This is a genomic window from Roseospirillum parvum (genome assembly GCF_900100455.1).
Lineage (GTDB): Bacteria > Pseudomonadota > Alphaproteobacteria > Rhodospirillales > Rhodospirillaceae > Roseospirillum > Roseospirillum parvum.
In genome coordinates this window covers 165,093-277,265 of the sequence record NZ_FNCV01000001.1, presented here as the reverse complement: position 1 = coordinate 277,265, position 112,173 = coordinate 165,093, and the positions used below count along the sequence as shown (strand labels likewise).

The window sequence follows — 112,173 nt, the reverse complement described above, 5'->3', positions numbered from 1 at the left end:
GAACCCGCCTTCAACCGCGACACCACCGCCCACATGCGCCTGTTCACCGCCGGCTCGGCCCCCATGCTGGCCGCCACCCACGAAGCCTTCACCGAGCGCACCGGCCACAAGGTGCTGGAACGCTACGGCATGACCGAAACCGGCATGAACACCGGCAACCCCTACGATGGCGAGCGCATCCCCGGCACCGTCGGCCTGCCCTTCCCCGGAGTCTCGGTGCGCGTGGTCGACGACGCCGACAGCCCCCTGCCCACCGGCAGCGCCGGCAACATCCAGGTGAAAGGCGACAACGTCATGCTGGGCTACTGGCGGATGCCCGAAAAAACCGCCGAGGAATTCACCGCCGATGGCTGGTTCCGCACCGGCGACATCGGGCTGATCGACGCCAAGGGATACCTGTCCATCGTCGGACGAGCCAAGGACATGATCATCTCCGGCGGCTACAACGTCTACCCGAAGGAAATCGAAGGCCTGATCGACGCCCTGCCGGAGGTGAAAGAATCGGCCGTGGTCGGCGTGCCCCACCCCGACTTCGGCGAAGTCGGCATCGCCATCGTCGTGCCCGCCGACAACCAAACCCCAGACGGCGACACCATCATCAACCACCTGAAAAACACCCTGGCCAACTACAAGGTGCCGAAAAAAGTCTTCACCACCGATACCCTGCCCCGCAACACCATGGGCAAAGTGCAGAAAAACCTCCTGCGCGACCAACACCGCTCGCTGTTCACCTGAGCCCCCAAGGGCCGGAGCGCGGTCAGCCAAGCAAAGGGGCGCCGCCCCTTTGAACCCCGCTGGGGAGGCCCGAGGCCTCCCCAGACCCCACCATGAATCAAAGCCGATAAGAGGGGGGTATCCGAGCGCGTGCGCTCGGATACCCCCCTCTTATCGGCTTTAACTCGCGGCGGGGGTCCGGGGGAGCCCCAGGCTCCCCCGGCGGGGGTTCCAAGGGGGCAGCGCCCCCTTGGCTCGGTCGACCACGCTCCGGCCCTTGGGGGGTTCGGGTCAACGGCGGCGGTGTTTGCCGAGGGGGATGAGGACGGTGAAGTCGAAGGGGCTTCCGGAGTCGATGGTTTGGGCTTTGGGGGAGAGGGTGTCGCGGGCGAATTCGAGCCAGGGTTCGGCTGGGGAGTAGTAGAGGGTATGGTCGCGTTTGTCGCGGGCCCGTTCGTGCAGCAGGTTGAAGGCGAGGCCTTTTTCGCTGAAGTCGGCGAGTCGGGTGACGGTGGTTCGGACGTGTTCGGCCCAGACCTGGTCGCTGTCGCCGGGGCCGTTGGCGCCGGCTTTGATGCCGAAGGTGCCCGAGGCCAGGGAGTAGTCGGCCACCCGGTCGGCCATGTCGGCCCTGGCGAAGCTGGCCCGACGGTCGGTGTGGCGGCGTCGGGCGGTGTCGATCATGCGCCCGGAGAGGTCGAAGCCGCGATAGCTGCCGCCGCGCAGCACCGGGCGCCAGCGCAGGTAGGCGAACAGGGCGCCGTAGCCGCAGCCCAGGTCGTTGATGCTGACCCCGCCTTTCCAGCGATCCAGGCCGAAGATGTGGCACAGGGCGGCGAAGCGGTCGCGTTGGCCGCGCCGGTTGGGCCACAGCACGGCGTTGTGGGTTGGCCCCAGGTCGCCGACCAGATTGTCGTAGGTGTTGGCCAGGGCCAGTTGGCGCAGCGCCTCGTCGGCCGGCAGGTCGGGGTGGACCTCGCGGCAGAGCAGGTCGCGGAAGCTGGGGGGCTCGGTCATGGGGCCTCGGGCACCGGGGGCAGTCAAGCCCCAGGTACCCGAGGCGGTGCGATCAATCAAGCAGGGTGGTGGGCAGCCACAGGGCGATCTCGGGAAAGGCCATGACCAGTCCCAGACCGCACAACTGGAGCAGCACGAAGGGAATGATTCCCTTGTAGATGTGCTCGATGCGCACGCTTCTTGGCGCCACCCCCTTCATGTAGAACAGGGCGAAGCCGAAGGGTGGGGTGAGGAAGCTGGTTTGCAGGTTGACCGCCACCAGGATGGCGAACCAGGGCACGATCTGCTCGCTCGGCAGGTGGGTGCCGAAGTCGAGCAGTTCGATGATCGGGGTGAAGATGGGCAGCACGATCAGGGTGATCTCGACCCAGTCGAAGAAGAAGCCGAGCAGGAACACGATGCCCATCAGCACGAACAGCAGCCCCCACGGGCCGACGCCCAGGCTTTCCACGAAGTCGACCACCATGTCGTCGCCGCCCAGCGAGCGGAAGACGTAGGAGAACGCGGTCGCCCCGACGAAGATGAAGAACAGCATGGCGTTGGTCAGCGCGGTGCGCTGCACCACCTCCTTCAGGGTGGCGAAGTTCAGGCGCTTGCGGCCGATGGCGAGCACGGTGGCGCCCAGCGCCCCGACGCCCGCCGCCTCGGTGGGGGTGGCGTAGCCGCCGAAGATCGAGCCCAGGACGAGCACGATCAAAAGCACCGGCGGCAGGAAGGTGCGCAGCACCAGGAGGATCAGCTCGCCCAGGCTGTCCGGTCCCAACTCGCGCGGCAGGGGCGGCGCCAGCTCGGGCTTCAGGGCCGAGATGGCGAGGATGTAGAGCATGTAGAAGCCGGCCAGGATCAGCCCCGGGAAGATGGCGGCCAGGAACAGGGTGCCGACCGAGGTGGCCAAAAGGTCGCCCATGATGACCAGCATGATCGACGGCGGGATGAGGATGCCCAGCGTGCCGGAACTGGCGATGGTGCCGGTGGCCAGGGGCTTGTTGTAGCCGCGTTCCAGCATCACCGGCAGGGCCATCAGGGTCATCATGACCACCGAGGCGCCGATGATGCCGGTGGTCGCCGCCATGATGGTGCCGAGCATGGTCACCGCCAGGGCCAGCCCGCCGGGGATGCGCCGCAAAAGCACCTGCAGGGTGTTCAGGAGGTCGGCCGCGACGCCGGATTTCTCCAGCATGGTGCCCATGAAGATGAACATGGGAATGGCGGTCAGCACCAGGTTCTCGACGATGCCGCCATGGATGCGCACGATGATGTTGAAGAACTCGATGCCGGAAAAGACATCGAAGGCGATGCCCAGGGTCCCGAAGGCGATGCCGATGCCGCCCAGCACCAGGGCCACCGGATAGCCGGTGAACAGCAACGCCCCCAGGGCGACGAACATCAGAAGCGGGAAGTAGTCCTCGATATAGAAACCCATGATCGGCTGGCGCTCCCGGCCCGGCGTGAACGGCGTTCGGTTACTGGTTGGCGGCCCCTTGGGGGGCTTCTTCGTGCTCGGGGTCGAGCAGGGCCATGGCCTCGGCGCGCGCCGGACCGCCGCCGAACAGGGCGACGATGCACCTGAGCAGGGTCGCCACGCCGGCCATCAGGATGACCACGAAGCCGAACATGATGAAGGACTTGATGATGAAGCGGTACGGCAGGCCGGTGAGCGCCGCGCTGACCTCGTGGTTTTCGTAGGAGCGCAGCGTGAAGTCGTAGCCGAAGTAGATGACCAGCCCGCAGTAGGGGATCAGGGCGAGCAGGATGCCGATCAGCTCGATCCACACCTTGAGTCGGGGCCTTAAGTGGTCGCGCACCAGCTCGATGCGCACGTGGGCGTCCTTCAGGTAGGCCATGCCGAAGGTCATCAGCAGCAGGATGCCATGCAGGTGCCATTCGGTTTCCTGCAGCTTGGTCGAGCTGACCAGGGTCAGGGCGTCGGCCAGGCCGTCGCCGATGATCTGGTTGCGGACCAGCCAGGTCAGGACGTTGCGGGTGATGACGTCGTAGATGATGACCAGCATCAGCGGCACGGTCAGCCAGGCGGCGGCCTGGCCGATGGCCGACACGATGCGTTCCAGCCGGTGGCTGACGGCAAGCAGGGCGGACATGGCTCCCCCGGCGCGTGTCTGGTGAGGATCAGGGTGCGCGGGGGTCCACGTTGACCGTGGACCCCCGGTGGCGGGTGTTCAGGCTGGCTGGGAAGCGGTTCCCGGCCCGGGTTCCCGAAAGCCTAGTCCAGGTAACCCAGGTCGCCCCAGATCTTGTAGTCGGCGCGGAAGGCCGACAGCGACTCCCAGACCCGCTTGAAGTCGGGGTCCTGGCTCTGCTCGGCGACCACCTCTTCCCAGGCGGCGTGGAGCTGCTCGAGGATTTCCGGCGGCCAGCGGTGGATGGTCACGCCCTTCTCTTCCTGCAGCACCTTGAGGGCCGAGAACTGGATCGCCTCGCCCTCGGCCAGACCGTAGCGGACGTTGTCGCCGCACATGGTCTCGATCTGCGCCTGCTGGGTTTCGGACAGGGCGTCCCAGTTGTCCTTGTTCATCATCAGGTCGAAGAAGGTGGACTGCTGGTGCCAGCCGGGGAAGTAGTAGTGCTTGGCCACCTGATAGAAACCGAGATTGAGGTCGATGGCCGGCATCGAGAACTCGGTGGCGTCGATGGTGCCCAGCTCAAGGGCCGGGAAGATGTCGCCGCCGGCCAGAAGCTGGGTCGACACACCCATCTTCTCCATGACCTTGGCGCCCAGGCCGAAGAACCGCATCTTGAGCCCCTTGAGGTCCTCCACCGAATTGATTTCCTTGCGGAACCAGCCGGAGGCCTCGGGCGCCAGGAGACCGCACTGCACCGAGTGGATGTTGTGCTGGTGGTAGATCTCCTCGAACATCTGCTGGCCGCCACCGAAGTAGTACCAGGCCATGTACTCGCCGGCCGAGGGGCCGAAGGGCACGGCGGCGAACAGCTGCAGGGCGGGCACCTTGCCGGCCCAGTAGCCCGGCGTCGACCAGCCGGCATCAATCGAGCCCGAGGAAACGGCGTCGAACACCTCGAGCGCCGGGACCAGGGCGCCCGGCTCGAAGAACTTGATCTGGATGTTGCCGTCGGAGACCGCCTCGATGCGGTCCTCGATGCGCTTGCCCAGGGTGCCGAGCTGGGTCAGCTTGCCGCCGTAGGTGCTGGCCATCTTCCAGCGCACCCGGTCGGCGGCCTCGGCATCGGTGGCCAGCCCCAGGGCCAGCGCCCCGACCAAGCCAACGGCGACGCCCTTGAGGGCGGTTCTCGTGCGAGCGATCCTGTTGAGCATTCGTCCCACCTGTTTTCTGTTTTCGTGTGATTTTGAGTGAAGGCTGCGTGTCCGAGGGGGGCAGGACGGCGGAACCTCGCCGCGCCCGAGGAACGCGCCCCGCAACAGGCGCCGTGCCCCCTTCCCGCCGCGCCGCCAAGGGGCCCGGCTGCGGTTCTCGTGGACGGTTTCTCCTCCCCGTTTGGATCGGGTAAAAAAACCCTAGCGTACGGCTGGGGGGTCGGCAAGGAGAATGTATGCAATTTTGCGCGGGCTGACATGCAGCCCACGCATTGCCTTGAAATCACCGAAAAAAGGTATCGCGTGCGCCCTACAGGCGGTCGCGCAGGGCGTAATACAACATGCCCACCACCAGCGCCGGATGACGCAACAAGGTGCCGCCGGGGAACATCGGCGTGGGCAGCCTGGCCATCACGTCGAAGCGCGAGGCCTGGCCCACCGCAGCCTCCGCCAGGAGCCGCCCGAGAAGGCTGGCGATGCCCACCCCGTGGCCCGAGAAGCCGTGCGCGAACAACACGTTGGGCGACAGCCGGCCGACGTGCGGCAGGCGCTTCAGGGTGATCGCCAGGGTGCCGCCCCAGGCGTACTCGATGCGCGCGTCGGCCAGTTGCGGGTAGACCTTCAGCATGTGCGGCTTGACGAAGCCGGCGATGTCGGCCGGGAAGCGGTGGGAATAGGTCTCGCCGCCGCCGAACAGCAGGCGGTGGTCGGCCGACAGCCGGTAATAGTCGATCACGAACTTGGTGTCGGCCACCGCCACGTTGTCGCGGATCAACTCGCGGGCCCGCGCCTCGCCCAGCGGCTCGGTGGCGATGACGTAGTTGTTGATCGGCATGATGCGCCCGGCCACCCGGGGTTCCAGCCGGCCCAGGTAGCCGTTGCAGCAGATCACCACCTGATCGGCCGTCACCGTCGGCCCGGCGGCGGTGCGCACCCGGGTCGGGTTCGACGGGTCATAGCCGCTGACCCGGGCGTGCTCGAACAGCCGCGCCCCGGCCTGCTGCGCCGCCCGGGCCAGGCCCAGGGCGTAGTTCAGCGGGTGCAGGTGCAGGGCCGTCATGTCCTGCTTGCCGCCGTGGTAGATGTCGGTGCCCAGGCGTTCGGCCATGCCGGCCCGGTCGATCCACTGGAAGTGCGGATAGTCGTAGTGTTCGGCCATGTGGTCGACGTAGCGGGCGATCCACTCGGCGTCGCCCGGCTTGACGGCGGCGTTGAGCACGCCGTCCGTGAGGTCGCAGTCGATGGCGTGGCGCTTGACCCGCTCGCGGACCAGCGCCTTGGCCTCTTCCGCAAGCTCCCACAGGCGGCGCGCCGTCTCCTTGCCGAGCGCCGACTCCAGGGTCATCTGGTCCTGACGCTGGCCGCTGCCGACCTGCCCGCCGTTGCGCCCGGAAGCCCCCCAGCCGACCCGCTCGGCCTCCAGCAGCACCACGTCGAGGCCCTTCTCGGCCATCTCCAGGGCCGCCATCAGACCGCAGAAGCCGCCGCCGACGATGCACACGTCGGCCCGGGTGTCGGCCTCCAGACGCGGCAGATCGGGCGCCCCGCGCGGGGTGGCGGCATAGTAGGAGTCGGGGTGGCCGGGCAGCACCTTGGAGCCCTGGGAAACCAGCATGACGGGGATGTCCTGAAACGAGAGGGAAGCGGGACCTGCACGCCGGGTCGCCAGGGCGGCGGCCGGCCCATCAAATATATTCAACACCGAGTGCGTTTCAATGGCCGCGTTTCAATGGCCACATCTCAATGACCGCGTCACATGGTGGCGGTCCGGCGCTCAGCGGCGCTCAAGCAGGGCCTGGCACTGGGTGTCCAACTGGTCCAACTCGTCGAGGGTCAGGTCGATGTCGCGGCGCTGCGCCAGAAGGCTCGCCCGCCGCTCGGCGATCTTTTCCACCAGGTGCGTGAGCTGGGCGCTCTCGTCCTGGGATTCGTCATATATATCAAGTATTTCGCGTATCTCGGCCAGGGAAAAGCCAAGCCGCTTGCCACGCTGGATCAGTTGCAGGCGCACCCGTTCGCGCGGTCCGTAGAGGCGCCGCTGGCCGACCCGACGCGGGGTCAAAAGGCCCTTGTCCTCGTAGAAGCGGATGGCCCGCGTGGTCAGGCCCAGTTGCCGGGCCAGAGCGCCAATGCTCTGCCCCGCCTCCGACTCCGTCCCGGCCCCGCGCGTCTCCATGCCGGTCAGGATAGGCCAAGTGGACGTTTACGTAAACGTCAAGTTAAAGGCTCAGTTCTCGGCCAGATCGGGCAGCGGCAGGATGTCGACACCCTCGTCCAGCAACTCGCGCGCCTCGTCCGGCGTGCTGGTGCCGAAGATGCCGCGCGGCGCCACCTCGCCGTAGTGGATGCGTCGTGCCTCTTCCGGGAAGCGGTCGCCCACGTTGTCGCAACTCGCCTCCACCTTCCGGCGCACCTCAACCAGGGCCTGGCGCAGGGCGGCCGCCTGCTCGGCCCGGCCGGCCGCCGCCTGACGGGCGGTGGTGAGGTTGGGCGCCATCAGGGCGCGCCGCACCTCGACCGAGTCGCAGACCGGGCAGCGCACCTCGCCGGCCTCGACCTGGGCCTCGAAGCGGGTGCTGTCGGGGAACCAGCCCTCGAACTCGTGGCCCTCCCGGCAGATCAGGGCGTAGCGGATCATCGTCCGTCCCGGATTCAGTCCCCGCCCGCCTCGTCGTCCGGCTTGGCGTCCGGCGGGTTGAGGGAGAAGGCGCGGTCATGGGCCAGCGAGGGAATCTTGCCCCGCGCCACCCGGGCCGCCTCCAGATCGACCGCCACCAGCAGCATCCCCGGCTCCACCCCGGCGTCGGCGATCACCTCGCCCCAGGGGGCCACGGCCAGGGTGTGGCCGAAGGTCTGCCGGCCGTGCGGGTGGGTCCCGGTCTGCGCCGGGGCGAGCACCCAACTGCCGGTCTCGATGGCCCGGGCCCGCAGAAGGGCGTGCCAGTGGGCCTCGCCGGTCTGGCGGGTGAAGGCGGACGGCACCACCAGCAGCTCCGCCCCGGCCTGGGCCAGGGTGCGGTAGAGGTGGGGGAAGCGCAGATCGTAGCAGATCGACAGCCCCATGCGCCCCCACGGCAGATCGACCGTCACCGCCGCCGCGCCGGGCGCGAAGATGGCCGATTCCCGATAGGATTCGCCGCCGTCCAGATCGACGTCGAACATGTGGATCTTGTCGTAGCGGGCGGCGATGCCGCCGCTCGGGTCAAGCACGTAGGTGCGGTTGGCCACCCGGCCGTCGGGCTGGCTCACCGCCAGGGTGCCGCAATGCATCCAGAGGCCAAGATTGGCCGCCAGATCGCGGAAGGCGACCAACGCCGGGTGGCTGTCCTCGGGGTGGGCGTTGCCAAGGATGGCGTCGCGCCCCCAGGTCATCATGGCCACGTTCTCGGGCATCAGCACCATGTCGGCGCCCTCGCCCTTGGCCCGGCGGGCCAGGGCGCAGGCGGTCTGCACGTTGACCGTCATCTCGTTGCCGGCATTGACCTGCAGGCTGGCGGTGCGAATGGTGCGCGACATGGTGGGCGCTGACTCCGACAGGGGCCCCTAGCGGGCGAGATGGGTGGCGATCAGCGCCTCGGCGATCTGCACGGTGTTGAGGGCGGCACCCTTGCGCAGGTTGTCCGAGACGCACCAGAACGACAGCCCGTTCTCCACCGTGCGATCCCGCCGCAGACGCGAGATGTAGACCGCGTCCTCGCCGGCGCACTCGGCCGGGGTGACATAGCCCTCGTCGATCCGGCGGTCGACCACCACCACCCCCGGCGCCGCTTCCAGGGCGGCGCGGGCCGCCTTCTCGTCGATCGGCCGCTCGGTCTCGATGTTGATGTACTCGGCGTGGCCGATGAACACCGGGGCGCGGCAGCAGTTGGCGTGCACCTTGATGTCGGGATCGAGGATTTTGGCGGTCTCCACCGCCATCTTCCATTCCTCCTTGGTCGCCCCGTCGTCCATGAACGTGTCGATGTGCGGGATCACGTTGAAGGCGATCTGCTTGGTGAACTTCTCCTGGGTGGCACTCACCGGATCGTTCACATAGATGCCCCGGGTCTGGTTGAACAGCTCGTCCATGCCCTCCTTGCCGGCCCCGGAGACCGACTGGTAGGTCGATACCACCACCCGGCGCACGCCAAAGGCCTGGTGCAGCGGCTTCAGGGCAACCACCATCTGGATGGTCGAGCAGTTGGGGTTGGCGATGATGCCCCGCTTCTTGTAGCCGGCCAGCGCCTCGGGGTTGACCTCGGGCACCACCAGCGGCACGTCCGGCTCCATGCGGAAGTGGCTGGTGTTGTCGATCACCACGCAGCCGGCCTGGGCGGCGCGCGGGCTGTGCACCTTGGACACCGAGGCCCCGGGCGAGGACAGGGCGATGTCCACCCCGGTGAAATCAAAGGTCTCCAGGTTCTGGACCTTCAGGATCTTGTCGTCGCCATAGCTCACCTCGCGCCCGACCGAGCGCGGCGAGGCCAGGGCAAACACCTCGTCGGCGGGAAAGCCCCGCTCGACCATGATCTGCAACATCTCGCGGCCCACGTTGCCCGTGGCCCCGATGACCGCAACCCGATAACCCATGACGACAAAAACTCCCGCACGACAAAACCGGGCCGACCCTTCCGGCCGACCTCACGAGCGCCTTCAAATACACGCTTTGCCCCCGCCCATGCAAGGTGCGCCCCCTGGACGCACCCTGGGCCGCCCCTCACACCTCGAAGCCGCTGGGGGCGTTCCACGGGCCCCGACGCCAGCCGCCCCGCCAAGGGGCGTTGGCCGGCCGGGTCGGACGGCCGAGGCGCACCGGCTCGTTGAGCAAACAGGCGGCGACGGCGTCCAGGCCGTCGTCATGGCCCTTGCCCAGCCCGGGGCGCCATTCGCGCATTTCCGCCACCAACGGGGTGCCCCACACCGAGCGGTGCACATGAAGCGCCCGGGCCGCCAGGATGGCGTCGAAGGCCTCCACGATGCGCTGGTCCTTGGGCGTGCTCGACGCCTTCTCGATGACCCCGCAGGCCAGCCCGGCGGCGGCCAGCTCGCGGCGCAGGATGCCGGGCAGGAAACGGCCCAGGCCGTTGGTCTCCACGCACACCGCCGGGGCCAGGGTGTCGGCCGCGAAGGCCGCCACCTGACGGCACATCTGGGTCGCCGGCTCGACCGGATGACGCGGATCGTGAGTCAGCCAGGCGATGCGGTGCAGCCAGTAGCCGCCCGCCTCGTCGGCAAACACGATGGCGATCACGCTGCCGTCCCCCGCCCCCTTGGCGTCCAGGGCGCGCGCCCCGAAGGCCGGGTCCCAGAAGCAGGAGGCGGAGACCAGCCGCCGGCCGTCCAGCCTCAGGATCACCTCGCCGGCCGCCTCGCTGTAGTCCAGCTCGGCCTCATAAAGCCGCAAGGCCTCCGGATCGAGCCGCCCCTCGGCGATGTTCATGGGCTTCAGCATCATCTGGCTGGCGAACTTGTTGGGCCCGCTGCGCCGCCGCAGCGCCGCGATGCGCTCGACCGGGAAACGTTCCGGCCAGGCGGGACGGTGGTGGGCGTCCTCGATGGGAATCTCCAGACGCGCGAAGCCGGCCAGGAAGGGCACCGCCTCGCCCATGTCGCGGCACGGCTCGGCGGCGTAGATGGTGTTGTAGGTGTGCGGCGTGCCCACATAAAGCGACAGCCCACCCGGCACCAGCACATAGTCCAGTTCCGACAGCCGCTGCCGAAGGTCGGCCCGCTTGGGCGCCGTGTCGCAGGTGTTGGGCACCTCCACATCGTCGCAGACAATGATGTCGGCCCGCGAGCCGGTCACGTTGGCCCCCACCCCCTTGGCCAGCATGGACGGATCGCGCAGCTCGCGCGGCCGGGCCACGGTGAATTGGTCGGCCGCCCACTGGTCGCGGCGCGGCGGCTTCAAATGGCGGGTCAGCGGATGGCGCTCGATGATCCGCTTCACATTGCGCACCATCTTCTTGGCCAACGCATGATCGGCCGCCATGACCAGAATGCGCAGGCTGGGGTTGTCCAGCAAAAGCCAGGCGCAGAACAGCCCGACCACCGTCGACTTGCCCGAGTTGCGAAAGGCCATCAGAAGCGCCTGCCCCTCGCCGCGCCGCCGCCGACGACGCCAACGCGCCGCCAGCCAACGCGCCATGCGCCGCTGATGGGCCGGCGTCGCCTGACCCTCCAAAGCGTTCCAGATGTACAGGAATTCGATGAAATCGACGCCGAGATGCACCGCCCCGGCCGGCGGATCAGTCTTGCTCATGATCGTCATCCAGGGAGTCAGGATCAGCCGTTTCGCCGTCCAGCAGCTCGCTGGCCAGATCAGCCGCCAGATGAGCCCGCGCCTCGGCGATCAACCGGCCCAGATCGTCGCCCAGTTCAGCGCCTGGTTCGGCGCCCGATGCCTCGGGGCCGGCGGCCGGCGCCTCGGCCCAGCGGATCAACTTGATGAGAACCTCGATGTGCGCCAGCGCCGCCTTGCACGCCGCATGATGCGCGGCAAAGGCCTTGGCGTCGGCCTCCAACTCCAGCGACGCGGCGCCCACGAAGCGATCATAGGCCCGGGCGGCATCGCCCAAACGCGGCGGCAACAACGCCGCCAACTCGGCCCGCAAGGACTCGGCATCAGGCGGGGCCTTCTTGCGACGCCGAGAAGAACGGACGGACATCAACGGATACTCCTTTGCAGAACAGGGAACAAAAAAGGGGGCTTTGCCCCCTTGACCCCCACCGGGGGGACTGGGTCCCCCCGGACCCCGCCAATTCGTTTGCTGAAACACCCTCCAACCGAGCCGAACGCAGCGTTTTTTTGGTTGCAGGCGGCCTTGGCCGGCCTGCTTAACAACCCAAAACGTGCTTCAGAGTGCCTTCGGCTGTCGGAGGCGTTTTCGCTGGGGATTGTTTCAGCAGGCCAGCAAAGCTGGCCTGCAACCAAAAAACCGGAGCACCCCGCTCATCCCGAGCGTTTCGCGCCAACGACAGGAGGGGGTCCGGGGGACCGCCTTCGGTCCCCCGGCGGGGTCAGGGGCAGCGCCCCTTTTTTCTTGGTGTTGGGGAGGTATCAGAACCCCGCCGTCGGCCAGTCGGGTTCCAGGTTGGCGGCCTGTTCGGGGTCAGTCAGGGTATCGAGGGTGGCTTCGGCTTGGTTGGTGGCGGCGCGCACGGCGGCGCGGTAGTCGAGCACCGCCTGGGGAGTGGCGGCGCCGCCTTCGCTCTGGCGCAGGATGTACCAGTCGGTGGGTTTCAGCTTGCTGGCGGCCTGGGTTTTCCAGGCGGCGACCTTGCTGGCCTTGATCTCGGCCAGGGGGCGCCAGGTGGATGGGTAGTGTTCGGTCAGGGTGGTTCCCTCGATGCTCAGGGTGCGCTCTCCCTGGAGCTTGTAGGGGCCGGGGTTGGCGTTCTCGCGCGCCAGGCGATAGATGCCGCGCGCCGGGTCGGGACCATGGACGCGCAGCAGCACGGTATCGGAGCCGGGCAGGCGCAGATTGACGGGGCGACGGATGGGACGGGGATCGCCGTCGACGAGAAGGACGAGGCCGGTCATGGGCTGGTTCTCCGGGAATGGGGGGACGGATCAGGTGCCGGCCGGGCCGGCGATGTTCAGGTGCCGGCCGGGCCGGCGACGCGCCGGGCCAGGGCCGAGAGGATGCCGAGTTGCTCGGCGCTGGGGGGCTGCTTTTCCGCGCTGCGCTTGTAGACGTAGACCCCCAGCACGGCGAGGCCGACGCTCCAGATGGTGGACAGGCTGGCCATGGCGGTGATCACCTCGCCGGCCAGTTCCGGCGCGGTGACGATGGTGTAGCCCAGCGCCCCCATCTGCACCGCCCAGCTGGCCGCCATGATGTAGCCGAAGGTGGGGCGCATGCGGCGCACGTAGGCGTCCTGGCTGGCCACCTCGGCGCGCACCGTGCGGTTGATGATTTGCAGGCGCTCGGTTTCGGCGCGGTACATGCCGAACTCCCAGTCCAGGTAGGCGCGCTGGAAGTCGAGATGCAGCCGGGGATCGGCCTCGATGGCCTTGATCGCCGCTTCGGTGTCGTCGCTGCCGGCCAGGCGGCGGGCGATGCCGCCCACCTGCTCGGCCACTTTCACGGCGTCGTCGTCGTCGGTGGCCCATTTGATGACACTGGGCGCGATGGCGGCCAGCGCCCCGATGATGGCGGGGATCATGGGCCGCCTCCTATTCGATGTTGTTGTAGAACAGGTGCCGCCCGATCTCGGCCGAGGGCGCCTGATGCCAGGCCCAGGGCGGATGGACGCCCCGGGCGTGATAGTGGGTGGCGCCCCCGGTGGGATCGGGCAGGGTGCCGGCCAGGGCGCGCTCGGCGATGCGCTGGCAGGAGCGGAACACGCGGTCGCCCTCGCCCACCGCCTCGATGCGCGGCCGGTTGGGGTCGCCCAGGTTCCAGCACGAGAACTGCCAGGGCTTGAGGCACACCTCGGTGATGGTGGTGCCCCACCACCAGCCGCCGCGCTGGCGGGCCCGGCGCACCCGGTTGAGGACCACCGAGGCCACCGCCTCCTTGCCGCGCACCGGCTCGCCCCGGGCCTCGCCGTAGAGGGTGCGGGCCAGGATGTCGGCGGCCCGCCGGCGCTCGGTGGGGTCGGCGGGGGCGAGCGGGCGGGTGTCGGCCGGGTTCATGCCTGGCCTCCCGAGTGGGTGGCCGGACGCACGTCCAGCTTGTGCTCGATGCGCTCCAGATGGACGGTGAGGCGCTTCTCCACGTCCTTGATGTAGGCGATGGAGGCGTAGGACTTGGCCACCTCCAGCTTGTAGGCGGCGAGCGCCTCGCGCAGTTGGGCCTGGCCACGGTCGGCGATCAGGCGGGCCTCGCCGAGGTCGGCCTCGGCGTCGTGGCGGGTGCGCCAGACAAGCCAGAACAGCGAGCCCAGGACGGGCACTTCGACCACCGTGATCCACCACGCGAGGTCTACGGTCCAGGAGGTCATGGAAAGGCTCCTTGTTGTCGGAAAGGCAAAGAAAAAGCCGCCGTCCCGGGGTGGGAGCGGCGGCATGGGGTGGGGCCGGCCGGCGCGCCGGCCATGCTTGGTCGGCCCATCACGTCACCTCGGCCAGCGGGCTGGCGCCGGCATTCTGGCTGGTCAGGGGCAGGAAGCCGTCCGGCAGGGTCACGCCATCCAAGGCGAACTCCGCCAACTGTTCGACACCGCCGTACCCTGCCGTTCCGTACCAGCCGACCATCGGAAAGAGGGGACCGGAAAGCCCCGTCTGGACAGCCCCGGTGCCGGCGGCGGGATCACCTTCCCAGGTGATGGCGGTACCGTCGAATAGCCCAACCCAGGCCTTGCCGTTGTCCAGGTCCAGGGCAATGGCCGCCCCGTCCCCCGAGGCGGTCCAGGTGGCGTGTCCGGTGCTCAGGTTGGCCGCGTTCTTTTTCCATTGCCCGGAAGCATTGTAGCCCCAGCTTTCAAGTCGCTGCCCGGGGTAGCCGTCCAGCGATCCGGTCTTGCCGAAACCAATGTATCTCCAGGACAAATAATGGGGCCCGAGGCTTTTCGTGGCGAAAACCCACTTGCCGGAAGAAACAGGCATTTCCGACACAGCTTGATTACCACCATTCCCGCCGGCCAGCCAAACCACGGTATTGCCCTCGGAGTAGGTGTTGTTCGCCCCTCCGAGGTCTGGTGACAGCGTGGCGTAGTTGTTGGTCGGCGTATCGGTGCGCTGATCGCTGCTGGTCAGGTTGGCGGGCGCCCAGTTGTTGCCGTTGCCGGAAGCATCGCCGCCCAGGTTGGAGGCGTTGGCGAAGTCGAGGCGGAACCCGTTGGACCCCACGTCCCCGACGAACGCCTTGTGGCGCCAGAGGTCGCCGAAGACCTCCCCGAAGGCGGCGGCATCGAGCGCCTGCCCGTCCACGAAGACCACCTCGGCCAGATAGCCGTCCAGGTGGTGGGAGTTCCCGCCGCCGTAACCCTGCCGGCCGATGTTGTGCTGCACGGCCCGGTTGGCGGTGGAAAGGCGCCCCTGGGAGGGCACCGTGTAGGTCGAATAGCTGGTGACTTCGCCGCCGTTGATCCACAGGCGCATGCGCAGATCGGGATCGGTGTTATCGCTGTCCCAGCCGCAGACGACATGATACCAGCCGGCGAGGTCCACCAGAACGCCCTGGCTCACCAGTAGCCCCACGTTATTCGCTTGATACTCCGCGAACCTCAAGGTGTCGGAATCCCTGTCGAAGCCAATGAGGGTCTGATGGCTGCCGGTGGTGGCCTCGAACAGCACCTGATACTCACCGCTGCCGGCGCAGGGGCTGGCCCGCTTGACCCAGCCGCTCCAGGTCCACCGGGTGCGGTTTCCCTCGGCGGCCGGGGTGCGGGTCAGGCAGGCGTCGTCCGCCTTGTTGAACAGGCCGGAGAAGTCGATGGGGTCGCCGAGGGCCGCGCCGGTCCCCGGGAAGGTGGGCAGGGTCAGGCTCATGGGGTGAGGATCTCCAGATAGGACCCGCCGTCGTCGCGGGTGATCTTGAACACGTTGAGCGCCCCGGCATCCGCCTTGTAGGCGCCGGAAACGGTGGCGTAGGCACTGACCGCCGGGCTGTGACCGCCGCTGGTGTCGTTGGTCAGCGACAGCCAGATGGCCCCCTTGTGGGCCGGCGCGAGCAGGGTGAAATCGCCGCTCACGGTGGCCTTCTGCATGTGGCCCAGGGTGATGTCCGGGGTCAGGGTGGCGCTGCCGGTTTCGCCCAGGTCGTGCACCGTGGCGGGGTAGCCCACGCTGAGCGTGGCCGCCGTGTCGGCCTTCAGGATGGCCGCGTCGGCCGGCTCGGCGCCGATCTCGGCGGGCTCGGGCAGCGGGTGCACATGGTCGGCCCGCGACACGTCGGCCGCCGTGCCCGGAGCAGCCTCGGCGGCCAGGGCGAGCGGGTCGCTGTCGGCCCGCTGAATGGCCCCCAGCGCCGCCAGGTCCTTGTTCTCCAGACGGCCGCCATCGGCCGACCAGCCGAGCACCCGGGCCGCCTCGGCGCTCGGCAGAGTGGTCGAGGCGGTGCCGCTGTCGGTCGGCGCCAGGGTCAGCGCGCGGGCCAGATCATCGGCCAGTTGCTGCAGGCCGGCGACGATGCGGTCCAACTCGTCGTTGATCACCTTGGCCCGGAAGGCGCCGCCCTCCTGGAAGTCGGTGGTGCGCGCCAGGGGCACCCGGCGGCGCAGGGTGACCGTGGTCGCCGGAGCGCCGGCCGGGCGGGGCGGGGCGTCGAAGGTGACCGTGCCGCCGTCGCTGCCCCCGGCGCCACTGACCGTGTAGCCGTCGGCCTGAAGGTTGGCGCCGACATAGACCTCCATGTCCGAGGCCGCGAAGACGGGAAAGGGATAGGCAAAGGCGAGCTGATCCTCGGCCGCGTCGTACTGCACGCGCGGGGTGATGTCGCCGATCTGGATGTGGCTGCTCATCGGGGGGACTCCTGCGAAGGGGATGGGGAGGCGGGGCTGGCCGGGGCGCTCACCGCCACCAGCCTGCTTCCTCGCCGTGTTCGACCACCGTGCCGCCCAGGCCGAGCAGGCCACGGTTGAGGCTGTCCGAGCGGGCCAGCAGGTTCCGGGTGCGCTGGCCGGCCCGGTCGAGGGCCAGGCCCTGGACCTGGAGCCCCTCCAACTGGCGGGCCTGGGCCAGGTCCTCTTCCACGTTGCGCACCAGGCCACTGGTCACCGCCTGGGCCGAGCCGCCGCTGCCCCCGACGCCGGCCGCCGCGAAGCGGGCCCGCTGGCTGGCCAGGTTGCGCTTCAGGAGGCTGCGCTGTTCTTTTTCCCGGGCCTCGCGCTGGGCCTTGATCTGGGCCATGCGCTGGGCGTACTCGGCCTGTTGCCGGGCCTCCTGGGCGCTGGCCTGCTGGCTGCTGCTGACCATGCCGTAGAGGGTGCTGATCGCGGTGGAGATCAGGGTTGCTTCGGTGACTCCCATCAGACGTTGACCTTCATTTCAGTGGTGACGGAAAGGACGGTGCAGGGCAGCGGCGCGTCGCCACTGACCCGCCACAGGGGCTTGGTGCCGTCGCGCACCCAGCCCAGGGCGCGCACGCCCACATCGCCCGAGAACAGCGGCGGCGCGGTGTCGAGCACGCCGGCCGCGCCGAGCCGTTTGAAGGGCACGTCGCGCGGACCGCGCCCGGTGTCGAGCTTCAGGCCGGCGGTGTCCTTGAGGCGGAAAACGGCGCGGATCAGCCGCACGGTGAGCCCCGGACTGCCCCGCCCGGCCCCCGAGGCGGTGGGCGGCAGCGGCTCGATGAGGTGGCTGTAGGGCAGGCCGGCGCTGATTTCCGACACCGCGTAAGGCAACTCCAGCGCCCCCTCCTCGACCGGCAGCAGGCCCAGATCGGCGCCCTCGCCCAGCACCCGGACAGCCAGCCCCTCCAGATGGTCGAGGCCGCTCCAGGCGGTCTTGGCGGTCGCCTCGGAGCCGCTCAACGCACCGTCCAGGCCCAGGGCGGGATCGAAGCACTCGACCCGCACCGTGCCCTGGCGCAACACCAGGAACCAGGTGACGTCGTCGACCACCGCCACCGAAAGAAAGCAGCCCTCGGTCTCGGACAGCGACCAGGCGACCACTTTCTCGGCCCGGTAATTGGCCACCGTGACCAGGGCCCCGTCGCCGCGCACCAGGTGCAACTGGCGGGTCGCCGGGTTGGCGTCCATGTCGCGCGGCTCGAAGACCAGGTGACGGGCCAGCAACGACAGCTCGGCGGCGCCGTAGGACTGCTCCACGTCGGTGAACAGGAACTCCCGCACCTCGCGCCCGCTGGCGGCGCAGAACAGGGTGGCGCCGTCGATGTCGCGCGGCGGGATGTAACGGCCCGAGATCGAGCCGACGCGGGTCTGGCGCTTGAGCTGGATCGAGGTCGGGGTCAGCGGGTCGCCGGAGACCATCCATTCGGCGCCTGTGGTCAGCACCTGCAGATGGCGCCCGGAGAAGACACCGCGAATGGCGTTCACCGCATCCGACAGGATGGCGAAGTCGATCGCCTCGTCATCCAGCCCCTCGCCCAGATCGAAGTTGAACAGGTCGGCCGACTTGGACAGCCACAGCCGGTTGGGCAGATCGCGCGCCCCGCCGATGACCAGCCGGTCCTGATGGAAGGTGACGGTGACCGGCCAGCCGCGCACCGTCGAGAAGGCCTGCTCCTCCCAGTCGCGGGTCGCCGCCGTGCCGCTCAGGGTCTGTCTGACCTCGGCGGTGGCCTCGGTGGGCGAGGTGACGGCGGTGACCAGCACCTCCTTGGTGGCGAGGCGCAGGCGGGTGCCCACATGCCCGGCCTGGAAGACCTCGGCCGAGGCGCTCAGGGTCACCGTGCCGCTGGTGGCGCTGGCCGCCAGGGTGACCTCGGCGGCGGCGAACTTGTGGTAGGGCTGGTGGATGATGCCGTCGTCGTCGGCGTGGAAGCTCCACGGCTCGATGCTCCAGGCGCTGTGCCCGCTGCGGGTGATCCGGCGTGGCGCCACCTCGGGGTGGACCACCAGCAGGGTGTCGGCGCTCTGCGTCCAGGCCACCTGGGGGATCTGGGCCGCCGTCCACGGCACCGCGAAGCCGTGCACCCAGGCGCCGTCCATGAACACGTCCAGCCACTGATCGGACAGCGCCAGCAGATAGGTCTGCTCGGTGTTGAAGGTGAAGGCGATCAGCCGACAGCCGGCCTCGGCCCCGGCCGGCAGGATGCCCACATGGCGCAGCCCGGGGCGCCGCGAGACGCCGCCGGTGGGGTGCACCACCACGTTGCGCAGGGCGGCGGCGCCGTTCTCGAAGGCGGTCAACTCGGCCCGCCCCAAAAGGTCGGGGGAAATCTCGCCGCCGGTGAAGTTGGTCTTGGTGGTGTGGACCCGGCTCATCCCCGCACCTCCACCAGCGGGAAGCCTTCCAGCGCTTCGGGGACGTCCTGCTGGGCGTCGATCAGGCGGGCCTTCCTCACCTCCTCCTCGGCCAGCTTGAAGAGCAGCTCGCCCCGGCTGGTGCTTTCGGTCAGCGGCAGACAGAACTCGGCGGCCAGGCGGGCGATCAGGGCCTGGTCGAAAAACGGCGGAAAGGCGCTTTCGTCGGGCCGGAAAACGTAGGACAGGATGACCGCCTCGGCATCGGTGTGCAGGCGCCGCTCGTGGATGCGGTAGGGCAGCCCCCGCCCCCGCCCGCCGATCCCGGCCGACAGCACGCGCAGGAAATCGGCCGGCAACTGGTAGGCGTGGTCGAAGTCGGCCAGCGGGGTGGCGGTCAGGCGGGCCAACTGGGCCTGCCCGGTGGCGAAGTTCCAGGGATGGGACGACAACAGCGCATCGCGCACCGAGGGGTAGAGGTTGGCCGCCACCTCCGCCTCGGCGGTGCCTTCGTCGAAACTGGCGATGGTGTCGGCCCCCAGCTTGAGCAGGGCGCGCGAACACAAGGCAATGGCGGTCAGCGCCATGGCTTGGATCTCCTTCGGTTGGGGCGGAAACGAAAAAAGCCCCCCGGCGGAAACCGGAGGGCCTTGGAAAAGCGACACGAACAAAACAACACCGGGCCCGCGCGGCGGACCCCGAGTGGCGACATGCATCAGAGACAACAAAAAAGGCCCGGCGCGCTCAAGACGCACTGGGCCCGGGTTGATGGGGTGGACTATAGCAGAACAGGCGGGCAACGCAAGAGAAAAAGAGGCGCCGGCGCGAAAAAACCCCTATTGCGCGTCAATCCAGCAAAAACGTCAGCCCCAGGAACAGCCCGCCGGAGAGCAGCGCCGCCGCCGGCACGGTGATCACCCAGGCGGCGACAATGGTCAGGAAGTGCGAGCGCCGCACCAGCTTGCGCCGGCTGCGCTCTTCCTCGGGCAGGCGCTTGGCCGGCGGCCGGCTGCGGTTGAGCCGGCGCGAGCGGCGCTCGGCGTGCCATTCGCGGAAGATGCCCACCCCGAACACCGCCCCCACCGCGATGTGGGTCGAGGAGACCGGCATGCCGAGCCACGAGGCGACGATCACCGTCAAGGCCGCCGACAGGGCCACGCAATAGGCCCGCATGGGGTTGAGGCGGGTGATCCGGCTGCCCACCATGCGCACCAGCTTGGGCCCGAACAGCACCAGCCCGAAGGAGATGCCGGCCGCCCCGATGACCATCACCCAGAACGGAATGCCGACCTCTGCCCCGGCCACGCCGGCGCCCTGGATGTGGACGATGGCGGCCAGCGGCCCGACCGCGTTGGCCACGTCGTTGGCCCCATGGGCGAAGGACAGCAGCGCCGCCGAGATGACCAGCGGCAGGCCAAACAGGGTGCGCAGCGACTTGTTGCGGTTCTCCAGCCCCCGCGACTGGCGGCGGATCAGGGGAATGGCCAGCAGATGGCAGCCCAGGCCGACCCCCAGCCCCACCGCCACGGCGTGCCCGAGGTCGATGTCGAGCACGTTGTCGAGCCCCTTCAGACACAGGTAGGTGGCAAAGGCCGCCGCCATCAGGCCGAACAGGAAGGGCACCCAGGCCCGGGCGGCGGCGATCTTGTCGTCGCGGTAGATGATGCGCCACTTGATGAAGGCCAGCATCAGGGCGGCGATCAGCCCGCCGAGAAAGGGCGAGATGACCCAACTGGCGGCGATCGCCCCCATGGTCGGCCAGTCCACCGCCGACAGCCCGGCGGCGGCGACTCCGGCCCCGACCACCCCGCCAACCACCGAATGGGTGGTCGAGACCGGGGCGCCGATCCAGGTGGCGATGTTCACCCACAGCGCGGCGGCAAGCAGCGCCGCCATCATGGCCCAGGTGAAGGTGCGCCCGCTGGCCAGGCTGTCTGGACTGACGATGCCCTTGGAAATGGTCGCCACCACGTCGCCGCCGGCGATCAGGGCGCCGGCGCTCTCGCAGATCGCCGCGATGATGATGGCGCTGCCCATGGACAACGCCTTCGAGCCCACCGCCGGGCCCATGTTGTTGGCCACGTCGTTGGCCCCGATGTTCAGCGCCATGTAGGCCCCGAAGGCAGCCGCCGGCACGATGAACGCCACCCCCCGGGCGTGGCCGGTAATGGCCAGCGCGGCCAGCGCGGCGAGCACGATGAAGGCCAACGAGATGCCCCAGCCAACCAGCGGCCGCGAGACGTGCAACGCGGCGTATTCAATGTGCGACAGCTTGTTCAGGTCCTTGTCGAGGGTCCGCCAGTGGTCGGGGCGGGACGGATCGGAAGTGCTGTCGGTCACGGGAAGGTCCTGGATTGTGGGGAAACGATCGGCGGATCAGGGCAAACGCCGGCGCCTCAGCCGGCCAGTGGCGGCAGGGCGCGCAGCAGGGTCTTGAGGTCGGGCTCGTCGACCGCCTCGGCGGCCTTGGCGGGGGTCATCCAGCGGCGCTCGCGGCTCCCCACCTCGGGGAAGGTGTCGGCCAGCTTGGCCACCGCCACGGCGAACACGGCCACCTCGGTCTCGACCGGCAGGCCGCCCTTCAACCGCTTGGCATAGCGATAGCGCCCGACCGGCCGGGGCCGGCCCGGGGCGGGCCGCACGCCCGCCTCCTCCCAGGCTTCCTCGACCGCCGCTCCGGCGGCATCCAGGCCGCGCACCGGCCAGCCCTTGGGCAGCACCCAGCGCCCGGTCTCGCGCGAAGTGACGAGCAGCACCTCCGGTCCGGCATGTCCCTGGCGATGGCACAGGGCGGCAACCTGGAACAGCCGCGGCCGTCGCACCATGGGCAGCACCACCGCCTCGAACACCGACCGCCATGTCATCCCTTCTGCCTTCCGCTGCGCCGCGTTGCGGGTACCACCTTGGGCCCAACCGGGCAAGGCCACGGTGACACTTTGCGGTCGGTTTTATGACAATCCCCCATTTCCCCACCGCCCCCGGCCGGTTCCCAAGCCGGGCCGCTTCGGGTAGACGGAGAGCGGAACCTGAAGGGGCGCCCCGGCTCGGCGCCGACCGATCAATGGGGGGACCCGTTCGCCATGCCGCCTGCCCTGCACAGCGCCCTTGGGCTTCTGGCCCTGACCGCCCTCGCCTGGGCGCTTGGCGAGAAGCGCCACGCCACCGGATGGAAAAGCGCCTGGCCCACCGCCTGGCCCATGGTGTGGCGCACCGCCGCCGTCGGGCTGGGGTTGCAGGCGCTGCTCGCCGTGGTGCTGTTGAAGGCGCCCGGATCGCAGCAGGTGTTCGTCTGGCTGAACGGCCTGGTGCTGGCCCTGGGGGATGCCACCCGGGCCGGCACCGGCTTCGTCTTCGGCTACCTGGGCGGCGGCCAGTTGCCGTTCGAGGAGCCCTACCCGGGGGCCGGCTTCGTGCTCGCCTTCCAGGCCCTGCCCATCGTGCTGGTGATGAGCGCCCTGTCGGCGGTGCTGTTCTATTGGCGCATCCTGCCCTGGGTGGTGCACGGCTTTTCCTGGGTGCTGCGCCGGGCCTTCGGGATTGGCGGCGCGGTCGGCGTGGCGGCGGCGGCCAATGTCTTCGTCGGCATGGTCGAGGCGCCGCTGCTGGTCCGCCCCTATCTGGCCCGGCTCAGCCGCTCGGAGCTGTTCATGGTGATGACGGTGGGCATGGCGACCATCGCCGGCACGGTGATCGTGCTCTATGCCACCTTCCTCGGCGGCCACGTCGACGGCGCCCTGGGCCACCTGCTGGCGGCCTCGCTGATCTCGGCCCCGGCCGGGCTGATGATCGCCCGCCTGATGGTGCCGCCGGACGGCAGCGCACCAGCCGAGACAACCGACGGCCCCGACCCCGAGTTCACCATGCCACCGCCCGAGGCACGCTCGACCATGGACGCAGTGGTCAAGGGCACGGCCAACGGGCTGACCCTGTTCCTGAACATCATCGCCATGCTGGTGGTGTTCGTCGCCCTGGTCCATCTGGTCGACCAGATGCTGGCCCTGCTGCCCTCGGTGGCCGGCGCCGAGCTCAGCCTGGAGCGCCTGCTCGGCTGGATCATGGCTCCCGTCACCTGGCTGATCGGCATCCCCTGGGAGCAGGCCCAGACAGCCGGCGCCCTGATGGGCACCAAGACCATCCTCAACGAGCTGTTGGCCTACCTGAAGCTGTCGCAACTGCCGGACGGGGCGCTGGACGAGCGCTCGCGGCTGATCATGACCTATGCCCTGTGCGGCTTCGCCAACTTCGGCTCGCTGGGCATCATGCTCGGCGGGCTGACCGCCATGATGCCGGAGCGCCGGGCCGAGATCGTCGGCCTGGGCCTGAAGTCGATCGTCTCGGGCACCCTGGCCACCCTGATGACCGGAGCCATGGTCGGCGCCCTGACCTGGTGAGGGGGCGGGCGCCGCCCGACGCTTCAGCGCTCGAAGTCGGCGAAGGTGCCCTCGGTGCCGCCGGTGGTGTCGGTGGCCGGGCCACTGGCCTGACCGCCCGCGGCGCCACCCTGACCACCACCCTGGGGACCACAGGGCCGGCCCCGGCAATCGCCCGGGGTCGGGGGCGCGCCGTTCGGCGGGGCCTGGATCTCCTGCCCGCTGCCGGCCACGGCGGGCGCGGCGGCCAGCGGCGCGACGACGGCCAGCAGCCCGGCAACGACGGCGGCACGGGATGGGGAAACACGGCGGCGCATGGGGGATGCCTCCTTTTGCGGACGGGGATCGTTCACGGACACAAGCCGTGCCTACCCACCGCGCGCCCAGCCCGCAAGTCGCGGCTGTCACAACCGCCCCGGATCAACAGCCAGCCGGTGCGGACGTCAAGGGCGGTGCTGGCCTGATGCAAAGGCCGGGCAAAGGCCATTCAGGTGGCCCGCTCGGCATTGCGGAAAAGGCCGGAACGAATGCCCCCCGGCCACGACCCCAGCTTTGGCGGCGATCGGCTGAAGGAACTGGCCCGGGCGTATCTTGCCAAGCGGGGCGATTTGGTCGCGTCCTGATACCTTGCCAGGAAACGGTGGGCGACAGAGACACTCGCCCCACCGGAACAGAGCAAAAACACCCGCTGCCAACCGGCAGTGCCAACCGCCCTTGAGGCGGCGGCACCCAAAACCCGGAAAACCCAATAAAATCAGATGGCTGGGGGACCAGGATTCGAACCTGGACTGACGGAGTCAGAGTCCGCTGTTCTACCGTTAAACTATCCCCCATCGGGATACCCCGGGAAGCGCGCCGTGAAGGCCCCGCCGTCCGGAGGGAGCGTCAGATAGCACAGGGAAACGGGCTTGTGTACCCCCATCATGCGGGTTTTTTTGTCAGGCCCCCTCGGCGCCGGCCAAACCCTTGACCGAGCGGGCGATGAAACGCTCCGCCCGCAGCCCCGCCGACCAGTGGTCGCGCGGCAGGCCGGCCTTGATCAGCAGGTGCTCGAGAAACACCCCCGGCTCGGGCAACTGGGCCCAGACCTGGGGCAGGAACAGGGCGCGCCGTCCCTGATCGCTGAGGATCAGCCCATCCACCCCGGGGCGCAGGCGGGCCAGCAGGTCGGCCCGGTTTTCAACGGGGAAGGGCTCGGGCCGCGACAGCACCGACACCGACAGCTCGACCCTCGGCCACTCCCCGGCGCTCAGCGGGGCGAAGCGGGGGTCGCCGAAGGCCGCCGCCCAGGCGTTGGCCCACACGTCCAGGTCCAGCCGCCGATGCGCCGTCGGGCTGCCGATGCAGCCGCGCAGCCGGCCGTCCAGGGTGAGGGTGACGAAGCTTGCCCCCGGCTCGGCCAGCGCCGCCGCCCGCGCGGCCGAGGGCAGCGGTGCCGGGCCCTTGCCGTCGCCGGCCAGCCCGGCGGCGATGCTGCCCGAGGCCAGTTCGAGCAGGGCCGCGCCGTGGGCCTCCATCAGAGTTTCCAGATCGCCGGCGGCATCGCTTTGTGGCGGCGGGTCGTAGAGCGCGAAGGCCCCGTAGCCGACCACCCGGTCCTTCGGCCCGGCGGTGTCGCCGCTGTGGCGCACGTCCACCGTTTCCACCGTCATGCCGCGCCGTTTGGCCAGGGTCAGCAGGCCGCGCAGGGGGACCCGGCCGCAAGCCTGCTCGCCGCCGATGGCCGCCGGGTCCAGCCGTTCGATGGCGGCCACGGTGGTGTCGTCCAACTGGCGGCAGGCCGCTGCGTCGAGGTAGTGCGACAGGTCGGTGGAGATGACGATCAGGGTCTCCGGCCCGCCCCACAGGGTGTCCAGCAAGGCGGCCACCTGCTCGGCCGGGGCGTCGCCGCAGACCACCGGCAGCAGCGTGAAGTCGTCCAGGGTCTCCATCAGGAAGGGCAGGTGGACCTCGAGGCTGTGCTCGGGACCATGCGCCGCCTCCAACAGGCCGACCCCGGGCAGTCCGGCGGCCAGGGCGCGGGCCTCCCCGTCCACCGCCACCGGGCCGAGCGGCGTGGCGTAGCCATCGAGGGCGCTCAGCGCCATGCCCTTGAAGGCCACCCGGTGCGACGGGCCAAGCAGGATGACCCGCTTGACGGTGCCTTTCAGCGGCGCCAGACGGGCATACACGCTGCCCGCCACCGGCCCGGAGAAGGGATAGCCGGCGTGCGGCGCGATCAGCGCCTTGGGGGCGCCGCCACCGTGGGCCGGTGCTCTGGCGGCGGCCAGATGGTTGCGCACGGTGCGGCTCAACAGCTCCGGTTCGGCCGGATAGAAGCGGCCGGCCACCGCCGGTTCGCGCAGGGCGGTCATGGCGCGGGGGTCCTTGCCTTCAGCGGGGTTCATCCTCACATCTGGGAAGGCCCGCCCGCCAAGTCAAAGGGCCCGACCGCCATGCCCACATCCACCCTCGGGGAAAGCACCCACCCGGCCGAGTTCTGGCACGCCGAGACCGACGGCCGCCTGCGCTGCGAGTTGTGTCCGCGCGCCTGCCTGATCGCCGAGGGCCAGCGCGGCCTGTGCTTCGTGCGCGCCAACCGGGGCGGACGCATGGTGCTGACCACCTATGGCCGCTCCTCGGGCTTCTGCATCGACCCCATCGAGAAGAAGCCGCTGAACCACTTCCTGCCCGGCACTCCGGTGCTGTCGTTCGGCACCGCCGGCTGCAACCTGACCTGCCGCTTCTGCCAGAACCACGACATCTCCAAGGTGCGCGCCTTCGACCGCCTGCAATCGCCGGCCACGCCCCAGGCCATCGCCCGGGCCGCCGTGGCCAGCGACTGCCGCTCGGTGGCCTACACCTACAACGACCCGGTGATCTTCCTGGAGTACGCCCGCGACACCGCCCGGGCCTGCCGCGAACTGGGCCTGTTCAACGTCGCCGTCACCGCCGGCTACATCGAACCGGCCGCCCGCCCGGCCCTGTTCACCGACATGGACGCCGCCAACGTCGACCTCAAGGGCTTCACCGAGGGCTTCTACCGCAAGCTGGCCACGGCCAGCCTGGCCCCGGTGCTGGACACCCTGAGATATCTGGTTCACGAAACCCCGGTGTGGGTCGAGATCACCACCCTGCTCATCCCCGGCCACAACGATGGCGACGACGAGGTCCAGGCCCTGGCGGCGTGGGTGGCGGAAACCCTGGGGCCAGACGTGCCGCTGCACTTCTCGGCCTTCCACCCCGATTTCCGCATGCGGGACACCCCGCGCACCCCGCCCAGCACCCTGCGCCGGGCCCGTGCCCTGGCCCGGCGGTGTGGCCTCAACTTCGTCTATACCGGCAACGTCCACGACCCGGAGGGCGACGCCACCCCCTGCCCGGTCTGCCAGACCCTGCTGATCGAACGCGACTGGTACCAGTTGACCGGCTGGCGGCTCGACCCCGAGGGCCGCTGCCCGACCTGCCACACCCCCCTGCCCGGCCGTTTCGAGCCCACCCCCGGCACCTGGGGGGCGCGCCGCCAACGGCTGGCGGTGTGAGCCCGTGTGGGATCAGTCCCGGTGGTAGGGGTGGTTGTCGAGGATCGACTGGCAGCGGAAAAGCTGCTCGGCCAAAAGGCTGCGCATCAGCATGTGCGGCCAGGTGGCGCGGCCCAGGGCGAGCAGCAGATCGGCCTGTCGGCGCAGGCTGTCGTCCAGCCCGTCGGCGCCGCCGATGACCAGGGCAACGTGCGCCTCCCCCTGGTCCCGCCATGCCCCCAGGCGCTCGGCCAACTGGCGGCTGGAGAGGTCGCGCCCGCGCTCGTCGAGGATCAGCCGGCGGGCCCCGGCAGGCAAGCGGGCGGCGATCAGCTCGGCCTCGCGCTGCCGGCGGACCTCCACCGGCAGCGGGCGCTTCTCCTCCACCTCGATCACCTCAAGGGGCCATTTCAGGCGCTTGGCGTAGTGGGCGAACAGATCGCGTTCCGGGCCCGGGCGGGCCCGGCCGACGGCGATCAGGGTCAGGCGCATGGCGGTCGGTGGGACAGGCTCAGCGCGGCTGGCCGGCGTCGTTTGCGACCGTGGGGGCGGTCCACATGGCCTCGATGTTGTAGAAGGCGCGAACCTCGGGGCGGAAAACGTGGACGATCACGTCGCCAGCATCGACCAGCACCCAGTCGCAGGAGGCCAGACCTTCCACCGTGACCCGGCCGCCGCGGGCCTTGACCAACTCCACCACCCGCTCGGCCAGGGCGCCGACGTGGCGGGCGCTGCCGCCGGTGGCGACCACCATGTGGTCGGCGATGGTGGATTTGCCGGTCAGCTCGACCGTGGCGATGTTCTCCGCCTTGCCGTCGTCAAGCGCGGCGTGGACGGCGGCGAGCAGGCCCGTGGAGGCGGCTTCGGCGCCGCCGGCGGGGCCCTGGGTGCCGAGTTCGAAGCCGGCGTCGGCCAGCTCCCGGTTGGCCGCCAAGCGATGGCTCGGGGCCCACGACACCGTTGGCGCATGCGAGGTACTTATGACCCACTCCTCTGTTGGGACGGCACCGCCCGCGCGAGGGTCGGCCCGGCCCGGTTGACCGGGTGGCTCCACGGACAGCGGAGCACCCAACCAGGATAGGAAAAGCCAGCCCCTTCCGCAACCGTTTGCGCGACCGGCCTCAGAAGCGGTCCTTGCGCCGCCGCACCTCGGCGAACACCTCGACCGGCGCGGCCCCGGCCAGCCCCACCGCCGAGGCCAGGGCCGGGCGGTCGGCGCGCAGGAAGGGGTTGGCCAGCTTCTCGCGGCCAAGCAGCGAGGGCACGGTGGACAGGCCGCGCCGCCTCAGGTCATCGATCTCGCCGGCCCAGGCCACCAACTCGGGGTTGTCCGGCTCGACGCTCAGGGCGAAGCGGGCGTTGGCGGCGGTGTACTCATGGGCGCAGTAGACGCGGGTCGAATCGGGCAGGTCGCGCAGCCGCGACAGGCTGCCCCAGAACTCTTCCGGGGTGCCCTCGAACATCCGCCCGCAGCCCAGCACGAACAGGGTGTCGCCGCAGAACAGGGCGCTCTCGGCATCGAACCAGTAGGCGATGTGGCCCCGGGTATGCCCCGGCACGGCCAGCACCTGGGCGGTCGCCCGGCCCAGGGTGACGGTGTCGCCGTCGGCCACCGGGTGATCGAGCCCGGGCAGCCGCCCGGCATCGGCCCGGGCGCCGACCACCGTGCAGCCGCTGGCCGCCTTCAGCGCCGCCACGCCGCCCACGTGGTCGTGGTGGTGGTGGGTCAACAGGATGTGGGTCAGGCTCCAGCCGCGCGCCGCCAGGGCCTCGGCCACCGGCTCGGACTCGGCCGGATCGACCGCCGCCGTCATGCCGTCCTCGGGATCGTGGACCAGATACACGTAATTGTCCGAGAGCACCGGCACCTGATGGATCTGCAACATGGCAACCTCCCGCTGGGTCTTTCCCCGAGGGTGGGTCGGCCGGTCGGCGCTGTAAAGGGGGCGGCGCGCCGGGATCGGCACGGCGGTGCCCGGGGCCTTGCCAACCGGGTGGCCGACGGACCGGCCACGGACGGACTCGAACAGTTGTCAATTCCCCCAGCCCCGCCAAGACATTAGATTGGGGCTACCATGCGGGCCGACGTCCAACACCTGCGCGACTTCTACGACTCCCCCCTGGGCCGGGTGACGCGGCGCCTGGTGCGCCGCCGGCTGCGCCAGATGTGGCCCGACGTCCATGGCCTGTCGCTGCTCGGCCTGGGCTACGCGACGCCCTACCTGCGCGCCTTCCGCGCCGAGGCAACCCGCGTGCTGGCCGCCATGCCGCCCGAACAGGGGGTGATGGCCTGGCCGCGCGGCGAGCCCAACCTGGTCGTGCTCGGCCAGGAGAACGCCCTGCCCCTGCCCGACCGCGCCCTCGACCGGGTGCTGCTGGTCCACGCCCTGGAGGGCAGCGACAACGTGCGCGGCCTGATGCGCGAGTGCTGGCGGGTGCTGGCCGACGATGGCCGCCTGCTGGTGGTGGTACCCTCGCGCACCGGCATCTGGGCCCGCCTGGAACGCACCCCGTTCGGCCTGGGCCGGCCCTACTCGCCGGGCCAGCTTTCACAGTTGCTGACCGACAGCCTGTTCACCCCCCTGCGCACCGAGCGCGCCCTCTTCCTGCCGCCCAACGCGTGGCGGCCGACCCTGGCCTCGGGCCCGGCGCTGGAGCAGGTGGGGCGACGCTGGTTCGCCACCCTGGGCGGCGTGCTGCTGGCCGAGGCGACCAAGCAGATCTACCGCCCGGTCAACGGCCTGAAGGCGGCGCGCCGGCACTATGTGGTGCTGCCCCAGCCGCTGCGCCGCCAGTCCCTGGAAGACGCCCCGCATCGCCCTGCGCTCCATCGTTGACTTTGCCTCTGGATGGCGAGATAGTCCCGGGCTTTCCAGAGTCCCCCTTCTCCCTGTCCGGCCCCGGCGGCACTTAAACTCCGGCGGCCAGCCCTGGGCAATTGGGGGACCCTCGATCCCCGGCGCCCAGGCCCACCCGGCCAGCCGCCCGTTGGAAAGCACCCTTTCGCGATGTCCAGTCCCGCCCCCGCCGTCGGCGCCGCCGCCGCTCCCGCCGTTTCCCCGGTCATGCCCGTGTTCGCCCGCGCCCCCATCGCCATGGAGCGCGGCGAGGGCTGCTGGCTGATCGACACCGAGGGCCGACGCTATCTGGACTTCACCGCCGGCATTGGGGTGACCGCGCTGGGCCACGCCCATCCCAAGCTGATCGCCGCGCTGTCCGAGCAGGCCGAGAAGCTGTGGCACTGCTCCAACCTGTTCACCGTGCCCGGGCAGGAACGGGTGGCCGCCCGGCTGACCGCCGCCTGCTTCGCCGACACGGTGTTCTTCACCAATTCCGGGGCCGAGGCGCTGGAAGGCTGCATCAAGCTGGTGCGGCGCTATTTCCACGTCGCCGGCACGCCGGAGCGCCACCGCATCGTCACCCTGGAAGGCAGCTTCCACGGCCGCACCCTGGCCACCCTGGCCGCCGCCGCCAAGCCGGCCCACCTGGACGGCTTCGCGCCGCACCTCGAGGGCTTCGATCAGGTGCCGCCCAACGACCTCGACGCCATGGCCGCCGCCATCGGGCCGAGCACCGCCGCCATCCTGGTCGAGCCGGTGCAGGGCGAGGGCGGCATCCGGGTGCTCGACGGCGCCTATCTGAAAGGCCTGCGCCAACTGGCCGACGCCAACGGCCTGCTGCTGGTGTTCGACGAGGTGCAGTGCGGCATGGGCCGCACCGGCCACCTGTTCGCCCATCAGGCGCACGGCGTCGAGCCCGATGTCATGGCCCTGGCCAAGGGCCTGGGCGGCGGCTTCCCGGTCGGCGCCCTGCTGGCCACCGCCGAGGCGGCGCGCGGCATGACCCCGGGCAGCCACGGCACCACCTTCGGCGGCAACCCGCTGGCCATGGCGGTGGCCGAGGCGGTGCTGCGCGAGATCGACGACGCCGCCTTCCTGGCCCGCGTCGCCGAGACCGCCCGCGACCTGCGCCAGCACCTGGACGGACTGGCCGCCCGCCATCCCGCCACCGTCGCCGAGGTGCGCGGCAGCGGCCTGATGCTCGGCCTGAAACTGCTGCCGCCGGTCGCCGAGGCGGTCGCCGCCTGCCGCGCGCATGGCCTTCTGACCGTCGGCGCCGGCGACAACGTGATGCGCCTGCTGCCGCCGCTGATCATCGGCCCGGCCGAGATCGACGCCGCCATCGCGCGCCTGGACGGCGCCCTGACCGACCTTTCGGGATGACCACCATGAGTGCCATTGCTGACAGCGGCCCCGCCGCGCCCCGCCACTTCCTGGACTTCGACCGGCTCGACGGAAACACCCTGAAAGCCATCCTGGGCCAGGCCCACAGCCTGAAAAAGGGCCGCCGGCCAGAGCCCGGGCGCGGCCCGCTGGCCGGCCGCACCCTGGCCCTGATCTTCGAGAAACCCTCGACCCGCACCCGGGTGTCGTTCGAACTGGCGATGCGCCAGTTGGGCGGCGACGTGGTCATCCTGTCGGACCGCGACAGCCAGATGCAGCGCGGCGAGACCATGGCCGACACCGCCCGCGTGCTGTCGCGCTATGTCGACGCCATCATGATCCGCACCGGCGATCCGGCGCGGCTGGCCGAGCTGGCCGAGTACGCCACGGTGCCGGTGATCAACGGCCTGACCGGGTTCAGCCACCCGTGCCAGCTGATGGCCGACGTGATGACCCTGGAAGAGCACCTGGGCAGCCCGGCCGGCAAGGTGGTGGCGTGGTCAGGCGACGGCAACAACGTCGCCAACTCGTGGATCCAGGCGGCCGCCGTGTTCGGCTTCGAGATGCGCGTCGCCTGCCCGGACAGCCGCCCCCCCGACGCCGGGGTGATCGCCTGGGCCCGCGCCCAGGGGGCCACCGTCAAGGTGACCACCGACCCCGTGGCCGCCGTCGCCGGGGCCGATGTGGTGGTCACCGACACCTGGGTGTCGATGGACGACGACGAGGCCAGCGACCGCCACAACCTGATGCGCCCCTATCAGGTCAACGCCGCGCTGATGGCCCACGCCAAACCGCAAGCCCTGTTCATGCACTGCCTGCCGGCCCATCGCGGCGAGGAAGTCACCGCCGAGGTCATCGACGGCCCGCGCTCGGTGGTCTGGGACGAGGCCGAGAACCGCCTGCACGCCCAGAAGAGCATCCTCGCCTGGTGTCTGGCCGAGGGCTGAGCGAAAAGGCCCCGACCATGTCCGATGCCGCTGCCCCGCTGGGTCAGGTCATCCCCTTCCGCATCGAGGGCGGCGCCTTTCGCGGCCGCCTGATCCGCGCCGATGCCCTGCTCGCCGACATCCTGGGCCGCCACGCCTACCCGGCGGCGGTCAACCGGCTGCTCGGCGAGACCATCCTGCTCGGCGCCGGGCTGGCCTCGCTGCTCAAGTTCGACGGCATCTTCACCCTGCAGACGGCCAGTCAGGGGGCCATCCGCACCCTGGTCACCGACGTGACCAGCGGCGGGCAGGTGCGCGCCTGCGCCCGCTTCCACGCCGAGGCGCTGGAAACCCGCCTCGCCAGCCTCGACCCCGAGCGGGTTGCCGAGGCCCCGGTGCCCCACCTGATGGGGCCCGGGCATCTGGCCTTCACGGTCGATCCCAGCGCCGCCGCCCAGCAGCGCTACCAGGGCCTGGTCGAGCTGGACGGCGCCACCCTGGGCGACGCCGTGCACGCCTACTTCCACCAGTCGGAACAGCTCGACAGCGCCGTCAAGCTGGCCCTCGCCGAGACCGCCGAGGGCTGGCGCGGCGGCCTGATCCTGCTGCAACGGATGCCCGAGGACGGCGGCCGGGCCCTGGTCGACGCCGAGGACAGTTGGCGCACCGCCGTGGTTCTGCTGTCGAGCCTGAAGGATGGCGAGCTGCTCGACCCCGAGCTGCCGGCGCCGATCCTCCTCAACCGCCTGTTCCACGCCAGCGGCCTGATGGTCGAGACGCCGCGCGACCTCACCTTCGGCTGCCGCTGCGCCCGCGAGCGCGTCGATGCCGTGCTGGCCAGCCTGGCCCCTGAGGAACTGGCCAGCCTGACCGAGGACGACGGCTCGGCCCACGTCGATTGCGAATACTGCGGCACCCGCTACACCTACACCCCGGCCCAACTGGCCGCCCTGAGCAAATCTTAAGTGTAGAGCCGATCCGAGCGAACCGCCCGGCGCGCCGGTCAGCTCGCGGGGCCGACCGGAAAGGCGCGGATCGCGTCGGCGACCGGAGTCAGGTCGTCGGTGGCGTAGTGGTCGACGCCGGGGAGCACAACCAGCCGGGCGGTCGGCCCGTTTTCGGCGATCCGTTCGGCGTGCCAGGGCGGCACCACGGTATCGTCGCGGCCATGCACGATCAGCACCGGGGCGGCGATGCGGCGCACCGTGGCGACCGGGGCGATGTCGTCGAAGCGATGGCCGATGATGTGCTCCACATAGCGGCTGATCAGCCGGCCGATGGGGGTCCAGGGGATGTGGCCGCGTTCCATGTAGGCCCGCATCACCAGATTGGGGTGGGCGAAGGGCGACAGGGCGACCACCCCGGCCACATCGTCGCGCCGGCTGGCGCACAACAGGGCGGCGGCGGCCCCCACCGAGTGGCCGGCCACGGTGAGCCGCCCGGGATCGACCTCCGGGCGCTGTTTCAACCAATCGAGCCCGGCCGCCAGATCCTCGGCGAAACGGGGCATGGAGGAGAAGGTGTCGGCATCGGAATCGCCGTGGTTGCGCGCCGCCAGCAGCAGCACGGCGCGACCGTCATGGCCGTGCAGGCGGGCCGCCAGGGGCAGCATGACCGAGGCATTGGCCCCCCAGCCATGGATCATGCAGAAGGCCGGGCCGGGGGTGTCGGCCGGCGGGATGTAGAAGCCCCTGAGGGTGCGCCCGCGCAGCGTCGGCAGGGCCACCGGGCCACCGGCCAGACCGTGGTCGGCCGGGCAGTCGGTTTCGGCCAGACGGGGGGCGCGAAAGGCCAGGTGGACGGCGGCCCGCCCCAGGGCAAGGCCGGCCAGGCCACCAAGAAACCAGAGAGTCGGGGGCAATGGATCCATCAGCGGGGCTCGACAACAACCGGCTTGATCATTCGGGAAACGGGCATTCGGGACACGGGCATTCGGGACACGGGCCTCATCCTTAACGGTGCCATGCGGCGCGAACGGTGACTTGGTCACCGAATAGTGCTGGACAGAACGCCCGCATCGGCACATTTCATAGCTTGAACGGCACGGGGGAGCTTCCGGCGCGCCCTTTTGCGGGTTGCCCAGTCGAGGATCAAGGACCCATGAGTTTCGGCAAACGCGATTCCGAAGCCTTCCGGGAGGACGCCCGCAACCGCCGCCAAGCCAGCCGACGCCGGGTGCTGAAGGCGGTCAAGCTGATCTTCAACGACGGCCGCTCGGTGCTCGACGCCTCGTTGCGCGACATGTCCGAGACCGGCGCCCGGCTGACCCTGTCGGATCGCATGATGCGGTTGCCCGAGCTGGTCATCCTGCGCCTGAACGACGGGCGCGACGTGGCGGCCCAGGTGGTGCGCCAGAACGACCGCGACATCGGGCTGCACTTCACCGACAAGATCAAGGTCGAGCAGGGCAAGACCGGGGCCCGGGCCAACGAGCTGTTGGGCATGATGGAATCGGTCGCCCCCTACAAGCTGCTGCGCACCATGGAGCTTTACCAGCACATGGGCAATCCCAAGATCACCCAGCACGCCCGCAGTCTGGGTGAATCCTTCGAGGCCCTGCGCAACGAGTTGCGCCGCATCCGCGATGCCGAGGCGGCGATCCTCGCCGCCAGCCGCCCCGACACCGATCCCGAGTAACCGCTTTCCCGAGGTCTTCCCTTTCCCGAGGTCTTCCCTTTCCCGAGGTCTTCCCTTTCCCGAGGTCTTCCAATGCGTTCCGATCTGCGCGCGGTGTTCACCGAGACCGCCCCCATGATCGACCCGGCGACACGTCAACGCCTGGTTTCCTGGACCGACGAGCTCAGCGTGCGCTCGCCAACCCTGGACCTGCACCACCAGATCCTGGTCGGCTGCCTGAACCGGATGATCCTGCTCGAACCGGTGTGGCGCGACAGCCTGCCGGCGGTCTACCGCGAGTTGCTGATGATCGTCAGCTACTGCAAGATCCACTTCTTCATCGAGGAAGAGGCGATGAGGAAGGCCGGCGTCGCGGCGGCCACGGTGGAGGAGCACGGCGCCATTCACCGGCGCATCCTGGGCAAGATGGACCAGTCGGTGAAGGCCTTCAACACCGACCCGGCGGCCTTCCCCTTCGCCGAGACCCTGAAGTTCCTGCACATGTGGCTGGTCCGCCACATCCTGGACGAGGATCGCCGCCACTACGCCGAGGCAATGGCCAGCCGCCGCGAGGTGGAGGCCGACATCGCCCGCTTCCGCTACGCCCAGATCGCCAGGAAACTGCGCCAGCGCGAAACCGGCAGCGACGGAGCCTCGGCCGGCGAGGCCCTGTCGGGGCGCTGGGTGGCGGTCATCGAAAGCAACATGGAGCGCCGCAACGCGCTGATCCGCACCCTGAAGGACCAGGGCATGCAGGTCGCCCAGACCAACCGCGTGCTCGACGCCCCGGCGCTGATCGAGGCCCACGCGCCGGAGCTGGTGTTCCTCGACTGGTCGGCCGAGTACGCCGGCCGCTTCGCCCGCGAACTGTACCGCACCCGCTCGACCCTGGTCATCGCCACCCTGTTCGGCGACCCGTTCGAGATCGTCGAGGAATGCGACACCCTGGGGGTGGCCAACATCCTGGGCTATCCGTGCAGCGCCCAGGACCTGGTGACGGTAACCCGGGAAACCCTGGACGCCCTGGTCCCCCTGCGCGCCCTGCTGCTGGAGCGCCTGGGGGCGCCGGCGTAGACGCGCCCCGCGCCCTCAGCGGCAGCGCCGGTAGACCTTGGTGGTGCGCCCGCTGGGGTTGACCTTCTTCAGGTCCGCACCGTCGAGGATGAGGATGTAGTCGGCCGCGTCCGAGGTCTGGAAGAAGCGCCGGAGGCGGAACTCGATGCGCCGGGCCTGGCTGTTGGGGTAGCGGTACTGGCCCCGGGCCAGCCCCCACTTGGTGACCGACAGACGCCAGCGATAACCGCCATCGGAGAAGATCAAAAGGCGGCTGTCCGGGTCGTCGCAGTCGGCCCCCTCCTCGGCCCAGGTGCCGGCCAGACGGGCCGGCACTTGATCGGTCCAGGTGCCGGCCAGACGGGCCGGCACTTGATCGGTCCAGGTGCCGGCCAGACGGGCCGGCACTTGATCGGTCCAGGTGCCGGCCAGGCGGGCCGGCACGTCGTCGGTCCACTGCGCGGCCGCGACCGGCGCAGTGGGCAGCGCCAGGAGCAGGGCGGCCAGCAGGAAACGGGGAAGGCGGGCTGACAGGGGCATGTGGGTCACTGTGCCCGCCTCGGCCCGCCCGATCAACCCCACCCCACGGACGCGAAAAGGCCCGCCCCAATGGGGCGGGCCTTCCGGCTCGGGCGGCTGATTGGGGGCTTTGCCCCCAAGCCCCCATCGGGGGACCGAGGCGGTCCCCCGAACCCCCTCCATTCGTTGGTGAACAATCGTTGCCTCTGAACGGAACGCGTTGTGTTTTTTTTGGTTGCAGGCCAGCTTTGCTGGCCTGCGAAAACAACCGGGGAATGGGCACGCGGCCGGAGCTCACCCTCCCAATGGGGCAGGCCAAGGCCTGTGTGCGGAAATCCGTCGGCTCGCTCGGCGATCAATGAATGGAGGGGGTCCGGGGGAGCCCCTGGCTCCCCCGGTGGGGTTTCAAAGGGGCAAAGCCCCTTTCATACCAACCGGCGATGAGTTCCTCATCATCGCCGGTTGGTATCAGAAGCCCATGCCGCCCCAGTTTCCAAAAACCAGCATGGGCGCGCCCCCCGGCGAACGCGAAAAGGCCCGCCCCAAAAGGGCGGGCCTTCCGCAGCGAGCCGGGCTCGGCTGGGAGCGGGGCTTAGAAGCCCATGCCGCCCATGCCGCCCATGCCGCCCATGTCGCCACCGCCGGCGGCCGGCGGGTTCTTCTCGGGGATCTCGGCGACCATGGCTTCGGTGGTGACCAGCAGGCCGGCCACCGAGGCGGCGTCCTGCAGGGCGCAGCGCACCACCTTGGTCGGGTCGATGATGCCCTTCTCGATCAGGTTGACGAACTCGCCGCTCTGGGCGTCGTAGCCCATGGCGTCGTCGTTCAGTTCGAGCACCTTGCCGACGATCACCGCGCCGTCGGCGCCGGCGTTGGTGGCGATCTGGCGGGCCGGAGCCTGCAGGGCGCGGCGCACGATGTCGATGCCCATGCGCTGGTCGTCGTTGGTGGCGCTCAGGCCTTCCAGGGCGCGCAGGCCGTTGAGCAGGGCCTTGCCGCCGCCCGGCACGATGCCTTCCTCGACCGCGGCGCGGGTGGCGTGCAGGGCGTCATCGACGCGATCCTTGCGCTCCTTCACCTCGATCTCGGTGGCCCCGCCGACCTTGATCACGGCCACGCCGCCGGCCAGCTTGGCCAGCCGCTCCTGCAGCTTCTCGCGGTCGTAGTCCGAGGAGGTCTCCTCGATCTGGGCGCGGATCTGGTTGCAGCGGGCCTCGATGTTGGCCTTCTCGCCGGCACCGTCGACGATGGTGGTGTTCTCCTTGGAGATGGTCACCTTCTTGGCGGTGCCCAGCATGTCGAGGGTGACGTTCTCGAGCTTGATGCCGAGGTCCTCGCTGATCACCTGGCCGTTGGTCAGGATGGCGATGTCCTCGAGCATGGCCTTGCGGCGGTCACCGAAGCCCGGCGCCTTGACGGCAGCCACCTTCAGGCCACCACGCAGCTTGTTGACCACCAGGGTGGCCAGGGCCTCGCCCTCGACGTCCTCGGAGATGATGATCAGCGGCTTGCCCGACTGGACCACGGCCTCCAACACCGGCAGCAGCGGCTGCAGGCTGGTCAGCTTCTTCTCGTGGATCAGGATGAAGGGGCTCTCCATCTCGCAGACCATCTTCTCGCTGTCGGTGATGAAGTACGGCGAGAGATAGCCACGGTCGAACTGCATGCCCTCGACCACGTCGAGCTCGGTCTCCAGGCCCTTGGCCTCCTCGACCGTGATCACGCCCTCGTTGCCCACCTTCTCCATGGCGGTGGCGATGTCCTGGCCGACCTGGGCGTCGCCGTTGGCGGAGATGGTGCCCACCTGGGCCACCTCGGCCGAGGTGTTGATCTTCTTGGAGTGCTTGACGATGTCGGCGACCACGGCCTCGACGGCCAGATCGATGCCGCGCTTGAGGTCCATCGGGTTCATGCCGGCGGCCACCGCCTTGGCGCCCTCGCGGACGATCGACTGGGCCAGCACGGTGGCGGTGGTGGTGCCGTCACCGGCCAGATCGGCGGTCTTGGAGGCGACCTCCTTGACCATCTGCGCGCCCATGTTCTCGAACTTGTCGGAAAGCTCGATCTCCTTGGCGACGGTGACGCCGTCCTTGGTGATGCGGGGCGCGCCGAAGCTCTTGTCGATGACCACGTTGCGGCCCTTGGGGCCCAGGGTCACCTTGACCGCGTTGGCCAGGGTGTCGACGCCCCTGAGCAGGCGCGAGCGGGCGTCCTCGCCAAACTTGACGTCCTTGGCAGCCATGTGTGTCTGTCCTTGTGTCTTGAAATCTTGGAAAAACGATGTCGGGGAAGCGGGTCTTTGAAGGACCGCCCGGGGCTTACTCGACGATGCCCAGGATGTCGGACTCCTTCATGATGACCAGCTCCTCGCCGTCGACGCGGACCTCGGTGCCCGACCACTTGCCGAACAGCACCCGGTCACCGGCCTTGACGTCGAGCGCCACGACCTTGCCATCCTCGCCCCGGGCGCCGGGGCCGACCGCGACCACCTCGCCCTCCATGGGCTTTTCCTTGGCGGTGTCGGGGATGATGATGCCGCCGGCCGACTTTTCCTCGGACTCGACGCGCTTCACCAGCACGCGGTCGTGCAGCGGGCGAAACTTCATGGGTAGGCCTCCATGGATCTGGTTGGGATTTGAGTGAAAGATCAGTGTCTGAAAAGACGGATAAGGGACCGCCAGACCGGGCCGCTGGAAGGTTTCCCTTCCGGGGGCACCCGCGCGGGTCCTGTGAGAACCCTTGGCTTGGCGCCCCTGTTAGCACTCCCGGTCGGCGAGTGCCAAGCAGATAGGCGCCGGCCCGGAGTCCGTCAAGTGGGAAAGTCGCGCCCTTTTTCGGCCGCCCCGTGAGCCGCCCCGTGCGCCGTCGCGTCAGAGCGCCGCACGCGACGGTACAGGCTCACCCCCAGGCCGCCGGAGACGACCAGCAGCGCCGCCGCCAGAAGCAGCGAGACCAGCGGATCGAGGTGGAAGGCGGGGTCCAGCTTCACCGCCTTGCCGGCCAGGGCGAAGACGATGGTCTGCGGCAGGTAGCCGACCAGCGAGCCGAGCACGAACGGCCCCGCCGGCACGCTCGACACCCCGGCCGCCAGATTGGTCAAAAGGTTGCTGCCCACCGGCAGGAAACGGATGAGAAGGGTCATGGTGAAGGGATGGCCGGCGAGCAGGTTGTCGACCCGGGCGATGCGCCGGGCAAAGCGCTGCTTGACCATGTCGCGGCCCAGGAAGCGGGCATAGTGGAAGGCCAGCGCGCAGCCCAGGGCGGCGGCCAGCACCCCCCACAGCGTGCCCATCACCACCCCGAAGGCGTAGCCGCCCAGGAAGGCCACCGCCTGCCGGGGCAGGCCGACCGCCGTGGCCAGGGCGCCAACCGCCAGATAGAGCAGGATGCCAAGCCCCCCCTGGTCGGCCACGGCGCTTTCCACCCAGGCGGTGTCGAGCGCCTCGCGCAGGCCGGAAACGGTGACCAGGAAGCCGATGGCGGCCAGACTGGCGATCAGCACCAGCCCCTTGAGCAGGGGTTTGAGGCCGCCGCCGTTGCCGGTCAGCTCGGGGTCGGGAGAGTCGGCCGGGGTGGGCTCAGTCATGGTCCTCGACAATCGGCCGGCGGGCCCGGGCCATCAGCCAGCGCACTCCGGCCAGATCGACCAGCCCCACCCACAGCCGGTCGAAGGTGCCGTACTTGCTGGTCCCCCGGGTGCGGTGGCGGTGGTTGACCCCGACGCTGACCACCCGCCCCCCCTCGCGGATGATGAGGGCCGGCAGGAAGCGGTGCATGTGATCGAAACGCGGCAGGTCGAGGAAGGTGGCGCGGGCAAAGACCTTCAGGCCGCACCCGGTGTCCGGGGTGTCGTCTCCCAGCAGGCCGGCCCGCACCCGGTTGGCGATGCGCGAGGAGATCTGCTTGACCAAGGTGTCGCGCCGCTTGCGGCGGTGCCCGGCGATCAGCACCTTGGCCCGCTCCGCGCCCTGCCCCCGGCTGGCCTCGAGCAGGGCCGGGATGTCGGCCGGATCGTTCTGGCCGTCGCCATCGAGGGTGGCGATCCACGGGGCGCGGGCGATCTGAACGCCGGTGAGGATGGCCTTGCTCTGCCCGGCCGAGGCGGCGTGGCGGGCGGTGCGCAGGCGCGGCCAGCGGGCCTTGGCCTGCTTCAGGACCTGGGGCGTGGCGTCGTCGGAGCCGTCATCGACATAGATCACCTCGAACGCCAGGCGGCCGTCGAGGGCGGCGTGGATTTCCTCGATCAGGCTGTCGATGTTGTCCGCCTCGTTGCGCACCGGCACGACGACGGCCAGCTCGGGCGCCCCGGAGGATGGCGTGGCGGGCGCGGGATGGGGGCTCATGGCAGACGGTCCCGATGTGAGGGCTTGGAGGGGGGCGGCGCCTTTCTTACACGTCCTGGCCGGAGGGGGCAAACCCTGTTGCCGACCCAGTTGACGGCCGGCCCAGGTAGAGCCGTTGCACCGCCGGATCGGCGGCCACGGCGGCCGGCGGGCCGTCGGCGATCAAGCGCCCGTCGGCCATCGCCAGCACCCGCCCGGCGTGGGCGAAGACGGCCGCCACGTCGTGCTCGGTGAACAGCACGGTCAGCCCCTGCTCGGCGACCTGCCCGGCGACCAGCCCCAGCAGGCGGTCGCGCTCGGGCCCGTCGAGGCCGGCGGTGGGCTCGTCCATCAGCAACAGGCGCGGGCGGCCGGCCAGGGCCATCGCCAACTCCAGGCGCTTGACCTGCCCGTAGCTCAGGCCGGCGGCCGGGCGGCCCGGGTCGAGGTCGAGCCCGACCCGGGCCAGCAGGGTCGCCGCGTCGGGCGCCGCGCGCCGCCTGAGCCCCGGCCGCGGGCGGCGCGGCGCCTCGGCGGCCAGGGCCAGGTTGTCGGCCAGACTGAGCGACGGGAAAACGCCGGCAATCTGGAACGTGCGGGCCAGCCCCAGGGCGGCCCGGCGGTGCGGCTCAAGGCGGCTGATGTCGCGCCCGTCCAGCCACAGCCGCCCGGCGTCGGGCCGAAGCTGGCCGGCCAGCAGATGGAAGCAGGTGGTCTTGCCGGCACCATTGGGGCCGATCAGGGCGCTGATGGTGCCGGCGTCGAGGCTGAGATCGACCCCATCCACCGCCCGGATGCCGCCGAACGCCTTGACCAGACCCTCGGCCCGCAGCACCGGCGGGCTAGCGTCGCGGGGGCTCATGCCGACCGCCCGCGCAGCCGGCGCCCCAGGCTGCCCAGGCCGCCGGGCAGGGCGACCACCAGCAGCACGATCAGGCCACCAAGGACGAGGCGCCAGTGGTCGGTCAGGGTGGCGGCGGCGACGAACAGGCCCTGGTAGGCGGCCGCCCCGAGCAGCGCCCCGCCCAGGGCGTGAAGGCCGCCGAGCAGCATCATGACCAGGGCATCGACGCTCATCGCCACCCCCAGCACCCCGGGGAAGACGCTGCCCTTGAGGAAAACGAACAGCCCGCCGGCCAGCCCGGCCACCGCCCCGGCCAGGACCATCGCCCGGCGGCGCAGGCCGGCCACGTCCAGACCCAGGGCAGCGGCCCGCACCGGATGGTCGCGCAGGGCGCGCAGGGCGCGACCATGCGGCGTGAAGGCCAGCCCCGCGAGGCCGGCCACGGCGCCCCCGGCGAGCAGCAGGGTCAGCCCGTAATAGGCCCTGGGATCGGCCGCCCAGGCCGGCGGCCACAGGCCGATCAGGCCGTTGTCGCCGCCGGTCAGGCCGACCCACTGAAAGGCCACGGCGTGCAGCAACTCGGCGAAGGCCAGACTGAGCATGGCCAGATAGACCCCGGACAGCCGCCCGCCGACCCGGCCCAACAGGGCCCCGGCCAGGGCGGCGGCGGCGCTCCCGGCAAGCAGGGCCGGGATCATCCCCCAGCCCAGGTGATGGACCATCAGCGCGGCGGCGTAGCCGCCCAGGCCGAAGAAGGCGGCGTGGCCGAAGCTGACGATGCCGGCAACCCCGGTCAGCCACTGCAACGAGGCGGCGAAGGCGGCCAGGATCAACATCTCGGCCAGCACGTCGAGCCCATAGGCCCCAAGCAGCAGCGGCGCCGCCAGCAACCCCAGCGCCGCCAGCAACCACAGCCCACCCCCCAGCCGTCCCACCCCCGTCAACGGCGGCGCCACCGCCGCGCCGCCGGTCGCCGCCGGCAGCCCGGCCCGGGCGCCGAACAGGCCGTGCGGCCTGAGCATCAGGACCAGGGCCATGACCAGGAAGGTGAGGACCAGCGTCGCCTCGGGGAACCAGACGATGCCGAAGGCGTGAACCAGCCCGATCAGCACCGCCGCCCCGTAGGCTCCGCCGACCGAGCCCATGCCGCCGACCACGACCACCGCGAAGGCCTCGACGATGACCTGAAGATCCAGCCCCGAATGGAGGGTCTCGCGCGGCACGGCCAGCGCCCCGCCCAGCCCGGCGAGCAGGGCGCCCAGCATGAACACGCCGCTGAACAGGCGCTTGGGGTCGCGGCCCAGGGCATCGACCATGTCACGGTCCTCGGCCGCGGCGCGGACCAGCAGGCCGGCCCGGGTGCGGGTTAGCAGCAGCCACAGCCCGCCCAGCACCGCCGGGCCGACGGCGATCAGCATCAGGTCGTACAGCGGCACCGCCTTGCCGAGCACGCTCACCGCGCCGTCCAGCCCCGGCGCCCGGGGGCCGACGATGTCGGCCGCCCCCCAGACCAGGATGACCACGTCGGCCACCATCAGGGACACCCCGAAGGTGGCCAGCAGCTGGAACAGCTCCGGCGCCCCGGCGATGGGGCGCAGGATCAGGCGTTCGATCAGCCCGCCGATCAGCGCCACCAGCGGCGGGGCGAGCAGCACGGCGGCCCAGAAGCCGACCGCCGGCACCAGGGCCACGGTCAGGTAGGCGCCCAGCATGAACAGGCTGCCGTGGGCGAAGTTGACGATCCGCCCGACCCCGAAGATCAGCGACAGCCCGGCCGCCACCAGGAACAGCGAGGAAGCACTGGCCAGCCCGTTGAGGAACTGGATGACAAGAAAGCCGAGATCCACCGCCGTCCCGCTTGTGTTGCAGCCGGTTGTCGCAGCCGGTTGTTGCAGACTTTTACTGGCCGGACGGGCGCAGCGCCTCGACCGCCGAGGCCGGCGGCAGCACCGCCTCGCCGGGGACGTAGGACCAGTCGGCCATGCGGCCGGCGCCGTCCTTGACCTCGAGCCGCCCGACCCAGGCCCCCATGGTCGACTGGTGGTCGCTTTCGCGCCAGGTGATCGGCCCCAGCGGGGTCTTCACCTCAAGCCCTTCCAGGGCGGCGATCATGGTTTCGGTGTCGGTGTCGCCGGCCGCGTCGAGCATGGCGGCGATGGAGACGAAGGTGTTGTAGCCGACCATCGAGCCCATCTTGGGCAGCTCGCCATAGGCCGCCTGATAGGCCTCGACGAAGGCGCGGTGCTCGGGGGTATCGATCTGGGCCACCGGGTAGCCGGTGACCAGCCAGCCGGCCGGCGTCTCGGCGCCCAGCGGCTCCAGGTATTCCGGCTCGCCGGACAGCAGGCTGACCACCTCGCGCCCCTCGAACAGGCCGCGCGTCGTCCCCTCGCGGACGAACTTGCCGAGATCGGCCGAGAAGGTGACGTTGAAGATGGCCTCCGGCTGGGCCGCCTCGAGCGCCGCCACGGTGGCCCCGGCGTCCAGCTTGAACAGGGCCGGCCACTGCTCGGCGACGAACTCCACGTCCGGCCGGGCCTCGCTCATCAGGGTCTTGAAGACCCGGACCGCCGACTGGCCATACTCGTAGTTGGGCGCCACGGTGGCCCAGCGGGTGACCGGCAGGTCCTTGGCCTGGGCGACCAGCATGGCGGTCTGCATGTAGGTGGAGGGGCGCAGGCGGAAGGTGTAGTGGTTGCCCTTCTCCCAGATCATGGCGTCGGTCAGCGGCTCGGCGGCGACGAACAGCACCTTGTTGTGGGCCGCGAAATCACTCACCGCGAGGCCGACGTTGGAAAGGAAGGTGCCGGCCAGCAGGTCCACCTGATGGCGGTTCAACAACTCGCCGGCGGCGCGCAGGGCATCGGCCGGGCTGGCGTTGTCGTCGCGGCTGATCACCTCGAGCGGCCGCCCGCCGAGCACCCCGCCGGCGGCGTTGATCTGCTGGACGGCCAGCTCCCAGCCCTTGCGGTAGGGCTCGGTGAAGGCGCCCAGGCGGGCATAGCTGTTGATCTCGCCGATGCGCACCGGCTCGGCGGACGGATCGGCGGCGTGGCTCGCGGTGGCGCCAGCGACCACGGCCAGCCCCAGCAACAGGGTCTTCCTGACAAACGACAGCATTTCGACGGCTCTCCCCCAAAAAAGCAATCCTGGCCGCCCCCGGCGGGTCGCCTCCTGAACCACCGGGACCGGCAAAGCGGTTCATCGACCCCGGCCGGACGACGCCGGACGGGCGATGCTGATCCCGGTATACTCGCCCTGGCGTGCCAAGACCAGGGATCAGCGCATCCCTTTTGAGTCGCCCGGCGCCGGCGCCGGTTGCCTTTTTCTGGCCCACAAAGAGCGCTACAGTCGGACCCCATCCCGGTTGTTGCCGTCGTCCGGAGGCCCGTCCCATGCTGTCCGTCCGCCCCGCCCCCCTCCTCAGCCGCCGCGCCTTTCTGGTTGGCGGCGGCGCCGCCACCGCCAGCGCCGCGCTGACCGGTTGCGTGTCGACCAACCCGGCGACCGGGCGCAGCAGCTTCACCGGCGTCTACAGCCTGGAAGATGACATCAAGCTGGGCACCCGGGAGTACCCCAAGCTGGTCGAGGCCTTCGGCGGCGCCTACGAGGACCGGCGGCTGAACGGCTACGTGACCGGCATCGGCAACCGCCTGGCCCGGCTGACCGAGACGCCCCAGTTGCCCTACGAGTTCACCGTTCTCGACAGCCCGGTGGTCAACGCCTTCGCGCTGCCCGGCGGCAAGGTGGCGATCACCCGTGGCGCCATCGCCCTGGCCAGCAACGAGGCCGAGCTGGCCGGCGTGCTGGGTCACGAGCTGGGCCACGTCAACGCCCGCCACACCGCCGAACGCCTGAGCCAGGGCATGCTGGCCCAGCTCGGGGTGGCGGTGCTGGGCATCGCCACCGGCAGTCAGGCGGTGACCCAGATGGCCAGCGGCGTCGCCGCCTCGTGGATCCAGAGCTATTCGCGCGACCAGGAGTTCGAGGCCGACATGCTGGGCGTGCGCTACATGAGCCGGGGCGGCTACGACCCCGAGGCCATGGTCAGCTTCCTCGCCACCCTGCGCCAGCAGGCCCAGGTGGAGGCCCGCATGATGGGCCTGCCCGAGGGCCAGGTGGACGAGATGAACTTCATGTCCACCCACCCGCGCACCATCGACCGCACCCGGCGCGCCATGGAGCAGGCCAGCGAGGCCCGCCCGGCCAATCCGAAGCTCGGCCGCGAGGCCCTGATGGAGCAGATCAACGGCATGATCTTCGGCGATTCGCCGCAGCAGGGCATCGTCTACGGGCGGCGCTTCGCCCACCCCGGACTGGGCTTCCAGTTCGTCGTGCCGGAGGGCTTCCGCATGACCAACCGGCCGAGCCAGGTGGTCGCCCAGCACCCGGACGACTCGGTGATCGTGTTCGACATGGCCCGCCCCCAGAAGAGCCGCGATCTGGTCGCCTATCTGCGCCAGGAATGGGCCCCCCGACTGGCCCTGTCGCAGCTCGAGCGGCTCAAGGTCAACGGCCTCGACGGCGCCACCGGGGCCGGCCGCAGCGGCGAGTACGACCTTCGGCTGGTGGCGCTGGACGGCCCCTCCGGGCAGGTCTTCCGCTTCCTCTTCGCCACCCCGCGCGGCCGCATGGCGCAGCGCTCGGAGTCCTTCCGCCGCACCACCTACAGCTTCGAGCGGCTCGATCCGGCGGAGGCGGCGCGCATCCAGCCGATGCGCCTGATCGTCGCCTACGCCCGGCCCGACGACCGGCTCGACCGGCTGGCCGCCAACCTGCCCTACCAGACCTACAACGAGGACTGGTTCCGCCTGCTCAACGACATTCCCGAGGGCCGCCCGCTGCCCACCGACCGGCCGCTGAAGATCGTCGCCCGCGCCTCCTGAGCACCGGGCACCGCTTTCATTCATTGGGCGGTGGCCGGCGGGCGTGTAGACTGGGGGTCGCGCCCACGCCCCCCTGGAGAGTCCCCATGCCCGCCCCGCGACGCGGCCCCTGGCCTTACGTCTGTCTGGCCCTGCTGTTGCTGCTTGGCGGCCTCGCCGCCGGGGCCGGGGTGATGCTGGAGGCGCGCGACGAGGTGATCCGCGCCATGGCAACGCGGGCCGAGGAGATGCGCCAGCGCACCGCCGACCTCAAGGCCGAGGTGGACCGCCTGGCCGACGAAAACGCCCGTCTGGCCCGCGAGGTGGAAACCCATCTGGCAACCATCGCCAGCCTCAACGCCGACCTGGACGATTCGTTCGCCCCGGAGCCGGTGGGCAGCCCGGTCGACTTTCCCATCCTGCGCGGCATGGCCCGCCAGGGCGACACCGTGGCCGCCTTCGCCCGGCGCGAGAAGACCACACCGGACGTGCTGATCGCCCTCAACCCCTGGCTGGTCGAGACCGACCACCTGGAACACCGCCAACTGATCTGGATTCCCAAACACGACCCGCTGGCCGCCGCCGCCAACTGAAAGCCCCGCCGATGAGCGTCTCCCCGCGTGACATCCTGGATTTCTGGTTCGGCCCCGAGGACGGTCCCGAGTTCGGCCGCCCACGCCCCATCTGGTTCACCCGCGACGCCGACTTCGACGCCGAGATCGCGGCCCGCTTCGCCGACACCCAGCGCGCCGCCGCCGCCGGCCAGCTCGATTCCTGGGCCGGCGAGCCGGAAAGCCTGGTCGCCCTGACCCTGCTGCTCGACCAGTTCCCGCGCAACCTGTACCGCGACGACCCCCGGGCCTACGCCTCGGACGGGCACATCCTGGCCCTGGTCAAGCAGGCCATCGCCATGGGCCTGGACCGGGGCCTGCCCGATGTCCACCGCTGGTTCCTCTACCTGCCCTACGAGCACTCGGAAGCGCTGGCCGACCAGGAAGCGGCGCTGCGCCTGTTCGCCGACCTGCCGGGCGCCGAGGCCGAGGGCTCGCCCTACGACTGGGCGGTGAAGCACCACGCGGTGATCGCGCGTTTCGGCCGCTTTCCGCACCGCAACGCGGTGCTCGGGCGGGCCAACACGGCGCAGGAGGAGGCCTACCTGAGCCAGCCCGGGGCCGGCTTCTGATCCCCCACCGCCCAGCGCTCCCGCCTACTTGCAGACCGAGGACAGCTTGTCCGATTCGGCGTCCGGCCGGGGGACCTGATTGGGAAAGGCCTCCACCTGATCCCACACCCCGGCCCCGCTGACCTGATTGGCGATCTCCCGCAGGCGCGGCCCCTGCTTGGCCAACCCCTCGATCTGCTCGGGCGGGAACGGCTGGCGGGCCATCTTGCGAACCAGCGCGTCGTGAACCAGCGGGGCGCTCTTGCAGGCCCGGTCGGCGTGCTCCGGGTTGGGGAACAGGCGGATGGTCACCGGGGCCTGGGTGGGCGGGCCGCCGCCCCGCTCGACCGGCACCCAGATGGCCCGCAACTGGATGTAGCGCGGCGCCGCGTCTTCCTCGGTCGCCGCGCCATCGCCGCCACCATGCCCCCCGCCGCCGCCGGCGGCCAGGGCCGGGCCGACCAGCCCCAAGGCCAGGCCAAGCCCCACCCCCAGGGCCGCCAGCCCACGGCGCAGGGAAGATCGCCGCATGGCCGTCACTTGCCGGCCGAGAACTGGTCGAAGGCCTCCAGGGCCTGGGCCCCGTAGACGCTCGACGGCCCGCCGCCCATGAACAGGGCGATGCCAATGGTCTCCAGCATCTCCTCGCGGGTGGCCCCGTTCTTGACCGCGCCGCGCACGTGGAAGGCGATGCAGCCATCGCAGCGCACGGCGATGGAAATGGCAACCGCCAGCAGCTCCTTGGTCTTGGGGTCGAGCGCCCCGTCCTTGGTCGCCGCGGCGGCCATGTCGGAGAAGGCGCCCCAGGTCTCGGGAATGCCGGCCCGGGTTTCCTTCATCGCGCCGCCCAGGTCGCCGGTCAGCTTTTTCCAGTCCTTGTACATCGGGGAACCTCCTTGGTGAAAAACGTCATTTTTGGTCAAACCGAAAGGTAGGCCCGACCAGGGGGGGACGCTACCCCCGCCGCCTACCGTCTGGCCTTGAAAAATGTCGCCAGCAGGGCGGCGGCGCGGCGTTCGTCGATGCCGCCGATGACCTCCGGGCGGTGGTGGCAGGTGGGGCGGGCGAACACCCGGGCCCCGTGCTCCACGCCACCGCCCTTGGGATCGTAGGCGGCGAAGACCAGCCGGGCCACCCGGGCCAGGGCGACGGCCTGGGCGCACATGGCACAGGGCTCCAGGGTCACGTACAGGCTGGCCCCTTCAAGGCGCGGCCGGCCGAGGGTCTGGCAGGCGGCGCGCAGGGCCAGCACCTCGGCGTGGGCGGTGGGGTCGGCCAATTCCTCGACCCGGTTGCCGGCCCGGGCCAGCACGCTTCGGCCATCGGCGGCGACGACCACGGCACCCACCGGCACCTCGCCCCGGGCGGCGGCGGCCTCGGCCTCGGCGAAGGCCATCTCAAGGAACGAATTGGGCATCGGCTGTCCGCGCTCGGGGTTGCCTCGGGGCGGCAATGGGTATACCTCGCCCAAACGCCGTTCGGCCACCTCCCGCGAAAAGACCGCCCCGCCATGCCCACCGACCGTTCCCGCACCAAGGCGCCCAAAGACGCCCCCGATGACTCGCCCGACGACGCCCCCGACCGGGGCCGCGTCGCCAAGGTGCTGGCCCGCGCCGGCGTCGCCTCGCGGCGCGAGGTGGAGCGCCTGATCGCCGCCGGCCGGGTGCGCCTGAACGGCCGCGTGCTGGACACCCCGGCGGTGGTCCTGGAAGGCGGCGAAACCCTGGAGGTGGACGGCAAGCCGGTCCCCACCATCGGCGAAACCCGCCTGTGGCGCTACCACAAGCCGCCCGGGCTGGTGACCAGCCACCGCGACGAGGCAGGCCGCCCGACGGTCTTCGACAGCCTGCCGCCGGAGCTGCCCCGGGTGGTCTCGGTGGGCCGCCTCGATCTGACCTCGGAAGGGCTTCTGCTGCTGACCAACGACGGCACCCTGGCCGGCCGCCTGGAGGCCCCGGCCACCGGCTGGCTGCGCCGCTACCGGGTGCGCCTGCACGGTCGCCCGACCGAGGCCGAGCTGGCCCGTCTGGCCGAGGGGTTGACCATCGACGGGGTGCGCTATGGCCCGGTCACCGCCCAACTGGAGCGCCAGCAGGGCGGCAACGCCTGGCTGATGGTCGGCCTGCGCGAGGGCAAGAACCGCGAGGTGCGCAAGCTGATGGCCCACTTCGGGTGGGATGTCGGGCGGCTGATCCGGGTTTCCTACGGCCCCTTCCAGCTCGGCCGGCTGGCCCCCGGGGCGGTCGAGGAGGTCTCCGGCAAGGTGCTGCGCGAGCAGCTTTCCGGCCTCATCCCCGCCGCCTCGCTGCCCCAGCCGGCCCAGAAGCGGCGCCGCGCCCGCCCATGAGCCGCCACCCCCAGGGTTCGCGCGGGCTGCGCCTGATCGCCGGCGCCTACAAGGGACGCCGCCTGCCGGGGCCACCCGACGACCGCATCCGGCCGACCACCGACCGGGTGCGCGAGGCCCTGTTCAACCTGCTCGCCCATCGTTTCCGCCGGGGCGCCCATGGCCTGGACGGGGTGCGCCTGCTCGATGCCTTCGCCGGCACTGGGGCGCTGGGGCTGGAGGCGCTGTCGCGCGGCGCCGAGGTGACCTTCCTCGACACCTCGGCCGAGGCCCGGCGGCTGGTCGCGGCGGCGCTGAAGGCCCTGGAGGTGCCGCCCGGACGGGCCCGCCTGCTGGCCGCCGACGCCCTCAAGCCGCCGCCCGCCGACGCCCCCATGGAGGTGGTGCTGCTCGACCCGCCCTATGGCCAGGAGTTGGGTCCCCCGGCCCTGGCGGCGCTGGCGGCGGCCGGCTGGATCGGCCCAGAAACCCTGGCCGTGGTCGAGCACGCCCGGCCGCTGGACGCCGTGCCCGGCTTCACCATCGAGCAAAGCCGCACCTTCGGCCGCAGCAGCCTGACCCTGGTCGTTCCCGAAGGCTGACCCGGCGGGACCTCAGCGGTCGGTGTTGCGGGCCAGCACCTGACGGGTCATGCGGCCGATCAACTGGACCAGCGGCTCGGCCCGGGGGTTGTCGGTGGTCGGCAGGCTGCCCCGGGCGGCGCCCCGCACCTCGTCCTCGACACAGAACCCCATCAGGATCTCAAGCTTGCCCTCGGGCGGCGGGCCGGCCGGCGCCATCTCCTGGCACAGCTTGCGGAAATTGGCCGACGGACCCGGGTTGAGCACCACCTTGAGGCGGTACATGGGGCGGGCGGCGGCGGCGCGGTCGGTGGTGGTGGTGATCTTGAGCGCCGTCATGCCGCGCTCGACCGCCTCGGCCATGGCCCGGGCGGCATCGGCATCGGCCACCGCGAACGGGTTGCCGGCCACATCGACCCACAGCGGGCCGTCCTTCACCGCATCGACCAGATAGCTCCAGGTGCCGGCCCCTTCGAGGAACAGTTGCTGGCTTTGCGGCGCCTCGTCACAGGCGGCGAGCAGGCCGGTGGCCAGCGCCCCGCCCAGGCCAAGCAGACGTTTGAGCATCTTGGAAAGTCTCCGGTTGGTGGGCGGTCAGCCGACGCCGCGGGTGTGGTCGGACCGGGCGGCGGCAGTGTACCAGGGCTCGGGAAAGCCGGCCTCGGCCCGCGCCGCGTGGTTGAACGGCGGCTTCAGGCCGGCCGGCAGGTGCGTGGCCAGTTTTTCCACAAAGGTGGCCTCGGGGTCCAGACCGCGCAGCTGGCAGACAAAGCGGAACCAGCGCACCCCGGTCCGCACATGGCGGATCTCGTCGGTCAGGATGGTCTTCAGGATGCCGGCCGAGGCGGCGTCGCCCTGGGCGGTCAGCCGCGCGATGGTGGCCGGCGTGGTGTCCAGGCCGCGCGCCTCGTGGCTCATCGGGATGACGGCGAGACGGGCCAGCAGGTCGTCGGCGGTGGCCTCGGCGGCCTGCCACAGCCCGTCATGGGCCGGCAAGGCGCCATAGTGGCTGTCGAGCTGGCGCAGGCGCTCCTCCAGCAGCTCGAAGTGCAGCGCCTCGTCGAGCGCCACGGCGATCCAGTCGGTGAAGAAGGCGTGGGGCAGTTCCTGCTCGGCGAAACGCACGATCAGGTCCCAGGCCAGATCAATGGCATTGAGCTCGATGTGGGCCAGGGCATGAAGCAGGGCGACGCGCCCCGCCACCCCGCCGCTGCGCCGGGGCATCTGGCGCGGCGGCAGCAACTGGGGCCGGGCCGGCCGGCCGGGGCGCTCGGGCGGCGGCGCGCTGCCGATGCGCGGCACCGCGCCGGCCCGCCAGGCGGTGGCGAGGTCGCGGGTCCGGGTGATCTTGGCGGCCGGCGCGGTTTCCAGCAGGATCAACCGGGCCCGCGTGGTGAGGCTGTCGAACATGCCGTCTCCCTCGGCCCCCGGCCCCGCACCGCCGGCCGGTCAATCGTTCTGAACTGGCGCTTTCAACTGGCGTCTTTCAACTGGCGCCCTTCAATTGGCGCGCTGCGTCCAGCACCGCCTCGGCGTGGCCGGCCACCTTCACCTTGCGCCATGCCTTGGCGACCACGCCGGCGCCGTCGATCAGGAAGGTCGAGCGCTCGATGCCCATGTAGGTGCGCCCATACATGCTTTTTTCCACCCACACCCCGTAGGCCTCGCAGACCGCGCCCTCGGGGTCGGAGCCGAGCGGGAAGTTCAGCTCGTACTTCTCCTTGAAGGTGTCGTGCTTCTTCACGCTGTCCTTGGAGACGCCGACGATGGTCACCCCCAGTTCGTCGAACGCCGCCTTGGCGTCGCGGAAGGCCTGGGCCTCCTTGGTGCAGCCCGAGGTGTCGTCCTTGGGGTAGAAGTAGAGGACCAGCGGCTGGCCCTTGAAGTCGCTCAACGAGACCTGGCCACCACCATCGGTGGCCATGGCGAAGTCGGGCGCCGGATCGCCGGCGGCGGGTCGGGTCTGGGTCTGGCTCATGCTCGGTCCGTCGAAGTGGCGTCGGGGCGGGGCGAAGCCGGCTCAGGGTCCCGCGCCCGCCGTCCGGGGATCGGCGGGTGCGGACACCTGGCTGGCCGGAGTCTCGATCAACTCCTGGAAGATCAGATAGGCCGCGTCGGCCGCCGTGTCCATGCGCCGGGCCAGATCGTCGAGGTCGGCCGGCGGGTCCTCCGGCTGCACCAGGGCGACGCTGTCGACGATGGTGCGGACCAGCCCGGGCGAGGCGCGCCCGGGCTCGAAGCGCCCCTCGACGCAGTGACGCAGCACCGACTGCACGGCCAGCCACAGCCGGTGGGCTTCGATCAGCCGCCCGGCGGTGGCCGCCTCCAGCAGCCCGGCATCGGCCAGTTTCCGAAGCGCCCCCAGGGTGTTGGGGGCGAGCACCCGGGGATGTGCGTGGGCGTGGCGCAGTTGCAGGTACTGGGCGATGAATTCGATGTCGATCAGCCCGCCCCGCCGGTGCTTGACCTCCCACGGATCGTCGCCCTTGTGTTCGCGGGCCATGCGGGCCCGCATCTCGGCCACCTCGGCGACCAGACGTCCGGGATCGCGCTGGCGGGTCAGGGTGCGGGCGGTGGCCTGGCGCGCCGCCTCGGCCAACCCGGCCGGCCCCAGGCAGACCCGGGCCCGGGTCAGCGCCATGTGCTCCCAGGTCCAGGCATCGGCCTGGTTGTAGCGTTCGAAGGCATCCAGACTGACCGCCAGCGGCCCCTTGTTGCCCGAGGGCCTCAAGCGCATGTCCACCTCGTACAGCCGGCCCTCGGCGGTCAGCGCGGTGATGGCGTTGATGAAGCGCTGGGTCAGGCGGATGTGCCAGTCGCCCGGCGACAGCGGCCGCCGCCCATCCGAACCGGGGCACTCGGGGTCGGCGCGGTAGAGGATGATCAGGTCGAGGTCGGAGGTGGCGGTCATCTCCAGGCCGCCCATCTTGCCCATGGCCAGCACGGCGACCTCGCTGCCCGGCACCTTGCCGTGGCTGCGCGCCAGATCCTCGACCACGTAGGGCATCAGGGCGCCGAGCACCGCGTCGGCCAGGGCCGACAGGGCGCGCCCGGCGGTCTCGGCGTCGATGCGGGCCAGCAGCACCAGCACCCCGACCTGGAAGCGGCGGTCGTTGGCCCACCGCCGGCAGCGGTCGAGCACCTCCTCGAAATGGCTGGTCTGGGCCAGATGCAGGGCCAACTCGCCGCTCAGCGCGGCGACCGAGGTGTCGGGCGCCGCCAGCAGGTCGGGATCGATCAGGCAATCGACCAGGGCCGGATTGCGGCCCAACTGGTCGGCCAGCCGGGGGGCGTCGCCCATGATCCGCGCCAGCAGGCCAAGCAGGCCGGGATCGGCGGCGAACAGGGCGAAGATCTGCACCCCGGCCGGCAGCTTTTTCAGGAACTCGTCGAAGCGGTTGAAGGCGCCGTCCGGGTTGGAGGTGGCGCCCAGCGCCCGGAGCAGCACCGGGGTCAGCTCGGTCAGCTTCTCGCGCGCCTTGGTCGAGCGCAGGCAGCGGTAGCGCCCGTGGTGCCAGCCGCGGATCACCGCCGCCACCGAGGCGGGGTTGGAAAAGCCCAGGCCGGCCAGGGTGGCCAGGGTGTCCGGATCGTCCTCGCTGCCGGTGAAGACCAGGTTGCCGTCCTCGGACAGCGACGGGGCGTCCTCGAACAGGTCGGCGTAGTGGGCTTCCACCGTGCACAGGATGTCGCGCAACTCGGCGGCGAAGGCGCTGGCGTCCGGGTAGCCCAGGAAGCGGGCCAGATGGGTCAGCCGCTCGGGCTCCTTGGGCAGGGTCTGGGTCTGCGCGTCGTCGATCATCTGCAGGCGGTGCTCGACCCGGCGCAAAAGATGGTAGCAGCGGTCCAGCGACTGGGCGGTGGGCGGATCGACCAGCCCGCGCTCGGCCAGGGCGGCGATGGCCCCCAGGGTCTGCGGCACCTGCAGGCGGGGTTCGCGGCCGCCCCAGATCAACTGCTGGGTCTGGGCGAAGAACTCCACCTCGCGGATGCCGCCCCGGCCCAGCTTGATGTTGTGGCCGGCCACGGTGACCACCCCGCAGGCCTTCACCGCGTTGATCTGCCGCTTGATCGAGTGGATGTCCTGGATGGCATTGAAATCCAGGCTCTTGCGCCAGACGAAGGGACGCAGCCGCTTGAGGAAGGCACGGCCCGCGGCGAGGTCGCCGGCCACCGCGCGCGCCTTGATCATGGCGGCGCGCTCCCAGTTCTGGCCGAAGCCCTCGTAGTACAGCTCGGCCGCCTCCATGGACATGGCGACCGCCGTCGAGCCGGGGTCGGGACGCAGCCGAAGGTCGGTGCGGAAGACGTAGCCGTCGGCCGTGCGCTCCTCCATCAGGCGGACCAGATCCCGGGTCAGCCGGACATAGAACTCCTTGGGCGTCTTGGGGCCGCGGTAGGCGATCACCTCCTGGTCGTAGAACACCATCAGGTCGATGTCGCTGGAGTAGTTCAGCTCGCCGGCCCCCATCTTGCCCATGGCGATGACCACGTAGCCGCTGCCCGCCTCGGGGTTGGCCGGGTCGGGCAACTCGATCAACCCGCGCCCGGCGGCCTGGGCCAGCAGATGCGCCGTCGACACCGACAGGGCCCGGGCGGCGAAATCGGACAGCACCCCGGTGATCCTGGCCAACGGCCAGTCGCCGGCGATGTCGGCCAGGGCGGTGAGCAGGGCCACCCGGCGCTTGGCCAGGCGCAGGGTGGCCATCAGGGGGGCGCTGTCGGTCAGCCGCCGGGCCGGACCGTCAAGCTCGGCGCGCACCGTGTCGAGCAGCGCCTCGGGCCCCTCGGCGACCAGCCTCAGGAAGTCGTCCGGGCGGCGCTGGATGATGCCGGAGAGGAACGGGCTGCCGCCGAACAGGGCGGCGAACACCGCCGAGACGGCCGCGTCGTCCAGCGCGGCGCGCATGGCCTGGGCCTGCGCCACCTGCTCCGGGGTGCCGCCGGCCAGCCGCCCGGCGCTTTCGGCCCAGCGCTCGCGGCCCCGGGCGGCGGCTTGCGGGTCGGCGGCGGCGGGCAGGGCGGCGGCGATGCGGGCGGCATAGGGGAAGTCGGACATGGGAAAGGGCGGGCTCCAAAACCAGCGGTGAGCGGCGGCCTGGATTTTTGCGCCGATGTTAGGGATTGTCATCCCGTCGGCGGCCCGGCAAGTTCAAAAAGTGGACCGCCCGACAGGCTCGCAGGATCGGCGGGCCCGGCGATCCCGCCCCCCGATTTCCCACCAACCCCATGCAGGAGAACGCGCCAGGGTGGTTCACGGCACGGTCAGACTGCTGCTTCGGGCCCTGGCAACGGTTGGTCTGCTGCTTCTTCTCGGCCTGTCGGTCAGCGCCTGGCGGCTGGCCCAGGGGCCGGTCGAGCTGGATTTCCTGTCGCCCTACCTGCGCCAGGCGCTGGATGACGCCGAGTTGCCGGTGGATCTCGCCTTCGAGACCACCGTGCTGACCTGGGCCGGCCCCGACCGAGCGCTGGACATCCGGATGCGCGGTGTCACCGTCCGCGATCCCGAGGCCGGCGGCGACCGGGCCCCCCTGCTCCGGGTGCCCAGCCTGTCGGTTTCCTTGAGCGCCCGGCGGCTGATGGAAGGGCGGCTGGCCCTGACCTCGGTCGAGGTCGTCCGGCCGCGCCTGACCGTGATCCACGAGGCCGACGGCGGCTGGGCCCTGAGCACCGGCGACGGCGACGGCTTCCGCTGGCCGGGCACGAAGATCGACGGATCGGACGCCGACTCGGCGGCCCCGGCCGACATCGCCCCCCTGCTCGACCAGTTGGCGGCCCGCCTCGATCTGGCCCCGGGCGGGGCGCCACCGCCGCCCCTGCTGGCCGACCTCGCCCTGGTCCGCGTGGTCGATGCCGAGATCACCGTCGATGACCGCCGGCGCGGCATCGACTGGCGGGTCCCGGCGGCCACCCTGACCCTGGCCAGCATCGAGCGCGGCGTGGCCCTGGACGGCTGGCTCGACCTCGACCTGGGCGAAGGCCCGCCGAGCCGGCTGGAACTGTTCGCCGACCTCGACCCGCTGGGCGGCGCACTGGGCGTCTCGGCCCGGCTGGCCAACCTGCGCCCGGCCGATCTGGCCGGCTTCGATCCCGCCCTGGCCCAACTGACCGGGGTGCGCGGAGGGCTCGACGCACGGCTGGAGGCCGACCTCATGCTGCGCGGCGCGCCGCTGGTCCGCGATCTGGCGCTGACCCTGGAAAGCGGGCCCGGCCGGATCGACCTGCCGGCGCCGCTGGCCCACACCGCGCATTTCTCGGGCCTGTCGCTCGACCTGCGGGGCGGGGCCGGGTTGGCGCGGGTGGATCTGGCCAACCTGACCGTCGACCTGACCCTGCCCGATGGCAGCGAGGGGGCCACGGTGATCGCCAGCGGCCGCCTGGAGCGCGGCGACAGCGGGCTCGACCTGTCGGCCGAGGCCGCCGTCTCGCCCCTGTCCTTCGACCAGTTGGCGGTTCTGTGGCCGCCCAGCCTGGCGCCCGGCGGCCACGACTGGGTGAGCACCCATCTGTTCGGCGGCCGCATCGACGATGCCACCTTCTCGGTCCGCCTGAGCGGGCCGGACTGGGACTTGCTGACCCTGGACACCCTGGAAGGCCAGGCCACCGCCCAGGGGGTGACGGTCGACTACCTGCCCCCCATGCCGGCGGTCAGGCAGGCGGCGACCAAGGCCACCTTCCACCCCTCGGGCATCGATCTTGAGATCACCGACGGCCGGCTCTACGGCCTCAAGGTCAGCGACGGCGAGATCAGGCTGGGTGGTTTCGACGCGGCCGATCAGGACATCGACATCCGGCTGGGCATCACCGGGCCGCTGGGCGATGCCTTGCGGGTGGTCGACCACCCGCCCCTGGGCTATGTGAGCAAGCTCGGCCTCGACCCCGCCGCCGCCAGCGGCAACGCCAAGGTGCGCCTGGCCCTGGCCTTCCCCCTGTTGAGCGACCTCAAGCTGGCCGAGATGGACGTGCGCGCCACCGCCACCACCCAGGCGGCGGCCCTCAAGGGCGTGGTGATGGGCCAGGACCTGAGCCAGGGGGCGCTGAAGCTGAACGTCAACCCGAGCCAGATGATCGTCACCGGGCGCGGCGCCATCGGCGGCATCGACAGCCAGTTCACCTGGCAGGAGATGTTCGCCGAGGGGGCCGACTTCGTCAGCCGCTTCCACGTCAAGGGAAGGCTCGACGACCACCAGCGCGGCGTGCTGGGGCTGGATCTGGCGCCCTTCATGCCGCCCTTCGTCAGCGGCCCGGCCGGCGCCGAGGTGGTGCTGACCCGCCTCACCCCCGATCTGGCCTCGCTGAGGGCCGAGGTCGACCTGACCGAAACCACCATGCGCCTGCCCGGCCTGGACTGGGAAAAGCCGGCCGGCGAGCCGGCCAATGCCTCGGCCACCCTGCGCCTGGAGGACAACCGGCTGGCCGAGGTCTCCGACTTCTGGCTCGGCGCCGGCGACGAGTTGGACCTTCAGGGCCGGGTCAGCCTGACCAAGGGCGGCGCCATCGAGTACATCAGCGTCGATCAGTTGCGTTTCGGCAGCACGGTGGCCAGCGGCGGCTTCGCGCCAACCGACCAGGGCGGTTTCGACATCCAGCTCAGCGGGCCCAGCTTCGATGCCACCCGCTTCCTCGACCGGGCCCGCGCGGCGACCACGCCAGACACCGCCGAGCCGCTGCCCGGAGAGGTCAACGACCTGCCACCGATCACCCTCAAGGGGGCCTTCGACGTGGTCTGGGTCAGCCCGGAAGGCACCCTGGAAAAGGTCGCCTTCACCCTGCGCCGCGACCGCGAGCGCTGGCAGAGCGCCCGCATCGAGGCCATGCTGGAGGGCCGCACGCCGCTGACCGCCACCCTGGCCCCGGCCGAGACCGGCGCCGGGCGGGTGTTCTCGGTGACCACCGCCGATGCCGGCGCCCTGCTCAGGGTGTTCGGGCTGAGCGAGCAGGTGGAGGGCGGCGAGCTGACCATCGACGGCGAGATGGGTGTTTCCGGGGCGGTGGCCGGCGAGGTGCGCATGGGCGCCTTCCGCCTGCACGACGCGCCGCTGATGGCCCGCGTGCTGAGCATCGCCGCGCTGACCGGCATCCTCGACACCCTGGGCGGCGAGGGGCTGTACATGTCGCACCTGAGGGCGCCGTTCACCTACACCGACGGCGTGCTGTTCCTCAACGAGGCGCGGGCCGCCGGGCCATCGCTGGGCATCACCGCCTCGGGCAGCATCGACACCCACCCGGACAGCGAGCAACCGGAAACCCTCGACCTGGCCGGCACCATCGTGCCCGCCTACGCGGTCAACAGCGTGCTCGGCAACATCCCGCTGATCGGCGACATCTTCACCGGCGGCGAGAAGGGCGGCGGCGTGTTCGCCGCCAACTACCGGCTGAGCGGCCCGATCGAGGCGCCGGAAACCTCGGTCAACGCGCTGTCCGCCCTGGCTCCCGGCTTCCTGCGCCGGCTGTTCGATATATTCGACGAAGCGCCGCCGGCCAGCCAGCCGGAATAGCCCCCGCCCCGACCCCAAAAGTGGAACGGCACCCCACATTTCCCCGTTCCGATATGCATCGGGTTGCGTGTAAACTACCCGCAACGGGAGCCGGGGATGCCGCACAACGACGGCAAGACAACCCACCAAGCCCCGGCCATCGATACAGGGAAAGCGTCGGCCATGAGCCGGCGCGAAAGGGGAAACGATGACAAGGGAAAACAGGGGGCTCGACCCGTCGGGCCGTGCCACGGCGGCCGCCAGTCCGGTCGCCGGCGGGTCGCCCAATGGGGGCGGCGCCGGCATGCTCGACCTGGGCCAGGCCTTCGCCGTGCGCCTGATGCAGCACCTGGTGGTGCCCACCTTCGTGCTCAATGCCCAGGGCAAGGTGCTCATCTGGAACAAAGCCTGCGAACGCCTGACCGGCGTGAAAGCGAAAGAGGTGCTGGGCACCGACCAGCACTGGCAGGCCTTCTACGACCGGCCGCGCGCCTGTCTGGCCGACACCGTGGTCCAGGGGCGCACCGATCAGCTGGGCGAGCTGTATGAGACCCACGCCCTGCCGGTCGACCGCAACCTGGGCCTCAGCGCCGAGAACTGGTGCGTCATGCCGCGGGCCAGCAAGCGCCTGTATCTGGCCATCGACGCCGGGCCGATCTATTCCGAGGACGGCGAGCTGGTCGCCGTGGTCGAGACCCTGCGCGACATGACCGAGCAGAAGCTGGCCCAGATCGCCCTGCAAAGCCTGGTCAACAAGGACGGCCTGACCGGACTGGCCAACCGCCGCTCGTTCGACGCCTCGATCGAGGCCGACTGCCTGCAGGCACAGCGCGAACAAAGCCATCTGTCCCTGCTGCTGGTCGATGTGGACCACTTCAAGGCCTACAACGACACCTACGGCCATCAGGCCGGGGACGACTGCCTGAAGACGGTGGCCAAGGCCCTGGGCGGGCAGGTCTTCCGACCCTCCGATCTGGCCGCCCGCTACGGCGGCGAGGAATTCGCCGTGCTGTTGCCCGGGGTCGGGCTGGAGGGTGCGCTGGGGGTGGCCGAGCGCATCCGCGCCGCGGTGGCGGGCCTGGCCATCGCCCATTCGGGCAACCCGCGGGAGGGCATTGTCACGCTGAGTGTCGGGGTGGCGGCGCTGCGGCCGACCCCGCAGATCGGCCCGGCGGCCCTGATCAGCGCCGCCGACCGGGCGCTGTACGCCGCCAAGGCGGCGGGGCGCAACCGCGTCGCCCACGCCAACCCGAGCCACCCGGACGACGAACCGACCCTGGTCGCTCCCGGCACCTGACCCACCGCCCGCTCAAAAAGTGATCTTCGGCCCCTTCACGGGGCGGATGATGACGCGGGAAGCGCCGTGCCGGCGGACCGGTGCGTCAGGCATCCGTCGCGGACGGTTGGCACGTCAGGTCTTTGGCACAGCGGCATGAGACGCCCCCCCGGGTGGCCACGGCCTGGAAAGGGCGCCCGGATGGGGAAAGGGGCAGGCGACGCCGCGAACAAACGACGCTCAGGAGCCCCCCGCCCCCTTATCACCGATCACGTTGAAATCGCCGTGCCGAACAATGATGGTTGACCCCGACCATGGGTCAACATAGTCGGTGGAATACACCGAGTAGGAGGGACCCAATTCGGAACTTATATCACCGAAATTGTAGTATTCGTCGTTGAGGTCCAGAGTCTCCTGGGTGCCGCCGCTGTTCCCGATGATCATGATGCCGGTCTGCGTCCCGGTGAGGGAGTCCAGATCAGAGAGGGTGGCGGTCGACAACAGAGCGTCGATCAGATCCGAATCGATCTTCAGGCTTCCCCCATCCGTCGCGACCTTCAGCGTTTCCACTCCCTTGATGCTGCCGCTGGGGGTGTCGCGCAGATCGAAGGCGCCGCCCTCAAGCGCCAGCACATCGCCATAGGTCGAGGTGCTGATGACCCCATTTCCGCCCAGGTCGATCTGCAGGCGGTCGTAGCCGCCCGGGGTATCCAGGGTCACCGTTTCGTCGGTGGTCTGGGGGGTGCCGTCGAAGACCCCGTCGCCCCAGATCCGCAAGGTCATGTTGTTCTCGACGGCCAGGGTCTTGGGGCTGTCCTCCAGGGTCAGGGTGCCGCCCAGATCGTCGGTCACCGTGACCGAGCCGGTGCCCCCCGTCATGTCGTAGACCACGTCCTGGGTCGACTGGCCCTTGATGGTCAGCACATCGGCGGGCGTGGTGTTGTCGATGGTGTCCCGATCCACCACCAGATCGAGCATGCTGCTGGACGGACTGAGATCCCAGATCGCGACGTTGTTCAGGTGACCGGCACTCTTGCCGGTCATGTCGATGGAATTGTTGCCGGCGGCATTGCCCGACAGACCATTGAACTGCAGGGTGTTGGTCCCGCTGTCGCCGTCGATGGTTGCCTCGCCGTTGCCCCCGGTCTCGATGTTCGCCCGGGCATAGACGATGAAGGTGTCGTTGTCGGCATCGCCGTTGACGGTGTCGTGGGCGTGCACCTCGATGGTGTCGTCGCCGTCGCCCCCCTCGACGGTGTCGGCGACGGTGTCGGTGCCGCCGCTCAACCTGTCGTTGCCGGCGCCGCCGTAGATCTGGTCGCCGCTTCCCACCCCGCCGTCGATGGTGTCGTTGCCGTCGCCGCCGGTGATGGTGTCGGTCCCGTCGCCGCCGTCGATGGTGTCGTTGCCGTCATCGCCACTGATGACGTCGTTGCCACCGCCGCCGTTGATGACGTCGTTGCCGGTGCCGCCAAAGATGTGGTCGTCGCCATCGACGCCCCCGCCGAAGCTGATCCCGGCGTTCTCGAACTCGGTGGCGTCGCTGCCCGTGGGAATGTCGCCATGGATGTGGTCGTCGCCGTCACCGCCGTACAGATAGTCGTCGCCACTGCCGCCGGCCATGTAGTCGTCGCCGCCGTAGCCGTAGGCCTTGTCGTTGCCTTCCATGCCCGAGATGCCGTCGCGCAGGTTGTCATCATTGCTGACCTGAATGGTCGGCGAGGTGATTTCACTGGTGTCGCCGATCTCGTCCACCCCGCTGGTCCCCTGGATGACGCGGTCGATCAGGCTGCTCAGTTGGTCCGGCACCTCGATCACCGGATCGTCGTCCTCGCCCCCATTGGCCTCGCCGCCGCTGGCGGTCCCGCCGTTCAGGCTCTCCTGCTGTTCGGCCAGGGCCTCGAGCCGCGCGCGCAGGGCCTGCTGCTGGGCCGGCGTCAACGCGGCCACGTCCTGGGCGGTGAAGCCCATGCTTTGCAACAGGGCGATGGCCTGCGAGCGTGTCAGGGTGCCGTCGCCGGTCTGGGGGCCTTGGGCGTCGGTTCCATCACCACTCTCGGTATCCTCGCCGGCGTCGTCCTGATCCGTTTCGCCGTCCGCCCCATCGGCATCATCGTCCTGGTTGTCGGCGCCCGCGTCATCGGCGCCGTCGCCGCCCTGTTCGCGTCCTTCCGGGGCCGCCCGGTCGCTGATCTGGCGCAGCGACTGGCGGACCGGGCTGCCGCCGAACACCTGCTGGTATTCGGCCGCGGTCATGACGAACACCTCGACCCCACCGGCGCCGATGCGCAGGGCTCCCAGAGCCTGGTTGATGACCTGCGGAGCGCCCCCGCCCAGCGGAATGACGATCAACTCGCCCACCGAGCCGTCGGCCTCGGCGACCAGGACAAGTTGCAATCCCGGCTCGCCGCTTTCCGGATCGGCCGACACCTCGCCGTCGCCCGAGGTGCCGCGAATGCCGATGGTCGCCACCGGGGTGTCGATGGTCATGGCGTCGGTGCCGGCCCGGGCGATCTGCCCGGAGACGAAGGAGAAGGCGCCGGAGATCATGTCGATGCTGGCCGAGCCCTGGCCGCTGGCCGGGTCGAACACCATCTCGTCGAGCACCATGCGCCCGCTGGAGCCCAGCGAGAAGGCGCTGTCGTCGATGAAGACGATGCCCACCGCGCCGTCCGGGCCGGTTTCCAGAAGGTCGCCCTGGAACACCGGATCGCCGGCGTTCAGGGTTTCCCGGGTGCCATCGGCGTGGACCACGGTGACCGTGCCGCCGAGGCTGTTGACGGTGCCGATCGGCGCCGCCTGGGCGAGCTGCGCCGCGTCGCCGGCCTGGGCCAGTTGGCCGGGCGCCACACCGCCGGCCAGCCGCACCGCCAATTCGCCGGCCAGCACCGCCGAGCCGTCCGGCACGGTGAGGTCGGCCGCATCGCCGCCGATGAAGTAATCGACCACCAGACAGCGCGCGCCGTCCGGGCCGACGATCAAAAGGTCGGGCCCCAGCTTGACATAGTCGCCATTGAGCAGGGTCGCCGCGTCGGGCAGCACCACCTGACCATCGGCCGAGGCCTCGACAACCTGCATCGGCGGCGACTCGCCAGAGGTCGCATCAAGAGTCACGCCAGGATCGGGGAAGGGGGCCTGATGGGTCATGAGCGCCGCCTCCGGGCGGGGGAGTGGTTGCACGGGACCAGGGCGCGCCCGGCCGGCTGGCCCGTGGTCCAGGGCTGCCAGTATGCCCCAGGCCGGTGCCGCCCCCAAGCCCGCCATTGGTTGATATGACCTTTGAGTTAGATACCATTGAAGGCGGATTGAAAATGACTTTTGCTGCAAAACCCGACGATGACTGGCGGTATCAAGAACCTGGGGCTGGCGGATCAAGAACCTCGCCCTGCCCCCCCTTGGCGCGGCGGCCCCGCCACCCCATGTGGACGGTTCAGACACACCAAGCCGGTACGCTCGATGACCCCGCTGCCCACCCTGCGCCAACTGAGCTATCTGGTCAGCCTGGCCGAACACCTGCACTTCGGCCGCGCCGCCGAGGCCTGCCGGGTCACCCAGTCGACCCTGAGCGCCGGCCTGCAGGACCTGGAAACCCTGCTCGGCACCACCCTGGTCGAGCGCGGCAGCCGCCGTCAGGTGCGCCTGACCCCGGTCGGCGAGGACACGGTGATCAGGGCCCGCGCCCTGCTGCGCGACGCCGAGGCCCTGGTGCGCGCCGTCGAGGCCGCCGGCGCCCCGTTGAGCGGCCGCCTGCGCCTGGGCGTCATCCCCACCCTGGCCCCCTATCTTTTGCCCCGGGTGCTGCCGGTGATCCGCCAGCGCCATCCGGCGCTGCGCCTGTTCCTGCGCGAGGACCAGACAGCCCGCCTGCTCGACCAGTTGGACAGCGGCCGCCTGGACGCCGGCCTGATCGCCCTGCCCTGGGACACCGCCGGCCTGGAGGTGGCGGTGCTCGGCGAGGAAGACGTCTGGGTCGCCCTGCCGCGCGACCACCGGCTGGCCGATCAGGCGGCGATCGATCCCGAGGAGTTGGCCCAGGAGCGGCTGCTGCTGCTGGAGGACGGCCACTGCCTGCGCGGCCACGCCCTGGCCGCCTGCCGCCTGCAGGTGCCGCGCGCCGCCACCGCCGACGAAGCCGGCGAGGTGTTCCAGGCGACCAGCCTCGGCACCCTGATCCAGATGGTCGCCGGCGGCCTGGGCGTCACCCTGGTGCCGCGCATGGCGGTGCCGGTGGAAGGCGGGCCGGAGGTCATCACCCGGCCGCTGGCGGTCAACCGGGTGGCCCGTCAGGTGGCCCTGGTTTGGCGCAAGGGCTCGCCGCTGGGCACCGATCTGACCCTGCTCGCCGCCACCCTGCGTCCGGAAGTGGCGGCCCTGGCGGCACCGGACAGCGGCGGAGAACCGCCGCCCGCCGCATCGACCGCCCCCGGTTGACGGATCGGCCACCGGCCGTCACCCTTCAGGACTTCCCTCCCCAAACCAATGACCCCCATGACAGGCGGGAGCGCGCGGTGATCGACCTTTACACCTTCACCACCCCCAACGGTCGCAAGGCCTCGATCATGCTGGAGGAGGTCGGCCTGCCCTATCGGGTGCAGGTCATCGACATCATGCGCGGGGCCCAGTTCGCGCCCGAGTTCCTGGCCCTCAACCCCAACAACAAGATCCCCGTGATGGTCGATCCGCAAGGGCCGGACGGCCAGCCGATCACGGTCTTCGAAAGCGGCGCCATCCTCATCTACCTGGCCGAGAAGACCAACAGCCCGCTGTGGCCGGCCGACCCCCGGCAGCGCTCGGTCGCCCTGCAGTGGCTGATGTTCCAGATGGGCGGGCTGGGGCCGATCCTGGGCCAGAACCATCACTTCCGCCGCGCCGCGCCGGAACAGATCGACTACGCCATCGAGCGCTTCGGCACCGAGACCGAGCGCCTCTACAAGGTGCTCGACCGGCGGCTCGGCGAGGTCCCCTTCCTGGCCGGCGAGGCGGTGACCCTCGCCGACATCGCCTGCTACCCGTGGATCGACCGCCACGACTGGCATCACATCGACCTTGCCGCCTTCCCCAACGTGGCCCGCTGGTTCGACGCCCTGGGCCAGCGCGAGGCGGTGCAACGCGGCATGGCGGTGCCCCAACTGGAGCGCTGAAATCGGCGTTTTGGCACTTGGTTGACGCTTGGTTGACGCTGCCCGGGCGATCCATTAGAAGTACCGCTCCCGGGGCGACCCCGGCCCCCTGAACCGCTGCGTTCCAGGGCCGGCGGTTCAACCGACGCGGTGGCGCAAGGCCCCCGCCGAGGGGCTTCGTGGATGGGTGGCCGAGTGGCTGAAGGCGCTCCCCTGCTAAGGGAGTATAGGGTCAAAAGCTCTATCGTGGGTTCGAATCCCACCCCATCCGCCAGTTCCCTTGATTATCCCGCCCCCCTATCATCACCCGGTTCGCGGAGAGCCGGAAAAGCGGGCGCATCGGCGCCGTGGAGCGACTCCCGAGCGATCCGGACCGGATCGCGGCGGCGGCTTGCGGCGACATCAAGAATCCACAGCGTGTTGCGCGACCGACAGAGCACGCGAAGCGCTTCGGAGCGGATTTCCGGAGCGGATTTCCCGAGCTGATTTCCATCGTTTCGAATCGCCCCCGCCAGGGCGCCCGCCGGTGGCGCCCGGGCGGCAGCGCCATCATGGGCAACAGGTCCAAGTCACCCCAGGGCACCCCTGGGGTCAAGGGGGCGGCACTTCCTTGCTCCCGTGCCGCCCGCCGGCTCAGGCTTTCTTGATGAACGAGATGGCGGCCAGCAGAACCACCGCGCCCAGGGTGGCGACGATGATTTCGGCGATCAGGCCGGAGGCCGAGAAGCCGAGCAGGGTGACCAGATAGCCACCGATGACGGCGCCGACAACGCCAACCAGCAGATTGCCGATCAGACCGAAGCCGCGCCCCTTCATGATCTTGCCGGCCAGGAAACCAGCCAGCAGGCCGATCAGCAGAAAAATGATCAGGCTCATGGAAATCCTCCGCTTGGGTTACTGGTAACAGTTACTGGTAACAGTCGAGGAAGCGCACCGGCCGCCCCTGGGCATCGCCCATGATGGTCTCGTCGCGCACCACCATGCGGCCGCGCACCACGGTGTGGATCGGCCAGGCGGTGGCCTTGAAGCCGGCGAACGGGGTCCACCCGGCGCGGCTTTCGATCCAGTTGTCGGTGATCTCGCGTTCGGTGGTCATGTCGACCACGGTCAGGTCGGCGTCATAGCCCACGGCGAGGCGCCCCTTGCCGGCCACGTTGTAGACCCGGGCCGGGCCGGCGCTGGTCAGGTCGACGAAGCGGCGCAGCGACAGCCGCCCGGCGTTGACGTGGCTCAGCATCACCGGGACCAGGGTCTGCACCCCGGGCATGCCGGAGGGCGACTGGGGATAGGGCCGGGCCTTTTCCTCCAGGGTGTGCGGCGCGTGGTCGGAGCCGATGACGTCCACCACCCCCTGGTCGAGGGCCTGCCACAAAGCCTCGCGGTGGCGGGCCTCGCGGATCGGCGGGTTCATCTGGGCCTTGGAGCCCAGGCGGTCGTAGCACTCGGGCGCCGCCAGAGTGAGGTGCTGGGGCGTCACCTCGACCGAGGCCAGCGCCTTGTGGTCGGCCAGCAGGGCCATTTCCTCGGCCGTGGTGACGTGCAGCACATGGACCCGCCGCCCGGTCCCCTCGACGATCGACAGCAGCCGGCGGGTCGCCTCAAGCGCGGTATCGACGTCGCGCCATTCGGGATGGGCGTGCACCTCGGCCCCATCCTTGACCAGATGCCAACGCTCCTGAAGCCTCGGCTCGTGCTCGCAGTGCACGGCCACCCGGCGCCGGCCCGAGGCCAGGGCATGGGTCACCGTGGCGTCGTCGTCGACCAGCAGGTTGCCGGTCGAGCTGCCCATGAACACCTTGACCCCGGCACAGCCGGGCAGACGCTCCAGCTCGGCCAGCCGATGCACGTTGCGCATCGCTGCGCCGACGAAAAAGGCATGGTCGCAGAACATCCGCCCGCGGGCCCGGACCAGCTTGTCGGCGATCGCCTCGGCGGTGGTGGTCGGCGGGTTGGTGTTGGGCATCTCGAAGACCGCCACCACGCCGCCCTTGACCGCCGCCCGGCTGCCCGTCTCCAGGTCTTCCTTGTGCTCGTTGCCGGGCTCGCGCAGGTGCACCTGGCTGTCGATCACCCCGGGCAGCACGGTCAGCCCGCTCACATCGACCACCTCGGCCGCCTTACCGGCGCGGGCCAGATCGCCCAGGGCGGCGATGCGCCCGTCGCGGATGGCGACGTCGGTCACCTGTTCGGCCGCCGGCGTGACCACACGGCCGCCCTTGAGAATGAGATCAAAGCTGGTCATCGTCTCCCTCGCCTTTGGGGCCGCCCGAATGCGGCCAGGATGACGCGGGGCGGCCGGGCCGCCCCACACCCCTCCTTTCCTTGACAGCTCATATGGGGATTGCCGAGCCGGCCTGCACCGTTTGCGCAAGGCCAGGACACGAAAGGGGCTTTGCCCCTTTCAATCCCCACCGGGGGAGCCTGGGGCTCCCCCGGACCCCCGCCAGGACGATTTTTCGAGTGCGCGTCACGGGCCGGTGGAGGTTGTTCGCAGGCCGGCTTGCCGGCCTGCAACCAGACACCGCCCGCCCTTGGCTTCCAACCCGCGTTGCGCCCCAAAAGGAATGGTGGGGTCTGGGGAGGCCTCCCGGCCTCCCCAGCGGGGTCCAAGGGGCAGCGCCCCTTTTACCCCCGCCGGGTGAGGGTTTCGAAGACGTCACCGTCGGCGGGAAGGTCCATCACATGGTGTTGGTGCCACAGGGCGGTGAAGAGCAGGCTCCAGGCGGCGAAGCGGGCGCGGCCGTCGCTTTGCCGGTCGAGGCTGGCGAACAGGCGGCGCACCTCGGCCGGGCGGGTCAGGCTGGCGATGCCGGGCTGGGCGGCGACCAGCGGGCCGAGGCGCTTTCCCTGGCTGGCGATCCACTCGCCGACCGGCACGGTGAAGCCCTGTTTGGGGGCCATCGGGGCGGCCGCCGGGGCGTGCTCGGCCAGCCACTGGCGGAGCAGCCACTTGCCCAGGCGGCCCTTCACCTTGAGGCCATCGGGCAGGTGGAAGGCGAAGGGGGCGAAGACGGGATCGAGGAAGGGGACGCGCCCTTCCAGGCCGTGGGCCATCAGGCAGCGGTCGAGCTTGGCCAACAGGTCGTGGGGCAGCCAGTCGGCGAGGTCCACCCACTGGGCCCGCTTGAGGCCCTTGAGGCCCAGCTCGGCGGCGCCACGCTCGGCCGCCGCGATGCCGTCGCGCCAGCCGGTGGGGGGGTCGGCCAGCACACCGAGGCCATCGAAGGTGCCGCGCCGGCGCATCGGGCGGGCCAGCGGCCAGGGACGGGTGGCGGCGCGGTAGCGGCCATAGCCGGCGAGCAACTCGTCACCCCCCTCGCCGGTCAGCACCACTTTCACCTCTTGCGCGGCGCGGCGGGCGAGCAGCCAGGTGGGGACGATGGCGTAGTCGGCCGCCGGATCGTCCAGACAGGCGGCGATGGCCGGCAGGTGGGTGAGGAAATCGCCCCGGGTCACCTCCAGGTCGATGTGCTCGGCCCCCGCCGCCTGGGCCACGGCGCGGGCGCGGGCGCGTTCGTCGGCCGCCGCGCTGCCCGGGAAGGCGGCGGTGAAGGCCTTGACCGGCGGCCCCGGGCGGCGCGCCATGAGGCTGAGCAGGGTCGCCGAATCGAGCCCGCCGGAGAGGAACATGCCGATCGGCACGTCGGCCATGCGGTGGGCCTCGACGGTGTCTTCCAGGTGGCGGTCAATTGCCTGGAGAGGCTCGGTGGGGGGGCCCGAGGTGGGGCGCGGCGGCAGGGGGTGCCGGCGGGTTCGGCTGTGCACCCGTCCGCCTTCCAGCCACACCGTCTCGCCGGGCAGCACCCGCTCGATGCCGGGGAGGGCGGTCGGCCGCCCGGTGGTGAACTGAAGCTGCAGCAGCTCGGCCAGCTTGCCCGGATCGGCGGCGCGGGGGATCAGGCGGCTGGCCAGCAGGGCCCGGGGTTCGGAGGCGAAGAGGGTGGCCGGACGGCCCTCGAAGGTGGTTTCGGCCACGTACAGGGGCTTGATGCCGAAAGGATCGCGGGCCAGCAGCACGCGGGCCCGGTGATCGGCCACGGGTTCCAGCAGGGCCAGCCCGACCATGCCCCGCAGGCGCCCGAGGAACCCTTCGCCGAGGTGGGCGAACAGGGGCAGCAGGGGTTCGCAGTCCGAGCCCGAGCGCCACGCCGGGGCCGCCCCCTCGGCCTCCAGGAAAGCGCGCAAATCCAGGTGGTTGTAGATTTCCCCGTTGGCCACCAGGACCCGCCCGGCGGCATCGACGAAGGGCTGGTCGCCGCCGGCCACGTCGACGATGGCCAGCCGGGTGTGGACCAGGGCGGCGCCCCGGGCCGGGTCCAGGTGCCAGCCGGCACCGTCCGGCCCGCGATGGGCCAGCGCCCCGGCCAGGGTGTGGGCGAGGTCGGCCAGCGCCGCCTCGGGCAGCGGCCCGTCGGCCAGGATGCCGGCGATGCCGCACATGGCGCTCAGTCCCCCTGCCGGGCGACCCGGTCGAAGAAGGCCCGATAGGCGCGCACCACCTTCTCTTCGGTATGGCCGGCCTCGAAGGCGGCGAGGCCGTTCTCGGCCAGCCTGTCGGCCAGGGCCGGCTGGGTGGTCACCGCCTTGATCGCCTTGGCCAGGGCCTCGGGATCGTCGATCGGGGCGAGCAGGCCGCTTTCGCCGTGCTCGATCAGGGTGCCCGGCCCCAGGGCGTCGGCGGCGACCACCGGCAGGCCCTGGGCCCAGGCCTCCAGCACCACGTTGCCCAGGGGCTCGTGGCGCGACGGGCAGACGAACAGGTCGGCCGCCGCGAACAGCGGCGCCACGTCCTCGCGCCAGCCCAGGAAGCGGACCCGGGGCTTGACCCCCAGTTCCTGGGCCAGGGCTTCCAGCTCGGCCCTTAAGGGGCCCTCGCCGGCCAGCCACAGGTAGGCGTCGGGCACCCGGGTCAGGGCGCGGATCAGCACATCGAAGCCCTTGTTGGGGTGCAGACGGCCCAGGGCGAAGATCAGCGGCGCCTGGAGCGGCGTGTAGTGGGCCTTGCGGGATTCCGGCTCGGCCCGTCGCTGGCTGACGAAGTTGGGCAGGTGGTGGGCCCGCTCGGCCGGCCAGCCCTGGCCGGTCAGATAGTCGACGATGTCCTCGGTGTTGCCGATCAGGTGGTCGCAGCGCTTGTAGTACTTGAGGTCATAGTAGCCGCCGAGCCGCGCCACCTGCACGAAGCGCCCGGCCGGCGGCGGGCAGAACAGGGTGGCCCGGTTCATCCAGCTCAGCACCACCTGGGGCTTGAGCTGCCCGATCAGCCGGCGCAGGCCGAGCCGCGTCTTGACGTCGAGCCGCCCCCCGAAGGGCAGGGTGTGCGGCGTGATGCCGGCCGCCTGAAGGCGGCGCTGGCGGTCGGCGTCGGGGCGGATGACCAGATGCTGGTCCAGCCCGCTGTCGGCCAGGGCGATGGCCAGACGCTCGAAAAACAGCTCGGCCCCGCCGTGCGGGGCGCCGGCCATCACCTGCATCACACGCGGGCTCATGGTGTCTCCTTGATGGGGATCAAACTCTCGAAGGCGCTGGCGGCGCGGTCCCAGGTCAGCCCGGCGCCGGCGGCCAGGGCGGCCCGGTGCATGGGCCACCACGTTGTTTGGTTGGTCAGCAGGTCGACCGCCGCCTGGGCGAAGGCGCTGTCGGTCTGGGCCACCACCCCGGTTGCGCCGTCGCGCACCCGCTCGGGCATGGAGCCCAGGGGGGTGACCACCGCCGGCACGCCCAGCGCCTGGGCCTCGGCGACGGCGGCACAGAAGGTCTCGTTGAGGTCGCCGCGATAGAGCAGCACCCGGGCCTTGAGCAATTCCTCGGCCAGGGCGGCCTTGGGCAGCGGCTCGCGCAGCACCACCCCGGGGGTGGCCCGGGCCTGATCGAGCATCGCCTGCATGGCCGCCCCGTGACGCCCGCCGTGGCTGCCGTAGACCGCCGGGCCGCAGAACAAGTGCAACTCGGCCTCCGGGGCGCGCGGCCGGATGTCGCCGGCCCACAGGTCGAGCAGCCAGTCGAGGCCGCGCAGCGGGTTGGAGGTGAAGACGGCGCGCGGCGGCGGCGGGGTGTCGGCCTCGGCGCGGCCGTGGAAGGTCTCGGTCAGGCCGTAGGGGATGACATGCCGGCCGCCCGAGGGCACCCAGCCCGGGCAGGTGCGGGCGTGGTAGTCGCCGATGAAGACGATCGGCGGGCGGTGGCGCAGCAGCGGCCACAGGTAGCGGAGCTTCAAAAGGTAGGTGGCCGGATTGTGGATCCAGAACACGGTGCGCCGCGCCCCGGGCAGGGCGCCGATCAGGTGGTCGGCCCGGTTGGCGATGTAAAGGTCGGCCGAGTCGGGCAGCCCCTCGCCCAGCGGCCGCCAGTCGACCCCCTTGTGGGCCACCGCCACGGCGCAGCGGGTGAACCCCTGCACCACGTGACCACGCGCCGCCAGCGCCTCGAGCAGGGCGATGACGGCGCTTTCGGCACCGCCCAGGGGGCCGCGTTCGGGGGTGGTGCCGTCGAACTCGATGCCGTCGTCGGCCAGGACGATGTGGGCCATGGGCCAGGGTGAACCTTGAGACGCGGGGGGCGGATGGAAACGGGCGCCGCTCAGCCTTGCGGCGGCGGCGGGAACTGGCGCCAGTGGCGGGCCTTGAGATGGGCGATCAGCGGATACAGCCCGGCCATCAGGGCGATCATCAGGCCAAGGCCACCTTCGCGATAGCCGCGCCGCATGACATAGCACTTGAAGGTGCGGCTGAACAGGCGCCGCACGTTGTTGGGCAGGCCGTCCACCCGCTCCGCCTCCAGCAGGTCGAGGGCCCGGGCGGTGGTGTAGGAATCGAGCCGGCGCAGCATGTCCGAGGGGTCGCGGTCGACGAAATGGTCGATCCGCTGGCTGAGCATGGCGCCCTTGATGGCCGGCTGGCCGTGGCGCCCGGTCCAGCTCAGCGGCGGGTGGACCCGGGCCCGGCCCCAGCTCTTGGCGTCTTTGCGGAACAGCCCGGGATAGGCCGCCTTGCCGAAGCTCGCCCCCCAGCCGTGGCGGACCCGGCGCGGGCCGATGAAGTTGTCGACCGGGATCTCGTGGTAGTCGGCGTCGGAGGTGGCGATGACCCGGCGGATTTCCTCGGCCAGCGCCGGCGGCACGTGCTCGTCGCAGTCCACCTCCAGCACCCAGTCGCCCTGGCAGGCCGCGATGCCGGCGTTGCGCCGCTCGCCCTCCACCGGCCAGGCGCCGGGCAGCAGGCGGTCGGTGAAGCGCCGGGCGACGGCGTCGGTGTGGTCGGTGCAGCGGTCGAGGACGACCACGATCTCGTCGCAGAAGGCGAGCTTTTCCAGGCAGGCGGCGATGCGGTCGGCCTCGTTGTGGGCGACCACCAGGGCGCTCAGGGTGGGGCGCTTTTCTGACGTCATGGCGCGGCTCCGGGTCCGGCGAGCAGGGCGCGGGCCGCCGCCTCGGCCTTGTCCACCGGAAGGCTGGTCATCAGCGAGCGCCCATCGTGCCAGTCGTAGCCCGGCGGGAACAGCTCAAGGAAAGGGGTGTCGGTGCGCGCCACGGCGGCCCGCGTCCCCCAGGGGCCATAGAACACCTCCCGGGTCGGCCCGAAGAGGCCCAGGGTGGGCACCCCGGCGGCGGCGGCGAGGTGCATCAGGGCCGAGTCGTTGCCCACGTAGAGGGCGGCGCGGCCCAGACAGGCGCCGGCCAGGGTAAGGTCCACCCGGCCCACCAGATCGACCACCGGCAGGCCCTCGAGCGCCGCCAGCAGGGGCGCCGCCTGGGCTTCCTCGCCGGGGCCGCCGAAGACCGCCACCGGGGCCCCGGGCAGCGGGCCGGCGGAGCCGGTCAGGCGGCGCGCCAACTCGGCGAAGCGCTCGGCCGGCCACACCTTGGCCGGCCAGTTGGCGGTCGGCCCGAGGGCCAGCAGCGGGCCCTCGGGCAGCCGGCGGGCCGCCTCGGCGCGGTCCTCCGGGGTGGCCCACAGGCGCGGCGCCGGCGGGCTCTCGGGGCTGCCCAGCAGGCGGGCGATGTGGCGCACCCGGTGTTCCGGCGCCGCCACCTCGGCGGGCAGGATCAGGCGGCGGCGGGCCGGCACCAGCCAGGCCAGGGCCGAGCGCCTGAGGTCGACCACGGTATCCCAGCGGGTGGTCGCCACCTGCCGCCACAGGTCCCACCAGTGGCCGCCGCGCTTCTTCTTGGGCAGGGCGATGACCCGTGTCAGGCCGGGCACGGCGCGAAACAGGGTGGCCGGGGCGGGGCCGCAGGCCACGGTCACCCGGGGGCCGTCCATTTCGGCGATCAGGCGATCCAGCACTCCCAGCGACAGCACCGCGTCGCCGATGCGGGTCGAGGTGACGAACAGAAGGCGGCTCATGGCCGCTCCCGGCGCGGCAGCCCGAAACGCCGTGACACCTTGGGCCGCGCCGCGCCTTGTGGGGCCAGCAGCCGTTCGCCCAGCTCGGCGAAGCCCTCGGCGCTGGCCCGCCAGGTCAGATGGCGGGCCGGGTCGGCGGCCGCCGCGCCGAGCCGCGCCGCCCACCCCCGGTCGGCCAGCATCTGGGCCGCCAGATTGGCGAAGCCGGCGTCGTCGGGGGCCACATGGCCGGTCTCGCCGTTGTCGATGCGCCCCACCGCCGCCGCCTGGGGACCGACCACGGCGGCCGCCCCGGCGGCCTGGGACTCGGCCAGGGTCCAGGCCATCAGGTCGCCGGCGTGCCCGGGGTAGAGATGGACGTCGGCCTCGCGGTAGGCCCGCGCCATGACCGGGTCGCCCTGGGGCTTGAGCAGGCGCACCCCCACCCCGCCCATGGCCAGCGCCCGGGCCGCCACCTCCCTCAACTCGGGCGGCGGCTCGGCGCCCTCGGCGACCTTGGCCAGGGTGGCGGAGTAAACGTGCAACTCGGCCGCCGGCACCCGGGGATGGATGACCTCGGCCCACATCTCGAGAATCCCCGCCAGCCCGTGCGCCGGATGGGTGGTGACGATGGCCCGGGGCGGCCCCTCGGCCGGTTTCGGGTCATCCAGGAAATAGCGCCCGGAGGCCAGATAGTCGCCGCCGACGCCCAGTGGCAGGCGGCGCATCGGCACCTCGCCGCGCCAGCGGGCCTCCTGGGCCGGGCCGGCCAGGGCGACCACGGCGCCCACGTCGGCCAGCCGGCGCCGCGCCTCCGGCCCGCCCAGCGGTGCCGGGTCGCCGGTCACCCAGAGCAGACGGGCCCGGGCGCCGCGCACCTTTTCCAGCAGCGCCGGGGTGCGGTGGGCGATCAGGAGGTCGGTCTCGAAGGGCAGCGGCTCGGCCCCCAGGGGGCGCCAGCGGGCGCCTTCGATGAACAGCCGGCGCTCGCTCCGATTGTACACGCTGACCTGATGGCCCAACCCGACCAATGCCCCGGGCAGGCGGGCAAAGGCCTTTTCCGGCCCGCCCAGGGGACGGGTCTGCGGGCTGTAGCCGTCGAAGGGAAAACTGTCGTCAAGAAGCAGGATGCGCATGGGGGGCCATTGATCGGCGGCGAGGCTGATCGAATATAGCGTCGTGCCCGGCGCCGCCCCAGGAACAAATCGACCGTCCGGGGTGATAGGCCGTTGGCCCCCGCCCGTCAACGCTCCCCCCGTCAACGTCCCCACCCCGCCCACACGAGGTTGCCATGCCCGCCGACAGCGCCGCCATCTGCCCCCTGCCCCACCGCGCGGTGATCGAGCTGACCGGGGCCGACCGGGTGGGCTTCCTGCAAGGGCTGGTCTCCAACGACATGACCCGGGTCGGGCCGCAGCGGGCGGTGTGGGCCGCCCTGCTGACACCGCAGGGCAAGTTCCTGTTCGATCTGTTCGTGGTCGCCCGCGAGGCGGCGCTGTGGCTCGATGTCGAGGCGGCCCGGCGCGACGACCTGATGGCCCGCCTGAAACGCCACCGCCTGCGCGCCGAGGTCGAGATCAACCCCAGCGAGGCGGCGGTGTTCGCCGTCTGGGGCGCCGGGACCCCGGCCGTGCTCGGGCTGCCCGACGACCCGGGCGCCGCCCGACCCCTGGCCCCGGCCGGGGTGGCCTTCCTCGACCCGCGCCTGCCCGGCGCCGGGGGGCGCCTGCTGGGGCCGCCGGAAAGCACCCCGGCGGCCGACCTCGAGGGCCTCGCCCCCACCCCCATCGCCGAGTGGGAACACCACCGCCTGGGCCTCGGCCTGCCCGACGGGTCGCGCGACATCACCCCCGACAAGGGGCTTTTGATGGAGCACGGCTTCGAACCGCTGAACGGGGTCAGCTTCGACAAGGGCTGCTACATGGGCCAGGAGCTGACCGCCCGCACCAAGCACCGCGGGCTGGTCAAGAAAACCCTGGTTCCGGTGGACGTCGACGGCCCCCTGCCCGAGCCCGGCACGATCCTCCTCGGCCGCGACGGCCGCGAGGCCGGCGAGATGAAAAGCGGCAGCGGCGACCGGGGCCTGGCCCTGCTGAGGATCGAACACCTGGGGCCCGGCGCCACCTTCACCGCCGGTCAGGCGGGCGCCACGCTGCACCCCCGGACGCCCCCCTGGCCAGAGGCCTGAGGCCCCACCCCTTCAACCAGGGAGATGGCCAGCCGGCCCCGGGTGCGGTATCGTGTGGGTTGATAATCGGGCCTTGGTCGTTTTTTCGGCGCCCCGGTTTTGTTTTGACACCCCGGTTTTTCGACGCCCACTTCAGCCGTCCCGGCCAAAGGTCCTCCCATGCCGGACCAGATCAGCTACACGGTGATCCTCGCGGCGGCGGCGATCGCCTTCCTGGCCGCCGCCGGACTGGCCCTGCTCAGCCATCGGATGCTGGCCGGCGCCCGCAGCCTGCCTTGGCTGGCCGGGGCCGACACCCTGCTCGCCCTGACCCACATCGGCGTCGCGCTGCGGCCGCTGGGCGCCGAGACGGCGCTGACCCTGGCCATCAACCTGTGCGCGGTGGGCGCCTTCCTGTCCCTGCTCAAGGGCCTGGCCGAGGCGCTGGAGAGGCCCGTCCGCTGGTCGCTGGCGCTCGGCGCCGGGGCCGTCACCCTGGCCGGACAGGCCTGGTTCACCTTCGCCATGCCCCTGATGGAGGCCCGGGTTGGCCTGTTCCAGGTCATGCACGTGGTCTTCCTGATCCTCGCCCTGCGCCTGCTGGCGACGCCAGGGGGCAGCGTGCCGCGCCCCCTCAAGGGGCTGATCGGCGGCCTGCTGGGGGCGGTCTTCCTGACCCAGATGCTGCGCATCGTGTCGGTCGCCCTGGCCAACGGGTTGACCCCGCAGATCAATGCCCTGTCGGTGCTGCTGCTGGCCCTGCTCGGCCTGCTGTGGACCGCCGCCCTGATCGCCGCCGAGGCGGCCCGCCTGCGCCACGCCCTGGCCAAGAGCGAGGAGCGGTTCTCCATCTCGATCGAGACCATCCCCGATTCGGCGGCCATCAACCGCGCCGTCGACGGTGTCTACGTGGCCGTCAACCGCGCCTTCACCCAGACCACCGGCTGGCCGGCCGAGGACATCGTCGGCCGTGGTTCGATCGAGGCGGGGATCTGGGAACACCCCGAGGAACGGCAGGCCCTGGTCCGACGGCTGGGCGAGACACCGATGGTGGCCGAGCACACGGCCACCTTCCGGGCCCGCGACGGGCGGCTGATCCAGGGCATCATGTCGGCCAGCCTGATCGACATGGGCGGCGTGCCGCACATCGTCTCGATCACCCGCGACCAGACCGAGCGCCTGAAACGCGAGGAGGACCTGGGCCGCGCCCTGGACCATCTGGCGGCGATCAACCAGGAACTCCAGCACTTCGCCCACGCCGCCGCCCACGACCTGAAGGAGCCGTTGCGCAGCATCGTCTCCTACTCGCAGATCCTGGAACGCCGCCTGGGCCCCGACCTGCCCGCCGAGCGCCGCGCCGAGCTGACCTTCATCGTCGATGCCGGGCGGCGCATGCACGATCTGATCAGCGGCCTCGATGCCTATGCCCGGATCGACGACCGCTCGGTGCCCTTCCAGCCGATCAACCCCAACCACGCCCTGGCCGACGCCCGGGCCAACCTCGCCCGGGCCATCGCCGACGCCGAGGCGGAAGTGGTCTCCGACGACCTGCCGCCGGTGATCGGCGACGCCACCCAGATCACCCAGCTGTTCCAGAACCTGCTGGCCAACGCCCTGAAATTCCGCCGCGCCGGCGTCCCCTGCCGGGTGTGGATCAGCGCCACCCGGGCGACGACGCCCGACAACGGCGAACGAGCCCTGGTCGGCTTCACCGTGCGCGACAACGGGATCGGCTTCACGGCGGCCGAGGCGGAACGCATCTTCGCCGTCTTCACCCGGCTCGACGCGGCCGCCGCCTATCCGGGCAGCGGCATGGGCCTGTCGATCTGCCGGCGCATCGTCGAACGCCACGGCGGCACCATCCACGCCGAGGGCACGCCCGGGCGCGGCTGTCTGGTCCGCTTCACCCTGCCGAGCCCGCCGCCGGGCCCACCGCCGGTCAACGGTTCGCTCCCGGGTCGCGACTGATCCAGCCGCCGCCGAGCAGCGCCCCGTCCGCCTCCGGGCCATAGAACACCCCGGCCTGACCGGGGGCGACGCCGATCACCGGCGCCTCGGCCAGCACCTCGGCCCGCCCATCCGGCAACGGAGACACGGTGGCCGCGAAGGGCGCCTGGGCGTTGCGGGTCTTGACCCGGCAGGCCAGCCCCCGGGCCGGCAGCGCCTCGCCGGGGCCGAGCCAGTTGACCGCGTCCAGCTCGAAGCGGCGGCGGCCCAGCGCGGCCTGCGGGCCGACCACCACCCGGTTGGCCTCGGGCTCCAGGCGGACCACGTAGAGCGGCTCGGCCCGGCCGCCGATGCCCAGCCCCCGGCGCTGGCCGATGGTGTAGTGGATGATCCCCTGGTGACGGCCCACCTCGCGGCCCTCGGTGTCGACGATCGGGCCGGGGCGCGCCGCCCCGGGGTCGTGGGCCTTGACCACGGCGGCATAGTCGCCGTCCGGGATGAAGCAGATGTCCTGGCTTTCCGGCTTGTCGGCCACGGCCAGCCCCAGTTCCCGGGCCACCTCGCGGGTCGCCGCCTTGTCCAGCCCGCCGAGGGGGAAGCGCAGGCGCGCCAACTGCCGACGCGACAGGGCGAACAGGAAGTAGCTCTGGTCCTTGCCGGCGTCGGCCCCCCGGGCCAGCCCGGGGCGGCCCTCGGCGTCCAGGGTGCGCCGCGCGTAGTGGCCGGTGGCCAGGAAGGCGCAGCCCAGCCGCTCGGCGGCCTCCAGCAGGTCGCCGAACTTGACGGCGCGGTTGCACAGGGCACAGGGCAAGGGCGTCTCGCCGCGCCGGTAGCTGGCGACGAACGGTTCGACCACCTGGCGGGCGAAGGTCTCGCGGGCGTCGATCACGTGGTGGGCGATGCCCAGGCGCTCGGCCACCCGGCGGGCGTCCTCCCGATGGCGGCCGGCGGCGCAGCCGTCATCGGCGCCCGCCGCCGGAGGATCGAACAGGGTCAGGGTCAGGCCGACCACCTCGAACCCCTGGGCGGCCAGCAGGGCGGCGGTGACCGAGCTGTCGACGCCGCCCGACATGGCCACCGCCACCCGGCTGCCCGGGGCCGGGCGCGGCGCCAGCGCGGTCGCCATGGCGGCCTCGATCTCGGCGGACAGGGGGGCCGTCATCGGGAGAGCCTGGGGCAGACCTGGGGGAAGGGCTTGAACCGGCCGCTCAGTCGCGGCGCGGCGGCAGCTTGAGGACCAAGCCGTCGAGCTGGTCGGTGACGATCAGCTGGCAGCCCAGGCGCGAGGTGCGGGTCAGCCCGAAGGCCAGATCGAGCATGTCCTCCTCGTCCTCCTTGGCCGCCGGCAGGCGATCGAACCAGGCGTCGTCGACAATGACATGGCAGGTCGAGCAGGCCAGCGAGCCCTCGCAGGCGCCCTCGATGTCGATGTCGTTGCGGTGGGCGATCTCCAGCACGGAAAGCCCGGCCGGGGCGTCGATCTCGCGGCGATTGCCGTTGCGCTCTATGAAGGTGACCTTTGGCATGGGACCCTTGGGCAGAAATGGAATGCGAAGGGGCGATATGTCGGGCGCCTAAATAGCGCGCCCCCCGCCGGGCGGCAAGACTGGCCGGCCAATCCGCCTCAGGCACGCAGCGCCCCCGGCGCGAAACGCCGCCGCCGGCCACGCCGACGGCGCATCGGGCCCGATTCGACCCGGGGCAGGCCCAGCTCGCGCACCCGCGCCACCAGCTTGCGCCGCGCCGCGATGGCCTTGAGGACGTTCTCGATGCGCCGATCCAGGAAGTCCCAGGTGGCGGTGGTCTCCGGGGTGTCGTCGTTGAGCCAGAAGGCGGTGGTGGCGGCCACCACGGCGGCCAGCGAGGCCCGCTTGGTGTAATAGTTGAAATCGGTCGAGGCGTCGCCGACGGCCCACCACATGGCATCCACCGTGCGGCAGGCGGCGGCCAGCCCGGCCGGCGCGGCGGACACGGCAACCACCCCCAGCCCCTTGGCCAACGCCTCGCGGTGCGCCGTCCACGGTTCCAGACGGGCCCGCACGGCGAGATGGATGCGCCGCCGGATGGGCAACTCCATCAGGTCGGCCTGGGCTTCCAGGGCCGCCACCATGCGCCGGTCGGCCAACTCGCCGAGCCACAGCACCGCCTCGGCGCCGCCGCCGGGGAAGGCCAACTCGGCCTGCTCGGCGGCCAGCCCGGCATCGACCGCCCCGGCGCGCAGGGCGGCCATGGTCCAGCCATCGAAGGGCACATGGGTCAGGGCGGCCTCGACGATGGCGTCGTTGCGCGCGACCAGGGCCTGGGGCAGGGACTCGGCGCGGGGCGGCATGGCGGTCATCTCCGGTTTGGCGGTGGGCCCAAAGGCTGGCCGACGGCCAGCCTGTTCAAGATTATCAACACTGGTCGGCGACCAGCCTGTTCCAGGTCATCAACACTGGCCGACGGCCAGCCTGTTCCTGATTATCAAGGCTGGTCGGCGGCCAGCCTCCGCTTGATGTCGTCAACGAATCCGAACCGGGCAAGGTCGGTCATGCGTTGCGGGTACAGAATTCCGTCCAGATGGTCGCATTCGTGTTGCAGCACCCGGGCGTGATGACCGTCGGCGCGGAGCTCGAACGACCGCCCCTCGGCGTCCAGGGCGTTCAGGCGCACCGCCCGGGGGCGCGGCACCGCCCCGGTCAGCCCGGGCAGCGACAGGCAGGCCTCCCACTCGGTGATGGGGGTCGGGTCCTCGACCGTCAGCACCGGGTTGATGAGCACCGTCAGCGGCCGGCCGCGGCCATCGTCGCTGCGCGCCGGCGGCAGCCGATAGAGCACCACGCGCCACGGCTCATGGACCTGCGGCGCGGCCAGCCCCAGGCCGGCGGCGTCGCGCAGGGTCTCGGTCATGTCGTCGATCAGCCGGCGCACCTCGGGCGCCGTCGGGTCGGCGACCGGATCGGCGGGGCGGGCCAGCACCGGATGCCCCATGCGGGCAATCTTCAGAATGGCCATGGTGCCCAGACTATGGGGCGCGCCCCCCGTCCGGTAAAGGGGCGCTCGTTCACGCCCCCCTTCCCAGGGGTCCAAAGCTGTGATAGAAGGCCCGTTCAGACAGCCTCCGGGGTCCGCCTGGGCCGCCGGGAGGCTTGTTGTACTCTTCAACCCAGTGTTCTTTACGAACCAGACAAACCAGGGACAGCGCGCCGAACCGACGGCCGTCCCGGAGCTGAGCCAAAAGGAGTGGTGCCCGGTGCAAGTTCTCGTCCGCGACAACAACGTCGATCAGGCCCTGAAGGCGCTCAAGAAGAAGATGCAGCGCGAAGGGGTGTTCCGCGAGATGAAGCTGCGCCGCAACTACGAAAAGCCCAGCGAGAAGAAGGCCCGTGAAAAGGCCGAGGCGGTCCGCCGCGCCCGCAAGCTGGAGCGCAAGCGCCTGGAGCGCGAGGGCTTCTAGCAAGCCCCCGCGCCGCCCCTTGCCGGGCGGGCGCGGCCCCATCAGGGCACCAAAGCACCCGAGTCGCACCGCCGCCGGACCTTGTCCGGCGGCGGATTTCGTCTGCCCGCGCCGGACCTTTCCGGCGGCGGATTTCGCCTGCTCGCGCCGGACCTTTCCGGCGGCGGATTTCGTCTGCCCGCGCCGGACCTTTCCGGCGGCGGATTTCGCGTCTCCGCGCCCCCGAGTCGGCGCCTCACCCCCCGGCGGTTTCCGCCAGATAGGCCGGGTCGGTGAAGTAGCCGGCGAAGTCGGGGCTCGGCGGGATGGGGTGGTACAGGTAGACCATGTTGCCGCCCGGATCGAGAATGCCGAAACCGCGATCCCCCCAGGGATGATCGCCCAGCGGCATCACCGGCTCAGCCCCCCGCCCGACCAACGCGGCGTGGGCCCGGTCGGCGTCGGCGACCCGCAGATTGAGGGTCGCCCCCCGGGTCGGCGCCATGGCCGCGTCCTGGGGCTGCATTAGGCACACCTCGCAAATCTCGCCGCCCGAGGGCAGGCGCAGCACCACGTACCAGCCGCAGTCGAATACCGGCCGACCGTCCAGAAGGTCCTGATAGAAGGCCCGGGCCGCCGCCATGTCGTCGGTGGCCAGGGTCACGCTCAGCCGCCGCCCCTCCATTCCCCCTCCTTGTGCCCCCTACTGGGGCAGATGGCGCCACCAGGCCTTCTCGCTGACCGAGTAGATGGGCCGGTAGTGGCGAATCCGGCTGTGCTTGACCAGCATGCCGATCTGGTTGTCCAGGATGTAGCTTTCACCATCCAGGTTGACCGCCAGGATGGCGTGGGCGACGCGCAGGTTCATGTCCTGCACGATGACGATGCGCATGTCGTCGGGCGACCAGCCCAGCTCGCGCAGCGATACGTACTTGGCAATGGCGTAGTCCTCGCAGTCCCCGTACTTGTCCAGGAACTGGCCGACCGTGGCCCAATAGTCCTTCACGCCCCAGTTCACCGGATCCACGATATAGCGGCTCCGGTTCATGAACTTATTGACTTCTTTCAGTTGGGTCCGGGGGTCGGCGCCGCGCACCGAATCAAGGAACTGCATCCACTTGCCGTAGTGGCAGGCGTTGAACTCCTGGCTTTGGCAACTGCCGCCCACACTGCCCTTTTCGCGAAAAACGCGGTCGAGCACCCCGGTCCAGCGGGGGAACGGGCTCAAGTCCGGGTTGACCACTTCGTTGCTGCCGAACAGCCCGGCCTGGGCGCTGCCCGGTCCAACCAGCAGGCCCAGCACCAGCACCACCACCGCGAGGCAGCCGGGCGGCCGCGCCGGGCGGCGTGAATGATCGGTCAACATCCTCCGCCCGCCTCGAAAGCTAGAGTGGCCGGAACGGCGGCCCCGTTGCCCGCGCCCCGGAGCGTTGCCGCCACCCGGCGACGCCCATACCGCGCTGGCAAGTCTATGCCAGATTAGGTATCACTGTCAGGTGCGATGGCGTCAACCGTGCCGCGACCCCATGGGGGTGTTGTGCACGCTGCCGACAGGTCGGGCCCGCGGGGCCGAACCCGGGTTGGACGCCGCGCCTGTGGCATGGGACCAGGGAGGGCGACCGTGGCCAACAACACCGAGCAGACGACCGACTCCGCGCCCGTGGGCTCGGCGGAAAGCCCCGAGGAAGCCCGCGAGGCCCGCACCGCCCGCCTGAAGATGGCCGCCATCGCCGGCGCCCTGGGGCTGGTCGCGGTGATCGGCGTCGCCCTGGTCTTCCACTTCGTCAATCAGGAGCGCGAGCGCGAGCTGCAGAACTGGCAGGTCCGCCTGGGCATCGTCGCCGACAGCCGGGCGGCCGACGTCCGCCGCTGGCTGGACGAGCAGTTCGACGTGCTGAGCGGCCTGGCCGACAACGCCAGCCTGCAGCTTTACGCCATGGGCCTGATGGGCAGCGGCGAGTCGGCCGAGGAAACCATGGAGGGCGGCTACCTGCGCAACCTGCTGGAAGCCACCGCCCAGCAGAGCGGTTTTGCCGCCGAGATCCCCGAGCAGACGGTCAACGCCAACATCGCCCCCAGCGGCAAGGCCGGGCTGGCCATCCTCGACCCGCGCGGCTCGATCCTGCTCGCCACCCGCTTCATGCCGCCGCCGCCGGAGGGCTTCGCCACCGTGCTGGCCCAGGCCGCCGAGGGCCGCCCGGCGCTGTACGACATCCGCCCGGGGGCCGGCGGCGCCCCGACCATCGGCTTCGCGGTGCCCCTGTTCGCCGTCCAGGAAGGGGCGGGCAGCGAGCCGATCGGCTTCGTGGTCGGCCTGCGCCCGGCCGACAAGGCCCTGTTCAGCCGCCTGCGCCAGCCCGGCGAAACCTCCCGGACCGCCCAGTCCTATCTGGTCCGGGCGCGCGGCGCGGTGGCCGAGTACCTGTCGCCGCTGGCCGACGGCACGGCACCGCTGCAAAAGACCATGGCGCTGGACACCGCCGATCTGGCCGCCGCCTTCGCCCTGAAGAGCCCCGGTGGCTTCGGCATCCGCCGCGACTACGCCAGCGCCGAGGTGCTGGTCACCGGGCGGGCCATCGCCGGCACGCCGTGGACCCTGGTCCGCTCCATCGCCACCTCGGAGGCCCTGGCCGCCACCGACCAGCGGCTGCGCACTCTGCTCATCGTCTTCCTGGTCGTCATCGCCGCCGTGCTGGTGGGCGCCATCGCCCTGTGGCGCCACGGCACCTCGATGCGCTTCGCCCAGATGGCGGCGCGCCACAAGGTGGCCGCCGAGAAGCTGTCCAACTACATGAAGTTCATGCGCGTCGTCACCGACGGCCAGCCGACCGCCATCGCCGCGGTCGACCGCGAGGGGCGCTACACCTTCGCCAACAAGGGCGCCACCTGGCAGAGCGGCCTGGAGCCCGAGCAGATGCTGGGCAAGACCCTAGTCGACGTGATGGGCCCCTTCCAGGCCAAGAAGTTCATGGACCTGAACGAGGAGGTGATCGACCGCGGCCAGCCGCGTTCGAGCGTGCAGACCCTCGAGGGCGCGCCGCCACGCATCGTCAAGTCCGAGCACATCCCGCTGGCCGGCGACCGCGACCACCCGCCCTCGGCCTTGATGGTGATCGAGGACATCACCGAACTGATGGACGAGCGGGCCAAGCGCGAAAGCACCATGCGCGATCTGGTCTCGACCCTGGTCAGTCTGGTCGACAGCCGCGACCCCTACTCGGCCAACCACTCGGCCCGGGTCGCCCAGGTGGCCAGCGCGGTGGCCCAGGAAATGGGCGAGGACGACCAGGTGGTGCAGACGGTCGACATCGCCGGCAACCTGATGAACCTGGGCAAGGTGCTGGTGCCGACCGAGATCCTGACCAAGACCGAGCGCCTGACCGACGAGGAAATGCGCATCGTCCGCGACAGCATGGTCAAGACGGCCGACCTTCTGGGCCACATCGCCTTCGACCTGCCGGTCAGCCCGACCCTGCGCCAGCTTCAGGAACGCTGGGACGGGGCCGGCTACCCGGACGGTCTGAGTGGCGAGCAGATCATCGTCGGGGCGCGCATCGTGGCGGTGGCCAACGCCTTCGTCAGCATGGTCAGCCCGCGCTCGTTCCGCGCCGCCATGCCGTTCGCCAAGGCCTCCTCGATCCTGCTCGAGGACGCCGGCACCCGCTTCGACCGGCGGCCCATCGCCGCCCTCATCAACTACGTGGAAAACCGCGACGGGGCGGCCCAGTGGGCCCACTTCGCCGAAATCCCGGAAACCCCGGCCGGCTGATCCACCCGCCACCGTTCCCCCTGGCACCCCCGGTGCCAGGGGTCCCCGCCCGGATGTTGACCGTCGCTTGGCGAGAGTAAGCGCGGGTGGCGCCCGGACCGCCCTCCCCTCCCCCGCGCCAGCCGTCATGCCCACCGAAATCCGCCGGATCATCTTCACCGACAGCGAAATCCAAAGCGTGCTCGACGACTTCACCGACCGCGACCGGGGCCCCATCCCGCGCGGCCGGGTGATCGGCTACGAGGTGGTCAAGGACAAGCCGCTGGAAGTCTCGGCCCGCATCCAGAGCGAGGACGGCCGCCAAGGCTCGTACCGCCTGAACGAGGCCTTCCTGGTCGCCGCCCTGCTCTCCTTCCTGATCGCCCGCAAGGTGCCGGTGCCCCGGCAGGCCAACAAGTCGGTCAAACGCAGCGACAAGGGGGTGGTCTTCGACCTGGTCACCGAGTCCTGGAAGCTGTAGGGCCGGCCTCTCACCCGGCGGCCAGCAAGCCGACCAGCCGGTGCAGCGGTTCGGGGTCGCGCGACAGGCCGTAGTAGGCCGAAAAGTGGCCGCGCGGCTCGATGAACCGGTTGGCCGTCGGCACCCCCCAGCGGGCGACCAGGGCCTCGGCCTCGTCGTGCAGGGTCACCGTGTCGCCCTCCCCGATCAGGGCAACGATGCGCCCGGGCGCGATGCCCGGCGCGGCACCCGGGTCGAGCAGCGGCCGCCAGCGATCCAGGCGGGCCGGCGTCCAGCCGGCCGCCTGCAGGGCCCGGGGAACCTCGGTGGCGGCGGTCAGGGTGCCCTTCAGGCTGAGCGCCTGCACCGAGCCGCCGGGGGCGATCAAGAGCCCGGCGTCGGGCCGGCAGGCGGTCGGCCAGTGGGCCGCCGCCGACAGGGCCAGGGCCCCGGTCAGCGCCCCCAGGCTGAACCCGGCGAAACCCACCGGGCCGCCGAAGCGGCGCCGCGCCCAGGCGGTCAGGGTGCCCAGCTCCGGCACGTGGGCGGCGAAGTAGTCGAGCGCCCCCAGCGGCCCCAGCCCGAGCACCGGTTCGCCGCCATACCAGCCGGGCAGCCGGCGGCGGCCATGCCACGGCCCCTCGACGGCCAGGGTCACCACCCCGGCGCGGCGCAACGGCGCCATCAGGTCGGCGGCGCGGAACCACAGGTGGGGGGCCCAGAACTCGGGCTCCATGCAGATGCCGTGGGCCAGGATGACGACCGGGCGCGGCCGGCCGTCGGCCGGGTCCACCCCCTCGGGCCATTCGAGCCGCCCCCAGGCCGGGCCGGCGGGCCCTGAGTCCAGGCGCACCCAGGCGGTGGCCCGGGGGCCGCTCGGCAGGTCGAGCGACACGACGCGGCTTTCCGCCACCTCGGCCTCGGGGTCGGCGGTGAAGGCCCGGCTCGGATCGGCGAGGCGGGCCCCGTGGCGCGCCTCGACGGTGGCCGGATCGGGAATGGCGAAGCGCACCGCCGGTAGGCGCCCACCAAGAGTCGGCAGGCGCCCACCATGAATCGGCAGGTCGGCCGCCAGATTGAGCAGCGTGAACAGGTTGCGCGTGCTCATCCAGGCATGGGCGGCGGTGCGCCGGGCCTCTTCCAGCGCCGCCGGATCACCGGTGCCCTGGCCCTCGAACAGGCCGCGCCGCCATGCCGCCTCGGCGCGCCGATGCGCGGCGGCGCGGCGGGCCACGGCGGAAACCGCCGGGCCGACCGGCCAGCGCCAGCCGGCCGGCAGATCGAGGCTTTCCAGGAATCGCCGGGGGTCGCCGTCGGCCGCGTCGGCCGCCGCCCAGGCCCGCGACAGCGGCAGGGCATGGCGGCCGAGCAGCGGCACCACCAGATCGTCGGTCCACAGGCGGTAGGCCAGATCACCGCCCGGCAGGCTGTTCAGCCATCGCCCCAGGCCGGCGTCGCCCATGGTCGCCCGCCCCGGCTCAGCCGTCGAGGAAGCTGCGCAGCTTGCGCGAGCGCGAGGGGTGCTTCAGCTTGCGCAGCGCCTTGGCCTCGATCTGGCGGATGCGCTCGCGGGTGACACTGAACTGCTGGCCGACCTCTTCCAGGGTGTGGTCGGTGTTCATGCCGATGCCGAAGCGCATGCGCAGCACCCGCTCCTCGCGCGCCGTCAGGCTGGCCAGCACCCGGGTGCAGGTCTCGCGCAGGTTGCCGTTGATCGCCGCGTCCAGGGGCTGAATGGCGTTCTTGTCCTCGATGAAGTCGCCCAGGTGGCTGTCTTCCTCGTCGCCGATGGGGGTTTCGAGGCTGATCGGCTCCTTGGCGATCTTCAGCACCTTGCGCACCTTCTCCAGGGGCATCTGGAGCTTTTCGGCCAGTTCCTCCGGGGTCGGCTCGCGGCCGATCTCGTGCAGCATCTGGCGGCTGGTGCGGACCAGCTTGTTGATTGTCTCGATCATGTGCACCGGGATGCGGATGGTGCGCGCCTGATCGGCGATCGAGCGGGTGATGGCCTGACGGATCCACCAGGTGGCGTAGGTCGAGAACTTGTAGCCCCGGCGGTACTCGAACTTGTCGACCGCCTTCATCAGGCCGATGTTGCCTTCCTGGATCAGGTCGAGGAACTGCAGGCCGCGGTTGGTGTACTTCTTGGCGATCGAGATGACGAGGCGCAGGTTGGCCTCGATCATTTCCTTCTTGGCCTTGTTGGCCTCGCGCTCGCCCTTCTGCACGGTGGCGACCACTCGGCGCAGCTCGATCGGGGCGAGGCCGGCCTCCTCGGAGACCTGGCGGATGCCCTCGCGGATGCGGCCCACCTCGTCGCCATGCTTCCTGGCCAGTTCGGCCCAGCCCTTGGCCGGGCGCTCGGCGCAGGTTTCCAGCCAGTTGGGGTCAAGCTCGCTGCCGTAGTAGGCCTGAAGGAACTCCTCGCGCTTGATGCGGCAGCCCAGGGCGAGGCGCAACAGCTTGCCCTCCAGGCCCATCAGGCGGCGGTTGAGGTCGTTCAGGTGCTCGACCAGATACTCGATGCGCGCCGAGTTGAGGTGCACATCCTCCATCAGCTGGATCAGGTCGTTGCGCAGGCGCTGGTAGCGCTTCTCGGTGGCCGCCGGGACCGGGTTGCCCTTCTGCAGGTAGTCGAGGCGCTGGGTCTGGACCTTGCGGACCTTGTTGTAGGTCATGGCGATGGCCTCGAAGGAGGCCAGCACATCGTCCATCAGGCGGCGTTCCATCTCGGCCAGCGAAACGTTGGCCTCGGCCTCCTCGCCTTCCTCGTCGGACTCGGCGTTCTCGCCGTCACCCCGACCGGTCGCCTCGGCGCCCGTGCCGTCGCCATTTTCCCCGTCGTCCGCCTCGCCCTCGGCATCATCATCGTTGGCGGCCTCGGCGGGGCCGTCCTCGTCCTCCGAGTCGCCACCCGAGTCGCCATCGGTGTCCTCGGGATCGTCGGCGGTCGCCTCGGCGACGTAGGTGGCGTCGAGATCGATGATGTCGCGCAGCATCATCTTGCCCTCGAGCAGGGCGTCGTGCCACTCGAGCAGGGCGCGGATGGTCAGCGGGCTTTCGCAGATGCCGCCGATCATCATCTCGCGGCCGGCCTCGATGCGCTTGGCGATGGCGATCTCGCCCTCGCGCGACAGCAGCTCCACCGAGCCCATCTCGCGCAGGTACATGCGCACCGGGTCGTCGGTGCGCCCGACGTCGTCCTCGCTGACGTTGCCGGTGTAGTCGTCGGACTCGGCCTCGGCCTCGGGCTGGGCCTCCTCGGCTTCCTCCTCGTTCTCGATGACGTTGATCCCCATCTCGGAGATCATCGCCATGGTGTCCTCGATCTGCTCGGAGGAGACCTGCTCGGAGGGCAGCGCGCGGTTGATCTCGTCGTAGGTGATGTAGCCGCGGTCCTTGCCGCGCTGGATCAGCTTCTTGAGGGCGGCGTTCACGTTATCGATCAGGGGGGCATCGCCCGACTCTTCCGGGGCCTCGGCTTCCGCCGCCTTCGCTGCCTTGCTCGCCATGGGGTTGTCTGCCGTCCCTAGTAAAATAAAGAAGTTTCAGGCTTCGGTTCCGGAGCGTCGTGACCGCCTGGGCGGCCCGCCACCCGGCCGGGCCCAGGTGTCAGGAGAGTCCGTCGCCGTCCTCGCTGCCGGTCAGACGGCGGGCCATATCCTTGAGGGCGGTGAGGGCGCTCAAGGCTTCCTCGCTCATTTCGTTGGCCAGTCGGACCTCTGCCTCGTGGATATCGGCCATCAACGCCGCCTGTTGGCTGAGGGCATGGACATGGTCCCAGCCGCTACGGGCCGCCTCCGGCGACGCCTCGGGGCGCGCGAAAGCGGCATGGGTGAAGACGGCGGACCCGAGCAAAGAGCTGACCTCCCGCGCATATCCAAGGCTGCACAGGTGGGCCTTCAGACCCTCCGCGTCAAGGTCCGGATGGGCGGTGAGGGTCTTTACGACCTCGCGCCGCAAGCTGTCAAGGCGGACCTCATCGCATAACAGCAGGCCCAGCCGTTCGCCGATGTGGTCGAACAGCCCCGGATGGGCGATGGCGGCGGCCAGCAGGATGCGCTGGTGCAGACCGGCCACCGGCAGCGCCGCGCCACTGCCCGGCACCCCGGGCAGACCGGCGGCGGCATACCCGTCACGCCCACCCGCCCGACCCGCGTCACGCCCCCCGGCCCGGATCCCGTCACGCCCGCCCCGGCCGCCACGGCCGCCACGGAACAGGGCAAAGGCACGGCCCCGGAAATCGTCGCGGTAGCGGCGCGCCACGGTGCGCTCGTCGATGCGCCCGACCAGGGTCTCGATGCGCGCCTCCAGGGCGGCCCGTCGCTCCGGGGTGGTCAACTCCTGGCCGGCGGTCAACTGGTCCCACAGCACGTCGGCCAGGGGACGGGCGGCGGCCAGCACCGCCTCCATGCCCGGCGCCCCTTGCGCGGCCAGCAGATCGTCCGGGTCGCGGCCGGCCGGCAGCAGGGCGAAGCCCAGCGAGCGCCCGGGGCCGAGCAGGGCCACGGCGCGCTCGGCGGCGCGGCTGGCGGCGCGGCCGCCGGCGGCATCGCCGTCGAAGCAAAGGATCGGCTCCGGGGCCAGCGACCACAACGCCTTGAGGTGGCTTTCGGTGAGCGCCGTGCCGAGCGGCGCCACCGCTTCCCGGATGCCGTGGCGGGCCAGGGCGATGACGTCCATGTAGCCCTCGACCACCACCACCCGGCCGGCCTGGTGGATCGCCTCGCCGGCCTGGGCCAGCCCGTAGAGCACCCGGCTCTTGTCGAACAGCGGGGTATCGGGGCTGTTCAGGTACTTGGGCTGGCGATCATCCAGCACCCGGCCGCCGAAGGCGATGACCCGGCCCCGGCGGTCGGTGATCGGAAAGATCACCCGGTCGCGGAAGTAGTCATAGGGGGCGCGGCCATCCTCGGGCCGGCGGATCAGCCCGGCCTCCAGCATCAGCGCCTCGTCCACCCCCTCGCGGGCCAGGGCCGCCTTCAGCCCGCCGCTGGCCGAGCCCGCGTAGCCCAGGCGGAAACGGCCCAGGGTCTCGGCCTCCAGGCCGCGCCGGGTCAGATAGTCGCGCCCGGCCTGCCCCTCGGGCAGCTTCAGGAGGCGCTCGAAGTGCTGGCAGGCCAGCTCCATGACCTCGACCAGGGTGGCCCGCCGGGCCTCGCGGCGCCGTGTCTCCGGGTCCGGGGTGGGGACGGCCATGCCGACCTCGGCGGCCAGCTTCTCCACCGCCTCGGGGAAGGCCAGGCCTTCCGTGTTCATCACGAAGTCGATGACCGAGCCCGAGGCCCCGCAGCCGAAGCAGTAATAGAAACCCTTGTCGTCGGAGACCGTGAAGCTGGGCGTCTTCTCGTTATGGAACGGGCACAGGCCCAGGTGCTCGCCGCGCCCCTTGGATTGCAGGCGCACCTTGCGGCCGACCACCTCGGACAGCCGGGTGCGCTCCTTCAACTCTTCCAGGAAGGCGGGGGGGATGGCCATGGCGCGCGGGCAGCCGACGGCGGCGCCGCCCCTCAGGCCGGACCGCCCAGCTCCCGCTTGGCCAGGGCGCTGGCCTTGGCCATGTCCACCTGGCCGGCGAAGCGCTCCTTCAGCGCCGCCATCACCCGGCCCATGTCCTTGAGGCCGGAGGCGCCGCATTCGGCGATCACCGCGCGCACCGCGTCGCCGGCCTCCTCGGCGCTGAGCTGGCGCGGCATGAAGCGGCGGATGACCTCGATCTCCTGGCGCTCCGCCTCGGCCAACTCCAGCCGCCCGCCCTGTTCATAAAGAGTGATGCTCTCGGTGCGCTGCTTGACCATGCCGGCCAGCATGGCCAGCACCTCCTCGTCGGACAGGCCCTGGGGCTGGCCCTTGCCACGGGCCGCGATGTCGCGGTCCTTGAGCGCCGCCAGGATCAGGCGCACGGTGGACAGCAGGGTCTGGTCCTTGCTGCGCATACCTTCCTTGAGGGCTTCGGTCAGCTGCTCGCGAATCATGGTCTGGCGATCAATTCCATGCTGGCCCGGACGAACCGGGCGACAGGTCGGTTGTAGGGAAAGGGCAGAGAATAGCCCGCCCGGAGCCCGTTGGCAAAAGGAATGATCAACGCCAACGCACTGAGAATAAAGAACTTTCCAAACAACGGACGGGTTGACACGAAACCGACTTTCTGGATACAAGCAGGGCAGCCAGCAACCCCCGTCCGGTGCCCCGTTGCGCCGGCGGAGGGTTGCCGCGCGCCCCCCTCCCGCTTTTTCAAGGACCTCGCCGACCATGCCCGACAGCGCCGACCTCGCCGCCCTCGTCCCTCCTCCGGGCGCGACGGCGGTTCTGGTCACCGCGGGGGGCGAGGTGCTGTTCGGGCGCGGCGCCGGCGCCACCGGGGTGGCGGTCGGCGAGGTGGTCTTCAACACCGCCATGACCGGCTATCAGGAGGTGTTGACCGACCCCTCCTACGCCGCCCAGATCATCACCTTCACCTTCCCGCACATCGGCAACGTGGGGGCCAACCCCGAGGACATCGAGGCGACCACCCCGGCCGCCCGGGGCTGCATCCTAAGGGCCGACATCACCGCGCCCAGCAACTTCCGAGCCCGCCAGGGGCTGGAGGCGTGGCTCATCTCGCGCGGGCTGGTCGCCATGGTCGGCGTCGACACCCGGGCCCTGACCCGGCGCATCCGCGACCTGGGGGCCCCCAACGCGGTGCTGTGCCACGACCCGGACGGCAACTTCGACCTGCCGGCGCTGATGGAGAAGGCGCGCGCCTTCCCCGGCCTGGAAGGCCTCGACCTGACCGACTCGGTAAGCTGCACGCAGACCCACGTGTGGACCCAGACCCGCTGGGAGCTGGGCCAGGGCTACGGCGAGCAGGACGCACCCAGCCGCCACGTGGTGGCCATCGATTACGGGGCCAAGCACAACATCCTGCGCTGCCTCGCCTCGGCCGGCTGCAAGGTGACGGTGGTCCCGGCGCGCACCGCGGCCGAGGACATCCTGGCCCTGAAGCCGGACGGCGTGTTCCTCTCCAACGGCCCGGGCGACCCGGCGGCCACCGGGCGCCACGCGGTGCCGGTGATCAAGCGGCTGATCGACCACGGCATGCCCCTGTTCGGCATCTGCCTGGGCCACCAGATGATGGGCCTGGCGCTGGGTGCCAAGACCTTCAAGATGGCCCTGGGCCATCGCGGGGCCAACCACCCGGTCAAGGACCTGACCACCGGCAAGGTCGAGATCACCAGCATGAACCACGGCTTCGCGGTGGCCCGCGACAGCCTGCCGGCGGGGGTGGAGGAAACCCACGTCTCGCTGTTCGACAACGTGCTGGAGGGCCTGAAGGTGACCGACCGCCCGGTGTTCGGCGTCCAGTACCATCCCGAGGCCAGCCCCGGCCCGCAGGACAGCCACTATCTGTTCCGCCGCTTCACCGACCTGATCGACCGCGCCGCCTGAGCGGTCGCCCCGCCGCCGCGCCACAACCGCGCCATCGCCGAGCCCCTCCCAAGACCGACTCCGCCGAAAGCCCCTTCATGCCCAAACGCACGGACATCGACAGCATCCTCATCATCGGCGCCGGGCCGATCGTCATCGGCCAGGCCTGCGAGTTCGACTACTCCGGGGCCCAGGCCTGCAAGGCGCTGAAGGAGGAGGGCTACCGGGTCATCCTGGTCAACTCCAACCCGGCCACCATCATGACCGACCCGGGGCTGGCCGACGCCACCTACGTCGAGCCGATCACCCCGGAGATGGTGGGCAAGATCATCGCCCGCGAGCGCGCCGAACGGCCCGACGACACCCTGGTCCTGCTGCCCACCATGGGCGGGCAGACCGGCCTCAACACGGCCATGAAACTGGACGAGCTGGGCATCCTGGCCGAGCACGGGGTGGAAATGATCGCCGCCCGCCGCGAGGTCATCGAAAAGGCCGAGGACCGCCTGAAGTTCCGCCAGGCGATGGACGCCATCGGCCTGGAGAGCCCGCGCTCGCATCTGGTCCACGACATGGCCGAGGCGCGCGAGGCGTTGGCCGACATCGGCCTGCCGGTGATCATCCGTCCCTCCTTCACCCTGGGCGGCCAGGGCGGCGGCGTGGCCTACAACGTCGAGGAATACGAGCGCATCATCAGCGGCGGGCTGGCCGCCTCGCCGGTCGGCCAGGTGCTGGTCGAGGAAAGCGTGCTCGGCTGGAAGGAGTTCGAGATGGAGGTGGTCCGCGACCGGGCGGACAACTGCATCATCGTCTGCTCGATCGAGAACATCGACCCGATGGGCGTGCACACCGGCGATTCCATCACCGTCGCCCCGGCGCTGACCCTGACCGACAAGGAATACCAGCGCATGCGCGATGCCTCCATCGCCTGCCTGCGCGAGATCGGGGTGGAGACCGGCGGCTCGAACGTGCAGTTCGCGGTCAACCCCGAGGATGGCCGCATGGTGGTCATCGAGATGAACCCCCGGGTGTCGCGCTCCTCGGCCCTGGCCTCCAAGGCGACCGGCTTCCCGATCGCCAAGGTGGCCGCCAAGCTGGCCGTCGGCTACACCCTGGACGAGCTCAAGAACGACATCACCCGCATCACCCCGGCCAGCTTCGAGCCGACCATCGACTATGTGGTCACCAAGATCCCGCGCTTCACCTTCGAGAAGTTCCCCGACACCCAACCCCTGCTGACCACCTCGATGAAGTCGGTCGGCGAGGCCATGGCCATCGGCCGGACCTTCCATGAAAGCCTCCAGAAGGGCCTGCGCTCGATGGAGACCGGGCTCACCGGCCTGGACGAGATCGCCATCCCCGGGGTCCACCCCGACACCCCGGACGAGGACGTGCGCGACGCCCTCAAGGCGGCCCTGACCACTGCCCGGCCGGAACGCCTGCTGGTCATCGCCCAGGCCCTGCGCCTGGGCATGTCGGTGGCCGAGGTGGCCCGCACCAGCCATTACGACCCGTGGTTCGTCGAGCGGCTGAAGGAAATCGTCGACGCCGAGGCCGAGCTCAAGGCAAACGGCCTGCCGGGCGACGCCCAGACCCTGCTCGCCGCCAAGAAGCTGGGCTTCTCCGACCAGCGGCTGGCCAAGCTGACCGGCAAGACGGTCACCGAGGTGGCCTTCCGGCGCGAGGTGTTGGGGGTGACCCCGGTCTTCAAGCGCATCGACACCTGCGCCGCCGAGCTGCCCTCGAACACCGCCTACATGTACGGCTGCTACGAGGGCGACGGCATCACCCCGGCCGAGTGCGAGGCCGATGTCTCGACGCGCGACAAGGTGATCATCCTGGGCGGCGGACCGAACCGCATCGGCCAGGGCATCGAGTTCGACTACTGTTGCGTCCACGCCGCCTACGCCCTTAACGAGGCCGGCTTCGAGACGATCATGGTCAACTGCAACCCGGAGACCGTGTCGACCGACTACGACACCTCTGATCGCCTGTACTTCGAGCCGCTCACCGCCGAGGACGTGCTGTCGCTGATCCGCCGCGAGCAGACGGCCGGGCAGGTCAAGGGGGTGATCGTGCAGTTCGGCGGCCAGACGCCCCTGAAACTGGCCCGCGCCCTGGAGGCGGCCGGCGTGCCCATCCTCGGCACCAGCCCCGACGCCATCGATCTGGCCGAGGACCGCGAGCGCTTCCAGCAACTGCTCCACAAGCTGGGCCTGAAGCAGCCGGCCAACGGCATCGCCCGCTCGCTGGACGAGGCCAAGGCGGTGGCCCGGCGGATCGGCTATCCGGTGGTCATCCGGCCCTCCTACGTGCTGGGCGGGCGGGCCATGCGCATCGTCTACGACGAGGCCGGGCTGACCAACTACATCCACGAGGCGGTGGTGGTCACCGGCGATTCGCCGGTGCTGCTCGACAGCTACCTGCAGGGCGCCACCGAGATCGATGTCGACGCCGTGCGCGACGGCACCGAGACCTGGGTCGCCGGCATCATGGAGCACATCGAGGAAGCCGGCGTGCACTCCGGCGACTCGGCCTGCTCGCTGCCCCCCTTCTCGCTGACCGCCGACCAGATCGCCGAGCTCAAGCGCCAGACCCGGCTGCTCGCCGATGGCCTGGACGTGCGCGGCCTGATGAACGTGCAGTTCGCCTTCAAGGGCGGCGAGGTCTACATCCTCGAGGTCAACCCGCGGGCCAGCCGCACGGTGCCCTTCGTGGCCAAGGCGACCGGCACCCCGGTGGCCAAGATCGCCGCCCGGGTGATGGCCGGCGAGCCGCTGTCGGTCTTCGACCTGACCGACCACGCCCGGCCCCACGTGGCGGTCAAGGAGGCGGTGTTCCCCTTCGCCCGCTTCCCCGGCACCGACATCGTGCTCGGCCCGGAGATGAAATCGACCGGCGAGGTGATGGGCATCGACACCGACTTCCCGCGCGCCTTCGCCAAAAGCCAGCTCGGCGCCGGGGTCACCCTGCCGCTGTCGGGCCAGGTCTTCCTGTCGGTGCGCGACGAGGACAAGCCGGCCGCCCTGACCGTGGCCCGCCAGTTGCTGGGCATGGGCTTCTCGCTGATGGCCACCGGCGGCACCGCCCGCTTCCTGGAGAACAACCAGGTGCCGGTCAACCGCACCTACAAGGTGCGCGAGGGGCGGCGCCCGCACTGCGTCGACGAGATGATCAGCGGCCATGTGCAGATCGTCATCAACACCACCGAGGGCGCGCAGTCGCTGAAGGACAGTTGGGACATCCGCCACACCGCCCTGGAGCGCAACATCTGCCACTTCACCACCATCGCCGGGGCACGGGCGGCGGTGGCGGCCATCGAGGCGTTGAAACGGGGCCCCCTTGAAGCGCAGTCTTTGCAGCGCTACTTTGGCGCCGCCTGATCCAGGGCTCTTCCCGCCAGATCATGGACGTCACACGGTCCGCCCCCCGGGCCCGGGCCAGACGGCGTGTTTTTTTCTCACACGTTTTCACGCAAGGCGGCATCGCCGCCCCGCCATCCCGACCAGGGAGTACGCTTGAGGCCATGGAAAAGATCCCGATGACAGCCCAGGGGCTGGCCCGCCTGGAAGAGGAACTGCGCACCCTGAAGGGCAGCGAGCGACCGGCCGTGATCCAGGCCATCGCCACCGCGCGCGAGCATGGCGACCTGTCGGAAAACGCCGAGTATCACGCGGCGCGCGAACGCCAGAGCTTCATCGAGGGGCGGATCAAGGAGCTGGAAGAGATCATCAGCTACGCCGACGTCATCGACCCGCGCAAGCTGACCGGCGACACGGTGCGCTTCGGGGCCACCGTGGTGGTCGCCGACGAGGACAGCGACGAGGAAAAGACCTATCAGATCGTCGGCATCCACGAGGCCGACCTGAAGTCGGGCAAGCTGTCCATCCAGGCGCCGCTGGCCCGCGCCCTGATCGGCAAGTCGGTGGGCGACAGCGTCGAGGTGGCCGCCCCCGGCGGCTCGCGCTTCTACGAGGTGGTGGAAGTCCGCTTCGAGTAGGGGAGTCGGGCGGCCACCCGCCGCGCCGCCCCCCTACCGCGCCTGCCGGATCGCCGCCGCCAGCCGCTGGGCCAGGTCCGAGCCGAGCAGCCCCTTGACCGGCTTGCCCAGCCGGCGCCGCCAGTTGGGATAGGCATCGACCGTGCCGGGCAGGTTGAGCTGGCGCTCCTCGAGCGCCAGATCGTCCACGTTGACCAGCATCAGATGGGCCGGGCTTCGGGCCAGGAAGGCGTGGATGGCGACCATCAGGTCGGCCAGGCGGGCCTCGTCCAGCTCGGCCACCACCGGGAAATCGACCGGCAGCAGCTTCTGGTCGACCAGGGCGTCGACCAGCCGCCGGCGGTCGGCCGCCCGCTCGGCCCGGTCGGCCTCGACCTCGGCCCCTTCGGCGACCACCTCCAACTGGTGGGTCAGGTCCACATCGGTGCCCTGCCAGTGGCCGACGATGGTGTACATGTCGTGCGAGCCCGGGGTCGCCAGGGCCTTGGCCGGGTACAGCTCGGGCCGGCGGAACAGGCCGCTCTCCCAGCGCTGGAAGTAGAACAGCCGGTACGACAGCACGTTCTCGGCCGCCATGCGCTCGGGGAAGCCGGCCGGCACGGTGCCCAGGTCCTCGCCGATGACCAGACACTTCTGGCGGTGACTTTCCAGGGCCAGCACGCCCATCAGGTCGTCCAGCGGATAGCGCACGTAGCTGCCGCTGCGTCCGTCGGCCCCGGCGGGGATCCAGTACAGACGCATCAGCGACATGGCGTGGTCGATGCGGATCGCCCCGGCGTGGGCCATGTTGGCCCTCAGCATGGCGGTGAACGGCCGGTAGGCGTCGGCCTTCAGGGCATGCGGGTTGAGCGGCGGCAGGCCCCAGTCCTGGCCGTAGGGGTTGAAGGCGTCGGGCGGCGCCCCGAAGCGCACGTCGAGGCAATAGAGGCCGGGGTCGATCCAGGCGTCGGCGCCGTCGCCGGCCACCCCCACCGCCAGATCGCGGTAAAGGCCGGGATCGAGCCCGGCCCGTCGCCCGGCCTCGGCGGCGGCGGCCAGTTGGCGGTCGGCCTCGAACTGCAGCCAGGCGTGGTGGCGCACCTCGCGCGCGTGGGCCTCGGCGAAGCGGGCCACCTCGGCCGAGAAGGGATCGCGCAGGGCGGCCGGCCAACTGGTCCAGTGGGGGCCGTGGCGCTCGGCCAGGGCCTGATGGATGGCGAAGCGGGCCAGCGGCTCGCCGCCCGCCTCGAGGAAGGCGGTGAACGCCGCGTGGCGCTCCGAGTCCGGGTCGGCGGTCGCCTCGAAACGTTCGAACAGGGCCTGGAAGGCGGGCCGCAGCAGGGCATCGACGCCCGCATAGTCGACCTCGTCCCGGCGCCCCAGCCGGCGCGCCGCCTTGGCGTCGAGCGCCGCCTCGGGGTCGTCCAGGCCGGCCCACTCGGGCACCGCCCGGGGATCGATGTACAGCGGGTTGAGGAACAGCCGCGAGGACGGCGAATAGGGGCTGGCGTGGTCCGGCACCTGCGGGAACAGCGCGTGCAGCGGGTTGAGCCCGACCACCGAGCCGCCCAGTTTGGCGGTCCCGGCGGCCAGCTCGGCCAACTGGCTGAAGGTGCCCATGCCGACATCGCGCGACGGCCCGGCGCGCAGCGCATAAAGGTGGCAGTTGGTGCCCCACAGGCGGCCGCCATGGGCCATCCCCGGGGGCAGCCAGCAGGCCGCCGGCGCGAGGATCAGGGTGGTCCGCCCCAGGCCGTGGTTGCCGCGCACGCTCAGCCGGTGATAGCCCGGCGGCAGCGGCCGCGCCCGCTTGGGGGTCAGCGGCAGCAGGCAGCGGAAGCGGCGCTCGCCATCGACCGCCCGGTTGGCCACCCGGTGCAGGTGCTCGGCCTCGGCGACGCCCTCGATCAGGTCGCCGTCTTCCAGTTCCAGCTTCCAGTCGAGGATGTCCTGGCCGGCCCGCTCGGGCAGGCTGAGCGGCACCTCCAGATGACGCCCCTGGCGCAGCACCACCACCGGCGGCAGCCAGTCGAGCCACGGGCCGTCCTCCAGGGCGCGCCGGGCGGCCTCGCGGTCGGCGGCGTCGGCGACCGGAAAGCCCATCCCGGCCAGCATGGCGTCGCGCGCCTCGGGGCTGGTCGGATGGTAGGTGCCGAGCAGGTCGTGATGACCGGTCTCGATGCCGGCCAGACGGGCGATGCGGGCCTTCAGCGGCTCAGCCATTGCGGCGGCTCCCCTTGCGGCGACCGGGGTGACGCAGGCGGTCGAGGTCACTTTCCTCGATCAGCACGGCCAGCGAGCGGGCGTTCAGGGGATAGGTCTCGCCGGCCCGGTAGACGCCGTCACTGCGCCGCCCGGAGGCGACAATGCTGGTCGAGGTGTCGATCATGCGGATCCAGGCGCCGCCGAAGGCCACCGGCGGCAGGCGGAAGGCGATGCCCCCGGCATAGGCGTTGAGCAGGACCAGGAAGCGGGCGTCCCGCGCCGCCGCCGAGGGCCGCCCCCGGGCCCAGGTGGCCAGCCCGTGGCCCGGCTCGCCGCCCAGGTGCATGCCCAGACAGCGCTGGTAGGGGGCGCGCCAGTCGCCGTCGGTCATTTCCCGCCCCTCGGCCGACAGCCAGGTGACGTCCTTGACCCGGGCCGCCGCGCCCTCCTCGGTGGGCACGGCGAGCGGCAACTCGGGACCGCCCGGCGGCACCTCGCCGCCCCGGGCCCGGGTCGCCTGGGCGACATCGCCCCCGGGGGCGAAGCCGGGCAGCGGCTTGCCGGTGAAGAAGCGGTTGCGGCGGAACACCGGATGGGCCTTGCGAAAGGCCAGCAGGCCGCGGGTGAACTCCAGCAACTCCTCGGACTCGGAATCAAGGTCCCAGTCGATCCAGGAAATCTCGTTGTCCTGGCAGTAGGCGTTGTTGTTGCCGCGCTGGGTGCGCCCCAGCTCGTCGCCCGCCAGCAGCATGGGCACGCCCTGCGACAACAGCAGGGTGGCCAGGAAGTTGCGCTTCTGGCGCTCGCGCAGATCTCGGATGGCGGGGCTTTCGGTCGCCCCCTCGGCGCCACAGTTCCAGGACAGATTGTGGTCGGTGCCGTCGCGGTTGTCCTCGCCGTTGGCCTCGTTGTGCTTGTGGTCGTAGGAGACCAGATCGGCCAGGGTGAAGCCGTCGTGGGCGGTGACGTAGTTGACCGAGGCCATCGGCCCGCGCTGGTGGAACAGGTCCGAGGACCCGGCCAGCCGGGTGGCCAGCGCCGCCACCATGCCCTCGTCGCCGCGCCAGAAGGCGCGCACCTCGTTGCGGTAGCGGTCGTTCCATTCGGCGAAGCCGTGCGGGAAGCCGCCCAGCCGATAGCCGCCGGGGCCCAGGTCCCACGGCTCGGCGATCAGCTTGACGCGGCTCAGCACCGGGTCCTGGCGGATGGTGGCGAAGAAGGCCGCCCCGGGGTCGAAGACATCGGCCTGGTTGCGCCCCAGCACGCTGGCCAGATCGAAGCGGAAACCGTCGACATGCATCGCCTCGACCCAGTGCCGAAGGCTGTCCATGACCATCTGGATGACCCGTGGGTGCGACAGATCGAGCGCGTTGCCGCAGCCGGAATGGTTCAGGTAGTAGCGCGGGTCGTCGGGCAGCAGGCGATAGTAGGTGGCGTTGTCGATGCCGCGCAGGCTGAGCGTCGGGCCCAGATGGTTGCCCTCGGCGGTGTGGTTGTAGACCACGTCGAGGATGACCTCGATGCCGGCCTCGTGGAAGCGGCCGACCATGGCCTTGAACTCGTCCGGCGAATTGCCGACCAGATAGCGCGGGTCGGGGGCGAAGAAGCTGAGCGAGTTGTAGCCCCAGTAGTTGACCAGCCCCTTCTCCACCAGGTGCGGCTCGTCGGTGAAGGGGTGGATGGGCAGCAGCTCGACCGCGGTCACCCCCAGGCCGACCAGATAGTCGATCACGTCCGGGTGCGACAGGCCGAGGAAGCTGCCCCGGTGGGCCTTGGGCACGTCCGGGTGGCGCGCCGTCAGGCCCTTGACGTGGGCCTCGTAGATCACCGTTTCCGACCACGGGCGGCGCGGGTGGTGGTCCTCGTTCCACGGGAAGGAGGGCGAGACGACCACCGACTTGGGCACCTGTCGGGCGCTGTCGCGGCGGTCGAAGGAGAGGTCCTGGCGGGCGTGATCCTGGCGGTAGCCGTGGATCAGCGGGCCCGGCTGCAGGCGCCCGTAGAGCGCCTTGGCATAAGGGTCGATGAGCAGCTTGTAGGGATTGAAGCGGTGCCCGGCGCGCGGCTCGTAAGGCCCGTAGACCCGGTAGCCGTAAAGCTGCCCGGGGCGCACCCCGGGCAGGTAGCCGTGCCACACCTGATCGGTCAGGGCGGGCAGGGCGACGCGCTCGCGCTCGCGCCGGCCGCTGTCGTCGAACAGGCACAACTCGACTTTCTCGGCATGGGCCGAGAAGAGGGCGAAGTTGACCCCCCGGCCATCCCAGTGGGCGCCCAGGGGATAGGCCCGCCCGGGCTCGATCACGGCGCGACCGCTGACCCCACGCTTGAACTCCAAGTTCCGCTTACTCCCCGGCCGGGCGGGCGCCGCTCGGCCCTGCCGGGCCGGCGACCGTCACGGCGGTCCTGATAGGGTTTCAGGTAGTGGTCTTGCGGGTCCGCGTCGTGCTCTTGGCGGTCGACGACTTGGTTCCCGAGGACTTGCTGGCGCTGCTCTTGGCGCGGGTGGCCTTCTTGGCCGGTGCCGGTTCGGCGGCCTCGCCCCCGGCCGGCGCGCTTTCGGAGGTGTCGGCTTTCGGCGCCGCCCGCTTGCGCTTGGGCTTGGCGGGCGCGGCGGCATCCTCGGCGTCGATCTCGGCCTCGGCGCGCAGCCAGTATTCCCAGTCGCGGCCGTGCTCGGCCCCGTCGGCCTGCCACAGCTCGAAGGCGCGGTGGCTGATCCGCTCTCTCTTGTCCTCGGACATCGACCCTGTCTCCAACCTCTTCACAGCCCCCGACGATCAGGGGGCGTCGTCGCGTTACCGTTGCGTGGCGTTCGCCCCACAGATCGGCATTGCCATGCCAGATTTGAAGATATACCGGCAAATGATTTTTTTGCGTAGCGGTCTTGGCAACCTTGCGGATCATCGCCGCGCCGCTTCCCCCTTTCGCGGCGCGGTGCCGGCGGCGGCGTCGGGCCGGACCATCCCGACGCTGAAAAGACACTTGTGGGGCGGTAACGAAATGCTAGGATTTCCGGGGTTTTATCAAGCCACATTGCCAGACCGTGGCAATGCTGGCGACTCCTTCGCCAGGCGCGCGGGGGAAGGCGGGCCGGGAACGGGGCGGATGAGGTGACGGTGCAGACGATGTCCCGCGTGGGGAGCGGAAAAACACGGGTCGGCAGTTTCGCCCCGCTCGGCCTGTCGATGGTCGACATGGTGGTCGCCACCCTGTTCATGAACATCCTGGCCCTGGCCCTGCCGCTGTCGCTGCTGCAGGTCTACGACCGCATCGTGCCCAACGAAAGCCGGGGCACCCTGCTGCTGCTGGTCCTCGGCATCGTCGTCTTCATCCTCTTCGAGGTGGTCTTGAGGATCGCCCGGGCCCACGTTTCCGGCTGGGTCGGGGCGCGCTTCGAGCACGCCGCCGGCTGCGCCGCCATGAACCGCCTGCTGGCCACCCCGCTGATGGCCTACGAGCGCGACGGCTCGGGCGTGCACGTCGAGCAGATGGCCAGCCTGAAGACGGTCAAGGAGTTCTATGCCGGACAGACCGCGCTGGCCCTGTTCGACCTGCCGTTCATCCTGGTTTTCCTGACCATCATCTTTCTCATCGGCGGCCAGTTGGTGCTGGTGCCGATCGGCGTCATGGGGCTGTTCGTGGTCTCGGCGGCGCTTGGCGCCTGGAGCCTTAAAAAGGCCATCGAGAACCAGAACACCGCCCAGGAGCGGCGCCTCAACTTCACCATCGAGGTTCTGACCGGCATCCACACCATCAAGTCGATGGCCATGGAGGCGGTCATGCTCAGGCGCTACGAGCGCCTGCAGGAAGCCTGCGCCCGGGGCGACTACGACGTCGGCCTGAACAGCAACGCCGGGATGGCCCTGGGCGGCTTCTTCTCGCAGTTGACCATGGTCGCGGTGGCGTCCTACGGCTGCCTGCTGGTGCTCGGCGAGGAGATGACGGTGGGCGGGCTGGCGGCCAGCACCCTGCTCGCCGGGCGCACCCTGCAACCGTTGCAGAAGGCGGTTGGCATGTGGTCGCGCTACCAGACCATCAGTCTGGCCCGCAAGCGCCTGGACCGGGTCTTCGAGCTGCCGGTGGAGGAGCGGGCCGATCAGGTGGAACTGCCGGCCGACGCCCCCGGCGCGGTCAGCCTGAAGGACGTCTCCTTCCGCTACGCCGAGCATCTGCCCGACCTCTTCCGCGCGGTCAACGTGGACGCCGCCGCCGGCGAATGCATCGGCATCGCGGCCAGCAACGGGGCCGGCAAGAGCACCCTGCTCGGCCTGATCCAGGGCAGCCTGCCGGCCAGCGGCGGCGCGGTGCTGATCGACGGCCGTCCGGTCGGCGAGTACACCCCGGACAGCCTCAAGCACCGGGTCGCCTACCTGCCCCAGGAGGGCGAGTTGTTCCAGGGCACGCTGCTCGAGAACATCTCCATGTTCAACCCGGCGCTGACCGACGCCGCCAAGCGCATGGCGGCCCGCCTGGGCCTGGACGAGGTGGTGGCGCGCATGCCCCTGGGCTACGAGACGCGGGTCGGCGAAGGGGCCTACGACGCCCTGCCGGCCGGCATCAAGCAGCGGGTGGCGATCGCCCGGGCGCTGGTCCACGAGCCGCGCATCGTGCTCTTCGACGAAGCCAACGGCGCCGTCGACAGCGCCGGCGACGCCTACATCCGGCAGGTGCTGGACGACCTCAAGGGACGCTGCACCATCTTCCTGGTCACCCCCCGGCCGTCGCTGCTGAGGATCGCCGACCGGGTGTTCGATCTGGCCGAGGGCACGCTGACCCCGCGCCCGACCGAAACCGCCTCCCCCGCCCAGGGAGGAGGCAAGCCATGAGCCCCACTCCCGCCCAGACTCCTGCCCAAACCGTGGCCACGACGCCGGACAACGACGCCGGGGAGGCCCTCGAGCAGCGCCTCGCCGAGCGCAAGGCCGCCCTGCCCGACTTCAGCCATCTCGACTGGCGCGGCGCGCCGACCCGCCGCGAGGGTCTGGCCGACGCCAAGACCACCGAGCTGGGCGGCTTCAGCGCCGCTTCCGACCTCGCCGCCTGCCTTTTGCCCCTCTTGAACGCCCTCAACTGGCGCGGCGACCCGCGCCACGTGGCCGAGGCGCTGCCCCACTTCGCCGACACCCTGGACCTGACCGGGCTGCGCAACACCCTGGCCAACCTCAACTACTCCAGCCGCTTCACGCGGCTTTCCCTGCACGCCCTGGATGCCCGGCTGACCCCCTGCCTGTTCGTGCCCGAGCGCGGCCCGGCCCTGGTCGTGCTGGGCCACGACGCCGAGGGCATCCGCGTCTACGACGGCGCGCTGGCCGAATACCGCACCCTGACCAGGCCGCCGCGCAGCCTGGGCACGGCCTACTTCTTCAAGGCCGAGGAACACGACGACCACGCCGCCCGGCAGGCCAAGCGGGGCTGGTTCTGGGCGGTCATGGACCGCTTCCGGCCGCTGGTCTGGCAGACCCTGCTGGTCACCTTCCTGTCCAACCTTTTGATGCTGGTCACCCCGCTGTTCATCATGGCGGTCTACGACCGGGTGATCTCCACCGGCTCGCTCAGCACCCTTCAGTACCTTCTGATCGGCGCCGCCATCGCCCTGGTCGGCGACGCCCTCCTGAAGGGCATCCGGGCGCGCATGATCGCCTATACCGGGGCGCGCCTGGGGCACATCATCGGCAACGCGGTGTTCCAGCGCATCCTGGGGCTGGCCCCCAGCTTCACCGAGCGGGCGACCATCGGGGCCCAGGTGGCCCGCCTCAAGGACTTCGAGAACGTCCGCGAGTTCTTCACCGGGCCGCTGGCCATGGTCAGCTTCGAGATGCCCTTCGTGCTGATCCACATCACCGTGATCGCCGTGCTGGGCGGCTGGCTGGCCCTGGTTCCGGCCGCCATGATCCTGGTCATGGCGCTGCTCGGGGTGGCCCTGTTCCCGATCGTCAAGAACCGGGTGGGGACGGCGGCGCGGCTTGATTCCAGGCGCCAGGAGTTCGTTGTCGAGGCGCTCTCGAAAACCCGCGCCCTGAAGCGCATCGGCGCCGAGGCGACGTGGAGCCAGCGTTACCGCGACCTGTCCGCCCAGGCCGGGCTGGCCGGCTTCAAGGCCGGGCAGATGTCGGGCATCATGGCCGCCCTGGCGCACGGGGTGACCATGCTGGCCGGCACCGCCACCCTGGGCCTGGGAGTGCTTCAGGTGCTGGCCGGCAACATGTCGGTGGGCGGGCTGATCGCCGCCATGATCCTGGTCTGGCGGGTGCTGGCGCCGATCCAGACGGCCTTCCTCATGACCACCCAGTTCGAGCAGATCCGCGCCTCGATCCGCCAGATCGACAGCCTGATGAAGCTGAAGGGCGAGCGCGACCCGGACGCCCGGGTGGTCCCGCTGCCCCGCTTCACCGGCCGGGTCACCTTCGCCCGGGTGTCGATCCGCTATTCCAACGACGCCGACCCGGCCCTGGTCGGGGTCAGCTTCCAGGTCGAACCGGGCGAGGTGGTGGCGGTGATCGGCCCCAACGGCTGCGGCAAGTCGACCCTCTTGAAGCTGATCGCCGGGCTGTACACCCCGCAAGCCGGCAACGTGCGCCTGGACGGGGTGGACATCCGCCAGCTCGATCCCCTGGAGTTGCGCCACGGCATCAGCTACGTGCCCCAGGTCTGCAAGCTGTACTTCGGCAGCATCGCCCAGAACCTGCGGCTGGCCAATCCCACCGCCAGCGACATCGAACTCTACTGGGCCTGCCGACAGGCCGAGGTGCTGGACGACATCCTGGCCCTGCCCGAGGGTTTCGACACCCGGGTCGGCGACGGCCGTGTGGAGCATCTGTCGTCCAGTCTGGCCCAGCGCATTTCCCTGGCCCGGGCCTATCTCAAGCGGGCCGGCATCATGCTCTTCGACGAGCCCTACAACGGCCTCGACTTCGCCGGCGACCGGGCCTTCATGAAGGCGGTCGATTCGATGCGCGGGCAGACCACCGTGTTCATGGTCACCCACCGCCCCAGCCACCTCAAGATCGCCGACCGCATCCTGCTCCTCGACGGCGGCTATCTGCGTCTGGCCGGGCCGCGCGACGAGGTCCTGGCCCAGCTTCCCCAAGGTCTGATTTGAGCCGACTGACATGAGCCGATTGCCATGAGCCGAGTGACATGAGCACCGAGTCCGACCCCCCCCCCACCCCGGCCGACAGCGGGCGGGCCCTGACCCCCAGCCAGGGGGCACCCGGCAAGACCGGGCTGCCCACCCCCAGCGGGCCGATCCGCAGGGGGGGCCGGCAGGTGCGCTATCTGGCCCAGCACGTGCTGCTGGAGGAGACCGGCACCTCGCGGCTGGTCCGCATGGCCCTGTTCCTGACCAGCGGCGTGGTGCTGGCCTTCCTGGTCTGGGCGGCGGTCAGCCGCATCCAGGAAACCGCGGTGGCCGCCGGGCAGGTGGTGCCCTCGGGGCAGATCCAGGTGGTCCAGCACCTGGAGGGCGGGATCATCCGCAAGCTGCTGGTCAAGGAAGGCGACATGGTCGAGGCCGGCGAGGTGCTGGTGCGCTTCGACGAGGCCTCCTCGGGCGCCGAGTACGAGCAGATGCTGGCCCGTCAGGCCTCGCTGCGCCTGCGCGCCGAGCGCCTGCGCGCCGTCGGCACCGGCCGCGAGCCCGACTTCGCCGCCGTCCCCGGGGCCGACCAGTTCCCCGCCCTGGTGGCCGACCAGCAGGCGATCTATCAGACCACCATCGAGGCCTATCAGTCGCGCCTCGCCATCCTCGAACGCCAACTCGACCAGCGGCGCCGCGAGATCGACCTCCTGAAGGCCCAGGAAGAATCGGTGAAGGGTCAGGTGGCGCTGATCAAGGAGCAGGTCGACATGCGCCAGGAGCTGGTCGACAAGGGGCTGGTCAGCCGCGTCACCTTCCTTGAAACCAAGCGCGAATACGCCCGCCTGCTGGGCGAGGTGGAGCGCCTGCGCGGCGAGCAGTCGACCGCCTTCCAGCGCCTCGCCGAGGTCGAGACCCGCCTCGCCGAGAGCACCGCCGCCCTGCGCGAGGATGCCTTGAACGAGATGGGCACGGTGACCGCCGAGTTGGCCCAGGTGACCGAAACCCTGATCAAGCTGTCCGACCGGGTGCGCCGCCTGGAGGCCCGCTCGCCGACCGAGGGCATGGTGCAGAACCTGCGCTTCACCAACCCCGGGGCGGTGGTCCCGGCGGGCGGGGTGATCGCCGACGTGGTGCCCTTCGAGGGCGGGCTGAACGTGGAAACCCGCATCTCGACCCGCGACATCGGCCACGTCACCGCCGGCCAGCCGGTGAAGGTGAAGTTCACGGCCTACGATTTCTCGCGCTACGGCAGCATGGACGGCACCCTGGAGCGCATCTCGGCCAGCACCTTCCTGGACGAGATGGACCAGCCCTACTACCAGGGCACGGTGGTGCTGGACGGCCGCCATCTGGGCCCGGGGCCGGGCGAGAACCCGATCCTGCCCGGCATGACCTGTCAGGTGGACATCATGACCGGCGAGAAGACCCTGCTCGAATACCTGCTGAAGCCGATCTACGTGGCGCTCGATCAGGCCTTCCACGAACGCTGAGCCGGGCGGCGGGTCAGAAGGCGCCCAGGCGGCGCGTCGTCTCCGGGTCGAGAAAGCCGGCCACCGTGGCCTCGGTCTCCAGGTCCAGGGCCCGGTTGAGGTCGGCCGTGCCGACCGCCGTCAGCACCCGCTTCATGGCCCGCACGGCGAGCGGCGGCAGGTCGGCCAGCCGGCGCGCCGTGGCCATGGCCTCGGCCATCAGGTCGCCGTCCGCCACCACCTTCCAGGCCACCCCCAGGTCGGCCAGCTCGGCGGCCGTGTAGCGCTCGCCGAACAGCAGCATCTCGCGCGCCTTGAAGGGCCCGACCAGGGCCGGCAACAGGGCCGTCACGCCGCCGGTGACGAACAGGTTCAGCGACACCTCGGGGAAGAAGCCGCGCCCGCTCTCGGCCCAGATGGGAAAGTCGCAGTTCAGCGCCCACTCGAAACCGCCGCCCACCGCCCAGCCGTTGATCGCCCCGACCACCGGCTTGGGGCCGAAGACCATCGCCCGGGTGGCCCGTTGGATGGCCAGCACCAGATCGCGCGCCGCCTCTTCGCTCTGTGGGTGGACATGGTCCTTGCGGTCGTCGCCGGCGCAGAAGGCGGTGCCGGCCCCGGTCAGGATGAGGACCCGGGTCGCCGGGTCGGCGTTGGCGTCCTCGACCGCCCGGGCCAGATCGTCGATCAGGGCCCGGTTCATGGCGTTCAGGCGCTGTGGCCGGTTGAGGGTCAGGGTGCGCACCCCGCTTTGCCCGTCCAAGCGGCTGAGCACGGTGGGATAGGTGAAAGCGCTCATGGTTCGACCCTCACCACGCGCCGCGTCTTGCCCTCGGTGCGCGGAAAGCTGCCGGCCGGGGCCAGCATGACCCGGGCGGTGGCGCCCAGCTCGGCCTTGATGGCGGCGGCCAGCCGCTCGGCCAGGGCGGGGCTTTCCGGCACCCCCTCGGCCAACTCCACACGCACCGGCAGCACGTCGTGGGGCGGCGGACCGGGCAGCTCGATGCGATATTCGCCCGACAGCTCGCTGAACCCGTTGACCACCGCCGCCACCATGGTCGGGAACAGGTTCAGGCCGCGCACCACCACCATGTCGTCGCTGCGCCCGACCACCCGGAAGCGGAAGCCGGTGCGCCCGCAGCGGCAGGGCTCGGTGGCGTCGATCTCGATCACGTCGCCGGTGCGGAAGCGGACCAGCGGCTGGCAGTCGCGCACCAGATGGGTCAACACCAATTCGCCGCGCCGCCCGGCCTCAAGGGGCAGCGGCGCGGTGCTGTCGGGGTCGATCAGCTCGGGATGCAGCACGTCGCCGGCCAGGAAATGCAGCCGGGTGTCCTCGGCGCACTGGGCGGCGAAGTTGGACAGCACGTCCGAAACCCCGTAGTTGGCGTTCCTCGGCTCCATCCCCCAGGTGGCGCGGAAGCGGTCGCGGAAGGCGGGGTCATCCAGCCCCGCCTCGCCGCCGAACAGGCCCAGCTTCAGGCCCAGGTCGGCCGGGGCGAGGCCGGGGAACTTCTCGGCGATCACCTGTTCCAGCACCGCCGGATAGGACGGCGTGCAGGAAATGGCGGTGATCCCCACCTCCTGGATGGTGCGCACCAGAAGCTCCGAGGCACCGACCCCGAAGGGAATGACCAGGGCGCCGGTGGCCTCCAGGGTCAGATGGTCGGACACGCCGCCCATCCACATGCGGTAGTTCAGGCAGTGCACCACGCGGTGCCCGGCGGTCAGCCCGGCGGCCCGATGCGACCGCCCGCCGACCACCTGGGTGATCCGCGCGTCCTCGGCCGACAGCGCCAGGTTCATCGCCTGCCCGGTGGTGCCGGAGGTGCGGTGCAGGCGGTTGGCCCGCTCGATGGGGGCGGCCAGATAGTCGCCGAAGGGCGGATGGGCGGCCTGGGAGAGCCGCAACTGGGCCTTGTCCGACAGCGGCAACTCGGGCAAATCGGCGAGCCGCTCGGGCGGCCGTCGCCCCGCCCACAGGCGCTGATGGAAGGCCGAGGTTTCCGCCACATGGGCCGACTGGCGCCGCCACGCCGCCTCGGCATGGCGGGCCAGTTCGGGCAGTGGCAGGCGCTCGGCGTCGCTGAGAAGGGTCATGGCGCCATCCCCCGGCTCCAGATCAGGTTCAAGGTGTCGAGCACCGCCGCGTCATCGCCGGAGACGGCCAGCAGCTCGGCATCGCCGGACAGGAACAGGGCCGACAGGTACTGGTCGACCATGCCGCCCAGGGCGTAGGCCCGGCGGGTCAGCTCGGCGCAGTCCAGGGCCTCGGGCCGGCCCTCGGCGGCCAGCCCACGCTGGGCGGCCGCGACCACCCGGGCCAGCCATTCGCGGTTCAGTTTGTGGAAGGCCCGGCGCGCCTCGGGGAAGCTGTCCGGGTGATGGATCAGGCAGCGCATCAGGCCCCGATTGTGCCGGAACAACTCCAGATAGGCCCGGGTGGCGGCCCGCCCGGTGGCTCCCGGCGCCGCCTCCTCCGCCCCCTCGCCGGCGGCCCGCATGGTGTCCTGAAGAAAGCCGACGAAACCAACCAGCAGGGCATCGAGCAGGACGTGGCGGTCGGCGAAATACAGGTAGAAGGTGCCATTGGCCACGCCGGCCCGGTGGCAGACGGCGGAAACGGTCAGCGCTTCCGGCGGCTGGGTCTCCAAAAGGTGGCCGGCGGCGGCCATCAACTGGGCCCGGGTGCGCAGCCCCTTGGCCCGCCCCCGGGCCTCGGCCAGCAGATGAGCCGGGTAGGCGGCGGCGGGCGGGGTGGCGGGCGGGTCGACGGACGGGTCGGCGGGCGGGTCGACGGACGGGTCGGCGGGCGGGTCGGCGGACGGCTCGGCGGGCGGGTCGGCGGACGGCTCGGCGGGCGGGTGCGGGGTCTGGCGGACCGGGGCGGGCATGGCGCACCTTCAAGCGGCGGAAAGCGACAGGGCAAATACTGAAACTGATATCAGTTTTATATTTCCTGGCGGGCGGCGGTCAACCCCGTCCAGCCGCCGGGGACCCAGCCGGGGACTGGCGCAAAGGCATAGCCGATTGGCCGGCCGTCATATGCCCGGACGGCAAAGGCATAGGCATTCCTCCCGCATGACGGGATAAAAGACACAGATTTCTCCCATGAATACACCTTGGGCATAGGCCCCTTCTATGCGCCCTGGCTAGGTAGACCCCTGTCATTGAACAACTTATCCTTACCTCAACAGGTCGGAAGCGGGCCTGGATGCCGCCTGTCGGGACTTCCCCCCGGCCGGCACGACGCCGACCCGCCCCTTCGACCGCCGCCCGACACCACCAACCCCGAGGGGTAGGAACCATGGCCACCAACGACCGCGACGACCTCGACACCACCGAGGACACCCCCTCCACCGCCCAGAGCCGGGCCCAGGAGGACGCCACCAACAACGACCTCATCAACCAGCTGAGCCGGGTCCAGGACAACCGCCTGGATGACGCCGAGATCCAGCAGCAGGTGGGCGGTGGCGACAGCGACGGCGTTGACGCCAACACCCTGCAGAACATCCACCAGGACAGCCACGAGCTGGAAAGCGACCTGCTCGCCGCGCTGACCATGGAAGGCGCCGCGCAGCGCGACGACGGCACCATCGGCGGCGATCCGCTGGCCGAGGGTGGCGCCGCCCCGGAGGGCATCGACCCCACCTCCGCCCAGGCTCAGCCCGGGACCGGGACCGACCAGCCGGGCGCCGGCCAGCCAGTCGCCCCCAACGCCGCCGGCTTCGCGCTGGGCTCGGCCGAGGGCCGGGCCGAGCCGCTGGGCGACGACATGGCGACCGGCGGCGGGCGCAGCGTGGCCTCGGAAAGCGTTCCCGAGGGCGACGGCGCGGCCGCCGCGCCGACGCCGCCGCGTGCCGCCGCCGCCACCCAGGGCGGGGAAGAGGATGACCGCGACGGGGAAGATGGCGATACGGAGCAGGGTGACGACACCACCACCGCCGCCGCCGCCTCCAACGCCGCGCCGGTGGCCGCCGACGCCAGCCTGACCGCCGGCGAGGACAGCGCCGCCGAGGGCACCCTGGAGGCCACCGATGCCGACAACGACAGCCTGACCTACAGCCTGCTCGATGGCCCGGCCGAGGGCTCGGTCACCATCAATGCCGACGGCTCCTACACCTTCGACCCGGGCCAGGACTTCCAGGACCTGGGGGTCGGCGAAAGCCGCGAGGTGACCTTCACCTATCAGGTCTCGGACGGCCAGGGCGGCACCGACACCGCCACCGCCACCGTCACCGTCACCGGCAGCAACGACGGCCCGGTGGCCGAGGACGCCAGCATCAGCGCCAGCGAGGACGGCGACGCGGTCACCGGCCAGTTGTCGGCCAGCGACATCGACGGCGACAGCCTGACCTTCGCCCTGGTCGATGGCCCGGCCGAAGGCGCGGTCACCGTCAACGCCGACGGCTCCTACAGCTTCACCCCGGGCGACGACTTCCAGGACCTGGGCGTGGGCGAAAGCCGCGAGGTGAGCTTCACCTATGAAGTCTCCGACGGCCAGGGCGGCAGCGACACCGCCACCGCCACCATCACCGTGACCGGCAGCAATGACGGCCCGGTGGCGGTCGACGACCTCGGCAGCGGCGGCGCCGGCACCGTGCTGGCCAGCGAGGACTTCGCCGAGGGCTGGAGCGGCGAGGCCGGGGTCGAGGGCGACCGGATGGTCCTCGGCCAGAACGAGACGGCCAGCAAGACCTTCGACTTCGGCCCCGAGCACGCCGGGCAGACCGTGGTCATCAGCTTCGATTCGGAAACCTTCGGCACCTGGGACACCGGCGGCGGCCTGAAGGACACCCTGCGCGTCAGCGCCAATGGGGAAGAGGTGCTGGCCAGCTCGGCCAAGGGCGGCGACAGCCACAGCCTGACCGTCACCCTGGACGACCAGGGCCGGGTCAGCCTCGACATCGAGGTCGACGCCACCGGCAGCGACGAGGGCGTGCGCCTCGACAACCTCACCATCGTCGGCGGCGACGATTT

At 70.8% G+C, this 112,173-nt stretch carries 98 protein-coding genes and 2 tRNA genes (1 of these 100 cut by a window edge); 31 read left to right on the top strand and 69 right to left on the bottom strand.

What is annotated here, in order from left to right:
• A protein-coding gene (locus BLR95_RS01200; protein ID WP_092614157.1) for a malonate--CoA ligase crosses the window boundary here: on the top strand, positions 1-735 show its 3' end. It extends 792 nt beyond the left edge of the window; only the last 735 of its 1,527 coding nucleotides appear in the window; the start codon falls outside the window, past its left edge; it ends in the stop codon at positions 733-735.
• 270 nt (positions 736-1,005) lie between these two features.
• On the opposite strand, the gene BLR95_RS01195 is transcribed toward BLR95_RS01200, so the two are convergent.
• The 22 genes from BLR95_RS01195 to BLR95_RS01090 form a co-directional block, all read right to left on the bottom strand.
• Complete coding sequence (locus BLR95_RS01195) at positions 1,006-1,731, bottom strand: class I SAM-dependent methyltransferase (RefSeq protein ID WP_092614155.1); 726 nt, start codon at positions 1,729-1,731, stop codon at positions 1,006-1,008.
• 52 nt (positions 1,732-1,783) lie between these two features.
• Complete coding sequence (locus BLR95_RS01190; protein ID WP_092614153.1) at positions 1,784-3,154, bottom strand: TRAP transporter large permease; 1,371 nt, start codon at positions 3,152-3,154, stop codon at positions 1,784-1,786.
• Between the two features lie 40 nt (positions 3,155-3,194).
• Positions 3,195-3,830, bottom strand: coding sequence for a TRAP transporter small permease subunit (locus tag BLR95_RS01185; protein ID WP_092614151.1), 636 nt, complete (start codon positions 3,828-3,830; stop codon positions 3,195-3,197).
• A 122-nt stretch (positions 3,831-3,952) separates the two neighbouring features.
• The gene (locus BLR95_RS01180; RefSeq protein WP_092614149.1) at positions 3,953-5,023 is read right to left on the bottom strand and encodes a TRAP transporter substrate-binding protein; all 1,071 of its coding nucleotides are present in this window, start codon (positions 5,021-5,023) and stop codon (positions 3,953-3,955) included.
• 310 nt (positions 5,024-5,333) lie between these two features.
• The gene (locus tag BLR95_RS01175) at positions 5,334-6,638 is read right to left on the bottom strand and encodes an NAD(P)/FAD-dependent oxidoreductase (protein WP_092614147.1); all 1,305 of its coding nucleotides are present in this window, start codon (positions 6,636-6,638) and stop codon (positions 5,334-5,336) included.
• A gap of 159 nt (positions 6,639-6,797) precedes the next feature.
• Positions 6,798-7,199 carry a MerR family transcriptional regulator gene (locus BLR95_RS01170; protein WP_092614146.1) on the bottom strand — a complete coding sequence of 134 codons (402 nt, stop codon included), beginning with the start codon at positions 7,197-7,199 and terminating at the stop codon, positions 6,798-6,800.
• Positions 7,200-7,250: 51 nt separating this feature from the next.
• Positions 7,251-7,661 carry a DUF1178 family protein gene (locus BLR95_RS01165; protein ID WP_092614144.1) on the bottom strand — a complete coding sequence of 137 codons (411 nt, stop codon included), beginning with the start codon at positions 7,659-7,661 and terminating at the stop codon, positions 7,251-7,253.
• Between the two features lie 14 nt (positions 7,662-7,675).
• Positions 7,676-8,539, bottom strand: a complete 864-nt coding sequence (locus BLR95_RS01160) for a carbon-nitrogen hydrolase family protein (protein WP_092614142.1) — start codon at positions 8,537-8,539, stop codon at positions 7,676-7,678.
• A 27-nt stretch (positions 8,540-8,566) separates the two neighbouring features.
• Positions 8,567-9,592: an aspartate-semialdehyde dehydrogenase gene (locus tag BLR95_RS01155; RefSeq protein WP_092614140.1), complete on the bottom strand. Its 1,026-nt coding sequence runs from the start codon at positions 9,590-9,592 to the stop codon at positions 8,567-8,569.
• Positions 9,593-9,719: 127 nt separating this feature from the next.
• Positions 9,720-11,264: a phage terminase large subunit gene (terL, locus tag BLR95_RS01150; protein WP_176787509.1), complete on the bottom strand. Its 1,545-nt coding sequence runs from the start codon at positions 11,262-11,264 to the stop codon at positions 9,720-9,722.
• Positions 11,251-11,670 carry a hypothetical protein gene (locus BLR95_RS01145; protein ID WP_143130903.1) on the bottom strand — a complete coding sequence of 140 codons (420 nt, stop codon included), beginning with the start codon at positions 11,668-11,670 and terminating at the stop codon, positions 11,251-11,253. Before BLR95_RS01145 ends, terL begins: the two co-directional genes overlap by 14 nt.
• A 392-nt stretch (positions 11,671-12,062) precedes the next feature.
• A complete protein-coding gene (locus tag BLR95_RS01140) occupies positions 12,063-12,545 on the bottom strand; it encodes a hypothetical protein (RefSeq protein WP_092614136.1) in 483 nt (160 codons plus the stop codon).
• Positions 12,546-12,601: 56 nt separating this feature from the next.
• Positions 12,602-13,171: a 3TM-type holin gene (locus BLR95_RS01135; RefSeq protein WP_092614134.1), complete on the bottom strand. Its 570-nt coding sequence runs from the start codon at positions 13,169-13,171 to the stop codon at positions 12,602-12,604.
• A gap of 10 nt (positions 13,172-13,181) precedes the next feature.
• Complete coding sequence (locus BLR95_RS01130; protein ID WP_092614132.1) at positions 13,182-13,643, bottom strand: cell wall hydrolase; 462 nt, start codon at positions 13,641-13,643, stop codon at positions 13,182-13,184.
• On the bottom strand, positions 13,640-13,951 hold the full coding sequence (locus BLR95_RS01125; protein WP_092614130.1) for a hypothetical protein: 312 nt from the start codon (positions 13,949-13,951) through the stop codon (positions 13,640-13,642). The genes BLR95_RS01130 and BLR95_RS01125 overlap by 4 nt, the downstream gene beginning before the upstream one ends.
• A 109-nt stretch (positions 13,952-14,060) precedes the next feature.
• The gene (locus BLR95_RS01120; protein ID WP_092614128.1) at positions 14,061-15,440 is read right to left on the bottom strand and encodes a hypothetical protein; all 1,380 of its coding nucleotides are present in this window, start codon (positions 15,438-15,440) and stop codon (positions 14,061-14,063) included.
• Positions 15,437-16,411, bottom strand: coding sequence for a hypothetical protein (locus BLR95_RS01115; protein WP_092614126.1), 975 nt, complete (start codon positions 16,409-16,411; stop codon positions 15,437-15,439). Before BLR95_RS01115 ends, BLR95_RS01120 begins: the two co-directional genes overlap by 4 nt.
• Positions 16,412-16,460: 49 nt before the next feature.
• Positions 16,461-16,919 carry a hypothetical protein gene (locus BLR95_RS01110; protein ID WP_092614124.1) on the bottom strand — a complete coding sequence of 153 codons (459 nt, stop codon included), beginning with the start codon at positions 16,917-16,919 and terminating at the stop codon, positions 16,461-16,463.
• Positions 16,919-18,838 carry a phage tail protein gene (locus BLR95_RS01105; protein WP_092614122.1) on the bottom strand — a complete coding sequence of 640 codons (1,920 nt, stop codon included), beginning with the start codon at positions 18,836-18,838 and terminating at the stop codon, positions 16,919-16,921. Before BLR95_RS01105 ends, BLR95_RS01110 begins: the two co-directional genes overlap by 1 nt.
• Positions 18,835-19,404, bottom strand: coding sequence for a phage connector family protein (locus BLR95_RS01100; RefSeq protein WP_092614120.1), 570 nt, complete (start codon positions 19,402-19,404; stop codon positions 18,835-18,837). Before BLR95_RS01100 ends, BLR95_RS01105 begins: the two co-directional genes overlap by 4 nt.
• Positions 19,405-19,663: 259 nt before the next feature.
• The gene (locus tag BLR95_RS01095) at positions 19,664-21,157 is read right to left on the bottom strand and encodes an inorganic phosphate transporter (RefSeq protein ID WP_092614118.1); all 1,494 of its coding nucleotides are present in this window, start codon (positions 21,155-21,157) and stop codon (positions 19,664-19,666) included.
• 56 nt (positions 21,158-21,213) lie between these two features.
• Positions 21,214-21,681 (bottom strand): NUDIX hydrolase, encoded by a 468-nt coding sequence (locus BLR95_RS01090; RefSeq protein ID WP_218119446.1) that lies wholly within the window; start codon positions 21,679-21,681, stop codon positions 21,214-21,216.
• Positions 21,682-21,897: 216 nt separating this feature from the next.
• Between BLR95_RS01090 and BLR95_RS01085 the strand changes: the two genes are divergently transcribed.
• Positions 21,898-23,208 carry a NupC/NupG family nucleoside CNT transporter gene (locus BLR95_RS01085; RefSeq protein ID WP_092614116.1) on the top strand — a complete coding sequence of 437 codons (1,311 nt, stop codon included), beginning with the start codon at positions 21,898-21,900 and terminating at the stop codon, positions 23,206-23,208.
• Positions 23,209-23,231: 23 nt separating this feature from the next.
• On the opposite strand, the gene BLR95_RS01080 is transcribed toward BLR95_RS01085, so the two are convergent.
• The 3 genes from BLR95_RS01080 to amrB all read right to left on the bottom strand — a co-directional run bounded on the left by BLR95_RS01080 (position 23,232) and on the right by amrB (position 25,541).
• Positions 23,232-23,504, bottom strand: coding sequence for a hypothetical protein (locus BLR95_RS01080; RefSeq protein ID WP_092614114.1), 273 nt, complete (start codon positions 23,502-23,504; stop codon positions 23,232-23,234).
• Positions 23,505-23,946: 442 nt separating this feature from the next.
• Positions 23,947-24,020, bottom strand: a tRNA-Gln gene (locus BLR95_RS01075).
• Between the two features lie 105 nt (positions 24,021-24,125).
• On the bottom strand, positions 24,126-25,541 hold the full coding sequence (gene amrB / locus BLR95_RS01070) for an AmmeMemoRadiSam system protein B (protein ID WP_092614112.1): 1,416 nt from the start codon (positions 25,539-25,541) through the stop codon (positions 24,126-24,128).
• Positions 25,542-25,622: 81 nt separating this feature from the next.
• Here amrB and amrS point away from each other — a divergent pair, with 81 nt between their 5' ends.
• A complete protein-coding gene (gene amrS / locus BLR95_RS01065; protein ID WP_092614110.1) occupies positions 25,623-26,708 on the top strand; it encodes an AmmeMemoRadiSam system radical SAM enzyme in 1,086 nt (361 codons plus the stop codon).
• Between the two features lie 12 nt (positions 26,709-26,720).
• On the opposite strand, the gene rlmH is transcribed toward amrS, so the two are convergent.
• The 3 genes from rlmH to gloB all read right to left on the bottom strand — a co-directional run bounded on the left by rlmH (position 26,721) and on the right by gloB (position 28,573).
• Positions 26,721-27,179, bottom strand: coding sequence for a 23S rRNA (pseudouridine(1915)-N(3))-methyltransferase RlmH (rlmH, locus tag BLR95_RS01060; RefSeq protein WP_092614108.1), 459 nt, complete (start codon positions 27,177-27,179; stop codon positions 26,721-26,723).
• Positions 27,180-27,198: 19 nt separating this feature from the next.
• Positions 27,199-27,621 carry a ribosome silencing factor gene (gene rsfS / locus BLR95_RS01055; protein WP_245689162.1) on the bottom strand — a complete coding sequence of 141 codons (423 nt, stop codon included), beginning with the start codon at positions 27,619-27,621 and terminating at the stop codon, positions 27,199-27,201.
• A gap of 187 nt (positions 27,622-27,808) precedes the next feature.
• A complete protein-coding gene (gloB, locus tag BLR95_RS01050; protein WP_092614106.1) occupies positions 27,809-28,573 on the bottom strand; it encodes a hydroxyacylglutathione hydrolase in 765 nt (254 codons plus the stop codon).
• A gap of 189 nt (positions 28,574-28,762) precedes the next feature.
• On the opposite strand from gloB, the gene BLR95_RS01045 reads away from it, so the two are divergent.
• The 4 genes from BLR95_RS01045 (at position 28,763) to hslO (ending at position 32,801) form a co-directional block, all read left to right on the top strand.
• On the top strand, positions 28,763-29,524 hold the full coding sequence (locus BLR95_RS01045; protein ID WP_092614104.1) for a methyltransferase domain-containing protein: 762 nt from the start codon (positions 28,763-28,765) through the stop codon (positions 29,522-29,524).
• A 171-nt stretch (positions 29,525-29,695) separates the two neighbouring features.
• A complete protein-coding gene (locus tag BLR95_RS01040) occupies positions 29,696-30,910 on the top strand; it encodes an aspartate aminotransferase family protein (protein ID WP_092614102.1) in 1,215 nt (404 codons plus the stop codon).
• A 5-nt stretch (positions 30,911-30,915) separates the two neighbouring features.
• On the top strand, positions 30,916-31,857 hold the full coding sequence (gene argF, locus BLR95_RS01035; RefSeq protein WP_092615188.1) for an ornithine carbamoyltransferase: 942 nt from the start codon (positions 30,916-30,918) through the stop codon (positions 31,855-31,857).
• A gap of 17 nt (positions 31,858-31,874) precedes the next feature.
• Entirely contained in the window at positions 31,875-32,801 is a 927-nt protein-coding gene (gene hslO / locus BLR95_RS01030) for an Hsp33 family molecular chaperone HslO (protein WP_092614100.1), read from the top strand.
• A 38-nt stretch (positions 32,802-32,839) separates the two neighbouring features.
• Here the strand turns inward: hslO and BLR95_RS01025 are convergent, their stop codons facing one another.
• Positions 32,840-33,706: an alpha/beta hydrolase gene (locus BLR95_RS01025; RefSeq protein ID WP_092614098.1), complete on the bottom strand. Its 867-nt coding sequence runs from the start codon at positions 33,704-33,706 to the stop codon at positions 32,840-32,842.
• A gap of 230 nt (positions 33,707-33,936) precedes the next feature.
• Here BLR95_RS01025 and BLR95_RS01020 point away from each other — a divergent pair, with 230 nt between their 5' ends.
• Positions 33,937-34,473, top strand: a complete 537-nt coding sequence (locus BLR95_RS01020; protein WP_092614096.1) for a PilZ domain-containing protein — start codon at positions 33,937-33,939, stop codon at positions 34,471-34,473.
• 72 nt (positions 34,474-34,545) lie between these two features.
• Complete coding sequence (locus BLR95_RS01015) at positions 34,546-35,526, top strand: hemerythrin domain-containing protein (protein ID WP_092614094.1); 981 nt, start codon at positions 34,546-34,548, stop codon at positions 35,524-35,526.
• Between the two features lie 15 nt (positions 35,527-35,541).
• Here BLR95_RS01015 and BLR95_RS01010 read toward each other — a convergent pair whose 3' ends face one another.
• The 8 genes from BLR95_RS01010 to BLR95_RS00975 form a co-directional block, all read right to left on the bottom strand.
• Entirely contained in the window at positions 35,542-36,045 is a 504-nt protein-coding gene (locus BLR95_RS01010) for a hypothetical protein (RefSeq protein ID WP_092614092.1), read from the bottom strand.
• Between the two features lie 571 nt (positions 36,046-36,616).
• Positions 36,617-38,266 (bottom strand): chaperonin GroEL, encoded by a 1,650-nt coding sequence (gene groL, locus BLR95_RS01005; RefSeq protein WP_092614090.1) that lies wholly within the window; start codon positions 38,264-38,266, stop codon positions 36,617-36,619.
• Between the two features lie 76 nt (positions 38,267-38,342).
• Positions 38,343-38,630: a co-chaperone GroES gene (gene groES, locus BLR95_RS01000; protein WP_092614088.1), complete on the bottom strand. Its 288-nt coding sequence runs from the start codon at positions 38,628-38,630 to the stop codon at positions 38,343-38,345.
• Between the two features lie 203 nt (positions 38,631-38,833).
• The gene (locus BLR95_RS00995) at positions 38,834-39,610 is read right to left on the bottom strand and encodes a TVP38/TMEM64 family protein (RefSeq protein WP_092614086.1); all 777 of its coding nucleotides are present in this window, start codon (positions 39,608-39,610) and stop codon (positions 38,834-38,836) included.
• Complete coding sequence (locus BLR95_RS00990) at positions 39,603-40,367, bottom strand: glycosyltransferase family 2 protein (protein WP_092614084.1); 765 nt, start codon at positions 40,365-40,367, stop codon at positions 39,603-39,605. The genes BLR95_RS00995 and BLR95_RS00990 overlap by 8 nt, the downstream gene beginning before the upstream one ends.
• 46 nt (positions 40,368-40,413) lie before the next feature.
• On the bottom strand, positions 40,414-41,208 hold the full coding sequence (locus tag BLR95_RS00985; protein ID WP_092614082.1) for an ABC transporter ATP-binding protein: 795 nt from the start codon (positions 41,206-41,208) through the stop codon (positions 40,414-40,416).
• Positions 41,205-43,037: an ABC transporter permease gene (locus BLR95_RS00980; protein WP_092614080.1), complete on the bottom strand. Its 1,833-nt coding sequence runs from the start codon at positions 43,035-43,037 to the stop codon at positions 41,205-41,207. Before BLR95_RS00980 ends, BLR95_RS00985 begins: the two co-directional genes overlap by 4 nt.
• Positions 43,038-43,089: 52 nt before the next feature.
• Positions 43,090-44,310 carry an ABC transporter substrate-binding protein gene (locus tag BLR95_RS00975; RefSeq protein ID WP_092614078.1) on the bottom strand — a complete coding sequence of 407 codons (1,221 nt, stop codon included), beginning with the start codon at positions 44,308-44,310 and terminating at the stop codon, positions 43,090-43,092.
• A gap of 275 nt (positions 44,311-44,585) precedes the next feature.
• On the opposite strand from BLR95_RS00975, the gene BLR95_RS00970 reads away from it, so the two are divergent.
• The 3 genes from BLR95_RS00970 to BLR95_RS00960 all read left to right on the top strand — a co-directional run bounded on the left by BLR95_RS00970 (position 44,586) and on the right by BLR95_RS00960 (position 47,238).
• Positions 44,586-46,076 (top strand): M48 family metalloprotease, encoded by a 1,491-nt coding sequence (locus BLR95_RS00970; protein ID WP_092614076.1) that lies wholly within the window; start codon positions 44,586-44,588, stop codon positions 46,074-46,076.
• An 86-nt stretch (positions 46,077-46,162) separates the two neighbouring features.
• Positions 46,163-46,648 carry a LysM peptidoglycan-binding domain-containing protein gene (locus BLR95_RS00965; RefSeq protein WP_092614074.1) on the top strand — a complete coding sequence of 162 codons (486 nt, stop codon included), beginning with the start codon at positions 46,163-46,165 and terminating at the stop codon, positions 46,646-46,648.
• Between the two features lie 11 nt (positions 46,649-46,659).
• Positions 46,660-47,238 carry a DUF924 family protein gene (locus BLR95_RS00960; protein ID WP_092614073.1) on the top strand — a complete coding sequence of 193 codons (579 nt, stop codon included), beginning with the start codon at positions 46,660-46,662 and terminating at the stop codon, positions 47,236-47,238.
• Positions 47,239-47,262: 24 nt separating this feature from the next.
• Here BLR95_RS00960 and BLR95_RS00955 read toward each other — a convergent pair whose 3' ends face one another.
• The 3 genes from BLR95_RS00955 to BLR95_RS00945 form a co-directional block, all read right to left on the bottom strand.
• Complete coding sequence (locus tag BLR95_RS00955; RefSeq protein WP_143130902.1) at positions 47,263-47,748, bottom strand: hypothetical protein; 486 nt, start codon at positions 47,746-47,748, stop codon at positions 47,263-47,265.
• A 5-nt stretch (positions 47,749-47,753) separates the two neighbouring features.
• A complete protein-coding gene (locus BLR95_RS00950; RefSeq protein ID WP_092614069.1) occupies positions 47,754-48,101 on the bottom strand; it encodes a carboxymuconolactone decarboxylase family protein in 348 nt (115 codons plus the stop codon).
• Positions 48,102-48,184: 83 nt separating this feature from the next.
• A complete protein-coding gene (locus tag BLR95_RS00945; RefSeq protein WP_092614067.1) occupies positions 48,185-48,634 on the bottom strand; it encodes a nucleoside deaminase in 450 nt (149 codons plus the stop codon).
• 93 nt (positions 48,635-48,727) lie between these two features.
• Here BLR95_RS00945 and BLR95_RS00940 point away from each other — a divergent pair, with 93 nt between their 5' ends.
• A complete protein-coding gene (locus tag BLR95_RS00940; RefSeq protein ID WP_092614065.1) occupies positions 48,728-49,564 on the top strand; it encodes a pseudouridine synthase in 837 nt (278 codons plus the stop codon).
• A complete protein-coding gene (gene rsmD / locus BLR95_RS00935; protein ID WP_092614063.1) occupies positions 49,561-50,145 on the top strand; it encodes a 16S rRNA (guanine(966)-N(2))-methyltransferase RsmD in 585 nt (194 codons plus the stop codon). The genes BLR95_RS00940 and rsmD overlap by 4 nt, the downstream gene beginning before the upstream one ends.
• Positions 50,146-50,157: 12 nt before the next feature.
• Here the strand turns inward: rsmD and BLR95_RS00930 are convergent, their stop codons facing one another.
• The 4 genes from BLR95_RS00930 to BLR95_RS00915 all read right to left on the bottom strand — a co-directional run bounded on the left by BLR95_RS00930 (position 50,158) and on the right by BLR95_RS00915 (position 55,183).
• Positions 50,158-50,691 (bottom strand): hypothetical protein, encoded by a 534-nt coding sequence (locus tag BLR95_RS00930; protein WP_092614062.1) that lies wholly within the window; start codon positions 50,689-50,691, stop codon positions 50,158-50,160.
• Between the two features lie 27 nt (positions 50,692-50,718).
• Positions 50,719-51,534, bottom strand: a complete 816-nt coding sequence (locus BLR95_RS00925; protein ID WP_092614060.1) for a ferritin-like domain-containing protein — start codon at positions 51,532-51,534, stop codon at positions 50,719-50,721.
• Between the two features lie 76 nt (positions 51,535-51,610).
• A complete protein-coding gene (gene bcp, locus BLR95_RS00920; RefSeq protein WP_092614058.1) occupies positions 51,611-52,102 on the bottom strand; it encodes a thioredoxin-dependent thiol peroxidase in 492 nt (163 codons plus the stop codon).
• Between the two features lie 42 nt (positions 52,103-52,144).
• The gene (locus BLR95_RS00915) at positions 52,145-55,183 is read right to left on the bottom strand and encodes a bifunctional [glutamine synthetase] adenylyltransferase/[glutamine synthetase]-adenylyl-L-tyrosine phosphorylase (RefSeq protein ID WP_092614056.1); all 3,039 of its coding nucleotides are present in this window, start codon (positions 55,181-55,183) and stop codon (positions 52,145-52,147) included.
• Between the two features lie 190 nt (positions 55,184-55,373).
• Here BLR95_RS00915 and BLR95_RS00910 point away from each other — a divergent pair, with 190 nt between their 5' ends.
• Positions 55,374-58,622: a YhdP family protein gene (locus BLR95_RS00910; protein WP_092614055.1), complete on the top strand. Its 3,249-nt coding sequence runs from the start codon at positions 55,374-55,376 to the stop codon at positions 58,620-58,622.
• Between the two features lie 283 nt (positions 58,623-58,905).
• Positions 58,906-59,898, top strand: a complete 993-nt coding sequence (locus tag BLR95_RS00905) for a sensor domain-containing diguanylate cyclase (protein WP_092614054.1) — start codon at positions 58,906-58,908, stop codon at positions 59,896-59,898.
• Between the two features lie 219 nt (positions 59,899-60,117).
• Here BLR95_RS00905 and BLR95_RS00900 read toward each other — a convergent pair whose 3' ends face one another.
• Positions 60,118-63,024, bottom strand: a complete 2,907-nt coding sequence (locus BLR95_RS00900; protein ID WP_092614053.1) for a FecR domain-containing protein — start codon at positions 63,022-63,024, stop codon at positions 60,118-60,120.
• Between the two features lie 309 nt (positions 63,025-63,333).
• Between BLR95_RS00900 and BLR95_RS00895 the strand changes: the two genes are divergently transcribed.
• From BLR95_RS00895 to BLR95_RS00885, 3 genes are all read left to right on the top strand, one after another.
• On the top strand, positions 63,334-64,308 hold the full coding sequence (locus BLR95_RS00895) for a hydrogen peroxide-inducible genes activator (protein ID WP_092614052.1): 975 nt from the start codon (positions 63,334-63,336) through the stop codon (positions 64,306-64,308).
• A gap of 77 nt (positions 64,309-64,385) precedes the next feature.
• Positions 64,386-65,018 carry a glutathione S-transferase family protein gene (locus BLR95_RS00890; RefSeq protein WP_092614051.1) on the top strand — a complete coding sequence of 211 codons (633 nt, stop codon included), beginning with the start codon at positions 64,386-64,388 and terminating at the stop codon, positions 65,016-65,018.
• Between the two features lie 160 nt (positions 65,019-65,178).
• Positions 65,179-65,271, top strand: a tRNA-Ser gene (locus BLR95_RS00885).
• Positions 65,272-65,630: 359 nt separating this feature from the next.
• On the opposite strand, the gene BLR95_RS00880 is transcribed toward BLR95_RS00885, so the two are convergent.
• From BLR95_RS00880 to BLR95_RS00845, 8 genes are all read right to left on the bottom strand, one after another.
• The gene (locus BLR95_RS00880; RefSeq protein ID WP_092614050.1) at positions 65,631-65,873 is read right to left on the bottom strand and encodes a GlsB/YeaQ/YmgE family stress response membrane protein; all 243 of its coding nucleotides are present in this window, start codon (positions 65,871-65,873) and stop codon (positions 65,631-65,633) included.
• A gap of 31 nt (positions 65,874-65,904) precedes the next feature.
• Entirely contained in the window at positions 65,905-67,239 is a 1,335-nt protein-coding gene (locus BLR95_RS00875; protein WP_092614049.1) for a dihydroorotase, read from the bottom strand.
• A gap of 383 nt (positions 67,240-67,622) precedes the next feature.
• Positions 67,623-69,437, bottom strand: a complete 1,815-nt coding sequence (gene asnB / locus BLR95_RS00870; RefSeq protein WP_092614048.1) for an asparagine synthase (glutamine-hydrolyzing) — start codon at positions 69,435-69,437, stop codon at positions 67,623-67,625.
• Positions 69,438-69,442: 5 nt separating this feature from the next.
• Positions 69,443-70,486: a glycosyltransferase gene (locus tag BLR95_RS00865; protein ID WP_092614047.1), complete on the bottom strand. Its 1,044-nt coding sequence runs from the start codon at positions 70,484-70,486 to the stop codon at positions 69,443-69,445.
• On the bottom strand, positions 70,483-71,526 hold the full coding sequence (locus tag BLR95_RS00860) for a glycosyltransferase (RefSeq protein WP_092614046.1): 1,044 nt from the start codon (positions 71,524-71,526) through the stop codon (positions 70,483-70,485). Before BLR95_RS00860 ends, BLR95_RS00865 begins: the two co-directional genes overlap by 4 nt.
• 50 nt (positions 71,527-71,576) lie before the next feature.
• On the bottom strand, positions 71,577-72,383 hold the full coding sequence (locus BLR95_RS00855) for a glycosyltransferase family 2 protein (protein ID WP_092614045.1): 807 nt from the start codon (positions 72,381-72,383) through the stop codon (positions 71,577-71,579).
• Positions 72,380-73,342, bottom strand: coding sequence for a glycosyltransferase family 9 protein (locus BLR95_RS00850; RefSeq protein ID WP_092614044.1), 963 nt, complete (start codon positions 73,340-73,342; stop codon positions 72,380-72,382). Before BLR95_RS00850 ends, BLR95_RS00855 begins: the two co-directional genes overlap by 4 nt.
• Positions 73,339-74,457: a glycosyltransferase gene (locus tag BLR95_RS00845; protein ID WP_092614043.1), complete on the bottom strand. Its 1,119-nt coding sequence runs from the start codon at positions 74,455-74,457 to the stop codon at positions 73,339-73,341. The genes BLR95_RS00850 and BLR95_RS00845 overlap by 4 nt, the downstream gene beginning before the upstream one ends.
• A 155-nt stretch (positions 74,458-74,612) precedes the next feature.
• Between BLR95_RS00845 and ygfZ the strand changes: the two genes are divergently transcribed.
• Entirely contained in the window at positions 74,613-75,509 is an 897-nt protein-coding gene (gene ygfZ, locus BLR95_RS00840; protein ID WP_092614042.1) for a CAF17-like 4Fe-4S cluster assembly/insertion protein YgfZ, read from the top strand.
• 159 nt (positions 75,510-75,668) lie between these two features.
• On the top strand, positions 75,669-77,456 hold the full coding sequence (locus BLR95_RS00835) for a sensor histidine kinase (RefSeq protein WP_092614041.1): 1,788 nt from the start codon (positions 75,669-75,671) through the stop codon (positions 77,454-77,456).
• Here the strand turns inward: BLR95_RS00835 and mnmA are convergent.
• The 4 genes from mnmA to def form a co-directional block, all read right to left on the bottom strand.
• Positions 77,428-78,597 (bottom strand): tRNA 2-thiouridine(34) synthase MnmA, encoded by a 1,170-nt coding sequence (gene mnmA, locus BLR95_RS00830; RefSeq protein WP_092614040.1) that lies wholly within the window; start codon positions 78,595-78,597, stop codon positions 77,428-77,430. The two genes, BLR95_RS00835 and mnmA, sit on opposite strands and share 29 nt — an antisense overlap.
• A gap of 46 nt (positions 78,598-78,643) precedes the next feature.
• Positions 78,644-78,961 carry a ferredoxin family 2Fe-2S iron-sulfur cluster binding protein gene (locus BLR95_RS00825; protein ID WP_092614039.1) on the bottom strand — a complete coding sequence of 106 codons (318 nt, stop codon included), beginning with the start codon at positions 78,959-78,961 and terminating at the stop codon, positions 78,644-78,646.
• 98 nt (positions 78,962-79,059) lie between these two features.
• Positions 79,060-79,764 (bottom strand): COQ9 family protein, encoded by a 705-nt coding sequence (locus tag BLR95_RS00820; protein WP_176787507.1) that lies wholly within the window; start codon positions 79,762-79,764, stop codon positions 79,060-79,062.
• 134 nt (positions 79,765-79,898) lie between these two features.
• Positions 79,899-80,429 (bottom strand): peptide deformylase, encoded by a 531-nt coding sequence (gene def, locus BLR95_RS00815; protein ID WP_092614037.1) that lies wholly within the window; start codon positions 80,427-80,429, stop codon positions 79,899-79,901.
• 238 nt (positions 80,430-80,667) lie between these two features.
• On the opposite strand from def, the gene rpsU reads away from it, so the two are divergent.
• Positions 80,668-80,871, top strand: coding sequence for a 30S ribosomal protein S21 (gene rpsU, locus BLR95_RS00810; protein ID WP_092614036.1), 204 nt, complete (start codon positions 80,668-80,670; stop codon positions 80,869-80,871).
• Positions 80,872-81,106: 235 nt separating this feature from the next.
• On the opposite strand, the gene BLR95_RS00805 is transcribed toward rpsU, so the two are convergent.
• Positions 81,107-81,535, bottom strand: coding sequence for a VOC family protein (locus BLR95_RS00805; protein WP_092614035.1), 429 nt, complete (start codon positions 81,533-81,535; stop codon positions 81,107-81,109).
• 18 nt (positions 81,536-81,553) lie between these two features.
• Positions 81,554-82,216, bottom strand: a complete 663-nt coding sequence (locus BLR95_RS00800) for a transglutaminase-like cysteine peptidase (protein ID WP_092614034.1) — start codon at positions 82,214-82,216, stop codon at positions 81,554-81,556.
• 255 nt (positions 82,217-82,471) lie between these two features.
• Here BLR95_RS00800 and BLR95_RS00795 point away from each other — a divergent pair, with 255 nt between their 5' ends.
• Positions 82,472-84,619, top strand: coding sequence for an HD domain-containing phosphohydrolase (locus BLR95_RS00795; RefSeq protein ID WP_143130901.1), 2,148 nt, complete (start codon positions 82,472-82,474; stop codon positions 84,617-84,619).
• A gap of 127 nt (positions 84,620-84,746) precedes the next feature.
• Positions 84,747-85,079, top strand: coding sequence for a hypothetical protein (locus BLR95_RS00790; RefSeq protein WP_092614032.1), 333 nt, complete (start codon positions 84,747-84,749; stop codon positions 85,077-85,079).
• A gap of 10 nt (positions 85,080-85,089) precedes the next feature.
• Here BLR95_RS00790 and BLR95_RS00785 read toward each other — a convergent pair whose 3' ends face one another.
• The 4 genes from BLR95_RS00785 to BLR95_RS00770 form a co-directional block, all read right to left on the bottom strand.
• Positions 85,090-86,520 (bottom strand): alpha/beta hydrolase, encoded by a 1,431-nt coding sequence (locus tag BLR95_RS00785; RefSeq protein WP_092614031.1) that lies wholly within the window; start codon positions 86,518-86,520, stop codon positions 85,090-85,092.
• A 16-nt stretch (positions 86,521-86,536) separates the two neighbouring features.
• Positions 86,537-88,570: an RNA polymerase sigma factor RpoD gene (gene rpoD, locus BLR95_RS00780; RefSeq protein ID WP_092614030.1), complete on the bottom strand. Its 2,034-nt coding sequence runs from the start codon at positions 88,568-88,570 to the stop codon at positions 86,537-86,539.
• Between the two features lie 100 nt (positions 88,571-88,670).
• Positions 88,671-90,536 carry a DNA primase gene (gene dnaG, locus BLR95_RS00775; RefSeq protein WP_092614029.1) on the bottom strand — a complete coding sequence of 622 codons (1,866 nt, stop codon included), beginning with the start codon at positions 90,534-90,536 and terminating at the stop codon, positions 88,671-88,673.
• A 32-nt stretch (positions 90,537-90,568) separates the two neighbouring features.
• Positions 90,569-91,033, bottom strand: a complete 465-nt coding sequence (locus BLR95_RS00770; RefSeq protein ID WP_092614028.1) for a GatB/YqeY domain-containing protein — start codon at positions 91,031-91,033, stop codon at positions 90,569-90,571.
• 277 nt (positions 91,034-91,310) lie between these two features.
• Between BLR95_RS00770 and carA the strand changes: the two genes are divergently transcribed.
• The 3 genes from carA to greA all read left to right on the top strand — a co-directional run bounded on the left by carA (position 91,311) and on the right by greA (position 96,462).
• Positions 91,311-92,486, top strand: coding sequence for a glutamine-hydrolyzing carbamoyl-phosphate synthase small subunit (gene carA, locus BLR95_RS00765; protein WP_092614027.1), 1,176 nt, complete (start codon positions 91,311-91,313; stop codon positions 92,484-92,486).
• Between the two features lie 77 nt (positions 92,487-92,563).
• Positions 92,564-95,845, top strand: coding sequence for a carbamoyl-phosphate synthase large subunit (gene carB / locus BLR95_RS00760; protein WP_092614026.1), 3,282 nt, complete (start codon positions 92,564-92,566; stop codon positions 95,843-95,845).
• Positions 95,846-95,988: 143 nt separating this feature from the next.
• Entirely contained in the window at positions 95,989-96,462 is a 474-nt protein-coding gene (gene greA, locus BLR95_RS00755; protein ID WP_092614025.1) for a transcription elongation factor GreA, read from the top strand.
• Positions 96,463-96,495: 33 nt separating this feature from the next.
• Here the strand turns inward: greA and malQ are convergent, their stop codons facing one another.
• The 3 genes from malQ to BLR95_RS00740 all read right to left on the bottom strand — a co-directional run bounded on the left by malQ (position 96,496) and on the right by BLR95_RS00740 (position 101,387).
• Positions 96,496-98,664 (bottom strand): 4-alpha-glucanotransferase, encoded by a 2,169-nt coding sequence (malQ, locus tag BLR95_RS00750; RefSeq protein WP_092614024.1) that lies wholly within the window; start codon positions 98,662-98,664, stop codon positions 96,496-96,498.
• Positions 98,657-100,981 (bottom strand): glycogen debranching protein GlgX, encoded by a 2,325-nt coding sequence (gene glgX, locus BLR95_RS00745; protein ID WP_092614023.1) that lies wholly within the window; start codon positions 100,979-100,981, stop codon positions 98,657-98,659. The genes malQ and glgX overlap by 8 nt, the downstream gene beginning before the upstream one ends.
• Positions 100,982-101,060: 79 nt before the next feature.
• Positions 101,061-101,387: a DUF2934 domain-containing protein gene (locus BLR95_RS00740; RefSeq protein ID WP_092614022.1), complete on the bottom strand. Its 327-nt coding sequence runs from the start codon at positions 101,385-101,387 to the stop codon at positions 101,061-101,063.
• Between the two features lie 384 nt (positions 101,388-101,771).
• Between BLR95_RS00740 and BLR95_RS00735 the strand changes: the two genes are divergently transcribed.
• Genes BLR95_RS00735 through BLR95_RS00725 form a run of 3 tightly spaced genes read left to right on the top strand, consistent with a single transcriptional unit; the run spans position 101,772 to position 107,214 of the window.
• Positions 101,772-103,472 carry a peptidase domain-containing ABC transporter gene (locus BLR95_RS00735; protein ID WP_092614021.1) on the top strand — a complete coding sequence of 567 codons (1,701 nt, stop codon included), beginning with the start codon at positions 101,772-101,774 and terminating at the stop codon, positions 103,470-103,472.
• Entirely contained in the window at positions 103,469-105,745 is a 2,277-nt protein-coding gene (locus tag BLR95_RS00730; protein ID WP_092614020.1) for a peptidase domain-containing ABC transporter, read from the top strand. The genes BLR95_RS00735 and BLR95_RS00730 overlap by 4 nt, the downstream gene beginning before the upstream one ends.
• A 38-nt stretch (positions 105,746-105,783) precedes the next feature.
• Positions 105,784-107,214 carry an HlyD family type I secretion periplasmic adaptor subunit gene (locus BLR95_RS00725; RefSeq protein ID WP_092614019.1) on the top strand — a complete coding sequence of 477 codons (1,431 nt, stop codon included), beginning with the start codon at positions 105,784-105,786 and terminating at the stop codon, positions 107,212-107,214.
• A 13-nt stretch (positions 107,215-107,227) separates the two neighbouring features.
• Here BLR95_RS00725 and BLR95_RS00720 read toward each other — a convergent pair whose 3' ends face one another.
• The 3 genes from BLR95_RS00720 to BLR95_RS00710 are packed head-to-tail and all read right to left on the bottom strand — an operon-like array spanning position 107,228 to position 110,087.
• Positions 107,228-107,992, bottom strand: coding sequence for an enoyl-CoA hydratase/isomerase family protein (locus BLR95_RS00720; RefSeq protein WP_092614018.1), 765 nt, complete (start codon positions 107,990-107,992; stop codon positions 107,228-107,230).
• On the bottom strand, positions 107,989-109,293 hold the full coding sequence (locus BLR95_RS00715; protein WP_092614017.1) for a phenylacetate--CoA ligase family protein: 1,305 nt from the start codon (positions 109,291-109,293) through the stop codon (positions 107,989-107,991). Before BLR95_RS00715 ends, BLR95_RS00720 begins: the two co-directional genes overlap by 4 nt.
• Positions 109,290-110,087: a TetR family transcriptional regulator gene (locus tag BLR95_RS00710; protein WP_092614016.1), complete on the bottom strand. Its 798-nt coding sequence runs from the start codon at positions 110,085-110,087 to the stop codon at positions 109,290-109,292. Before BLR95_RS00710 ends, BLR95_RS00715 begins: the two co-directional genes overlap by 4 nt.
• A 413-nt stretch (positions 110,088-110,500) precedes the next feature.
• On the opposite strand from BLR95_RS00710, the gene BLR95_RS00705 reads away from it, so the two are divergent.
• Positions 110,501-112,173: cadherin-like domain-containing protein (locus BLR95_RS00705; RefSeq protein ID WP_143130900.1), on the top strand; the 1,673-nt coding region annotated here is incomplete at its 3' end.

What these genes read in the sequence shown, in the direction of transcription:
- BLR95_RS00990 (WP_092614084.1), bottom strand. Translation starts at nt 40,367, where the DNA reads ATGAGCCCCCATCCCGCGCCCGCCACGCCATCCTCCGGGGCGCCCGAG.
- carB (WP_092614026.1), top strand. Translation starts at nt 92,564, where the DNA reads ATGCCCAAACGCACGGACATCGACAGCATCCTCATCATCGGCGCCGGG.
- terL (WP_176787509.1), bottom strand. Translation starts at nt 11,264, where the DNA reads ATGAGCAAGACTGATCCGCCGGCCGGGGCGGTGCATCTCGGCGTCGAT.
- amrS (WP_092614110.1), top strand. Translation starts at nt 25,623, where the DNA reads ATGCCCACATCCACCCTCGGGGAAAGCACCCACCCGGCCGAGTTCTGG.
- BLR95_RS00800 (WP_092614034.1), bottom strand. Translation starts at nt 82,216, where the DNA reads ATGTTGACCGATCATTCACGCCGCCCGGCGCGGCCGCCCGGCTGCCTC.
- BLR95_RS01040 (WP_092614102.1), top strand. Translation starts at nt 29,696, where the DNA reads ATGTCCAGTCCCGCCCCCGCCGTCGGCGCCGCCGCCGCTCCCGCCGTT.
- BLR95_RS00905 (WP_092614054.1), top strand. Translation starts at nt 58,906, where the DNA reads ATGCTCGACCTGGGCCAGGCCTTCGCCGTGCGCCTGATGCAGCACCTG.
- carA (WP_092614027.1), top strand. Translation starts at nt 91,311, where the DNA reads ATGCCCGACAGCGCCGACCTCGCCGCCCTCGTCCCTCCTCCGGGCGCG.
- BLR95_RS00995 (WP_092614086.1), bottom strand. Translation starts at nt 39,610, where the DNA reads ATGACTGAGCCCACCCCGGCCGACTCTCCCGACCCCGAGCTGACCGGC.
- hslO (WP_092614100.1), top strand. Translation starts at nt 31,875, where the DNA reads ATGTCCGATGCCGCTGCCCCGCTGGGTCAGGTCATCCCCTTCCGCATC.
- BLR95_RS00845 (WP_092614043.1), bottom strand. Translation starts at nt 74,457, where the DNA reads ATGCGCATCCTGCTTCTTGACGACAGTTTTCCCTTCGACGGCTACAGC.
- BLR95_RS01170 (WP_092614146.1), bottom strand. Translation starts at nt 7,199, where the DNA reads ATGGAGACGCGCGGGGCCGGGACGGAGTCGGAGGCGGGGCAGAGCATT.
- BLR95_RS00805 (WP_092614035.1), bottom strand. Translation starts at nt 81,535, where the DNA reads ATGGAGGGGCGGCGGCTGAGCGTGACCCTGGCCACCGACGACATGGCG.
- BLR95_RS00955 (WP_143130902.1), bottom strand. Translation starts at nt 47,748, where the DNA reads ATGCGGCGATCTTCCCTGCGCCGTGGGCTGGCGGCCCTGGGGGTGGGG.
- BLR95_RS00710 (WP_092614016.1), bottom strand. Translation starts at nt 110,087, where the DNA reads ATGCCCGCCCCGGTCCGCCAGACCCCGCACCCGCCCGCCGAGCCGTCC.
- BLR95_RS01010 (WP_092614092.1), bottom strand. Translation starts at nt 36,045, where the DNA reads ATGCCCCTGTCAGCCCGCCTTCCCCGTTTCCTGCTGGCCGCCCTGCTC.
- BLR95_RS01110 (WP_092614124.1), bottom strand. Translation starts at nt 16,919, where the DNA reads ATGGGAGTCACCGAAGCAACCCTGATCTCCACCGCGATCAGCACCCTC.
- BLR95_RS01145 (WP_143130903.1), bottom strand. Translation starts at nt 11,670, where the DNA reads ATGTCCGTCCGTTCTTCTCGGCGTCGCAAGAAGGCCCCGCCTGATGCC.
- def (WP_092614037.1), bottom strand. Translation starts at nt 80,429, where the DNA reads ATGGCCATTCTGAAGATTGCCCGCATGGGGCATCCGGTGCTGGCCCGC.
- BLR95_RS00895 (WP_092614052.1), top strand. Translation starts at nt 63,334, where the DNA reads ATGACCCCGCTGCCCACCCTGCGCCAACTGAGCTATCTGGTCAGCCTG.
- malQ (WP_092614024.1), bottom strand. Translation starts at nt 98,664, where the DNA reads ATGGCTGAGCCGCTGAAGGCCCGCATCGCCCGTCTGGCCGGCATCGAG.
- BLR95_RS01140 (WP_092614136.1), bottom strand. Translation starts at nt 12,545, where the DNA reads ATGACCGGCCTCGTCCTTCTCGTCGACGGCGATCCCCGTCCCATCCGT.
- BLR95_RS00970 (WP_092614076.1), top strand. Translation starts at nt 44,586, where the DNA reads ATGCTGTCCGTCCGCCCCGCCCCCCTCCTCAGCCGCCGCGCCTTTCTG.
- rsmD (WP_092614063.1), top strand. Translation starts at nt 49,561, where the DNA reads ATGAGCCGCCACCCCCAGGGTTCGCGCGGGCTGCGCCTGATCGCCGGC.
- BLR95_RS00965 (WP_092614074.1), top strand. Translation starts at nt 46,163, where the DNA reads ATGCCCGCCCCGCGACGCGGCCCCTGGCCTTACGTCTGTCTGGCCCTG.
- argF (WP_092615188.1), top strand. Translation starts at nt 30,916, where the DNA reads ATGAGTGCCATTGCTGACAGCGGCCCCGCCGCGCCCCGCCACTTCCTG.
- BLR95_RS00725 (WP_092614019.1), top strand. Translation starts at nt 105,784, where the DNA reads ATGAGCACCGAGTCCGACCCCCCCCCCACCCCGGCCGACAGCGGGCGG.
- BLR95_RS01015 (WP_092614094.1), top strand. Translation starts at nt 34,546, where the DNA reads ATGCGTTCCGATCTGCGCGCGGTGTTCACCGAGACCGCCCCCATGATC.
- dnaG (WP_092614029.1), bottom strand. Translation starts at nt 90,536, where the DNA reads ATGGCCATCCCCCCCGCCTTCCTGGAAGAGTTGAAGGAGCGCACCCGG.
- BLR95_RS01160 (WP_092614142.1), bottom strand. Translation starts at nt 8,539, where the DNA reads ATGTCGCGCACCATTCGCACCGCCAGCCTGCAGGTCAATGCCGGCAAC.
- BLR95_RS00875 (WP_092614049.1), bottom strand. Translation starts at nt 67,239, where the DNA reads ATGACCAGCTTTGATCTCATTCTCAAGGGCGGCCGTGTGGTCACGCCG.
- BLR95_RS00900 (WP_092614053.1), bottom strand. Translation starts at nt 63,024, where the DNA reads ATGACCCATCAGGCCCCCTTCCCCGATCCTGGCGTGACTCTTGATGCG.
- BLR95_RS01115 (WP_092614126.1), bottom strand. Translation starts at nt 16,411, where the DNA reads ATGAGCAGCCACATCCAGATCGGCGACATCACCCCGCGCGTGCAGTAC.
- BLR95_RS00740 (WP_092614022.1), bottom strand. Translation starts at nt 101,387, where the DNA reads ATGTCCGAGGACAAGAGAGAGCGGATCAGCCACCGCGCCTTCGAGCTG.
- rlmH (WP_092614108.1), bottom strand. Translation starts at nt 27,179, where the DNA reads ATGCGCCTGACCCTGATCGCCGTCGGCCGGGCCCGCCCGGGCCCGGAA.
- BLR95_RS01090 (WP_218119446.1), bottom strand. Translation starts at nt 21,681, where the DNA reads ATGACATGGCGGTCGGTGTTCGAGGCGGTGGTGCTGCCCATGGTGCGA.
- BLR95_RS01120 (WP_092614128.1), bottom strand. Translation starts at nt 15,440, where the DNA reads ATGAGCCTGACCCTGCCCACCTTCCCGGGGACCGGCGCGGCCCTCGGC.
- BLR95_RS00985 (WP_092614082.1), bottom strand. Translation starts at nt 41,208, where the DNA reads ATGAGCCCCCGCGACGCTAGCCCGCCGGTGCTGCGGGCCGAGGGTCTG.
- BLR95_RS00855 (WP_092614045.1), bottom strand. Translation starts at nt 72,383, where the DNA reads ATGACGTCAGAAAAGCGCCCCACCCTGAGCGCCCTGGTGGTCGCCCAC.
- BLR95_RS01105 (WP_092614122.1), bottom strand. Translation starts at nt 18,838, where the DNA reads ATGAGCCGGGTCCACACCACCAAGACCAACTTCACCGGCGGCGAGATT.
- BLR95_RS00960 (WP_092614073.1), top strand. Translation starts at nt 46,660, where the DNA reads ATGAGCGTCTCCCCGCGTGACATCCTGGATTTCTGGTTCGGCCCCGAG.
- BLR95_RS01175 (WP_092614147.1), bottom strand. Translation starts at nt 6,638, where the DNA reads ATGCTGGTTTCCCAGGGCTCCAAGGTGCTGCCCGGCCACCCCGACTCC.
- BLR95_RS00730 (WP_092614020.1), top strand. Translation starts at nt 103,469, where the DNA reads ATGAGCCCCACTCCCGCCCAGACTCCTGCCCAAACCGTGGCCACGACG.
- groES (WP_092614088.1), bottom strand. Translation starts at nt 38,630, where the DNA reads ATGAAGTTTCGCCCGCTGCACGACCGCGTGCTGGTGAAGCGCGTCGAG.
- BLR95_RS00930 (WP_092614062.1), bottom strand. Translation starts at nt 50,691, where the DNA reads ATGCTCAAACGTCTGCTTGGCCTGGGCGGGGCGCTGGCCACCGGCCTG.
- greA (WP_092614025.1), top strand. Translation starts at nt 95,989, where the DNA reads ATGGAAAAGATCCCGATGACAGCCCAGGGGCTGGCCCGCCTGGAAGAG.
- rpoD (WP_092614030.1), bottom strand. Translation starts at nt 88,570, where the DNA reads ATGGCGAGCAAGGCAGCGAAGGCGGCGGAAGCCGAGGCCCCGGAAGAG.
- BLR95_RS01085 (WP_092614116.1), top strand. Translation starts at nt 21,898, where the DNA reads ATGCCGCCTGCCCTGCACAGCGCCCTTGGGCTTCTGGCCCTGACCGCC.
- BLR95_RS00820 (WP_176787507.1), bottom strand. Translation starts at nt 79,764, where the DNA reads ATGCCGCCCCGCGCCGAGTCCCTGCCCCAGGCCCTGGTCGCGCGCAAC.
- BLR95_RS01190 (WP_092614153.1), bottom strand. Translation starts at nt 3,154, where the DNA reads ATGGGTTTCTATATCGAGGACTACTTCCCGCTTCTGATGTTCGTCGCC.
- BLR95_RS00720 (WP_092614018.1), bottom strand. Translation starts at nt 107,992, where the DNA reads ATGAGCGCTTTCACCTATCCCACCGTGCTCAGCCGCTTGGACGGGCAA.
- BLR95_RS00850 (WP_092614044.1), bottom strand. Translation starts at nt 73,342, where the DNA reads ATGAGCCGCCTTCTGTTCGTCACCTCGACCCGCATCGGCGACGCGGTG.
- BLR95_RS00835 (WP_092614041.1), top strand. Translation starts at nt 75,669, where the DNA reads ATGCCGGACCAGATCAGCTACACGGTGATCCTCGCGGCGGCGGCGATC.
- BLR95_RS00735 (WP_092614021.1), top strand. Translation starts at nt 101,772, where the DNA reads ATGTCCCGCGTGGGGAGCGGAAAAACACGGGTCGGCAGTTTCGCCCCG.
- BLR95_RS01045 (WP_092614104.1), top strand. Translation starts at nt 28,763, where the DNA reads ATGCGGGCCGACGTCCAACACCTGCGCGACTTCTACGACTCCCCCCTG.
- BLR95_RS01130 (WP_092614132.1), bottom strand. Translation starts at nt 13,643, where the DNA reads ATGAACCCGGCCGACACCCGCCCGCTCGCCCCCGCCGACCCCACCGAG.
- BLR95_RS01165 (WP_092614144.1), bottom strand. Translation starts at nt 7,661, where the DNA reads ATGATCCGCTACGCCCTGATCTGCCGGGAGGGCCACGAGTTCGAGGGC.
- BLR95_RS00915 (WP_092614056.1), bottom strand. Translation starts at nt 55,183, where the DNA reads ATGTCCGACTTCCCCTATGCCGCCCGCATCGCCGCCGCCCTGCCCGCC.
- BLR95_RS01195 (WP_092614155.1), bottom strand. Translation starts at nt 1,731, where the DNA reads ATGACCGAGCCCCCCAGCTTCCGCGACCTGCTCTGCCGCGAGGTCCAC.
- bcp (WP_092614058.1), bottom strand. Translation starts at nt 52,102, where the DNA reads ATGAGCCAGACCCAGACCCGACCCGCCGCCGGCGATCCGGCGCCCGAC.
- gloB (WP_092614106.1), bottom strand. Translation starts at nt 28,573, where the DNA reads ATGTTGCAGATCCATCAGGTGCCGGTGCTCTCGGACAATTACGTGTAT.
- BLR95_RS01025 (WP_092614098.1), bottom strand. Translation starts at nt 33,706, where the DNA reads ATGGATCCATTGCCCCCGACTCTCTGGTTTCTTGGTGGCCTGGCCGGC.
- BLR95_RS00940 (WP_092614065.1), top strand. Translation starts at nt 48,728, where the DNA reads ATGCCCACCGACCGTTCCCGCACCAAGGCGCCCAAAGACGCCCCCGAT.
- BLR95_RS01180 (WP_092614149.1), bottom strand. Translation starts at nt 5,023, where the DNA reads ATGCTCAACAGGATCGCTCGCACGAGAACCGCCCTCAAGGGCGTCGCC.
- BLR95_RS00975 (WP_092614078.1), bottom strand. Translation starts at nt 44,310, where the DNA reads ATGCTGTCGTTTGTCAGGAAGACCCTGTTGCTGGGGCTGGCCGTGGTC.
- BLR95_RS00950 (WP_092614069.1), bottom strand. Translation starts at nt 48,101, where the DNA reads ATGTACAAGGACTGGAAAAAGCTGACCGGCGACCTGGGCGGCGCGATG.
- BLR95_RS00925 (WP_092614060.1), bottom strand. Translation starts at nt 51,534, where the DNA reads ATGTTCGACAGCCTCACCACGCGGGCCCGGTTGATCCTGCTGGAAACC.
- BLR95_RS01185 (WP_092614151.1), bottom strand. Translation starts at nt 3,830, where the DNA reads ATGTCCGCCCTGCTTGCCGTCAGCCACCGGCTGGAACGCATCGTGTCG.
- BLR95_RS01135 (WP_092614134.1), bottom strand. Translation starts at nt 13,171, where the DNA reads ATGATCCCCGCCATCATCGGGGCGCTGGCCGCCATCGCGCCCAGTGTC.
- BLR95_RS01100 (WP_092614120.1), bottom strand. Translation starts at nt 19,404, where the DNA reads ATGGCGCTGACCGCCATTGCCTTGTGTTCGCGCGCCCTGCTCAAGCTG.
- BLR95_RS00860 (WP_092614046.1), bottom strand. Translation starts at nt 71,526, where the DNA reads ATGGCCCACATCGTCCTGGCCGACGACGGCATCGAGTTCGACGGCACC.
- asnB (WP_092614048.1), bottom strand. Translation starts at nt 69,437, where the DNA reads ATGTGCGGCATCGCCGGCATCCTGGCCGACGGGCCGCTGCCCGAGGCG.
- amrB (WP_092614112.1), bottom strand. Translation starts at nt 25,541, where the DNA reads ATGACCGCCCTGCGCGAACCGGCGGTGGCCGGCCGCTTCTATCCGGCC.
- groL (WP_092614090.1), bottom strand. Translation starts at nt 38,266, where the DNA reads ATGGCTGCCAAGGACGTCAAGTTTGGCGAGGACGCCCGCTCGCGCCTG.
- BLR95_RS00770 (WP_092614028.1), bottom strand. Translation starts at nt 91,033, where the DNA reads ATGATTCGCGAGCAGCTGACCGAAGCCCTCAAGGAAGGTATGCGCAGC.
- BLR95_RS01020 (WP_092614096.1), top strand. Translation starts at nt 33,937, where the DNA reads ATGAGTTTCGGCAAACGCGATTCCGAAGCCTTCCGGGAGGACGCCCGC.
- BLR95_RS01080 (WP_092614114.1), bottom strand. Translation starts at nt 23,504, where the DNA reads ATGCGCCGCCGTGTTTCCCCATCCCGTGCCGCCGTCGTTGCCGGGCTG.
- BLR95_RS01155 (WP_092614140.1), bottom strand. Translation starts at nt 9,592, where the DNA reads ATGGGTTATCGGGTTGCGGTCATCGGGGCCACGGGCAACGTGGGCCGC.
- BLR95_RS00880 (WP_092614050.1), bottom strand. Translation starts at nt 65,873, where the DNA reads ATGAGCCTGATCATTTTTCTGCTGATCGGCCTGCTGGCTGGTTTCCTG.
- BLR95_RS00945 (WP_092614067.1), bottom strand. Translation starts at nt 48,634, where the DNA reads ATGCCCAATTCGTTCCTTGAGATGGCCTTCGCCGAGGCCGAGGCCGCC.
- BLR95_RS00715 (WP_092614017.1), bottom strand. Translation starts at nt 109,293, where the DNA reads ATGACCCTTCTCAGCGACGCCGAGCGCCTGCCACTGCCCGAACTGGCC.
- BLR95_RS00825 (WP_092614039.1), bottom strand. Translation starts at nt 78,961, where the DNA reads ATGCCAAAGGTCACCTTCATAGAGCGCAACGGCAATCGCCGCGAGATC.
- BLR95_RS00785 (WP_092614031.1), bottom strand. Translation starts at nt 86,520, where the DNA reads ATGGGCGACGCCGGCCTGGGGCGATGGCTGAACAGCCTGCCGGGCGGT.
- ygfZ (WP_092614042.1), top strand. Translation starts at nt 74,613, where the DNA reads ATGCCCGCCGACAGCGCCGCCATCTGCCCCCTGCCCCACCGCGCGGTG.
- BLR95_RS00790 (WP_092614032.1), top strand. Translation starts at nt 84,747, where the DNA reads ATGCCCACCGAAATCCGCCGGATCATCTTCACCGACAGCGAAATCCAA.
- BLR95_RS00865 (WP_092614047.1), bottom strand. Translation starts at nt 70,486, where the DNA reads ATGAGCCCGCGTGTGATGCAGGTGATGGCCGGCGCCCCGCACGGCGGG.
- BLR95_RS01125 (WP_092614130.1), bottom strand. Translation starts at nt 13,951, where the DNA reads ATGACCTCCTGGACCGTAGACCTCGCGTGGTGGATCACGGTGGTCGAA.
- mnmA (WP_092614040.1), bottom strand. Translation starts at nt 78,597, where the DNA reads ATGACGGCCCCCCTGTCCGCCGAGATCGAGGCCGCCATGGCGACCGCG.